The 94,290-nt window shown below is 63.1% G+C and carries 80 protein-coding genes (1 of these 80 running past the window's edge); 43 read left to right on the forward strand and 37 right to left on the reverse strand.

Features of this window, described 5'->3' with window-relative positions:
- Together FV139_RS15420 and FV139_RS15425 are read left to right on the forward strand one after the other, a co-directional pair.
- Positions 1-88, forward strand: the end of a protein-coding gene (locus tag FV139_RS15420; protein ID WP_148069351.1) for a leucine-rich repeat domain-containing protein. It extends 416 nt beyond the left edge of the window; the window shows 88 of its 504 coding nt (coding positions 417-504); its start codon lies beyond the left edge, outside the window; it ends in the stop codon at positions 86-88.
- Between the two features lie 14 nt (positions 89-102).
- Positions 103-990 carry a lysophospholipid acyltransferase family protein gene (locus FV139_RS15425; protein ID WP_235898668.1) on the forward strand — a complete coding sequence of 296 codons (888 nt, stop codon included), beginning with the start codon at positions 103-105 and terminating at the stop codon, positions 988-990.
- Here FV139_RS15425 and FV139_RS15430 read toward each other — a convergent pair.
- Genes FV139_RS15430 through dapA form a run of 3 tightly spaced genes read right to left on the reverse strand, consistent with a single transcriptional unit; the run spans position 972 to position 3,689 of the window.
- Positions 972-1,748, reverse strand: coding sequence for an MBL fold metallo-hydrolase (locus FV139_RS15430; RefSeq protein ID WP_148069352.1), 777 nt, complete (start codon positions 1,746-1,748; stop codon positions 972-974). The genes FV139_RS15425 and FV139_RS15430 overlap by 19 nt on opposite strands.
- A 6-nt stretch (positions 1,749-1,754) precedes the next feature.
- Entirely contained in the window at positions 1,755-2,816 is a 1,062-nt protein-coding gene (gene bamC / locus FV139_RS15435) for an outer membrane protein assembly factor BamC (RefSeq protein WP_148069353.1), read from the reverse strand.
- On the reverse strand, positions 2,817-3,689 hold the full coding sequence (gene dapA / locus FV139_RS15440; RefSeq protein ID WP_148069354.1) for a 4-hydroxy-tetrahydrodipicolinate synthase: 873 nt from the start codon (positions 3,687-3,689) through the stop codon (positions 2,817-2,819). It lies immediately after the preceding gene.
- Between the two features lie 183 nt (positions 3,690-3,872).
- On the opposite strand from dapA, the gene FV139_RS15445 reads away from it, so the two are divergent.
- From FV139_RS15445 to FV139_RS15465, 5 genes are all read left to right on the forward strand, one after another.
- Entirely contained in the window at positions 3,873-4,394 is a 522-nt protein-coding gene (locus FV139_RS15445; protein ID WP_148069355.1) for a DUF3806 domain-containing protein, read from the forward strand.
- Positions 4,395-4,459: 65 nt separating this feature from the next.
- Positions 4,460-5,590, forward strand: a complete 1,131-nt coding sequence (locus FV139_RS15450; RefSeq protein WP_148069356.1) for an MlaE family ABC transporter permease — start codon at positions 4,460-4,462, stop codon at positions 5,588-5,590.
- A gap of 4 nt (positions 5,591-5,594) precedes the next feature.
- Positions 5,595-6,368: an ABC transporter ATP-binding protein gene (locus tag FV139_RS15455; protein WP_235898669.1), complete on the forward strand. Its 774-nt coding sequence runs from the start codon at positions 5,595-5,597 to the stop codon at positions 6,366-6,368.
- Positions 6,368-7,336 (forward strand): MlaD family protein, encoded by a 969-nt coding sequence (locus tag FV139_RS15460; protein WP_148069358.1) that lies wholly within the window; start codon positions 6,368-6,370, stop codon positions 7,334-7,336. The genes FV139_RS15455 and FV139_RS15460 overlap by 1 nt, the downstream gene beginning before the upstream one ends.
- Positions 7,333-7,932, forward strand: coding sequence for a PqiC family protein (locus FV139_RS15465; RefSeq protein ID WP_148069359.1), 600 nt, complete (start codon positions 7,333-7,335; stop codon positions 7,930-7,932). Before FV139_RS15460 ends, FV139_RS15465 begins: the two co-directional genes overlap by 4 nt.
- On the opposite strand, the gene FV139_RS15470 is transcribed toward FV139_RS15465, so the two are convergent.
- The 4 genes from FV139_RS15470 to FV139_RS15485 form a co-directional block, all read right to left on the reverse strand.
- Positions 7,929-8,693, reverse strand: coding sequence for an SDR family oxidoreductase (locus FV139_RS15470; RefSeq protein WP_148069360.1), 765 nt, complete (start codon positions 8,691-8,693; stop codon positions 7,929-7,931). The two genes, FV139_RS15465 and FV139_RS15470, sit on opposite strands and share 4 nt — an antisense overlap.
- Positions 8,694-8,912: 219 nt before the next feature.
- Positions 8,913-11,408, reverse strand: a complete 2,496-nt coding sequence (locus FV139_RS15475; RefSeq protein WP_148069361.1) for a TonB-dependent receptor — start codon at positions 11,406-11,408, stop codon at positions 8,913-8,915.
- A 211-nt stretch (positions 11,409-11,619) separates the two neighbouring features.
- Positions 11,620-12,285, reverse strand: a complete 666-nt coding sequence (locus FV139_RS15480; protein WP_187276575.1) for a TetR/AcrR family transcriptional regulator — start codon at positions 12,283-12,285, stop codon at positions 11,620-11,622.
- Positions 12,282-12,968, reverse strand: a complete 687-nt coding sequence (locus tag FV139_RS15485) for an SOS response-associated peptidase (protein ID WP_148069363.1) — start codon at positions 12,966-12,968, stop codon at positions 12,282-12,284. The genes FV139_RS15480 and FV139_RS15485 overlap by 4 nt, the downstream gene beginning before the upstream one ends.
- Before the next feature lie 161 nt (positions 12,969-13,129).
- On the opposite strand from FV139_RS15485, the gene FV139_RS15490 reads away from it, so the two are divergent.
- Both FV139_RS15490 and FV139_RS15495 read left to right on the forward strand, forming a co-directional pair.
- Complete coding sequence (locus FV139_RS15490) at positions 13,130-13,564, forward strand: Zn-ribbon domain-containing OB-fold protein (RefSeq protein ID WP_148069364.1); 435 nt, start codon at positions 13,130-13,132, stop codon at positions 13,562-13,564.
- 33 nt (positions 13,565-13,597) lie between these two features.
- Positions 13,598-14,785: a lipid-transfer protein gene (locus FV139_RS15495; RefSeq protein ID WP_148069365.1), complete on the forward strand. Its 1,188-nt coding sequence runs from the start codon at positions 13,598-13,600 to the stop codon at positions 14,783-14,785.
- On the opposite strand, the gene FV139_RS15500 is transcribed toward FV139_RS15495, so the two are convergent.
- The 6 genes from FV139_RS15500 to FV139_RS15525 form a co-directional block, all read right to left on the reverse strand.
- Complete coding sequence (locus FV139_RS15500) at positions 14,782-15,648, reverse strand: HpcH/HpaI aldolase/citrate lyase family protein (protein ID WP_235898670.1); 867 nt, start codon at positions 15,646-15,648, stop codon at positions 14,782-14,784. The two genes, FV139_RS15495 and FV139_RS15500, sit on opposite strands and share 4 nt — an antisense overlap.
- Position 15,649: 1 nt before the next feature.
- Positions 15,650-16,093: a c-type cytochrome gene (locus FV139_RS15505; RefSeq protein WP_187276576.1), complete on the reverse strand. Its 444-nt coding sequence runs from the start codon at positions 16,091-16,093 to the stop codon at positions 15,650-15,652.
- A complete protein-coding gene (locus FV139_RS15510) occupies positions 16,090-17,640 on the reverse strand; it encodes an FAD-dependent oxidoreductase (RefSeq protein WP_148069366.1) in 1,551 nt (516 codons plus the stop codon). The genes FV139_RS15505 and FV139_RS15510 overlap by 4 nt, the downstream gene beginning before the upstream one ends.
- 32 nt (positions 17,641-17,672) lie before the next feature.
- Positions 17,673-18,368 (reverse strand): NUDIX hydrolase, encoded by a 696-nt coding sequence (locus FV139_RS15515; RefSeq protein WP_148069367.1) that lies wholly within the window; start codon positions 18,366-18,368, stop codon positions 17,673-17,675.
- A 27-nt stretch (positions 18,369-18,395) separates the two neighbouring features.
- Complete coding sequence (locus FV139_RS15520) at positions 18,396-18,848, reverse strand: MaoC family dehydratase (protein ID WP_148069368.1); 453 nt, start codon at positions 18,846-18,848, stop codon at positions 18,396-18,398.
- Between the two features lie 148 nt (positions 18,849-18,996).
- Positions 18,997-19,722 (reverse strand): FadR/GntR family transcriptional regulator, encoded by a 726-nt coding sequence (locus tag FV139_RS15525; RefSeq protein ID WP_148069369.1) that lies wholly within the window; start codon positions 19,720-19,722, stop codon positions 18,997-18,999.
- Between the two features lie 333 nt (positions 19,723-20,055).
- On the opposite strand from FV139_RS15525, the gene FV139_RS15530 reads away from it, so the two are divergent.
- The 5 genes from FV139_RS15530 (at position 20,056) to FV139_RS21245 (ending at position 26,241) form a co-directional block, all read left to right on the forward strand.
- The gene (locus FV139_RS15530) at positions 20,056-21,516 is read left to right on the forward strand and encodes a tannase/feruloyl esterase family alpha/beta hydrolase (protein WP_187276577.1); all 1,461 of its coding nucleotides are present in this window, start codon (positions 20,056-20,058) and stop codon (positions 21,514-21,516) included.
- Between the two features lie 50 nt (positions 21,517-21,566).
- Positions 21,567-23,693, forward strand: coding sequence for a TonB-dependent receptor (locus FV139_RS15535; RefSeq protein ID WP_148069371.1), 2,127 nt, complete (start codon positions 21,567-21,569; stop codon positions 23,691-23,693).
- On the forward strand, positions 23,694-25,073 hold the full coding sequence (locus FV139_RS15540) for an FAD-binding oxidoreductase (protein WP_148069372.1): 1,380 nt from the start codon (positions 23,694-23,696) through the stop codon (positions 25,071-25,073).
- Positions 25,074-25,149: 76 nt separating this feature from the next.
- Positions 25,150-26,076, forward strand: a complete 927-nt coding sequence (locus FV139_RS15545; RefSeq protein WP_235898671.1) for a bile acid:sodium symporter family protein — start codon at positions 25,150-25,152, stop codon at positions 26,074-26,076.
- Positions 26,077-26,241, forward strand: coding sequence for a hypothetical protein (locus FV139_RS21245; RefSeq protein ID WP_235898672.1), 165 nt, complete (start codon positions 26,077-26,079; stop codon positions 26,239-26,241). It begins immediately after the preceding gene.
- Positions 26,242-26,407: 166 nt separating this feature from the next.
- Here the strand turns inward: FV139_RS21245 and FV139_RS15555 are convergent, their stop codons facing one another.
- Positions 26,408-27,547 (reverse strand): aromatic ring-hydroxylating oxygenase subunit alpha, encoded by a 1,140-nt coding sequence (locus FV139_RS15555; protein ID WP_148069373.1) that lies wholly within the window; start codon positions 27,545-27,547, stop codon positions 26,408-26,410.
- Positions 27,548-27,851: 304 nt separating this feature from the next.
- On the opposite strand from FV139_RS15555, the gene FV139_RS15560 reads away from it, so the two are divergent.
- The 5 genes from FV139_RS15560 to FV139_RS15580 all read left to right on the forward strand — a co-directional run bounded on the left by FV139_RS15560 (position 27,852) and on the right by FV139_RS15580 (position 37,856).
- The gene (locus FV139_RS15560; protein ID WP_148069374.1) at positions 27,852-31,013 is read left to right on the forward strand and encodes an efflux RND transporter permease subunit; all 3,162 of its coding nucleotides are present in this window, start codon (positions 27,852-27,854) and stop codon (positions 31,011-31,013) included.
- Entirely contained in the window at positions 31,010-32,359 is a 1,350-nt protein-coding gene (locus tag FV139_RS15565) for an efflux RND transporter periplasmic adaptor subunit (protein ID WP_148069375.1), read from the forward strand. The genes FV139_RS15560 and FV139_RS15565 overlap by 4 nt, the downstream gene beginning before the upstream one ends.
- 121 nt (positions 32,360-32,480) lie before the next feature.
- A complete protein-coding gene (locus FV139_RS15570) occupies positions 32,481-33,305 on the forward strand; it encodes a mechanosensitive ion channel family protein (protein ID WP_148069376.1) in 825 nt (274 codons plus the stop codon).
- Between the two features lie 118 nt (positions 33,306-33,423).
- On the forward strand, positions 33,424-34,725 hold the full coding sequence (locus FV139_RS15575; protein WP_148069377.1) for an efflux RND transporter periplasmic adaptor subunit: 1,302 nt from the start codon (positions 33,424-33,426) through the stop codon (positions 34,723-34,725).
- Entirely contained in the window at positions 34,725-37,856 is a 3,132-nt protein-coding gene (locus tag FV139_RS15580) for an efflux RND transporter permease subunit (protein ID WP_148069378.1), read from the forward strand. Before FV139_RS15575 ends, FV139_RS15580 begins: the two co-directional genes overlap by 1 nt.
- A 20-nt stretch (positions 37,857-37,876) precedes the next feature.
- Here the strand turns inward: FV139_RS15580 and sppA are convergent, their stop codons facing one another.
- The 4 genes from sppA to arsC are packed head-to-tail and all read right to left on the reverse strand — an operon-like array spanning position 37,877 to position 41,100.
- Positions 37,877-39,724, reverse strand: a complete 1,848-nt coding sequence (gene sppA, locus FV139_RS15585; RefSeq protein WP_148069379.1) for a signal peptide peptidase SppA — start codon at positions 39,722-39,724, stop codon at positions 37,877-37,879.
- 46 nt (positions 39,725-39,770) lie between these two features.
- Positions 39,771-40,148 (reverse strand): DUF2069 domain-containing protein, encoded by a 378-nt coding sequence (locus FV139_RS15590; RefSeq protein ID WP_235898673.1) that lies wholly within the window; start codon positions 40,146-40,148, stop codon positions 39,771-39,773.
- Positions 40,145-40,744: an NAD(P)H:quinone oxidoreductase gene (gene wrbA / locus FV139_RS15595; RefSeq protein WP_148069380.1), complete on the reverse strand. Its 600-nt coding sequence runs from the start codon at positions 40,742-40,744 to the stop codon at positions 40,145-40,147. The genes FV139_RS15590 and wrbA overlap by 4 nt, the downstream gene beginning before the upstream one ends.
- Before the next feature lie 5 nt (positions 40,745-40,749).
- On the reverse strand, positions 40,750-41,100 hold the full coding sequence (arsC, locus tag FV139_RS15600) for an arsenate reductase (glutaredoxin) (protein ID WP_148069381.1): 351 nt from the start codon (positions 41,098-41,100) through the stop codon (positions 40,750-40,752).
- Between the two features lie 112 nt (positions 41,101-41,212).
- On the opposite strand from arsC, the gene FV139_RS15605 reads away from it, so the two are divergent.
- The 3 genes from FV139_RS15605 to cysK all read left to right on the forward strand — a co-directional run bounded on the left by FV139_RS15605 (position 41,213) and on the right by cysK (position 44,322).
- The gene (locus tag FV139_RS15605) at positions 41,213-42,442 is read left to right on the forward strand and encodes a YihY family inner membrane protein (protein WP_148069382.1); all 1,230 of its coding nucleotides are present in this window, start codon (positions 41,213-41,215) and stop codon (positions 42,440-42,442) included.
- Entirely contained in the window at positions 42,439-42,855 is a 417-nt protein-coding gene (locus tag FV139_RS15610) for a TlpA family protein disulfide reductase (protein ID WP_148069383.1), read from the forward strand. The genes FV139_RS15605 and FV139_RS15610 overlap by 4 nt, the downstream gene beginning before the upstream one ends.
- Positions 42,856-43,353: 498 nt before the next feature.
- Complete coding sequence (gene cysK, locus FV139_RS15615) at positions 43,354-44,322, forward strand: cysteine synthase A (protein ID WP_148069384.1); 969 nt, start codon at positions 43,354-43,356, stop codon at positions 44,320-44,322.
- A gap of 5 nt (positions 44,323-44,327) precedes the next feature.
- Here the strand turns inward: cysK and FV139_RS15620 are convergent, their stop codons facing one another.
- Both FV139_RS15620 and FV139_RS15625 read right to left on the reverse strand, forming a co-directional pair.
- A complete protein-coding gene (locus FV139_RS15620) occupies positions 44,328-44,963 on the reverse strand; it encodes a GNAT family N-acetyltransferase (protein WP_148069443.1) in 636 nt (211 codons plus the stop codon).
- Positions 44,963-45,934, reverse strand: coding sequence for a quinone oxidoreductase family protein (locus FV139_RS15625; protein WP_148069385.1), 972 nt, complete (start codon positions 45,932-45,934; stop codon positions 44,963-44,965). The genes FV139_RS15620 and FV139_RS15625 overlap by 1 nt, the downstream gene beginning before the upstream one ends.
- A 90-nt stretch (positions 45,935-46,024) precedes the next feature.
- Here FV139_RS15625 and FV139_RS15630 point away from each other — a divergent pair, with 90 nt between their 5' ends.
- Complete coding sequence (locus tag FV139_RS15630; protein ID WP_148069386.1) at positions 46,025-47,641, forward strand: ATP translocase; 1,617 nt, start codon at positions 46,025-46,027, stop codon at positions 47,639-47,641.
- Here the strand turns inward: FV139_RS15630 and FV139_RS15635 are convergent.
- Together FV139_RS15635 and FV139_RS15640 are read right to left on the reverse strand one after the other, a co-directional pair.
- Positions 47,632-48,960 carry an NTP/NDP exchange transporter gene (locus FV139_RS15635; RefSeq protein ID WP_148069387.1) on the reverse strand — a complete coding sequence of 443 codons (1,329 nt, stop codon included), beginning with the start codon at positions 48,958-48,960 and terminating at the stop codon, positions 47,632-47,634. The genes FV139_RS15630 and FV139_RS15635 overlap by 10 nt on opposite strands.
- A gap of 1 nt (position 48,961) precedes the next feature.
- Positions 48,962-50,878: a HipA family kinase gene (locus FV139_RS15640; RefSeq protein ID WP_187276579.1), complete on the reverse strand. Its 1,917-nt coding sequence runs from the start codon at positions 50,876-50,878 to the stop codon at positions 48,962-48,964.
- Between the two features lie 119 nt (positions 50,879-50,997).
- On the opposite strand from FV139_RS15640, the gene FV139_RS15645 reads away from it, so the two are divergent.
- Positions 50,998-52,317 (forward strand): DEAD/DEAH box helicase, encoded by a 1,320-nt coding sequence (locus FV139_RS15645; protein WP_187276580.1) that lies wholly within the window; start codon positions 50,998-51,000, stop codon positions 52,315-52,317.
- Positions 52,318-52,722: 405 nt separating this feature from the next.
- On the opposite strand, the gene FV139_RS15650 is transcribed toward FV139_RS15645, so the two are convergent.
- Positions 52,723-54,774, reverse strand: coding sequence for a S9 family peptidase (locus FV139_RS15650; RefSeq protein WP_148069390.1), 2,052 nt, complete (start codon positions 54,772-54,774; stop codon positions 52,723-52,725).
- Between the two features lie 66 nt (positions 54,775-54,840).
- Between FV139_RS15650 and prlC the strand changes: the two genes are divergently transcribed.
- Both prlC and FV139_RS15660 read left to right on the forward strand, forming a co-directional pair.
- Positions 54,841-56,874 (forward strand): oligopeptidase A, encoded by a 2,034-nt coding sequence (prlC, locus tag FV139_RS15655; protein ID WP_148069391.1) that lies wholly within the window; start codon positions 54,841-54,843, stop codon positions 56,872-56,874.
- 140 nt (positions 56,875-57,014) lie between these two features.
- A complete protein-coding gene (locus tag FV139_RS15660) occupies positions 57,015-61,055 on the forward strand; it encodes an Ig-like domain-containing protein (protein WP_148069392.1) in 4,041 nt (1,346 codons plus the stop codon).
- Between the two features lie 72 nt (positions 61,056-61,127).
- On the opposite strand, the gene FV139_RS15665 is transcribed toward FV139_RS15660, so the two are convergent.
- Entirely contained in the window at positions 61,128-62,042 is a 915-nt protein-coding gene (locus FV139_RS15665) for a hypothetical protein (RefSeq protein ID WP_148069393.1), read from the reverse strand.
- 42 nt (positions 62,043-62,084) lie between these two features.
- Entirely contained in the window at positions 62,085-62,573 is a 489-nt protein-coding gene (locus FV139_RS15670; protein WP_148069394.1) for a 6-pyruvoyl trahydropterin synthase family protein, read from the reverse strand.
- A 146-nt stretch (positions 62,574-62,719) separates the two neighbouring features.
- On the opposite strand from FV139_RS15670, the gene FV139_RS15675 reads away from it, so the two are divergent.
- Both FV139_RS15675 and FV139_RS15680 read left to right on the forward strand, forming a co-directional pair.
- Complete coding sequence (locus FV139_RS15675) at positions 62,720-63,421, forward strand: SDR family NAD(P)-dependent oxidoreductase (protein WP_148069395.1); 702 nt, start codon at positions 62,720-62,722, stop codon at positions 63,419-63,421.
- A 1-nt stretch (position 63,422) separates the two neighbouring features.
- Positions 63,423-64,241, forward strand: coding sequence for a queuosine precursor transporter (locus FV139_RS15680; RefSeq protein WP_148069396.1), 819 nt, complete (start codon positions 63,423-63,425; stop codon positions 64,239-64,241).
- 7 nt (positions 64,242-64,248) lie between these two features.
- On the opposite strand, the gene FV139_RS15685 is transcribed toward FV139_RS15680, so the two are convergent.
- On the reverse strand, positions 64,249-65,319 hold the full coding sequence (locus FV139_RS15685; RefSeq protein WP_148069397.1) for a Glu/Leu/Phe/Val family dehydrogenase: 1,071 nt from the start codon (positions 65,317-65,319) through the stop codon (positions 64,249-64,251).
- A gap of 44 nt (positions 65,320-65,363) precedes the next feature.
- A complete protein-coding gene (locus FV139_RS15690) occupies positions 65,364-68,864 on the reverse strand; it encodes an indolepyruvate ferredoxin oxidoreductase family protein (protein ID WP_148069398.1) in 3,501 nt (1,166 codons plus the stop codon).
- A 124-nt stretch (positions 68,865-68,988) separates the two neighbouring features.
- Here FV139_RS15690 and FV139_RS15695 point away from each other — a divergent pair, with 124 nt between their 5' ends.
- Genes FV139_RS15695 through FV139_RS15705 form a run of 3 tightly spaced genes read left to right on the forward strand, consistent with a single transcriptional unit; the run spans position 68,989 to position 71,413 of the window.
- A complete protein-coding gene (locus FV139_RS15695; RefSeq protein WP_148069399.1) occupies positions 68,989-69,465 on the forward strand; it encodes an Lrp/AsnC family transcriptional regulator in 477 nt (158 codons plus the stop codon).
- Positions 69,462-70,631 carry a methionine aminotransferase gene (locus FV139_RS15700; RefSeq protein WP_407946823.1) on the forward strand — a complete coding sequence of 390 codons (1,170 nt, stop codon included), beginning with the start codon at positions 69,462-69,464 and terminating at the stop codon, positions 70,629-70,631. Before FV139_RS15695 ends, FV139_RS15700 begins: the two co-directional genes overlap by 4 nt.
- Complete coding sequence (locus FV139_RS15705; RefSeq protein ID WP_148069400.1) at positions 70,619-71,413, forward strand: amidohydrolase; 795 nt, start codon at positions 70,619-70,621, stop codon at positions 71,411-71,413. Before FV139_RS15700 ends, FV139_RS15705 begins: the two co-directional genes overlap by 13 nt.
- Positions 71,414-71,419: 6 nt before the next feature.
- Here the strand turns inward: FV139_RS15705 and FV139_RS15710 are convergent, their stop codons facing one another.
- The 4 genes from FV139_RS15710 to FV139_RS15725 all read right to left on the reverse strand — a co-directional run bounded on the left by FV139_RS15710 (position 71,420) and on the right by FV139_RS15725 (position 75,446).
- Positions 71,420-72,445, reverse strand: coding sequence for an OmpA family protein (locus FV139_RS15710; protein WP_187276581.1), 1,026 nt, complete (start codon positions 72,443-72,445; stop codon positions 71,420-71,422).
- Between the two features lie 171 nt (positions 72,446-72,616).
- Entirely contained in the window at positions 72,617-73,321 is a 705-nt protein-coding gene (gene hda, locus FV139_RS15715) for a DnaA regulatory inactivator Hda (protein ID WP_148069402.1), read from the reverse strand.
- Between the two features lie 2 nt (positions 73,322-73,323).
- Positions 73,324-74,406, reverse strand: coding sequence for an AI-2E family transporter (locus tag FV139_RS15720; RefSeq protein ID WP_235898674.1), 1,083 nt, complete (start codon positions 74,404-74,406; stop codon positions 73,324-73,326).
- Positions 74,394-75,446 carry a DUF2066 domain-containing protein gene (locus FV139_RS15725; protein WP_187276582.1) on the reverse strand — a complete coding sequence of 351 codons (1,053 nt, stop codon included), beginning with the start codon at positions 75,444-75,446 and terminating at the stop codon, positions 74,394-74,396. Before FV139_RS15725 ends, FV139_RS15720 begins: the two co-directional genes overlap by 13 nt.
- A 190-nt stretch (positions 75,447-75,636) precedes the next feature.
- Between FV139_RS15725 and purM the strand changes: the two genes are divergently transcribed.
- The 3 genes from purM to FV139_RS15740 are packed head-to-tail and all read left to right on the forward strand — an operon-like array spanning position 75,637 to position 78,075.
- On the forward strand, positions 75,637-76,680 hold the full coding sequence (gene purM, locus FV139_RS15730) for a phosphoribosylformylglycinamidine cyclo-ligase (RefSeq protein ID WP_148069404.1): 1,044 nt from the start codon (positions 75,637-75,639) through the stop codon (positions 76,678-76,680).
- On the forward strand, positions 76,677-77,333 hold the full coding sequence (purN, locus tag FV139_RS15735) for a phosphoribosylglycinamide formyltransferase (RefSeq protein WP_148069405.1): 657 nt from the start codon (positions 76,677-76,679) through the stop codon (positions 77,331-77,333). The genes purM and purN overlap by 4 nt, the downstream gene beginning before the upstream one ends.
- Positions 77,287-78,075, forward strand: a complete 789-nt coding sequence (locus FV139_RS15740; protein ID WP_235898675.1) for a DUF3108 domain-containing protein — start codon at positions 77,287-77,289, stop codon at positions 78,073-78,075. Before purN ends, FV139_RS15740 begins: the two co-directional genes overlap by 47 nt.
- A gap of 31 nt (positions 78,076-78,106) precedes the next feature.
- Here the strand turns inward: FV139_RS15740 and dcd are convergent, their stop codons facing one another.
- Together dcd and apbC are read right to left on the reverse strand one after the other, a co-directional pair.
- Complete coding sequence (gene dcd, locus FV139_RS15745) at positions 78,107-78,673, reverse strand: dCTP deaminase (RefSeq protein ID WP_148069406.1); 567 nt, start codon at positions 78,671-78,673, stop codon at positions 78,107-78,109.
- 17 nt (positions 78,674-78,690) lie between these two features.
- Positions 78,691-79,509 carry an iron-sulfur cluster carrier protein ApbC gene (apbC, locus tag FV139_RS15750; protein WP_148069407.1) on the reverse strand — a complete coding sequence of 273 codons (819 nt, stop codon included), beginning with the start codon at positions 79,507-79,509 and terminating at the stop codon, positions 78,691-78,693.
- Positions 79,510-79,771: 262 nt separating this feature from the next.
- On the opposite strand from apbC, the gene metG reads away from it, so the two are divergent.
- The 7 genes from metG to FV139_RS15785 all read left to right on the forward strand — a co-directional run bounded on the left by metG (position 79,772) and on the right by FV139_RS15785 (position 87,694).
- Positions 79,772-81,826, forward strand: a complete 2,055-nt coding sequence (gene metG / locus FV139_RS15755) for a methionine--tRNA ligase (protein ID WP_148069408.1) — start codon at positions 79,772-79,774, stop codon at positions 81,824-81,826.
- Positions 81,827-82,017: 191 nt separating this feature from the next.
- The gene (gene rsxA, locus FV139_RS15760) at positions 82,018-82,596 is read left to right on the forward strand and encodes an electron transport complex subunit RsxA (RefSeq protein ID WP_148069409.1); all 579 of its coding nucleotides are present in this window, start codon (positions 82,018-82,020) and stop codon (positions 82,594-82,596) included.
- A gap of 5 nt (positions 82,597-82,601) precedes the next feature.
- Positions 82,602-83,243: an electron transport complex subunit RsxB gene (gene rsxB, locus FV139_RS15765; protein ID WP_148069410.1), complete on the forward strand. Its 642-nt coding sequence runs from the start codon at positions 82,602-82,604 to the stop codon at positions 83,241-83,243.
- Entirely contained in the window at positions 83,240-85,285 is a 2,046-nt protein-coding gene (gene rsxC / locus FV139_RS15770; protein WP_148069411.1) for an electron transport complex subunit RsxC, read from the forward strand. The genes rsxB and rsxC overlap by 4 nt, the downstream gene beginning before the upstream one ends.
- Positions 85,285-86,322, forward strand: a complete 1,038-nt coding sequence (rsxD, locus tag FV139_RS15775) for an electron transport complex subunit RsxD (protein ID WP_148069412.1) — start codon at positions 85,285-85,287, stop codon at positions 86,320-86,322. Before rsxC ends, rsxD begins: the two co-directional genes overlap by 1 nt.
- Positions 86,322-86,981 carry an electron transport complex subunit RsxG gene (rsxG, locus tag FV139_RS15780; protein WP_148069413.1) on the forward strand — a complete coding sequence of 220 codons (660 nt, stop codon included), beginning with the start codon at positions 86,322-86,324 and terminating at the stop codon, positions 86,979-86,981. The genes rsxD and rsxG overlap by 1 nt, the downstream gene beginning before the upstream one ends.
- Positions 86,981-87,694 carry an electron transport complex subunit E gene (locus FV139_RS15785; protein WP_148069414.1) on the forward strand — a complete coding sequence of 238 codons (714 nt, stop codon included), beginning with the start codon at positions 86,981-86,983 and terminating at the stop codon, positions 87,692-87,694. Before rsxG ends, FV139_RS15785 begins: the two co-directional genes overlap by 1 nt.
- 15 nt (positions 87,695-87,709) lie before the next feature.
- On the opposite strand, the gene FV139_RS15790 is transcribed toward FV139_RS15785, so the two are convergent.
- The 4 genes from FV139_RS15790 to FV139_RS15805 form a co-directional block, all read right to left on the reverse strand.
- Entirely contained in the window at positions 87,710-88,111 is a 402-nt protein-coding gene (locus FV139_RS15790) for a hypothetical protein (protein ID WP_213004137.1), read from the reverse strand.
- Positions 88,098-88,523 carry a ribosomal protein S18-alanine N-acetyltransferase gene (gene rimI, locus FV139_RS15795; RefSeq protein ID WP_187276583.1) on the reverse strand — a complete coding sequence of 142 codons (426 nt, stop codon included), beginning with the start codon at positions 88,521-88,523 and terminating at the stop codon, positions 88,098-88,100. Before rimI ends, FV139_RS15790 begins: the two co-directional genes overlap by 14 nt.
- A 41-nt stretch (positions 88,524-88,564) precedes the next feature.
- On the reverse strand, positions 88,565-89,095 hold the full coding sequence (locus FV139_RS15800; protein WP_148069416.1) for a hypothetical protein: 531 nt from the start codon (positions 89,093-89,095) through the stop codon (positions 88,565-88,567).
- A gap of 273 nt (positions 89,096-89,368) precedes the next feature.
- Entirely contained in the window at positions 89,369-90,214 is an 846-nt protein-coding gene (locus tag FV139_RS15805; protein ID WP_148069417.1) for a glycosyltransferase family 2 protein, read from the reverse strand.
- Positions 90,215-90,314: 100 nt separating this feature from the next.
- On the opposite strand from FV139_RS15805, the gene FV139_RS15810 reads away from it, so the two are divergent.
- Positions 90,315-91,553, forward strand: coding sequence for an Nramp family divalent metal transporter (locus tag FV139_RS15810; RefSeq protein WP_148069418.1), 1,239 nt, complete (start codon positions 90,315-90,317; stop codon positions 91,551-91,553).
- Positions 91,554-91,901: 348 nt separating this feature from the next.
- Entirely contained in the window at positions 91,902-94,154 is a 2,253-nt protein-coding gene (locus tag FV139_RS15815) for an Ig-like domain-containing protein (protein ID WP_148069419.1), read from the forward strand.
- Positions 94,155-94,290 lie beyond the last annotated feature (136 nt).

Consider the following 94,290-nt stretch of genomic DNA (forward strand, 5'->3'; position numbering starts at 1 on the left):
CGCCGGTAACGGCACCCTGCGCTGCCCGGACCGCCAGGCCCTGCTGCGCGCCAGCCACCTGCGGCTGCCCACTCACTGCGACCGCTAGTTGGCACACCCGCAATGCTGCTCTACCGACTCATCAGCTGGCTGCCCTTCCCCCTGCTGTACGCAACAGCATGGCTCGCCTATCTGGTGCTCTACTACATCACAGGCTATCGCAAAGCCGTGGTCTACAAGAACTTGCGCCAGGCCTTTCCGGAAAGAAACGCGAGTGAAATCACAGTTCTGGCAAAAAAGTTCTACCGTCAGCTGACCCAGGTCGCGCTGGAAATCGTCAAGGCCCGGCGCATGCGTCCGGAAGACTTTCGCCAGCGGGTGCAGGTGCGCAATCCCGAACTGCTGTTGGAGAAGAGCCTGGACCAGACCCGCTCGGTGATTGTGCTCACCATTCACCAGGGTAACTGGGAGTGGATGCTGCACGGCGCCACCACCGCCCTGGGCATGCCGATCGACCCGGTGTACAAGCCCTTGCATAACAAGACAGTCGACGAGCTGATCTACGACATTCGCAGCCAGTTCGGCTCCCGGCCCCTGGCGATGGAAGAGTCCACCCGGGATATCCTGCGCCGGCGCAAGGAATTCCGGATCTTCGTCATGGTGGCCGACCAGGCGCCCATTCGCCGCGAACGCAGCTACTGGACCACCTTCATGAATGGCGAGGCCGCCTTTTACCAGGGCGCCGAAAGCCTGGCCCAGCTCACCGGGTTTCCGGTGATCTTCGCCCAGTGCCGGCGCCTGCGCCGGGGGCATTACGAGATGGAGTTCCACGAACTGGCCGATCCGCCCTACGCAAAGGGCAGCCACAACATCATCGATGCCTACATCGCCCGGGCCGAAGCGGCCATCAGGGAGGAACCGGAGAGCTGGCTGTGGAGCAACCGGCGCTGGAAACGCGACCGGGCGCGGGAAGCACAACGGGCTGCCGAGGCTCAGGCCCCGTCGGACTGAGGCAACTCCAGCCAGCCGAACCCACCCTGCTGGTCGGCCCAGACCACCCGCTCGTCCAGCGCCCCGTACACCGAGACCAGCGCCTCTTCGGCACGCTCCCGGCAATTGTTGTTCTCACTGATATGGGCCACCACCAGGTAGTGCAGGTCAGCAATGCCGATTTCCTGTAGCAACGCCGCCGCCTGGTGGTTATTGAGGTGCCCCCAGTCCCCGGCCACACGCCGCTTCAGGGAAGGCGGATAGCTGCCCCCCTGCAACATGGTCAGGTCGTGATTGAACTCCAGCACCAGGCCGTCGCAGCCGCGGTAGTGGCGCACCACGTGAGGGGTGATACTGCCGAGATCGGTGAGCACCCCCAGGGTACGGCCGGCGCAGGAAAAACGGTACTGGCAGGGTTCCCTGGCATCGTGGGGTACCGCTACCGGCTGCACGTCGATGGCGCCGATACGGAAGGGCTCCTCACTGTGAATGGGGTGAACACTGTGACAGGCGTCAATACGGCCACTGCCGAGGGTGCCGTGGGTCAGGTAGACCGGAATCTGGTGGCGCCGGGAAAGGCGTGCCACCCCCGCACAGTGGTCGCTGTGCTCATGGGTCACCAGAATGGCATCGATGTCAGTGGCAGACACGCCGAGGGGGGCGAGCCGGCGCTCGGCCTCGCGTACCGAGAAGCCGCAGTCCACCAGCAGCAGGGAGCCGCCGGCGGACACCAGCGTGGCGTTACCCTTGCTGCCGCTGCCGAGAGATGCGAAGCGCACAGCCGATCAGCTGATATTGCCCTTGATGATCGCCAGCATGGCCTGCTCCTGGCGCCGGTCGAATTCCGGCTGGTCGCCCTGGGGCAGCATGCGGATATTGACGGCGTTGTCACCGTCGGCGGTGGCCGTTATCTCAAAGGGCTTGCCCGCCAGGGGATGCTCTTCATCACCGAACAGCCAGTCGAACCAGCCGTCTTCCTCCGCGCCCTGGGGACCGAGGAAGGTGACATAGTAGGTGCCGGCACTGCGGTCCCGGTCGGTGATCTCGAAGTGGGAATCCTCCAGCGCCTTGGCCAGCGAGGCCCAGGCCCGGTTGAACGGCAGGCCGACATGGATGTAGGTGCTGCCGTCGGCGCCTTCCTGCATGGCAATCTTGCCGCTGGCGCTCATGGCCTGGTCGGCAATCATCGATACCGGTGCGGAGTCGGTGCTGTTGGCCACGTACTGGGCCACCGCCTTCAGCATCTCCCGCTCCTGAGGCACGTTGTCTGACTGCGCCGGCCAGGCGTTGTCCGCCGGATCGGCGCCACGCTGTTCCATCTGCAGGACATGCAGCTCACTGGTGCCGCGCTGGACCCCCTGCTCGATGCGATAGCGGAAGCGGGAGGGGACGGGCTGCCCGTCGAGCTCCAGCCAGTTGCTGTCCATGATGCCCGCGCGGGCGTCCATGCGCCCGACCTGGATACCGGCGGCCGCAAGGAACCCGCGCACCTGGGGCCAGAGCTGGCCGGGCGGGATGGCCACCAGGGCCCAGCTGTCGTCACCCAGGGACTGGATCCGCACCACTTCGTCGGCGGCTCCCGCCACCAGCGGGCTCGGCCGGGGCACTTCGAACTCGCCCGCCATGACGAGGTCCTCATTGATCGGCGGGATCGGGTAGATCTCCTCCAACTGGCCCGCCTCACGGCCCTCGGGCATACGGATCCGGGGGGTTTCCCGGGCCGCTTTGTAGTCCTCGGATTTGTCGCGGAACATGCCGTCGTCACCGAACAGGTAACTGCAGCCGGAACTGGCCAGCAACGCTGCACACAGGCTGGCTCTCGCCGCGATTGTAAAGACCTTGCTCATTCAGACTCCCGCTGATTCCAGTGCCGCCAGCACCTGGGCATGGTACTGGGGATCAAGTTCGGTCATGGGCAGGCGAATCCCCGGCTGGATCAACCCCCGCTGTTGCAGGGCCCACTTGACCGGAATGGGGTTGGCCTCGAGGAACAGGGCGGTGTTCAGGGCGGCCAGTTTGGCGTCCACCGCGGCGGCGGCTTCGCGCTCGCCCGCCAGCGCCAGCCGACACAGCTCGGCGACCAGTCCGGGGGCGACGTTGGCGGTCACGGAAATATTACCGTGGCCGCCAAGCAGTATCAGTTCCAGGGCGGTGGGATCGTCGCCGGAGTAGATGGCGAAATCTTCGGGACAGCGCGCCTTGAGGTCGGGGATCCGCTCGAGGTCGCCGGTGGCATCCTTGATGCCCACCACATTGTCCAGGGCCGACAGGGCCACCACCACGTCGTTGTGCATGTCCACCGCGGTGCGCCCCGGCACGTTGTACAGAACCTGCGGCACGGCCACGGCCTCGGCAATGGCGGTAAAGTGCTGCAGCAGGCCGCGCTGGGTGGGGCGGTTGTAATAGGGGGTCACCAGCAGGCAGGCGTCGGCGCCATTATCGGCCGCTGCGGCGGTCAGTTCGATGGCTTCGCGGGTGGAGTTGGCGCCGGTGCCGGCGATGACCGGGATACGGCCCTTGACGTAATCGACGCAGTAGCGGATCACCTCGCAGTGCTCGGGCACGCTGAGGGTAGCGCTCTCACCGGTGGTGCCCACCGCACCGATGGCGCTGGTGCCAGCCTCGATGTGCAGGTCGAGCAGGCGCGCCAGCCCCTCCCAATCCAGGCTGCCATCAGGCTGCATCGGGGTGACCAGGGCGACAATGCTGCCGGTTATCATGCGTGCTCTCCAGAGTTGCGGATACAGGCCACCAGAGGCCGGCGCCTGGCCGGGCCCGGGGCGGGCCGTGAGGAAAGTGGGCAATTATCCATGTAGGGGGCCGGATGACAACCTGATTACGCTAAACTTACGCGCCCATTGCTGGTCTTATGAACAAGACAGTGTATAGACAAGGAGGACATTATGACATTCGTGCGTTTGCTGCTGCCAGCGTTGCTGCTCTGCCTGCTCGGCACTCTCGCCCCCGTGACCGCCACCCGGGCCCTGGCCCAGGAGCCACCCCAGATCGACGACCTGTCCTTCCTTGACCGCCAGTTCATGACCCGCCAGCGCAGCGAACTGGAAGACCTGGCCCGGCGCCAGTACGGCCAGGGGTTTACCGGCGACACCAGCCAGGACCTGCAACTGCTGCAGCGGCTGCTCGATGATACGGTGGTGCGCAGTGATGACACCGCCCGCCTGCAGGCCATGGGCCTGGTCATGGGCGACCTGTTGGCCACCGACCTCGACATGCACTGGGTGGTTTACGAGGACAATCTCGGGCGCAGCCGCGCCCTGCGCTACCGCGACAGTGACAACTACCTGTTCCCCATGACCATGATTTCCCGCCGGCGGGAGGCGGGCAATACCCTGCCGGTGAAAGATATCTACCAGAAGGCCTACGACATTATCGACCCCCTGCGCACCCCGCTGCCCTTCCAGTAGGTGCAGTTGCCTCGCCTGCGGGCCAGCCAGTAGACTGGAGGCCCCTGGTGAGCCCAAGCGACTGAATGAACCCGCAAGCGCCCGCGTACGAGCTGATCGAAGACGCCCCCCGGGTCATCAGACTGGCGCTGGAAGGCGACTGGGTGCAGAGCCAGCCAATCCCCGACTTCTCACTCCTGCGCAGCGAGCTGATCGCGCTGGCGCCGGAACAGCTGGTGGTGGAAGACCGCAAGCTCGGCGAGTGGGGCTCGCTGATGATGGCCTTTCTGCTGCAGTGCCACAGCTACTGTGAGGCCGAGGGTATTGCCCTCGACACCCGGTCCCTACCCGAGGGCGCCCAGCGCCTGCTGGACGTGGCCACCGTGGTCCCGCCCCACGTGCGGCCCCGGGAGCCCCGGCAGGACCGCCTGAAGCAACTCAACCCGATCCACCTCGCGCGGGTCGCCTGGTCCGATATCCGCAGCGCCCTGGCCTTTCTCGGCGACCTGAGCATCGCCCTGACCCGGCTCCTGCTGGGCCGCGCCAACACCCGCTTCACAGATTTTCGCCACTTCTGTTACCAGGCCGGGCCGAACGCCTTCGCCATCATCAGCCTGACCAGCGTGCTGGTGGGAATGATCCTCGCCTACCTCGGCGCCGTGCAGCTCAAGCAGCTCGGGGCGGAAATCTACGTGGCCGACCTGGTCGTGATCGGCATGCTGCGGGAAATGGGCGTGCTGATGACTGCGGTGGTGATGGCCGGTCGCACCGGTGCCGCCTACGCCGCCCAGCTGGGGACCATGCAGACCAATGAGGAAATCGATGCCATCACCACCATGGGCGTCTCGCCGATGGAATTTCTGGTGGTACCCCGGGTGCTGGCCCTGGTGGTCATGCTGCCACTGCTGACCATCTATGCCGACCTGCTGGGCATCATTGGTGGCGGCATCGTGGCGGGCGGCATGGGCATCACCCTGCTGCAATACACTTCCCAGATCGAGGGCGCCCTGTCGCTCACCCACCTGATGGTGGGCCTGTCGAAGAGCCTGGTGTTCGCCGTACTGATCGCGATCGCCGGCTGCCGCTCGGGTATCCAGTCCGGCCGCGGGTCCGCCGCAGTCGGCAATGCGGCGACCGACGCCGTGGTCACGGCACTGGTTTACCTGATCGTGGCCGATGCGGCCATCAATATCTTCTACCAGCAGGTGGGAATCTGACACCGTGACCGAAGCCGAAGCCCACATCAGCGTACGCGACGTCACCATGGCCTACGGCAGCCGGCTGATTCAGCGCGACCTGAACTTCGACGTCAACCGGGGGGATATTTTCGTGATCATGGGTGGCTCCGGTTGCGGCAAGAGCACCCTGCTGAAGCACATGCTCGGGCTGATCCAGCCCGCCGCCGGCGACATACTGTACGCGGGCGAGAGTTTTACCCACGCCGACCAGGCTACCCGCGACCGGATGCGTCGCAGCTGGGGGATCACTTACCAGTCCGGGGGTTTGTTCAGCTCCATGACCATCGGCGAGAACGTCGCCCTGCCGATGCAGCTCTACACCCACTACAGCGGGGCGGAGATCAGCGAAGTCGTCTCCTACAAACTGTCTCTGGTGGGGCTCGGCGGCTACGAGAGCTACTACCCCTCTGAAATCAGCGGCGGGATGCAGAAACGCGCCGCCCTGGCCCGCGCCATCGCCCTGGATCCGGACATCCTGTTTTTCGACGAGCCCTCGGCGGGTCTCGACCCGATCAGTTCCAGCCTGCTGGATGAGCTGATCGTACAGCTGAAGGAGTCCATCGGCGCCACGGTGGTCATGGTCACCCACGAGTTGCCCAGCATCTTCAGCATCGCCACCAACTCGGTTTACCTGGATGCGGGGACCAAAACCATGATCGCCTACGGCAACCCCCGGGAGCTGCGTGACCACAGCGAACAACCGGTTGTGCGACAATTCCTTGCCAGGGAAGCCAGTGCACCGGCGGAGACCGCATAATGAGTGAAAACAGCCACAGCGTCGCCATCGGCGCCTTCATCCTGGGGGCCATCCTGATCGTCGTCACCACGATTGTGTTTATCGTCGGCAGCGGCATCGGCAGTGGCCGCGAGAAAGTCGTGATGGTCTTCGACGGCTCAGTGAAGGGCTTGTCGGTGGGCGCCCCGGTTGCGCTGCGCGGCGTGCAGATTGGCCAGGTGACCGATATCAACCTGATCCTCGACGGCGAGAACGACGAGCTGATCATGCTGGTGGAGGCGGAACTGGGATCGGATAATGTCCAGCAGCGCGGCTCGGTGCCAGACGACTTCAGCGAAATGCTGATCGAACGCGGCATGCGGGCCCAGCTCAACACCCAGAGCCTGCTTACCGGCCTGTTATACATACAGCTGGATTTCCACCCCGGCACACCGGTGGAATTGCCGGATATCGATTCTCCCTATCTGCAGATACCCACCATCCCCACCAACCTCGAGAAACTGAGCCGCCAGATCGACGACATCGACTTCGCCCAGGTGGCCAACGACCTGCAGAGCATTGCCGCGGGACTGAAAACCGTGATCACCAACGAGCAGTTTCAGGGCCTGCCGGCGGAGGTCCGTACCACCCTGCAGTCATTTACCGCCCTCAGTAATGAAGTGCGTGCCACGCTGGCCCGGCTGGAGCCTGGCGTCAATTCGATGCTGGCCAGCGCCAACCAGGCACTGGACACCGTTAACGAGGGCTTGCCACGCGTGGGGGTGGTTGTCGACGAACAGCTCAAGGTACTGGAGCAGTCGCTGGAAAGCTTCGAGCGCACCATGGATAGCGTTAACAACCTGGTCGCCCAGGACTCGCCCACCACCTACGAGCTCAACCGCGCGCTGAGTGAGCTCGCCGAGGCGGGTCGCGCCCTGCAATTACTCGCCAAAACGCTGGAAGAACAGCCCGAAGCGCTACTGCGTGGCAAAAACGAGGATACGCCATGATCGCACTGACCCGCGTTACCTTCGCCCTGCTGTTAGCACTGTTGCTGGCAGCCTGTGGCAGCACACCCCAGAGCAAGTACTATCGTCTCAGCGCGACAGGTAGTGGCGGCGAGGGCGTCAGTCCGTCACTCGGAATTGGTCCGATAGTGATACCCGAGTACCTGGATCGCAACAGCATGGTGTTTGTCAGCGGCGACAACCAGCTGCACATCGCCAGCTACGAACGCTGGGCGGAGCCCCTGTCCCATGGCATCACCCGGGTGCTCGGCCTCAATCTGTCCGAGGCGCTGGACACCCAGGATATCCGCCCCTTCCCCTGGCCGGCGAGCGATCGCCCGGCCTATGCGGTACAGGTCTGGCTGCTGGAACTGGATGCCGGTGCAGATCAGACCACACTGGTGGCGGAATGGCGCCTGCGTGAGCCAGGCAGTGACAGGGAGATTGCCCGCCGTATCGGCCGCTACCAGTCAGGGGGCAGCGACCGCGATGGCGCCGCGATGGCCGCCGCCTACAGTCACCTGTTGCGACAACTCACCGACGATATCGCCAGAGCGCTGCGCGAGGACATGGCAGCACTGGAGAACGAAGAGTCCTAGAAGTGGTCCGGGCGCAGCATCGCGTCTGAACCGCCGTCCACGAAGAACAGCGCACCACAGATAAAATCCGCCTCCGGGCTCAGCATGAAGCGCATGACGTTGGCGATATGGGCCGGGCTGGCCATGCCACCCCAGGGCACGCTGGCCTGGAAGTCGCGCATGGTCTGGCCAAGCTCTTCATCGGCGAACACCCGATCGGTGAGGGGAGTCTGGGTGATACCCGGGGCCACGGCATTCAGGCGTACCCCGGCCTTGGCGTAGGGCACGGTATTGCGACGCATCCAGGTGGCAATCGCGCGCTTGGAACCAGCGTAGGCCACGTGCCCATCGCGCTCTTCGACTGCCGCACAGGCGGCGGCCTCATCACCCGACAGGCAGGCCTGCACGTAGGGATCATCGGCGGGCACCATCGGCGCCGAGTTGGAGGACACGATCAGCACCGTGCCCTTGCGCCTGGCCACCAGGTCCTTCAGGCCTTCGACCACGGCTACCACCCCGAAGTAGTTGACCTGGGTAATCAGCGACAAGGGCCGCGCCACCGGCGGCAGGCCGGCACAGGCAATCAGGCCATCGAGGCCGTCAGGGGCTTTGGCTCGCACACCTTCCACCGCGGCCTGACGGCCCACGTCAGTGGACAGATCGGCGATGACGTCGCCTTCCTTGATGTCGACAGAGATGACCTCATGACCGCCCTCGGTCAGTTGTTTGCGCAGTTCACCGCCGATCCCGGTGGCGCCGCCAGTCATTGCGTAGATGGCCATGACGCTGGTTCCTTGGTAGTTAAAAGTGGGAACGGGATTGTTGCGTAATCTGCGGGCGGGTTGAATCGCAATCGGCTAATAGTCGCCTGCATCCGTTAGGATGGCTCAAGTGGTTGTACCGGACCTGCGGGGGATGAAAGAAAAAGTGGATTTGCTCAAGTGGTACAACGCGTACGGGATTCGCGCCGCCACCGGGTTATCCGGTGGCGGCGCGCAACATCAGAAGTTGTACCGCAGCTCCACACCGTACATCCGCGGCTCATTGCGGCGAGTCCAGGATGGAGACCCGTCAGAGAAGTTGGAAGCGGTTTCACCACCCAGGCCACCCGGATCCCCAATCTCCGGCTCCCAATCCGTGGCGTTCACCACGAAGGCGCCCACTTCCCAGTGTTCATTGGCGCTGTAATAGGTGACCCGCGCGTTGAGCTGCTCGCGATCATCCGTGTCCGGGCAGGAGTCGAAGGGCGGCGCATCCAGGTCACCGGTGGCGGAATCATTGGTGATCACCAACTGGCCGTCGATCTCCGTCAGGGTGTACACATCCGAGGGCAGCCCTTCGGCGCTGTTGTCCACGACATAAACGCAGCTGTCACGGCCAACCCCCTGGCTGAAACTGTAGGCCGCCGAGAATACCAGTGATGCTCCGCTGTTGAAGTCCAGCGTGTAATTACCGCCCACACTGAAGTTCAGATCGGGCGACTCGGCAAACGACTCCCCGGACCGATCGATCACCTGGCAGGCACCGTCGACCACGGTCCGATCCTGGCGACGGGTATATTCCGCATCCAGCAGCCCGGTATTGAAGAACAGTTCCAGCGAGGGAATGGGAAGCCAGGTCACGCTCAGCTCGGCGCCATCGCCTTCCACATCCGAGGTTTCGAACAGGTAGGCGCCGGTGTTGGTATTGGGCAGACAGGCGGCGTCGATGAAACGCAATTGTTGCAGGTTGTCGTACTCGTAGCTGAACACCGCGGCATTGACCCGCAGGGTATCGTCCAGCCAGGTGGACTTCATCCCCACCTCGTAGTTGGTGACTTCTTCCGGATCGAAGGCCGGGGCGAGAATTTCACCCGCACTGTTGAAGCCGCCGGCCTTGTAACCTTCCGAATAAGACGCGTACAGCAAGACATCCTCTGCCACGGCCCAGTCCACCACAAATCGCGGCGTCACCTGGGACCAGCTTTCCTCCGTGGTGAGGTAACCGAGTTCACCATTGGGATCGTAATTGCCGTTGGCGTCGATACGGGTCTCGGTGGTGAAGGCAAACGCCAGCGCGTAGTCATTGTACTCGGTGAAACGACCGAACTCCTTGCTGTCGTCGGTATAGCGCAGGCCGGCGGTGAGCGAGATGGTGTCGGTCAGGTCGAAGGTGGCATCGGCAAACGCCGCGTAGGACTCGTACTCGCCGTCGATGTAGATATTTTCGATAAAGTCCGCGTTCAGGGCCAGTGCCTCGGCACCGCTGGTGAAGGCCCTGCGGTTGAACTCATCGGGAACCACGAGGAAGGCAATGTCCAGCGGCTGCCCCGGGGTCAGGGCGCTGTAGGGTACGCCGATTTCCCGCTCGGCGATGAGCTTGTCCAGGGCCTGGGCACTCAGGGTAATGCCGCTCTGCTGACGGGCGTGTTCCCAGGAGTAATTGACCCCGGTGGTCCAGCGCCAACGATCGCCGACCTCGCCGTCGAGGCGGAATTCCTGGCTGAACTGCTTGTTGCGCTCCCGGTTGAGGTCATTGAAGCGGTACAGCAGCTCGGCGGACCCGTCCTTCTCCTCGGGGTTGTAGGTGCTGTATTTGCGCCAAGCGGTAATGGAGGTCAGGGTCGCCGCCTCCAGATCCCAGGTCACGTGCAGTGAACTGCCGAACAGGTAGCGACGTTCAGGGAATTTTTCATCGCTCTCTACCCTGGTGAAGCCGGGGCCGTTATCCCGCGGCCCCCAGACCGCACTGGAAGCAGGCCGCGAGTCCTGGTCTACCTCGTCGTATTCAGCGCGCAGCATAATGTCGAGGCTGTCGGTCGGCAGCCAGCGCAGGGCGGCGTTGATGGACCGGTTGTCCCGACGCGCCAGGTCGTCGCCGTTGAACAGGTTGTCTACCCAGCCGTCCCGCTGTTTGTAGAGCAGGCCGGTGCGGAAATAGAGGGAATCGGTCAGCGGAACGTTGACCACGCCTTCCAGCTGGCGTCTGTCATAGTTACCCAGGGTGGCCCGGGTCCAGCCGGTGAACTCGTTTTCCGGCTTGTTGGTGACGTACTGGATGGCCCCCGCTGCCGCGTTGCGGCCAAACAGTGTGCCCTGGGGGCCATTGAGAATCTCGACCCGCTGAATGTCATTGAAGGCCACCTTGGAACCGCCGGAGCGGCCCACGTACACGCCATCGACATAGACACCGACAGCCGGGTCGGCCCCAATGCCGAAGTCATCGGTACCAATCCCGCGAATAGAGTAGCTCGGCTGGTTGGTCGCCTTGCTGATATCCACATTGGGGGTGAACACACCCAGATCGCCGATATCCTCGGCGGCGAGATTATCGATACGCTCGGTGCCAAAGGCCTCAACCGATATCGGGACATCCTGCAGTCCCTCTACCCGCTTCTGGGCGGTGACCAGCACCTCTTCGAGCCCCTGGGCCCAGACGCCCTGGGTGGATGAAAACGCGGCGAACACCGCAGTGGCAAGTACCTTACGCTGCCATGATCCCCTGGCATGCTCCAACATGATTACCCCCTGACAACATCGCCTTGTGGCGTTTTTTAGTTCGTCGCCGGCCCTCAGGCCGGCCCGATTGCAGCCCGGAGGCTGCAATACAGGCCAAGAGTGTGCCCCAAGGCGAAGCCCTGCGGCAATAGATATTGGTACGTTTGTGCCACTTTTAGCCCGGGGTCCGGCCTTCCGGGGGCCGGCCTTCCGGGGGCCGGCCTTCGGGGGGCTAGCCTTCCGGGACCGGTCTTCCGGGGACCGGCAAGCCCAGCTGCAGGGCTACCGCGCGACGCAATACCCGCCGAGCATCAGCCGCCGGCAATTCACCAAAGGTCAGTTCGGCCTCGAGGCGATAGATCAACCCCAGAAAAATCTGGCTGTCGGCGTAGGGATCGGGGCTGCCGGTCTTCTCCAGCAGGGCTTCCACATCGGCGACAAAGCGGCGCTCCTGCTGCTCGCTCAGCGCGCGCAATCCCTCGTCGCGCCAGGCCTCGTGCTTGAAGGCCAGCTCGATGGCCCTGTCCTCGGGTGCAGCCGCCTGCCCGATGACATGCTCCGCCAGGGCCCCGGCGATATCCTCTACCAGTTGCTCCCGGCCACCATCCGGCTCCGACTCGGCCCGGACCAGACAATCCTGCAGACGCTGTTGCAGGGCTGCAACGGCACCCGCGCGCTGCTCGGCAAACCAGGTAAAGGCCTCGCTCAACAGCTGGCCGATATCGCTGAAATAGTAGGTTGTCGCCGCCAGGGGGACTCCGGCCTCCTTGGCCACGGCACGGTGTCGCACAGCGCGAATGCCGTCCCGCGCAATAAGACGCAGGGTGCCCTCGATGATCTGCTGGTGCCGGCGCTTGCCCTCGGTCCGGCGCTGTCGTCCCTTCCCGGTAGCGCTCACGATGCCGCCGCCTCCAGCACAACCGCCTCGCCCACGCTATCCAGCAGCTGCGGCTCATGCCGGCCACTGCGATTGATCGCCGTCGACAGGGGCTCCAGTTGCCAGGCAAACTTGAGTTCACTGCGGAACAGATTGTCATCAGCGCCCAGGGGCTGGCTGTTATCCAGCCAGCGATCGCACTCCTCCCCCTCCAGCAGCACCGGCATGCGGTGATGCCAGGGAGTGAAGGCTTCCGCTGCCGCCGTGGTGACCATGCTGCAGCTCAGCAAGCAGCCCTCCTCGCCTTCCCAGACGTCCCACAGGGCAGCCGCCGCCAGGGCCCGGCCGGGACTGGAGATCAACCACGGCTGCTTGCTGCCATTCTGAGTGCGCCATTCAATAAAACTGCTCATGGGCATGATGCCCCGCTGCTGCCGGAACGGATGGCGCCAGGCCTTGCTGCTGGCCAGGGTTTCGCAGCGCGCATTGAACATGGCGTACTTCTGTTCCACCCGCGGCGCCCAGGATGGCGTAAGCCACCAACGGGCAGCCTCCACCGCCCGCTGCTCCCCGGTCTCGCGCACCAGGGGCACCGCATCGGTCGGTGCCAGGTTGATGCCCGGGGGCAGTTTGATATCCACCCCCAGGTCCCGCAAAAGCGCCTGTAAGCCGGGATTATCGATAACATTGAAGCGTCCACACATGACCCGCACTGTGCCCCGAAGCGCCGGTACGCGCAAGCACGGGGAATAAGCGCCGGTCAGGTCTGCATTGATAAACCCTCGCCGCGAGGCCTGAGGCCTGCGCCTTTTACCGGCAGGGGGTGAATAGTACTCTGGGCCGCGATTTATCAGGAGGGAATCCGATGAGTGACAAACCACGTGCCGCGGCCATCGAAGGCTGGCACACCCTGGGTGACAAGCCGCACCTGATCGGCACCCGCTGCTGCGGCTGCGGCACCTACTTTTTCCCCAAACAGAGCCACTACTGCAAGAACCCGGATTGTGACAGTACCGAGTTCGAGGAAGTGGAGCTCAGCCGGACCGGTACCGTGTGGAGCTATACCAACGCCTGCTACAAGCCACCGGCCCCCTTTGTCGCGGCCGAGCCCTTCGAGCCCTACACCATCGCCGCAGTGCAATTGAAGAAGGAACAGATGACCGTGCTGGGCCAGGTGGTGGAGGGTGTGACGCCCGAGGACCTCAAGGTGGGCATGGCCATGGAGCTGGTACTGGAAACCCTCCACGAGACCGAAGACGACATCAAAGTCACCTGGAAATGGAAACCCGTCGCCGCCTGAGGCGCACCGGCACAAGGCAATCTGGAGAACACAATGTCCAATGAAATCGCCATCCTTGGCGCTGGTATGCACCCCTGGGGAAAATGGGGGCACAACTTTGTCGAGTACGGAGTGGCCGCCGCCCGTGAGGCCCTGCGTGACGCCGGCGTTCCCTGGCGCGATGTGCGCTTCGTCTCCGGCGGCGCCACCGTGCGCTGCGGCTACCCCGGCTACGTTGCCGGCGCCACCTTTGCCCAGGCCCTGGGCTGGCAGGGGGCAGAGGTCAACACCTCCTACGCGGCCTGCGCCTCCGGCTCCCAGGCCCTGGCGGCAGCGCGCAACAAAATCCTTGCGGGGGAATGCGAGGTTGCCCTCGTTGTCGGCGCCGACACCACTCCCAAGGGCTTCCTGGCGCCCGCCGGCGGCTACCGTCCGGAAGACCCGGACTGGGTACGCTTCTATCTCGGCATCACCAACCCCACCTATTTCGCACTGTACGCCCGCCGGCGCATGGACCTGTACGGGGATACCCAGGCCGACTTCGCCAAGGTAAAAGTGAAGAATGCCGCCGCCGGCAGCAAGAATCCTCGGGCGCGCTACAAAAAGTGCTTCACTGAGGAAGACGTGGCCGCCTCGGCCATGGTTGCCGACCCGCTGCGCCTGATGGATATCTGCGCCACCTCAGACGGTGGCGCCGCCCTCATCGTGTCCAGCGTCGACTATGCCAGACGGATCGGCAAGGGCGATGCCCCACGCGTCGCCGCTATCTCCACCGTCACTCCCAGTTTCGCCAGCGGTGTCGTGGAAATGCCCGATATCGCCACCGACTCCGCCGCAGCGCAGGGCATCGAGGCCCAGAGCTTTCGAGCGTCACTGCCCATCAAGGCCTATGAAGAAGCGGGCATCGGCCCGGAGGATGTCGACGTGGCCGAGGTCTATGACCTGTCCACGGCTCTGGAGCTGGACTGGATCGAGGACCTGCGCCTGTGTGAGCGCGGCGAGGCGGCAAGCCTGCTGCGCAAGGGTGACACCAGCATCGGTGGCCGGATTCCCGTGAACCCCTCCGGTGGCCTGGCCTGCTTTGGCGAGGCGGTCCCCGCCCAGGCACTGGCCCAGGTCTGTGAACTCACCTGGCAGCTGCGTGGACAGAGTGGCGATCGGCAGGTGCAGGGCGCCAGAGTGGGCATCACCGCCAACCAGGGCCTGTTCGGCCACGGCAGCTCGGTGATCGTGAAGGCTTAACTTTCCGCTTGCCCGGCGATCTGCCGGGCCATCGCCAGGGTGCGGCGCGCCTCGTCCACGTGCATGACCTCCACCAGCTTGCCGTCGAGCACCGCCAGCCCGGTACCCGCCTGCTCCGCCTCGGACCAGGCGGCCAACACCCGCTCCGCCCAGGAGACGGCCTGCGGCGTGGGACCGAAAACGGCGTTGGCGTCATCGATCTGGAACGGGTGGATCAGGGTCTTGCCGTCAAAACCCAGTGCCCTGCCCTGTTCGCAGATCGCGCGAAAGCCGGTGCTGTCCTTGAGATCCAGGTACACTCCATCCAGCACCGCAATACCTGCCAGGCGGGCTGCCATTACCGCGCGCCCCAGCGCGTATTGCAGCCCAAGCCGGTCCGGCTGCGGGGAGACCCGTAACTCCGCGGCGAGATCTGTGGTGCCCATCACCAGTACGCTGACCGCCGCGTGACGGGCAATTTCCTCGGCCGCGGCAATCCCCGGTGGCGTTTCCAGCATGGCCCACAGGCGGATATCGCTGCGCCCGGCTTCGGCCAGCAGCGTGGCAACGCGATCCAGCGCCTCGTCGCTTTCCACTTTGGGTAGGCACAGGGTATCGATACCGGTGGCGGCCAGGGTGCGGAGATCTGCCTCCCCCCAGGGCGTATCGAGCCCGTTGCAGCGCACCACCAATTGCCGGTGTCCGTAGCCTCCGGCCGCCAGCTGCGCCACCACGGCATCGCGGGCGGCGGCCTTGGCATCGGGCGCCACGGCATCCTCCAGGTCAAATACCACGGCATCACAGGGAAGGTCGCGGGCCTTGTCCATCGCTCGCTGGTTGGCGCCCGGCATATACAGTACCGAGCGTAATGCTGTCTCTGTCACTTCAATCCTCACTCTCCAGATTCGGGTCACCGGCGCGCACCGACGCCTGCTTCAGGTAGGCTATCAGGTCTGCCCGGCGCTGGGGCTCCGGCACCCCCAGGCTCATCATGGTTGAGCCCGGGAACATCGCCCCGGGGTTGGCCAGCCAAAGGTCGAGCAGCTGCGGGGTCCAGACGAATTCCGCCTTTTTGAACGTGTCCGAATAATACTCGAAACCTTCCTGTTTGCCCGCCACCCTGCCAAAGATGCGGTACAGGTTGGGGCCATTGTTGTGCCCCATCGCCGGGTCGGGGTAATGGCAGGTACGGCAGGGGCCGAACACCAGCCTCCCCCGCTCGGGGTCGCCGGTGAGCCCGGAGGCGTCACCAGTCGCTTCCTGGGCCGGGACGGCGACCGCCACCCCCAACCAGCAGATCAGGCTACAAAATAACAGTCGAAATCTCATGCCATTACCTCCATCTGCGCCACAGCCACACCACTGCGCCGGCCGAAGAAAGTGCAGTCTCCCACTGACAGGCCACTGGCGATATAGGGTGCGGTGGGTAGCCCCGCCACGGTCCGTCCAGCGGCAAACAGCCCCGGTATGGCCTCTCCGGAGCTGCCGATCACCCGGCCGTCCACGTCAGTGTGCAGGCCGCCAAAAGTGTGGGCGGGAAAGAAGGCCCGGTTCACCGACAGGTCCCAGACCCGGTAGGGCGGACCCTGCAGGGGGCGCAGGTAACGGTGGCTCTTGTGGAACAGGGGGTCGCGACCAGAGCCGGCAAAACGGTTGTAGTAGGCCGCTGTATGCTGCAGGGCGCCCTGCGGGAAACCGGCTCGCGCCGCCACGTCGCCCAGGGTGTTGCCCTCGGCCAGCAGCGGGAAATTATCCTGCTGCGCCTTGTAGCTGCTCTGGTCATCCGTCACCAGGTAGGCCCTGCCCTGCTGCCGGAAGGCAATGGCGTCGCCCAGCACCCCGTGATAGGAATCCTCAGCGATAAAGCGCTGGCCAAACTGGTTGACCACAATACCGGACAACACGTTATCAGGCGGGTACACGGGGGCAATGGCGAAGCCCTGGTGCATTCGCAACGCTTCGGCCCCGGCGGCAATCCCCATATTGATCCCGTCGCCCTGGTCACCGGCGTTCCCCCAGGGCACGGAACAGTCATAGAGCTCCGGCGCGTAGCGGCGCAGCATGTCCCGATTGTGGATGAATCCACCACAGGCCAGCACCACACCGCGACTGGCGCGAATGCGCAGGCGCTTGCCGGCAGTGTCCTCCACCACCATGCCCGCCACCCGGCCGTCGCTCTCTACCACCAGCTGACGTCCGGCGAGACCGGTGCGGGTACCGGCGCCGGATTTTTGCAACTGCGCCAGCAGCGCTTCCATCAGGGTGCGCCCGCCGTTCATGCCGGGCACCCCCGGCACATGCCCGCGCGGCGCGGGGAGCGCCGCCTCCACGGCCGGCCACGCCAGTTCGTTACCCGAGTAGTAGAGCGATTCATCGCCAAAGGGCAGGCCCTTGGCTTCGGTAAACTTGATGCTGTAGGGAACGCCTTGCTCGATCAGCCAGTCGAAGTGTTCCGGGCTGGATTCACAGTACAGTCGGATTTTTTCAAGCTGGGGGTGGCGGCCGCCGGCCGCGACGATGAAGTCGTACATGGCCTCGGCGCTGTCCTCGATGTTCAACGCCCGCTGCAGCGCGGTGCCGCCACCGGCGTACACCACGCCGCCGGACATGGCCGAGGAGCCACCCAGCCGCGGCAGGGATTCGATCAGCAATACCGCCGCGCCCGCACGACGGGCCTCCAGGGCAGCACTTACCCCCGCTGCGCCAGAGCCGGCCACCAGTACCTCGGTGCCGAGGTCCCAGCCGTCGATTTCGCTACGGGTGAGTACCGCTGCAGAGCCACCGGTCGTGAGGCCAGCCCCTGCGACGCCAGCCAATCCTTTCAGCAGGGTACGCCGCCCCAACGCTCCCCCCATCTGTCCCTGTTCTTCCCCCATAAGCTCCCCGGTCTGTTATCGGTTCTGGCAGCTCACTGGGCGTCACGTATGTACTCCAGCCGCTGGTTGACCATATAAGTACGGTGCCTGGGCCCCGACGCAGTTTCGTCGCCGGTACCGTAGCCCGCATCGCCTTCATACAGGAAACAGATGCCGCCTTCAATGAACACCATGTTGGGTGCGTACATCAGGGCGTCGCGCTGGCGCACAGTGCTGCGTGCTGCCGCGCAACTGGTGTGGGACGCCAGGTCTACCAGGCTGACGAAGGTAGGCGGCATCAGGTTGAAGGGGTTGTCCGGGTCATCGATTTCCCGCAAGGCCGCTGCCGGGGACACCCAGCGATGCAGGGCGATCTCCCCGCCGTCTACCTCGACTTCCTGGTCATCTTCCAGAATGGCGAGGAAAAACCAAGTGGCGAAACGCTTTTTCGCGCCCTCGGGCGTAGTCCAGTGGGACAGATATTCCAGCTGATCCGCGTCGATCACCAACCCCGCCTCCTCGCGGGTTTCGCGAATAGCGGCGTTGACAGCGCTCAGGTAGCTGTCGCCGTTCTCCGGCGCATCCTCGGGATCGACGCGGCCACCCGGGAACACCCACTGGCCTCCCATATGCCGCACTGCCTTGCTGCGCTGCACCAGGAGCACCTCGGGCCCTTCCTCGGTATCGCGCATCAGGATCACGGTGGCGGCGGGGTAGACGGGCGTTATCTCATCGCTGGTCTCGATCATGGGGTGCTCCCTCAGTTCCGGGAAGTATCAGGGAAAAAAGCGGCTGATCGTGTCGACCACGCAAGCCGGCCGCTCACCACCTTCAACCTCGATCGTCATCCGCACCACCACCTGCACTCCCCCTTTTACCTCTTCGGTGCCGACCACCTCGCCAACGCCCCGCAGGCGGCTGCCTACCGGCACCGGCGCCGGGAAGCGAACCTTTTCGCAGCCGTAGTTAACTCCCATGGAGAAGTTCTCGACCTTGAGCACTTGCGGCAGGAAAAGGTTGGCCAGGGACAGGGTGAGATAGCCATGGGCTATCGTCTTGCCGAAGGGACCGTCGGCCGCCTTCACCGGGTCGACGTGAATCCACTGGTGGTCGCCAGTGGCGTCGGCAAACTGGTCGATGCGCTGCTGGGTGACTTCTATCCAGTCAGTGTGTCCGAGTTGAGTACCTTCCGTGCCGAGCAGTGCGGCGGGTTTGTCAAAAGCTGTCATGCAGGCATTCCGTTCTCTCGCGCACGTTAGCGCGGATGGTGGGCGAATGAGTGTGCCGGGACTATAACACCAGCCCCATCACGGGGCAGCCGGCGCGGTTTAACTCTTCCCACTACGGGATGGTTCCAGTCGGAAGGGGCACCTGTACTCAGTTGAAACCGGAGAGCACCAGACCCCGGAGGGCTTCATCGAAGTGTAGCGACATGGCCTCCATTGCGCGCCCGGGGTCCTGGTCACGAATGGCTTCAGCGATATCCCGGTGCCAGTCCACCACTTTCAACTGCTCTTCGCTACGGGTACGGGAGCGCCACACAATCGGGTTGGTCTCACGCATCGCCTGGGTTAACGAAGAAACCAGTACGGGAAACAGCGGATTTCGAGTGGCCTTGGCAATTTCTTCGTGAAAGGCAATATCGTGTTCCGTCATGGCTGCCACGTCATTATGTGTGGCACGCATTCTCTCCGTCAGCTCCAGCAGTGCCGCGGCCACTGCTTCACTGCGGTGCATGCAGGCCAATACAACCGTGCGCATTTCCATGGAACGCCTCACGTCCCAAAGCTGCTGCACGGTCAGCTGTTCCGTATGCAGACCATGGCTCAGTGTCAACGCCATCAAGGTGCTGTCAAAGGCCTTGACACGCGCCTTTCGGCCAGCATGCACCTCGATAATATTCATGGCGGCGAGCGCTTTGAACGCTTCACGCATGACCGTCCGCGAGACACCCAGCTGCTGACCGAACTCGCCCTCACTCGGCACCGTGTCACCCACTTTGAGTTGTCGCTCATGGATGTGGCGAAGCACATCCGCGATGACGGACTGGACCATGGTCTGTGGTTGAGGCGATTCCGGGCGGCGGGAAACGGCTTTGTTCATTGCAATCTCGATGCGACGACTATCAGAGGCTGTGCAGCAGGTGAAGGCATGATAACCAGTGCCGACGTAAGCCTCAATCCTACATATCACTCATTGAATCCCAAACCTATAATACAGGTTGACACAAACCATTATTACCTTTAGGGTGCGTCCTACGATTGTCACGGTTTGATGATCTGAGGGCCAAAAATGCAACACGGTATAAAAGCAGCCCTGGACAACGCAGTGCACCGCACTGCCCTCCTCCTGGTCTGTCTGATTCTGGCAGCTTGTTCCCGCTCTGCTCCCGGAAGCGGGGCCGCGGCGAACGGCGCCGCTGAAACCTGTCGGTTATTGCCTGACGAGCTCAGCGCGCAGGGGCTGGCCCAGGTTGAATCGGAACTGGTGAACACCGGGCCGACCGGCGGACGCTCCTACTGCGTCCTGACCGCTTCCATTGACAACTCCCCCTTGCGGTTCAACGTCTGGCTACCGACCAGCGACTGGAACGGAAAACTGGCATTTATCGGTGGCGGGGGATTCGATGGGGAACTGCTGGACGACGCGTTCAAGTTGGTACTCAGTCCCTCCATTCTGGAAGAGCACTACGCCCTGGCGTCCTCAAACGGTGGTCACGACAAGCCGGATTCGCTCAACCCTCTGGCCTATTTCAGAGCCGAGTTCGCGCGCGACCCGGAAATGCTGGCGGACTTCATGTATCGCTCGGAGCATCGGGTACTGCCCCACGCCCTTACCGTCGTCGAAGAATGGTTTGGCCAGATTCCGACACACAGTTATTTCGAGGGCTGTTCCATGGGCGGACACGACGCCCTGATCCTGGCTCAGCGCTACCCCGACGATTTTGACGGCATTATCGCCCGGGCGCCTGCAGGGAATATTCTCGGCCTGTTCCTGCAATTCAACCGGATCGGTTCGCTGATACGCAATGGAGACCTCGCGCTGGATAAACACCAGCGACAACTTTTACAGGAGGCAGTCCTCGCACACTGCGATGCCAGTGATGGTTTAGACGACAACATCATCAGTCTGCCGCAGTACTGTGATTTTGATCCAGCAGTACTCGCCTGTAGCGAGGACGGCAATGATGGCCGTAACTGCCTGCAGGCGCGGCAAGTAAAACTCCTCCGCGCGATTACCACCCCCTACACACTCCCCGACTCAACACTCCAGCATCCCGGATACCTGTATGGAGGCGAGAACAGTGACAAGGGATGGGGTGAGTACATCTGGCCAAATCTCACTGGCTATTCCATACAGATGCTGTTTTCCGAGGGATTCGTTCGCTCCTTCGTCACAGGTGACGAAAGTACTGATACCTGGAACTGGAATCCCGGGAATTACCTGCCCAGGCTTCTTGAGCTCGAACAACAGTTCAATGCTTTCGACCCGAACCTGGCACCGCTGCATGAGGGCGGGGGCAAGTTAATCCTGTGGAACGGCCTGCAAGACACCTCGGTCAGCCCGCTGGACACCATTGCCTACTTCAACGCTGTCTCGAAATCCATAGGCTCGAAGGTAGCCGAAGAAACGGTAGAGTTATTTCTGGCACCCGGTGTCGGCCACTGCTGGGGGGGAACGGGGGCTGACGAGGTCGATCTCATGGCCGCTCTCGACCGCTGGGTAGAACACGGCATAGCACCTTCACAGCAACAACTGGTGGCGCGCAAGGCGGGTAGCGAGGACGAGGAAAAGCTCTCTCGCCCACTCTGCAAATACCCGCGGTTCGCCAGCTACGTAGGCGAAGGCGATCCCGCTGACGCCAGCAATTTCACCTGCGAGATGCCGCCCCGGTAGCCTCGCGCACTCATCCCTACCCAACCAACGCGTTAATCGAGGACATAATTATGAAAACTTGCCGATACGCATCCCCGCTTCCGTTGTACGTCGCTGTCGTTACGCTTGCTGTGACGACCACTGGAAACGCCCAGGCACAGGATCAAGGCAGTACGCACTCTGCGACGACAATCGAAGAAGTCATCGTCAGCGCGAGACGCCGCGATGAATCGCTGAACGAAGTTCCCGTGGCCGTCACCGCCCTCGGGGCAGACCAGCTCAATTCTCTGCAACTCTACGCAGTGAAGGACGTCGCGGCTTACAGTCCCGGGATCAATATCAACTCGGATTCCGTGGGCAGGGCTTTTATTTCTATTCGCGGTGTCGGCACCACGCTGATTGATACTGTGCAACCCGGGGTAGGAATTTTTATCGATGGTATCTACCAGCCGAATACGTCCTACCTGCATAGCCCGCTACTGGACGTTGCCCGCGTCGAGGTCCTGCGCGGACCGCAGGGCACCCTGTTCGGCAACAACACCCTGGGCGGCGCCGTGAACGTCATCACGCGTGAACCGGGGCAGGAGTTTGAGGGCAGCGCCAGCGCAAGTTATGCCGGACCCGATGACTTCTCCTCGGCATCCCTTAGCATCGGTGGGCCGCTGATCACGGACGTGCTGCTGGCCCGGGTCGGCGCTGCCTTTCACAGCCATGACGGTTTCATGGAAAACGAACTGGCAGGCGGGGAAGGCAACCCACTGGACCAGGATAGCGCGAACGCCACGGTCATTTATACGCCCGGAGAGAACACCAAGTTCAAGCTCAACCTGCGCTACGACGAGGTAGAGGGTGGTTCGACACCGTATCGCTGGGTGGACGGCCCGGAGGACTATCGATACAGCGCATTGTCGAACATCAACAGCATCGCCACCTATACCTATGAAAGCGCCGACATCTCCGGGGAATTCGAGATCCCTTCCCTGGACACGACTGCCACGGTCACCGCCGCGTACTACCGACGCGAGATGGATGGAAAAACCGACGGTGATTATGGCCCGGTTGACTTCGTCCGGCGTCAGGGCGACAGCCTGCTGGAAACCAGCACACTCGAATTTCGATTCGACACCCAATGGTCCGAGGAGACGTCGACCCTGGTGGGCGTGTTTCTCAACGACTCCTCTTCTGAAGCAACCACCCTCACAACGATTGTGCCCATCGGTATTACCGTCCCGAGTGTTGCGGAATCAGAAAGCGACGCCATTGGCGTCTTTGCCAACGTCTTCTACAACCTGAGCGATAGCCTCGAACTGTCCGCGGGCATACGCTACGACCGCCAGGAATTGGACGCCTTATCAGCCAGCACTGCCGACAAGTACAAAGCGAACGAATGGCAACCCCGCGTCTCTCTTACCAAGTTCTGGAACGACGGCTTCATGACCTACGCTTCGGTGGCGCGCGGCTTCCGCTCCGGCGGCCAGAATGGCCCGGGAGCCCCCAATCTGATTTACGACGGAGACTCTGTCTGGACCTATGAAGTCGGTAGCAAGTCGCAGCATCTGGATGAGAGCCTGGCAGTGAATCTGGCGGTTTTTTATAACGACTACTCGGACTTCATTGGTCAAAATGCCATTGCACCCAATCAGGACATACCCGACAGTTTTGTCACAATCGACCTCAACGCAGGGGATGTAGAGACCTATGGCCTTGAGGCAGAGGCACACTATACACCCTCCGACCGCTGGCAATTTGACGCCAGCCTGACCCTGCTGCACGCACGTATTACAGATGACAGCCAGTTCGAGCAAACCACAGGTTTCTCACTGCCTACAGATAAAATCCTGTTCGTCCCGGACTGGAACTATTATCTGGCCGGCAACTATATCCTCCCCGTCGGCAGCGATACGCTGACCTTCAATCTCAGCGTTACGGCAAAAGGCGAGCGGGAAGGTTCCAGCCTGAGTGAAACCTTTTCGCCAACGCTAGAGGCCTATTACCTTTTGGACAGTTTTATCGCCTATCGTCATCGCGGTTTCGAACTGGCGCTGTTTGGAAAAAACATCCTGGATGAAGAGTACTTCGAATCCTATATCGATCAGTCACTGTTGCAGCGTGCCGGCCTGCCTGCCCCACTGGTCTCAAGTCTGGGCATTCCAGGCAATAAAGGCCGATACGGCATTCGGGTGAAATGGGAGTTCTAGATGGACGATCTAATCAACAAGTTGCGAGAAGTCCTCGGAGACGACGGCGTACTCAGCAGCGGCGAAATCTCCTCACGGGCGTGCAGCTACTGGGACAGTTCGCCCCTCAGAGCCCGCGTGCTTCTGCGCCCCCGAAGCACCGCGGAGGTCAGCGCGGTTCTGGCCATCTGCCACGGTCAGGGCGCTCATGTCATCACTCACGGTGGCCTGACAGGCTGCGTCAACGGTGTTGAGGTCTCTTCCGATCAGGTAATACTTTCCCTTGAGCGCATGAATGCTGTGGAAGATATCGACCCCATAGGTCGTACCGCGACCGTACAGGCCGGTGCGATTTTGCAAACAGTACAGGAGGAGGTCGCAGGTCACGGACTGGCCTTTCCCCTGGATCTCGGGGCTCGCGGCTCCTGTACCATTGGGGGCAATGTCTCCACCAATGCCGGGGGTATCAACGTTATTCGCCACGGCATGATGCGGGACCTCGTACTCGGTGTGGAGGCCGTGCTCGCGGACGGAACCGTCATTTCAGCCATGAACCAGATGCTGAAAAACAATGCCGGATATGACCTTAAACAGCTGTTCATCGGTAGCGAGGGTACGCTCGGTGTAGTTACACGCGTCGTATTGCGCCTGCGACGAGCCTCTACCAGCCTCGATACTGCGCTGGTTGCCTTACCGGATTTTGCGGCAGTTTGTCACCTGCTGTCACAGGCACAGTCGGAACTGGGAGACAATCTTTGCGCCTATGAGGTCATGTGGGGTGACTACTATCGTGCTGTAACAGCGCCGGGGTGGCACCGTCCACCGCTGGATCGAATTCATCCATTCTATGTCATTCTGGAAAGCCGCGGAGTCGATGTCGAACGGGATAGCGAACGCTTTCTCGCTTTACTTCAACGTGAACTTGAGTCCGGCTCGGTCGTCGACGCGGTACTGCCCAAGTCTGAAGCAGAGCGCACTTCTCTATGGAACGTCCGGGAGGACTTCGAAGCGATAACAATCCACCAGCCGACCTTCCTGTACGATGTGAGCCTGCCGATTCGCCACATGCAGGAATACATCGAGAGAGTTCAGACAGCGGTATCACAATCCTGGCCAGAAGGGTGCTGCCAGGTACTGGGGCATATCGCAGATGGCAACTTGCACCTTTTTATCACCCCAAATGCTGCTGGTTCACAGTTGCACGTCGATGTGGACAGCTGCGTGTACTCACCGCTCTCGGACTACGGTGGATCGGTATCGGCCGAACACGGCATTGGCAGGGAAAAGAAGGGTTGGCTGGAGCACTCACGGTCTGCGGCTGAAGTACAGTTGATGAAGACACTCAAACGCGCACTCGACCCCGCCAATATGCTCAATCCGGGGGTAGTGTTCGACCTGTGAAATAACAATAACCGTTCATCCCATTTTGACGGGAATCAGGAATATGCTGGTAAGACTATTCGCCCTCTGGGCACCCGTGGCCGCCGGCCTGGGTTATGCCTGTGCGCCATTATTGCAGCACTCCGGAGATCTGATCGTCCCCCTGTTGACTCTGGTGATGCTGTGCATGGGCCTGAACCTTCGGCCTCGTGATTTCATTGCCTTGAGGGAATGCCGATCTGCATTGCTACTGGGTGTGGTGCTGCAGTTCAGTGTCATGCCTGTTATGGCCTTGCTTATTGCCAGCCTGTTGCAACTCGACAACGAGCTCACGCTGGGCCTGTTACTGGTTGGCTGTGTGGCAGGCGGTACATCCTCCAATGTCATGACCTACATCGCCGGCGGGAATCTGGCTCTGTCCGTCAGCATGACTGCCTGCTCGACGTTGCTGGGTGCGGTACTGACTCCGCTGCTCTTGCAAACGCTTGTCGGCACAACGGTCGAAGTCCCGGTGACAGACATGCTGTTGAGCCTGTTCCGAATCATTCTCGTGCCGGTTGCGACAGGCGTAACCCTGGTTTGGATGTTTCCCCGGGCAGTCAATGCGGTGCAGCAATATCTCGCACCCGCTTCCGTGCTCGCCATACTTTCCATCATTGCCATCGTGGTCGGGATGAATGCGATCCTGTTTGAGACAGCCGGCCTCCTCGTGCTGCTGGCAACACTCGCACACAATGTATCTGGTCTCATGCTTGGCTATGGTGCGGCCCGCCTGCTTCGTTACGATGAGACCGTGTGCCGCACAGTAGCCATCGAGGTGGGGATGCAGAACTCAGGGCTTGCCACCGCCCTGGCGGTAAAGTTTTTTACACCCGCCAGCGCCATGCCAGGGGCTGTTTTCAGCATCTGGCTCAACATTACCGGGTCGATATTTGCCGGCCTGTGCAAGAGGCTCGATCAGGGCGGGGACGCTCGATCTTCCCCGATGCTGAGTGACAGTCACAGCGTAGACAAGGGCTACTAGTTGTCGCAGTTGCAGTTCATCAACATTCTGCCGGGGGAGTCGTCGCAGGCGCTGCACAAGGAAGTGTCGGAAGACATCCGCAGAATGCTGGGTTATTCGATACATCCACCATTTATAGGCATGGTCAATGGCATGCACCCCAAGCGACTGCTGGAGGGCCTCTGAATTGGCGGCAGAACAGGCCCGTCAACGAACCGGCAGGAAAGGCACCCGCGAGCAACTGCTGAAGGCCGCCCGGTAGGAACTGATCACCTGCGACGGCGAACTGGAACTGGCCAGGGCCGCTGGCGTTGAGGGGTGAACGCCCCGCTTCAGACTGTCGCGTTTTGCCTCAGGCAAGGTACCCGTCCACCGTGCGGTTGAACGCCTCCAGCGCCCCCTCGAAGCGGCCGAAGTTCAGGGGCTGCCGAACGCCGCTACTGAATCCGCGCTGAATGCCCTCGGCCAGGTCGAAGTCTTCGATCAGTGTCACCAGGGTGAGTTCGTGGTTCTTTTTCCAGTAAGCCTGGCGCTCCGGGGTGTTGGCTTCGACGGGAACCATCGTCGACAGCACCAGCCGCGTATTGCCGGCATCCAGTGGCTTGCTCTGGATCCAGATAAAGTGGTCCTCCTGCACCAGGAACTGGGCGGTGGCAAAGACGGTGTAGAGCACGTTGGCATGTTCACCGAGGGACCAGTCGCTGGCGGCCTGCTCCCTGATACCCGGCAGCGTGGCCCGGGGCAGGATAGAGCGCATGTGCGGGCCAAAGCAGCGGTAGGAAGACAGGTTGTCCAGGAACAGCGGCGCAATGGTGTTACGGTGAGCCACGCGAAAATGGTAGGCCTCCAACCCGCCCTCCACCAGGAGCTTCCAGTTGGCCGGAATGTCAAGGGTGACACAGTCGAACACGACGTGATCCTGCGCCTGCATTGCCTCCATATCCGCCGCCATCTCGCCCAGGTGGGCGGCCACATCAACGGTTTCGGCCCCCTCCGCCAGGTTCACCCAGATCCATCCGGCATGCACCTCACAGGGCACTGAATGCAGCCCGTGTTCAGCGCGCTCCAGGCCGGGGAAACCGCTCTTTTCGTGGGGAACGGCGATCAGGTCGCCGGCGTTGTTCCAGGTCCAGGCATGGTAGGGGCAGCTGAAGCGGTGCTTGCAACCCGCGGCCTCGGGCACCAGTTGTGCACCGCGATGCCGGCAGACATTGTAGAAGGCGCGCACGTCACCTTGCTCGTCACGGGTGAGCAACAGGGGCGAACCCACCACCTCGACAGTCACGAAAGCCCCCGGCTCCGCCAGTGCAGAAACATGGGCTGCAATCTGCGGCAGGCCGCGGTGGATGCGTTCGCGCTCCCGGTCGAACACCTTCCCCGAGGTGTAGCGATCACTGTCGACTTTCACCCAGTGCTCGTCCAGAAAGGGCGACTTGCTCTGGTGCAGCTGAACCAGTTCGTCCAGCAATTCAACCTGTGTCTGCTTGTCCATGGTGTTGCCTCCAACTGCTACTTACCAAATGGTAGGTCGACACTCTACCCGAACCGGTGGTAGCGCATTTGCGCCGCCTGATACAGGCCCGGCTCGGTTGCTGAACCCGGTGTCCTCCCAATGACGAACCTGCCCGGCGCGGAAACCGGCCTCGGCGCCAGAACGCGATGCGGCAACGATTGACCCCCGCTGCCTCCCCTCTCCCCCATTCATCGCAAAAACCACTCAACTCCCCGCACCTTCCTTGTAAGGAGCCAGTGATGGGGTGTTATATCCATGTATAACACCTGCAGGGGATTATTCCATGGCAACGCCAGCAACCGATCGGGACACTAACGCCCATTACCTGATCGATACCTTTACCCGCCACCCGCTGGCCGCGAACCTGTTGATGGTGATGCTGGTGCTGGCCGGTATCTGGGGCCTGCGTCAGCTCACTGTGCAACTCAACCCGCCCCAGCCCAGTCATAGCGTCAGTGTCGACATCAGCTGGCCCGGGGCCGCGGCGGAAGACGTCGAGCAGTTGATTACCCAGCCGGTGGAGTACCAGCTGCGCAGCCTGCAAAACCTGAAAAGCCTCACCTCCACCACCGTGGAGAGTCACAGCAACATCCGCCTGGAGTTCGAACGCGGCACCGACATGGGGCTGGCCACCGACCGGGTCAAGCAACAGGTGGCCCAGACCCGCGACCTGCCCGCTGATATGGAAACCCCGGTAGTGAAAACTGCCGAGCGCCTGGAAACCGTAGCCGCCCTGCTCCTGGCCGGCACCGACTCACTGGAGGAGCTGGCTCCCCTGGCCCGGGATATCGAGAGCCAGTTGCTGGCGCGCGGCGTCGACCAGGTGGAATTCCGCGGGGTGCCCGAGGAGGAAATTGCTATCCAGGTGGACAGCAAGACCCTGTTCGCCCTCGGTATGCCCCTCAGTGAAATCGCCCGCCGGATACTCGACAACAGCGCCGACGTGCCCGCCGGCAGCGCCGGCAGCGGCCAGCTGGAGCGCAAACTGCGCAGCCTGGAGCAGCGTCGCAGCGCCCAGGGCTTCAGCGAACTGCCCCTCACCACCGGGTCCGAGGGTCCGCTGCTGCGCCTGGGGGACATCGCCGACATCGAGCGCCGCCAGCGCGACAACCAGCGCCATCTGCAATATCAGGGCAAGCCGGCCATCACCCTGATCCTGCGTCGGGCTGCCGGTTCCGACATCATGGATGAGGCCGACATTCTCCACCAGTGGTACGCCGAGAACCACGACAAGCTGAAGGAGCAGGGCATCGAAAGCGTCATCTGGCTGGAGGCCTGGCGCTTTGCCAAAGAGACCCTGATGCTGGTGTTCAACAACGGCCTCGGCGGCCTGATACTGGTGATCGCCACCCTCTACCTGTTCCTCAACGCCCGGGTGGCGGGCTGGGTCACCGCAGGGATTCCGGTCTCCTTTCTCGGCGCCCTGGCCGTGTTCCACTTCCTCGGGGGTTCCATCAACTTCATCAGCCTGGTCGGTGCCGTGATGGCGCTGGGCATTGTGGTGGATGACGCCATTGTGGTGGGAGAACACGCCCTGTCCCGGTTCGAGTCTGGCGCCAGCCCGGAGCAGGCAGCCGCAGACGGTGCCCAGCACATGTTCGCGCCGGTCATGGCGTCGTCGTTGACCACGCTGGCGGCGTTCCTGCCGCTTATCGTGCTGGACGAACCCTTTATCCGCGAAATACCCCTGTTGATGGTCTGCGTGATCATTGCCTCCCTGGTGGAATGTTTCCTGATCATGCCCGGGCACCTGCGCCACAGCTTCCAGGCCATGCAGAAACAGCGCAAGCCAGCGCGCTTCCGCGCGGCCTTCGACCGCCGTTTCGCCTGGTTCCGGGACGACGTGTTCAGCCCACTGTTACTGCGCGCCCTGGGCAATCGCCGGGCGGTACTGGCCCTGTCCCTGGGAGCCTTTGTAGTCGCGCTGAGCCTGCTGGCCAGTGGCCGGGTGAAACCGGAGCTGAATATCAGCCTCGACTTCGAGTTTGCCGACGCCTATCTGCAGTTTGCCGCTGGCGCCACCGAGCAGGATAAACAGGCCGTACTCGACGACATGGAGCGGGCACTGCTGGCCACCAACGAGCAGTTCGGCGGAGAAGTGATCGTGACCCACGTACCCCAGCGCAACTGGGCGCACCTGGAGCAGCAATCGAGAACCGGACCGCAATACGCGGCAATCTGGGTGGAACTGGTGCCACCGAACGAGCGCGACGTAAGCCTGGCCGAGTTCTCCGCAGCCTGGCAGGAGCGCATTACCCCGAGCCCCTGGGTGGAAACCCTGCACTTCAGCAACGGCGAGGACAACTGGCCCGACCTGCAGCTGTACTTTTCGGGGGCCGACGTGGAGAGCCTGAAAGCCGCCGCGGAGGAGCTTGCAAGCCACCTGGCACGGGTACCCGGAGTGAACAACATCTTCGACGACCTGCCCTACGGCAAGGAACAGTGGGTCTTCAGCCTCACCACCGAGGGCCGCGCCGCCGGCCTCACCACCGCCGACATCGGCCGCCAGTTGCACGCCGCCTATGAAGGCTACCGCCTGCAGATCTTCACCGAGGACCGGGCAGAACTGGAAGTTCGCCTGTCGCTGCCCGCCGCCGAGCGTTTCGACCTGGCCACCATCGCCCAGCTGCCGGTGAGCACCCCCGCGGGTGAAGTGCTGCCCCTGTCGAGCGTAGCGGAGGTCAGCACCCGGCGCGGCATCGAGCGCATCAACCACCGCGATGCCCGCCAGGTCATCAATGTCTACGGCAGCGTCGACCGCAAGCAGAACACCCCAATGGCGGTGATCGCCGAGCTGGAAGAAAACGTCATTCCCGACATCACCCAGCGCTACGGCGTGACCTACGGCCTGGGCGAGCGCTCCGCCGAGGAAGCCGCTGTCTTCCAGGACATGCTGCTGGGAGCTGTGATCGGGCTGGTGTTGATCTACCTGATCCTGGCATGGATCTTCGCCTCCTGGAGCTGGCCGCTGGCCGTCATGCTGGCCATTCCCCTGGGGCTCACCGGCGCCCTCGCCGGACTGCAATTACTGGGACTCAATCTCGGGGCCATGGCCATCATGGGCCTGTTTACCCTGACCGGGGTCATCGTCAACGACTCCATCATCCTCATCAACGCCTACAAGGCGAACCGGGAGGCCGGCCAGCAGGTGGACGAGGCGCTCCTGAGAGCCTGCCGCGAGCGCCTGCGGCCGGTGGTACTGACGTCGCTGACCACCGCCTTCGGGCTGGTGCCGATGATGCTGGAGAGCTCGCCGATCGGCCAGGTCATGGCACCCCTCGCGGTCGCCATCTGCTTCGGCCTGCTGTATGGCTCCACCCTGATTCTGTTCACGATTCCGGCGGTACTGTCACTGCTGGAGAGCCTGTCCCGGCGCCTGGCACGGCGCCGGCAGGCAAAACACCACCACACCGCTGACACCGGCCTTGCAGGAGCAAACTCATGAATACCGGTACATTCAGGCAGTGGGGCCGCCGCCTCGCCGACTACCTGCCCCGCCCCAGCCGTAAAAATCGCGTACTGCTGATGATTCTCGGCAGCGCCGGGCTCGCCACCTTCGCCCTGCTCGCCACCGCACCACAGCCCCCCGAGCCAAAAGTCGAGGAAAAGGTGTGGCCGGTCAGCGCGGTGGCAGTGGCAACAGCCAGCCTGTCCCCGGAGCTGATGCTGTTCGGTCGGGTGGAAAGCCCCCATCACGCAGCCCTGCGCAGTGACGGCAGCGGCGATGTGTTGAGCGTGCATGTACGGGAAGGTGACCGGGTGAGCCGGGGCCAGCTGCTGGTCAGCCTGGATCGCGAGCACGCCAGCCTGGCGCTGGAGCAGGCCGAAGCCAACCTGGCGGATGCCGAGTCGGCCTTTGCCTCTCTGCAGGCGGACATTCGCGCGGAGAAGCGGGTGCTCGCCCATATGGAAGAGCTGTACAACCTGACCAGCGCCAAGGCGGAACGCCTGAAAGGGCTCAACCAGCGCCAGCTCATCGCCACGGAACACATGGAAAATACCCTGCAGGAGGTCGCGCGGCAGGGCATCGAACTGGCGCGGCAGCAGGCCCGGGTCGAGAAACACCCGCAGCGACTGGCCCGTGCCGAGGCGGCCGTAAACCGCGCCAGGGCCCAGCGTGACGACAGCGAGCTGCGTCTCGAGGACACCAGCGTTTACGCACCCTTCGATGGACGGATCTCGGCAGTCACCGTGGCCCCTGGCGACCGGGTGGACACGGGCTCTCCCCTGCTGTCGCTCTATGACACCGGCGCCCTGCGGATCCGCGCCTCCCTGCCGGCGGCCAACCTCGACACTATCAAACAAGCGCTCAACGCGGGGCAATCACTGGAGGCCTACGCCGACAACAGCGACGCAGCGCTGTCACTGGACACCCTGGCCGCCGCAGTGGGAACCGGCCGCAGCGGTGTAGACGGCCTGTTCAGCCTGCCAGCCGATGACAACAACCTGGAACTTGGCCGCGCCGTAGCACTGCGTCTGGTGCTGCCGCCAGTCGATGAAGCGATTGCCCTGCCGATCCAGAGCCTGTACGACAACCGTCGCATTTTCCTGATCGAGAACGAGCGGCTGCGGGCCCTGGAGGTCAATCCGGTCGGCCAGCGCAGCAAGGCCGACGGCGGCCTCGAAGTCCTGGTACAGGCGGGTCAATTGACGGCGGGAAGCGAGGTGCTGGCCACCAGCCTGCCTCGGGCCACCACCGGCCTGAAGGTGCAGACAGTGGCCGCCGTCGTCGCCCGGCACGATGCCCTTCATAACGCGCAGCAGACCGGGCAGCCGGGCGGGGCGGGGTGAATCAATTTCGTATCAGTTAGCGGCAACGCGAACTGTTTAACAGTTCGCAGTTGGGCAGTGCCGCACAAATTGGCTATATTCGGGTGATACTTTGTGACTTCACAGGCCAGGAGCCCGATTCATGGACAATATCGACCCGACCACCTTGCTGCAAACCTACGTGATTCCCTGGGGAATCAAGATCGTTCTGGCCCTGGTCATCTTTGTAGTGGGCCGGATGGTCGTGAATGCCGTGGTGGGAGCCGTCAACAAATTCATGCAGAATCGCGGCATGGACGAGGTACTGGTGCGCTTCCTCGCCTCGATCATGCGCTGGGTCCTGCTGCTGTTCGTAGTGATCGCCGCGCTCAGCCAGCTCGGTATCGACACCACCTCCCTGATCGCCCTCCTCGGTGCCGCCGGCCTCGCCATCGGCCTGGCCCTGCAGGGCTCACTGTCCAATTTCGCCGCCGGGGTGATGCTGATTATCTTCCGGCCCTTCACCAAAGGGGATTTCGTGGAAGCCGGGGGTGCGATGGGCGTGATTGACAGTATCAGTATCTTCACCACCACCCTGACCACCCCGGACAACAAGGTGGTGATCGTGCCCAACGGTGCCATCCTCGGCAACAACATCACCAACTTCTCCACCAAGCCCACCCGCCGCGTCGACATGGTGTTTGGTATTTCCTACGGCGACGACATCCGCAAGGCCAAGGAAATCCTGGAGAGCATTGTGGCCGCCGACAGCCGCATCCTGCCCGAGCCCGCTCCGGTGATCGCACTGGGAGAACTGGGCGACTCCTCAGTCAACTTCCTGGTACGCCCCTGGGTGAATTCAGCGGATTACTGGGCGGTACTGTGGGATACCAACGCGGCGGTGAAGACCCGCTTCGACGCCGAGGGCATCAGCATTCCCTTCCCGCAGATGGATGTTCACATGCAACAGCCCGAAAAAGCCGCCTGATCGGCGCAGTTACCGGGCCTTCATTACAAGTATTTCACAGCCGGCAACCGCCGGCTGTGATATAACTGCGGTTCATTTCAACTCCCGCGTAACGCGGGAGTTCTGATCGGTATACGCAGTGGCGCTCACAAAGAAACAGTTATCTCTTTCCTTCCTCATGCTGGGCTCTGCAGTCGCGGTGACCTACCTGCTGTACCTTGGCCGGCCCTCCACCAAAATCGCCGAACCTGTCTATGTGCCGGTCACCGTCGATGTCGCGGAAGCGGTCATGGAAACCATCCGCATCCCGGTCCAGGCCCAGGGTACTGTCACTCCACTGCGTCGCACCGACCTGATCGCCGAAGTGGCGGGCCGGGTCATCGAGGTGTCCGATACGTTCAATGTGGGCGGCTTTGTCGCCGAGGGCGAAGTGCTGTTGCGCATCGACCCCCGGGATTACCAGACTGCGCTGCTGCGTGCCCAGTCGGCCGTCGCCTCGGCGGAGAGCGCCCTGGCACAGGAAAAAGGCCGCGCCCAGGTGGCAGAGCAGGAATGGAAGAAGCTTCCCGCCGGCAGCCAACGCAGCCCGGAGGCGAAAGCACTCTACCTGCGCAAGCCTCAGCTCGAGCAGGCGGAGGCACAGTTGCTCGCGGCCCAGGCAGATCTCAGCACTGCCCGGGACAATCTGGGACGCAGCGTCATACGCGCGCCCTATGCCGCCCTGATCAGTGGCAAATCGGTAGAACTGGGGCAGTATGTCAGCCCTGGCTCGCCCCTGGCAGAAGTCTTCTCGATTGGTGTCGCCGAGGTGCGCCTGCCCATTCCCCAGGGCAAATTGGAGTACCTGGAACTGCCAGAACTCGGCAACAACAACCGGGCGGCTCCCATCGATCTCTACACCGATATCGGCGGCAACGTGACCCACTGGCCGGCTACCCTGCAGCGCAGCGAGGGCGTCTTCGACGAGCGATCGCGAGTACTCTACGCCGTTGCCCGCGTGGAAGACCCCTACGCCCTGGAACACCCGGAGCGCACCCCGCTGCGCATCGGAACCTTCGTCAACGCCAATATCAAGGGCCGGGCCCTGCCAGACCTGATTGCCCTGCCCCGCCACGTACTGCGCGCCGGCAACCAGGTCTGGGTCGTCGATTCGCAGCAACGCCTGCGGGACCGCAAAATCAGCATCCTGCGCACGGGCGGGGACCTGGTATACGTGTCCGACGGACTGGAAGCCGGTGAACTGGTATCCCTGACCAGCCTCGATCCCTCGCTGACCGGTTCTGAAGTGAAAGTCGTCTCTCGCCGGGGTAGCGACATCATTCGTCTGGAATACCAGGCCGAGCCCGCCGCCGCCAGCAAGGCGGTCGGTCGCAAGGAGACCCCCGCACCGCCAACGGACGCCAGCCAGGCCACCGCGTCGACGGCCGGCCGGGAAGCCTGATGAAAACCGAGACACCCACCGGCGTCATCGCCTGGTTCGCTCGCAACCCGGTGGCGTCTAACCTGTTGATGATCATCATCATGGTGGTGGGACTCGGCAGCGCGTTCACCATTCAGCGCGCCATGTTCCCGACTTTCGACATTCGCACCATTTTTATCAACATGTCCTACCCCGGCGCCCCGCCGGAGGAAGTCGAGCAGGGCATCGTGCTGAAAATCGAAGAGGCCATCAACGACATCGACGGCATCAAGCGGGTGGAGTCCGACGCGCTAGAATCTCACGCCCGGGTCATGATCGAACCCCTCGATGGCACCGACGTCAACGAACTCCTCGATGACATCAAGAACCGCATCGACGCCATCCTGTTTTTCCCCGAAGAAGCGGAAAAACCCATTATCAGCCAGCCCGAAATCATGTTCCCGGCCATGACCCTGCAGGTGTCTGGCCCCCTCAGTGAGCGCAGCATGAAGACCCTGGCGGAGGAAATCCGCCGCGAACTGCTGACCTACCCGGAAGTGTCAGCGGCCAGCATCGTCGGTGCCCGCGATTTCGAGATTTCCATCGAGATTTCGGAACAACTGCTGCGGGAATACCACCTCTCCCTGGGCGAGGTGGCGAACATCATCTCCAGTTCTTCCCTGGACCTGCCCGCGGGCTCCGTGCGCACCGAGCACGGCGATATCGCCCTGCGCACCCTGGGACAGGCCTACGTGCAGCAGGATTTCGAGAATATCGTGTTGCGCACGAACCCGGATGGTACCCGCCTGCTGCTCAGGGACATTGCCACCGTAAAAGATGATTTCGAGGAAGCGAAGGGTTTTGCCACCTTCAACGGCCGCTACTCCCTGGGGCTGGAACTCTTCGCCATGGGCGAACAGGACATCATCAAGACAGCGGATGTCGCCAAAGCCTACATCGAGCGGAAGAACGCCGAACTGCCCGAAGGCGTCAGCATCGAAACCTGGGCTGACTCCACCTATTACCTGAAAGGGCGCCTGGGCATGATGATGGGCAACCTCGCCATGGGTGCCCTGCTGGTGTTCCTGATCCTCGCCCTGTTCCTCGAGATCAAGCTGGCGTTCTGGGTGATGCTGGGCATCCCGGTGTGCTTCCTCGGCGCCATGGCGATGATCAACACCCCCTACATCCACGCCAGCCTGAACATGATCAGCATCTTCGGCTTTATCCTGGTGCTGGGGATTGTGGTGGATGATGCCATCATCATGGGGGAGAGTGCCTACTCGGAAACCGAGCGCCACGGGCACAGCATCGACAACGTGATCCGCGGCGTGTACCGGGTCTCGACCCCGGCCACCTTCGGCGTACTGACCACCATCGTGGCATTTGCCCCCACCCTGTTCATGGAAGGCATATTTGCCGCCATGCCCGCAGCCTGCGGCTGGGTGGTGATCCTGTGCCTGGCGTTCTCGCTGGTGGAATCGAAGTGGATCCTGCCGGCCCACCTCGCCCATAGCGCGCCGACCCGCAACCGCCTGCTGCTGTATATCGACCACATACAGGAAGTGGTCAACGACCGGCTCAAGCATTTCGTGGAATACCGCTACGCGCCCTTCGTTGCCCGCTGCGTCCGCAACCGCTACCTGACGGTGGCCTCATTTGTATCCGGACTGATCCTGTGTGGTGGCCTGCTCGCGGGGGGCATTGTGCGCACGGTAATCGCACCGGACATTCCCGGCGAGTTCCTGCATGCCGAAGTCACCATGAGCGAGGGCGTCCCTGAGCAGCGTACCCTGGCGGCCGTCCAGAGGGTTGTGCGGGCTCTGGAAGAGGTCGAGGAAGAGCACCAGAGCACAACCGGGGGCGAAAAACTCATCACCCACATCTTCGCCTATGGCACAGACCAGATATCCGGCGGCGTGGATGTCGAACTGACCAAGGAAGACAAGCGTTCCATCAGTACCCGGGAAATCGAGCGCCGCTGGCGCGAGAAGATCGGCTACATTCACGGCACCAAGGTATTGGCCATTTCCAGTGCCGACGGGCCGAAGTTCGGGCCCAGCATCGCCTTCGACCTGATGCACAAGGACTTCGATACCCTGCGCGCCGCCGCCGAGGAACTGGAAGAGGCACTGCGTCACTACGAGGGGCTCTACGATATCCGCAACGGGGCGAGCGATACCCGGGACGAATTTCATATCGATATCCTGCCCGAGGGCGAGGCGCTCGGCCTCACCCGCTACGACCTGGCCAGCCAGGTGCGGCACGCCTTTTACGGCGCCGAGGCCCAGCGTATCCAGCGCGGTATCGACGAGATCCGGGTCATGGTGCGCTACCCCCGGGCCGACCGGGAGACCGTCAGCAGCCTGCACGACATGTACATCCGCACCCCCGACGGCAGCGAAGTCCCCTTCGGCTCGGTGGCACGCCTGAGTGTGGAGCAGGGCCTGCTCAAGGCCACCCATATCAACTTCCAGCGCGCCGCCGAGGTCACCGCCGAGGCCAACAAGGACCTGGTGGAGCCCAGCCGGGTGATGACCGACATCCAGCAGCGGGTGCTCCCGCAGCTGATGCAGAAATACCCGGGCCTGAGCTGGGGCATCTCCGGCCTGGCGGATGAAGAGGCCAAGATGGCCCGCAGCATGGTGATCGGCTTCAGCCTGGCGCTGTTCGGCATCTACGCGCTGCTGGCAGTGCCGACCAAATCCTACCTGCAACCGCTCATTATCATGGGGGTCATTCCCTTTGGGGTGATCGGCGCAGTGGTGGGCCACTGGATCACCGGCTACCCGCTCTCGATGATGTCACTGATGGGGGTCATCGCCCTGTCCGGGGTCGTGGTCAACGACAGCCTGATCCTGGTGGATTACATCAACAAGGCAATCCGCGACGGGGTTGCCCCCCTCACCGCGGTGATGGACGCCGGTACTACCCGCTTCCGCGCCATCCTGCTCACCTCCCTGACCACCTTCTTCGGCCTGGCGCCAATGCTGCTGGAGCGCAGCGTCCAGGCCCAGGAGATCGTGCCGATGGCTGTGTCCCTGGCCTTTGGCATTGTCTTCGCCACGGTGATTACCCTGCTGCTGGTCCCGAGCCTGTACATGATTCTCGACGACCTGGCACAGTGGCAGGCAAAACGGACTGCGAACGCGGAGCCCAACCCGGCGCTATAAGGAGTGGTACACCGGACTCCCTAGAGCGGGCCGGGGCAGGCCAGGCAGCGCATGTAGAGATGGGCGGGATCGCGCAGGGAGACGATCAGGTCCGCGGCTTCCTGCAGTGGCGCAAGCAGGCGTTCGAGACTTGCGGTGCGCGGCACCAGTGCTTCCAACCCCATCGGGCTGGCCCGTTCCGACAGCTGCTGCAGCAGCAGCTCCCGCGGCGACAGGGGCTGGTTGATGTATTCCACTTCGGGGGCGTCTAGACCGGCCAGCTCGGCGGCGGCGGCAACCGCCTCCCGCAGGGAACCCAACTCATCCACCAGGCCCTGCTCGCGGGCATCCGCCGCGCTCCACACCCGGCCCTGGGCCACCGCGTCCACCTGCTCCACGGTCATGCCTCGGCCCTCGGCCACCAGTTCCAGAAAATTGCGGTAGGTAAATTCAACCGAACTGGTGAGGGCGCTGGCCACCTGCTCGTTCAGGGGCCGGTCCACCCGCAGGGAGCCGGCGAGGTCGGTGGTACCCACACCGTCGGTGCTGACCCCCAACCGCCCCATCAGGTCCTCGAAGGTAGGGATCGCCGCGAAAACCCCGATACTGCCGGTAATGGTAGCGGGGGTGGCGAAGATACGATCGGCACTGGCGGCGATGTAATAGCCCCCTGAGGCTGCCACAGAGCCCATCGAGACAACCACCGGCAGGCCCCCCGCCTGCACCTCGAGAACCGCCTGGCGAATGACTTCAGACGCGAAAACACTGCCCCCACCACTGTTCACCCGCAGCACCAGGGCCTTCACCCCGTCCCGGGCGGCAGCGTCGCGGATCAGCCAGGCAAGGCTGTCGCCGCCAATGGAACCCGGCGGTTGTTCCCCCGGCAGGATATTGCCCTCGGCGGTGACCACAGCCACCCGGTCGGTGTGAGGTTCAGACAGGGACAGGGGCCGCTGGCGCCTGACGTAATGTTCGAAGGTGATGGCCTCGTAGCGATGCTCGGCATCCCGGGCGCCCACCAGGTCGGCCAGGTAATCGTTGGACTGGCTGTGGGGCATCAATTCATCCACCAGGCCGGCGGCCCGGGCCGCCTTCGCGGTGTCGCCCCCCTGGGCCCGGAGGGCGGCAGCGTAGCCGTTGACGTAGCTGTTCACCGCCCCGGGTTCAAGCCCGCGGCGCTGTTCCACTTCATCGGTATAACGCTGCCACAGGTCCGTGAGCCAGCGTGCGGTAATTTCGCGCTCCCCCGGCGACATGTCGTTGCGCAGGTAGGGCTCCGCAACCGACTTGTGCTCACCGGCCTTGAACACGTGGACGTTCACGGAAAGTTTATCGAGGGCGTCGCGGAAGTAATTGCGATAGCTGCCAAAGCCCTCCAGCGCTACCGCGCCGAAGGGGTGCAGAATCAGGGTGTCGGCCTGGCTCGCCAGCAGGTACTGGTCCTGGGTGTAGTAGTCGCCCCGGGCGATAATGGGTTTGCCGGAACTGCGAAAGGCCTGCAGCGCTTCGCGAATTTCCAGGGTCTTGCTCATACCCACCGACATCAGGCCGTCCAGCTCCAGCACCAGCGCGTTGATTCGGGGGTCTTCCGCCGCATAACGGATGGCGTCGAGCACGTCGCGCAGCAGCACCTCGTGACTGGACGGATTGGCCTGTCCGGCCAGGGCGACGAGCGGGTCGACCGGCGAGCGCTCTTCCACCACCACCCCGGTGGGGTTCAGCAGCAGGGCCGCTTTTGCTGGCAGCGGTTCCGGCCCGCCACCGGAAAAGACCAGGTAGAGCACCACCAGCATCAGCAGGAACACGATATTGGCCAGGGCCTGGCGGACCCGGGTGACAAAATTCCACAACCCGCCAAAGAACCGGCGCAGGGCCGAGGGCTTACTCATGGTTTCTCTCCGTAGTAACTGCCTGCCGTAGTAACTGCCTGCCGGATCAGGCCGGGGGGGCTGATCCGGCATTGAGTTCACGCGACCGCCAGCGCACATAGAGCATGGCGGCACAGAACAGGCTGACCACCGCAAGCATACCAACGATGGCCAGCGCACTCCCGGGAATTGCGAAGAGACGTTCCACCAGTGCGATGAAGTACAGCAGGCACACAAAACACAGCCAGATGTAGCTGCGCAGCCGGTCGCGCAGCATACCGGGCAGAAACAGCAGCAGGGGCAGCAGCTTGCCCAGCCAGATCACTGCGGGCACGCCGTTCATGGCGGCATCCAGCACCTGCTGGACAAACAGGACGATCCAGGCGGACCAGGTGATAATCCAACACAGGCGCGACAGGCCTGCCCGTGGCGACGCTGCACTCACGCCGCCAGCCTCGCGGCGAGGGAGGCCACGCGACGCCCCAGCGCCCGGCACAAGGCGGCTTCGGTATCGTCCACCGGGCGGCTGTTATCCTGCCCCGCCCAGTGCGAGGCGCCGTAGGGCGTGCCGCCGGAGGTGGTACTCAGCATCCCCGGTTCGCTATAGGGCAGCCCCGCCAGCACCATGCCGTGGTGAAGCAGGGGCAGCATCATGCTCAGCAGCGTGGTTTCCTGGCCACCGTGCAGGCTGGAGGTCGAGGTGAACACCCCCGCCGGCTTATCGATCATTGCCCCGCTGAGCCACAGGCCGGAACTGCCGTCGAGAAAGTACTTCATCGGCGCCGCCATGTTGCCAAAGCGGGTCGGGCTGCCGAGTACCAGCCCGGCGCAGTCGCGCAGGTCGTCCAGTTCACAGTACAGCGGGCCGTCTTCCGGTATTTCCGCGACGCTCTGTTCACTGGCGGCCGATACCGACGGCACGGTGCGCAGGCGCGCCTCCATACCTGACACGGTAGCCACGCCGCGCGCAACCTGCCGCGCCATCTCCGCCACCGCCCCGTGGCGGCTGTAGTAGAGCACCAGAATGTAGGGATCAGCCACGGGTTTCAGTCCAGCAGCGCCAGCACATTTTCCGGCGGCCGGCCCAGCACCGCGCGCTCACCGCGAACCACAATCGGGCGCTCGATCAGTTTGGGGTGACTGGCCATGGCGGCCACCAGCTCATCGTCGCTGCTGCTGGCGCCCAGCCCCAGTTCCTTGTACTCGGCCTCGCCCTTGCGCAGCAGTTCCGCGGGCTGCTTGCCCAGCTTCGCCAGCAGGTCACGCAGCCCCGCCGCGTCCGGCGGGGTCTCGAGATACAACACCACCTCCGGCTCTACCCCGTGCTCCTGCAAGAGGGCCAGGGTATTGCGAGACTTGGAACAGCGGGGATTGTGGTAGATCTGGAATTCGCTCACGGGTTTCTCCGGACAGGCTCAAAAGCCCGGCAGTATAACAAAGCCGGCGCCGGGCCACGGAAGACAATACTCGCCTCTCGTTGCGTATCGGCACCCGTGCCATAATGCCGTTATGGACGCTATAAAAGAAAAACTGCAGGGAATCTGGCCGCGCATTCGCTACCTGTTTCAGCGGTTCGGCAACGACCGCTGTACCGACAACGCCGCCGCGCTCACCTACATGAGCCTGTTTGCGCTGGTCCCGCTGATGACCGTGCTGTACACCATGGCCTCTGCGGTCCCGGCCTTCGACGGCCTGGAGACTCGCATCCAGGGATTGATGTTCGAACACATGCTGCCCGACACCAGCTCGGAACTGGAAGGCTACCTGTCAGATTTCTCCCGCCAGGCCAAAAACCTGACCGGCTTCGGCATCGTCTTTCTGGTCATCACCGCGGTACTGATGCTGCGCAACATCGAGCGGGCCTTCAACCAGATCTGGCGCACCGGCGAGAACCGCAGCCCCCTGTCCAGCTTTCTGATCTACTGGGCTGTGCTGAGTCTCGCCCCCATCACCATTGGCCTGGCGCTGGGGATACCCGGGGCGGTAGCCGCCGCCGCGCTGGTAATCGAGGACTACGACGTCATCGGCGCCACGGACTTCTTTTTGCGCCTGATCCCCCTGTTACTGACCGCGGCGGCCTTCACCCTGCTCTACGTGTCGGTCCCCAACTGCCGGGTTCCGTTCCGCCACGCCATCGCCGGCGGTGTGCTCGCGGCCATCGCCTTCAACCTCGCACGCACCCTGTTCACCGCGCTGGTACAGGGCTCCAGCATCACCTTTATCTACGGCGCCTTCGCCGCGGTTCCCCTGTTCCTGCTGTGGATCTATGTGTCGTGGAATATCGTCCTCATGGGGGGCATCTTCGTTCACAGCCTGTCCGCCTACCAGAGTTCGGAGCAGGCGGCGCGCCCCACCGTGCTCAAGGCGCTGGATGTGCTGTACCTGTTCTGGACCCGTCAGCGCAGCGGCAGGCCGGTGCGCGAGATCGAACTGCTCAACGGACGCGTCAAGGTCGTCCAGGGCCTGGACAGCGAGACCTGGCGCCACCTGCGGGAGGTGTTCAAGCAGCACAATCTCATCGCCCAGAACCAGCGCGGCCACTACCTGCTGAGCCGGGACCTGCACGGCATTACCTTCTGGCAGGTTAAGGAGTGGGTGGATGCCGAGCGGCCGCTGGCGAAAGAGGACATCGGTGCCCAGATGGCGTGGCAACAGCGCGCCTATACCCTGCTGCGTGAGGAGCGCCACCACCAGCGGGAAACCCTGAACATGAATCTCGTGGAGTTGTTTGAAGAATGAGAATCCTCCTGGCCACCCTGGTGGTACTACTGGCCGCCTGCAGCAGTGAATCCGACCCTGGCCCCACCGGCCTGGCAGCCCATCGAGGCCAGTGGGTGGTGGTAAACTACTGGGCCAAGTGGTGCAAACCCTGCATCGAGGAAATCCCGGAGCTGAACCGGCTGGATGCCGGGCACGAGCAGATCCGGGTACTGGGGGTGAATTACGACGGGCTGACCGGGGAGGAACTGGAGGCCCAGGTGACGGAGCTGGGCGTCGAGTTCCCCATTATCCCCGACCCGGCCGCCGAATTGGGCACGCCGAGGCCGGTGGTCCTGCCCACCACGCTGATCCTGAACCCGGATGGGGAGTTGGCGGTGACGCTGGTGGGGCCACAGACGGGGGAGTCGATTCTTGCCGCCATGGAGCGCTGAACCCGCACCCGCGGTACCCGGGGCCCTTCCGGGACACGCCGTGAACCCGCACCCGAAAAGAGGGGTGGGCTCTCCATGGGGGCTCCTCAGTCCGGATGCGGCCCAGACCATCCGGGCCGCTGAAGGTCCCGAAAGGCCCCCGGCTACCACGCGTGCTCCCCCAGACATAATTCCGAATTACGCCCGTATGCCCCAACAAATAAAAAAACCGGCTCATAAGAGCCGGTTGGAACAGAGATAGGGACTATCTCCAGGGGGATCGAGACCTGATGGGGCCCGGCTGGTCGTGTTGACGTCTTGTGGACCTGTCACGCCCAGAGCGGGTTACCGCGTTACAACTGACAGTTAAGACTGCCCCCTTGATACGAAGTTCCCCGCCGGGTGGATTTTTTTTCAATCAGAGCCCTGGCAAGCCCGATGGACACCTTCACCTGCGGCGACTAACCTTGCAGCACTTGCGGCAGCGAGCCGCGACACCACTCCAGGGAGGACCACATCATGGCTGGCGTTTACGACGACAACGCGGGCACCATCGGCAATACGCCTCTGGTGCGCATCAATCACATCAGCGAGGGAAAAATCTACGCCAAGCTGGAGAATCGCAACCCGGCCATGTCGGTGAAGTGTCGCATCGGCACTTCCATGGTCAATGCGGCAGAAAAGGACGGCAGCCTGAAACCGGGCATGACGATTGTCGAGCCAACCAGCGGCAATACCGGGATCGCCCTGGCCTTTGTGGCCGCGGCCCGGGGCTATGGCTGTACCCTGGTGATGCCCAACACCATGAGCCTGGAACGGCGCAAGCTGATGAAGGCGCTGGGGGCGGACATCATCCTCACCGACGGTGCCAAGGGCATTCCCGCCGCCATTGCCAAGGCGGAGGAAATCCTCGCCTCGGACCCGGCGAAATACTGGGGTCCCCACCAGTTTGAGAACCCCGCCAATCCGGCCATTCACGAGGCCACTACCGGCCCCGAGATCTGGGAAGCGACCAACGGCGAGATCGATATCCTGGTGTCCGGCGTAGGCACTGGCGGCACCCTCACGGGCATTTCACGCTACATAAAGAAAACCTGCGGCAAGGCCATCACCACGGTGGCAGTCGAACCTGCCAGTTCCACTGTGATCGCCGCCGCCAAGGCGGGCGAAGAACCCACCCACGCGCCGCACAAGATCCAGGGGATTGGCGCCGGCATCCTGCCCGCCAACCTCGACCTGGAGATGGTCGATATGGTGGAGCAGGCCGACAATGAGGAGTCCTTCGCCTGGGCCCACAAGCTCATGCAGAAGGAAGGCATCCTGGCCGGGGTCTCCTGCGGCGCCGCCATGGCCGTGGCTGATCGCCTGGCCCGTCGCCCGGAAAATGCCGGCAAGACCATCGTGGCCATTCTGCCGGACTCCGGCGAGCGTTACCTGAGCGGCCCCCTGTTCGAAGGCGTGTTTACCGACAACGAAATGGTGCAGTAATACCCTCAGTCGTTGGACGGGGCCTGGCTGGAAAGAGTCTGGCTGGAGAGGGTCTGGCCGGCCCTGTCCAGCAAGCCCTGCAGGCGCTCACGCACTGCCGGCCACTCGCTGTCCAGGATACTGAAGTATACCGAGTCCCTGAGATACCCCTGCTGCACCACCATGTGCTGGCGCAGCACCCCCTCACGGGTGGCTCCAATACGCTCCAGGGCCTGCTGCGACCGCAGGTTGCGGGCATCGGCCTTGAACTCCACCCGGATGCAGCCCAGGCGCTCGAAGGCGTGCTGTAACAGGAGAAATTTGGCCTCGGTGTTTACGCCGGTCCGCTGCCACTCGGCACCCAGCCAGGTCCAGCCGATCTCCAGACCGCGGTGCTCAGGGCGGATATTCAGGTAACGGGTGCTGCCGGCCACCTTGTCCTTGGCATTTTCCACGATGGCGAAGGGTAACTGCCCCGGGCTGGCCAGGGCGTCGTCGATCCAGTGCCGGGCATCCGCCTGGTCGACAAAGGCACAGCGCGGCATGTAGGCCCAGTCGGCCTCACTGCGCCCCCGCAAGTACAGCCCCTGGGCATGATCCTGGGACAGTGGCTCCAGTCGCACCCGTTCGCCCCGAAGGGTCACCGGGCCCGGCATGTCCATCACGGCAGGATCACCGTCGAGCCGGTGGTACGCCGCGCCTCCAGGTCCCGGTGGGCGTCGGCGATGCGCTCCAGTGGGTAGCGCTGCTGAATTTCCACCTTCAACCGGCCATCCAGTACCCGCTCGAACACCGCGGCGGCGGAGTCGCGTAATTCCCCGGTGCTGCCGGTGTAACTCACCAGGGTCGGGCGCGTCACGTAGAGGGAACCGCCCAGGGCCAGCCGCTGCAGGTCTACGGGCTCCGGCGCGCCGGAGGCGTTGCCAAAGCTGACCAGCATCCCCCTGGGTTGCAGGCAGGACAGTGAGGCTTCGAAAGTATCGCGCCCCACCCCGTCGTAAACCACCGGTACGCCCACGCCACCGGTAATATCAGCGACAGCCTGCGCCACATCCTGTTCCGCGTAGTTGATCACGTGGTGGTAGCCATGGGCCCTAGCCAGTTCCGCCTTGGCGGCAGAGCTCACGGTGCCGATCACCGTGGCCCCCAGGGCGCTGGCCCACTGGCCGAACAGCAGACCTACACCACCGGCAGCGGCGTGGAACACGCAGGTCTGGCCCGGATTGAGGGGGAAGCAGCGCTGCAGCAGGTACTCCACCGTCTGCCCCTTGAGCATCACCGCAGCCGCGATTTCGAAGTCCACCCCCTCGGGAATCTTCACCAGCCGGGCCGCAGGGAGGTTCAGCACCTCCGCATAGCTGCCAATACCCGCCGAGCAGTAGGCCACCCGGTCGCCAACGGCGAGATCAGCCCCCTCCCCGACAGCGGTCACCACCCCGGCCCCCTCGGTACCGAGCCCTGTGGGCAGCGGCAGCGGGTAGAGGCCATTGCGATGATAGGTATCGATAAAATTGAGCCCGATAGCGCGATTCTCGACCTGCACCATCCCGGGACCCGGCTCTACCAGCGGCACATTGCGTAGCTCCATGACTTCCGGCCCACCGGCCTCACTGATCTGAACTGCCCTTGGCATCTGTTGCTCCTCGTAACGTGACCCGCCCCCTGCGAGAGCGGAAAATCGGGGTATACTGCCGGTTCAAACCCGGCAAAAGCTAAGGTCTGCATGGCGCGCCGATTCACCCGTACAGAGCGGTTCTTCTCACTGTTCACCACCCTGCGGGCGGGGGAAGGTCTGGTATCCCAGCGGCTCTGTATGCAGTCCTTTGCCGTCATGTTCGCCTACTACCTGCTGAAAGTCATCCGCGAACCGATGATCCTCGCCGACGGCTCGGCAGAACTCAAAACCTACTCCACGGCCGTGCAGGCGGTACTGCTCATGTTCATCGTGCCGATGTTCGCAGCACTCTACCGGCGGGTGCGGGACCACGGGGAAAAGCACTACCTGTACCGGGGTACGATTGTCTTCTTCACCGCCCAACTGTTGCTGTTTGCAGCAGCCTGGGCGATGGGGCAGCGCATCGCCGTGGCGTTTTATATCTGGCTGGGCATCGCCTCGGTAATGATTCTCGCGGTATTCTGGGCCTTCGCCGCCGACCTGTTCAATCTGCGCTCCGGGCAGCGTATCTTCCCGCTGGTGGCGGCAGCAGGTGCGCTGGGGGCCCTGGTCGGTTCCGGGGTGTCCGCCGATGTCGACCAGTTGCTAGGCCACGGCGGAGTGATGCTGCTGGCGGCGCTGCTGTTCAGCCTCGCCGGCTGGCTGGCCGCCGGCACTGGCCCCCTGATTCCTGCGGGCTCCGGTTGTGCCGGCGAAGCCCTGAGCCCGATGCGGCCGGATTACCCGCTGGCCCAGGGTTTCCTGATTGTATGGCAGAGCCAGACCCTGCGCCTGATTGCCGGCCTTGTCATCCTGTTGAACCTCATTAACACCAACGGCGAGTACATCCTTGCCAGTTTTGTGACCGAACACAGCAACACCCTGGACGACAAGGCAGCAGACAACTACCTCACCACCTTCTACGCCCGCTACCTGTTCGCCACCACCGCGCTGGGCTTCCTGTTCCAGCTCTTCCTGGTGTCGCGAATCTACAAGCGGGTGGGCATCGCCGGGGCGCTCTACGTGTTGCCGGTGCTGATGATCATCAACTACAGCCTGATGGCGTTGATCCCGGTGCTGGTGGTGGTGCGAACCGCGCTGATGCTGGAGAACAGCGTCAACTACTCCCTTGAGACCACCACCCGGCACGCCCTGTTTCTGCCGGTCCGGCGGGAGGAAAAATACGTTGGCAAGCACACCATCGATACCTTTTTCTTCCGGGTGGGCGATGTCCTCTCCGGTGGCTTCGTACTGCTGGCAAGCGCGGTGCTGGGGCTGGCACTGGAGGGTTTTATCCTGGTCAATGCACTACTCGCCGCGGCCCTGCTGGTCATTTCCATTGCCATCGGCCGCCGCCACCACGAGGATGCCGCCCGCAGCCTGTCCAACCAGCCGCCCATTGCCACCGGCGACCTTGAGGACATGATCATTCCTGCCGGCATATTGACGCGCATGCAACTGGCGGAAGATACCTTTATCGACCCCGACGTGGGCGATGCACTGCGCTACCGGGCCCTGGCGGAGGATGGCGAGCGGCTGCCCCAGTGGGTGAAGTTCGACGGCCTCAAGCGCCGTTTTCGCTTCCACCCACCGGACAACAGCCGCGGCCAGCTACGCATCCGGGTGATTGCCCGGGATTTCGATGGCCTGGAGGCGGAAGTGAGCTTTACCGTGATCTACGGCTGAGAATTGGCCGCGGCTGCCTGCTCCTCGCTGGCCCGGAACACCCGCCCCGCATAGCGGGCCGCCGCCACCCAGAGCACCAGTAACAGCAGCGTAATCAGGCTCAGGTAGCGCAAGCTGTCGAAGTCGCCGAAGGCGAACGTCAGCCCGAGGCTGATCAGCACCGCCACCGCCTTGGCAAAGCGCTGTACGAACATGTCGATAAAGGCCTTGGCCCGGTACTTCTCCGCCGGCGTCGTGGGCACGTAGAGCGCCTCCTTGGCCGACTGGTTGATGGAGTAGCTGAAGCCGTTATCCGCCGTGTTCAACAGGCTGCCCATCCACAGCACCGGGAATAACAGGAAGGCGGTTGAGCCCATGGCAATGGTGCAGGGCAATACCAGCAGGGCGATCCCCACACCAAAGCGCGACATCACCAGCCCGGTGAAAAACAGCTGCACGATGAGCGACACCCAGTTGGTGATGGAAAACACCAGGGCGAACTGGGCACCGATCTCCGGCCCGCTCAGGTAGTGGGCGATGGTGGCGGTGAACTGGAAGTCCATGATGGTCGAGATGATCTCGTAGAGCCCGACAATGGCCACTATCGACAACAGATAGTGCGAGCGGAATACCAGCCTGGCTCCCTCGGTAGCCGGATTGTGCTGCACCGACTCGGCCGACGCTTCCGGCTCCTCTGCCAACGGCACCTGCACATGGCGACCCGCGAGCCAGGCCGCGAACACGATCAGCAGCGCCAGGCCGGAGCAGATCCACAGCCAGTCCGGGTAGGTCAGGTTGTCGATATTCACCCTGACCACAGTAGAGCCGAACACCCCGCCGAGCACGCCGCCGAGCCCCACCAGACCGTAGAGACGGCGCGCCGTCTCCTGGTAGACCGCATCATTGAGGAAGGCGAAGAAGGTGGCCACCATCAGGGTGCTGAAGAGATCGCCGAACAGGTAGAAACTCCATACCGCCCCACCTCCCGGCTGGTCCAGCCAGCGGGTGAACAGGAGGTAGCAGACGATAAAAAAGCCGGCAAAGACGAAACTCAACTGCTGCCGTCGCAGGAAACGACTCAGCCAGGTGAAAACCACCACGGCCACAAACGCCACCAGCATATTGAGCACCTTGGCCAACAGTTCAGCCTGGGCTGCCGTGAACTGGACTCCCAGCAGGTCGAAACCGCTGGCATCGTAATACTCGATAAACAGCCCTTTTTTCAGGGGCTTGAGTATCCAGAAGCTGGTGATCACCAGAAAGAAGTAGGTGAGCATGGCGAGGGCGAGGGGCCACTCCGCACGGCGCACGTCCATGAAAGCCTGGAAGGGGTTCTTCATACTATGAGGGGTCCGAGGTGCGAACGGCCTCCTCCACGATCAGGTCACGGCGTTCGATAATGGCGTGAATCTGCTTTGGATGCAGGTACGGGCGCAACTGCGTGGTCAGCGATTCTTCGGTAAGGGCCTGCAAGTGTTCGATGAACAGGTCAGAAACCCGCAGGTCCACCTTGCGGTACTGCTTCGGCCGCCGGGCCTTGGAGCGGAACGCCAGACTGTGATCGATGAAACGCAGCATGTAATCATCCTTGGTCCACAGGATGTTGGTGAGGTTGCGGTCATCGTTGTGGATCAGGATGTCGAATACAAAGCGCAGACGGTATTGCTCGGACTGGGCACAGTAGCTGTTGAAGGGCAGCTTTTCCTCCAGCCGGTCGCGTTCATTGATAGTGTTATTGACCCAGTCCGACAAGGCGCCTTCCTGATCTTCCACGGTGCCCAGCACGGCGGTGGGTACCAGTTGCAGGTCGATCATACGATCCAGTTTGTAGGCTGCCACATCGTAGATGTAACGGTCGCTGTCGTCGTCGGAGCGCGTGTTGTAGCGCACGCGCCGCTCCAGGCCCGGCGCAGTATCCTCGTACTTGAACACCGCGTCGTTACTGACCCCGTCCAGTTCCTGGGTCACCCGCTTGGGCTTGGTGATGCCGGTACCGATATCCTCGATGGCGACCACCGGTGCAGTTTCCATGAAGTGTTCGAGCTCGGTGTCGCTGACACCCGACAGCTCCAGCGCGAGGTCTCGCTGCTCGGGTAGGGGCTGTGTGGCCTCAGCCTGCCCCAGGTAGTGCACGGCGCTCTGCCCCTGCTCCGACACCAGGGCAGAGGCGCGCCCCTTGTACACGCTCTTCAGCATGCCCGTATCCAGGCGGATGACCAGCCCCTCCATTCGCGACTGGACATCGCCCCGGGTAGGGGTGTGCCCCACCACCAGTTGGCGCGCCCCCGCCTTCTTCAGGAACACCTCGGTATTCCAGCTCTCGGCATAGGGGTGGCACATAGCCGAACCCCGGTACCAGTTGAGGCTATTGTCACTGAATACAAAAGCCGTCTGGGCTTCGAACACTTCCTGCAGCGGGTCGAACCAGTCTGCCCGTGTGCGCGGGTTTTCCGCGGCGAATTCCTCCGCCCGGGCGTTCAGGAACTGCAAACGGTCGTGATATCCCACGTGCCAGGGCATGACGCCGGCCGCACGCAGTTCCGACATGTTGTCGAGAAAGTCACGCAGCTCGCCCATCATCTGTTCATTGAGATCATCGAGCGAATGGAAGGCGGCGGTCTTGGAAATGCCGCCGTGCATGTACACCTTGTCGTTGACCCGAATGACGAACTGCTGCTGCAGCAGCCAGTCTCCCAGCGTGCCCCCGGGTGAGAAGGCCTTGCGCAGGGCGACGAAACCGGGCGGGTACTCCCGCTCGAAAACCGCCCGCACCTCTTCATCGCTGCCACCGGGATTGACCTGCCGGTAGCCCTGCCACAGGGCCTCACGATCGGCGGGGGTTTCGTCGTTGGCAAAGGCAGCGAACTCGGCTTCCGAGACGTAGCGCAGGTCGCCGGTCATCACCATGACCTCGTGATTGCCCAGGGTCAGGTGAACGTCACCGCCGGCGGCGCGCGCCTGCTGCTGCAGTTGCATCAGCAACTCCACCACCTTGCGCGAGCCGGGGCCGCGGTCGATCAGGTCACCGGTAGACACCAGGTGGGTGCGACCTCCCGCCCAGTTGTTGGCGTCATCGATGACTTTGAGCTCGCGCAGCAACTGGGTCCAGTCGTCAAAGGCGCCGTGGACATCGGCAAAGGCAACCACCCGCTCGCTGGTATCGAGCTCCGACGGCGGCGCCGCGTGCACCAGGCCGGCACCGATGCTGACGGCCCAGACCAGGATTCCAGTTCCCCACCACCGCTTGACGTTGCCCACGCAGCCCCCTTGCACTCCTGTGATTCGGCAGACTCAGTCTAGATGAGATTTCCGCGCTGCGCCTGCCGCCGGTAAGTAAGTTAGAATAGCCCCATCACCGCCTGACTGGAATGCCCACCGTGCTGCAAGAGCTCGACCTAGACCGCCAACTGCGAATCGCCCTCGACCAACTGGAACTGGAACAGCCCACCCCGGTACAAGCCAGCGTGGTTCCCGCGGCTCTGGAGGGTGGCGACCTGCTGGTATCGGCGGAGACCGGCAGCGGCAAGACCCTGGCCTACCTGCTGCCGACCCTGCAGCGCCTGCTGACGGAGGACGCCCCGCGCGACGCCGGCACCCTCGCTCTGGTCCTGGTACCCACCCGCGAGCTCGCCAGGCAGGTACTGAAAACCTGCCGCACCCTGACCGGCAAATCCCCGTTACAGGCCATGGCCCTGACCGGCGGCGCCGACTTCAAGTACCAGAAAGCCGAGTTTCGCAAAAACCCGGAGATTGTCATCGCCACCCCCGGACGCCTGCTGGAACACTGCGAAAAAGGCAGCGCCGACCTCGCCGCCCTCAAAGTGCTCGTACTGGACGAGGCCGACCGTATGCTGGACATGGGCTTTCGCGACGACGTACTCAAGATCAGCGAGTTCTGCCCCCCCGGGCGACAGACCCTGATGTTGTCCGCCACCCTCAAGACCAAAGGCATGGGCGAACTCACCCGCCAGCTTCTGAACGACCCGCAAACCATCGCCGTGGACCCGCCGCGCAAGGCCCACGACAGCATTCACCACCAGCGTATCCTGGCCGACGGGCAGGAGCACAAGAACCAGCTACTGGTGGCCCTGCTGCAGGCCCAGCCCGAGCGGCGCAGCCTGGTCTTCGCCAACAAGCGACGCACCGCGGAGCGCCTGAGCGGATTGCTCGGGCACCACGGGCTGAAGGTGGACTGCCTCCACGGCGAGATGACCACTGAGGAGCGCAAGCGGGTCATGGCTGCCTTCCGCGAAGGCAAGATCCACGTGCTCTGCGCCTCGGATCTCGCCGCCCGCGGCCTGGATGTACCGGACATCGAAACGGTCATCAACTACGACCTGCCCCACTCCGGCGACGACTACGTCCACCGCAGCGGCCGCACGGGCCGGGCGGGCGCCACGGGCGTGGCGATCTCGCTGGTGGAAGCCAGCCAGTGGAATCTGATGGTCAGTATCCAGCGCTACCTGGGCATGCAGTTTGAAAACCGCGCTCTGCCGGGACTAAAGGCGAAGTACAGTGGGCCGAAGAAAACCAAGGGGTCAGGCAAGGCGGCAGGCAGCAAGAAGAAAAAGAACACCAAGGATGGGGCCAAGCCGAAGCAGCGGGCGCGGGATGCGAAGAACAAGGGTAAGCCGAAGCGGAGCAAGGCCGGTGCGGTAGTGAATGATGGGACCGGGCCGTTGATGAAGAAAAAGTAGACCTCTGTGTGGAATTAGCCCTTCCAGCCTCAGGCGGCAGGTGCTTCGTCGACCGGGTCCGATCTGGCGGTACGCCTCCCCGGACACGCTAAAATCATGACGTCCATGTCGCGCTCCTCAGCAGCCATCCATGGCTGCTGAAGGTCCGGGGAGGCGCACCCCCAGCTCACACCCTGCGGCGGAGCGAGATTCCGACCCAACTGGAACCGAAGTCAGCATCAGAATTGACATGCCGGCGGAGCGCGCGCGGTACCCGTGGCCCTTCCGGGACCTTCAGCGGCCTGGACGGCCGATGAGGAGCCCCCATGGAGAGCCCACCCCTCTTTTCGGGTGTGGGTTCACGGCGTGTCCCGGAAGGGCCTCGGGTACCGCGCGTGCGGGTTCAACGCTCCAACAAACCGAGGTTCACTCGCTATCACCGGCGTCCGGCGAATGCCGCGAAAACCACTCAAGGATCGCCGCCACCTTGCCCAACAACTGGCTCGGCCGCTTGTAGATACTGTGGGACGCCCCCGGCATCCTGACCATCGCCGTGTCCACCCCCTGCAGCTTCAGCGCCTGGTAGTACTGCTCCGTTTCCGACATCGGCGTACGCAGGTCAGATTCACCCGTGAGCAGCATCGTCGGGGTAGTGACATTGCCTACCCGTGACAGGGGCGAACGCTCCCAGTACGTGGTGGGGTCTTCCCAGGGCATCTTTTCGAACCAGTAGCGGGTGAAATAGGGTGGGTTATCCGCCGTCAGCACAAAACTGGTCCAGTTGATCACCGGCTTGGCGACGACTGCGGCGCGGAAACGATCGGTGTTGCCCACAATCCATGCGGTGAGTACGCCGCCGCCCGAACCACCGGTCACATACAACTGGTCCTCGTCGATATAGCCCTTGTCAATCACCGCATCCACCACCGTCATCAGGTCGTCGTAATCCTGGTTCGGGTAGTTGTGGTGGATCAGGTTGCCAAAGTCCTCACCGTAGCTGGTGCTGCCGCGGGGGTTGGCGTAGACCACCACATAGCCGGCGGCGGCGTAGAGCTGGATCTCCGCGGCAAAGTGGGGGCCGTAGGTGGCAAAGGGCCCGCCGTGAATTTCCAGGATCAGCGGGTAGCGTTTGGCAGGATCAAAGCCCGGGGGCAGTGCCACCCAGGCCTGGATGTCCTGCTGGTCGAAGCTGGATTTCACCCACAGTTCCTCGACCCTGGCGAGTTCGCGGTACTTCAGCACATTGTCGTTGAGGTGGGTCAGCTGCCGGTTGCGGCCGCCCTTGCCCACGGCCAGCTCCGCAGGGAGAGCGGCGGAGCCTGCGGTGTAGGCATAGACGTCGTCACCGCCCACGGCAAAATCAGCCCCGGTATAGGGACGCCCGAATGACTTGCCGCCCATATCCCGCGCCAGTTCGGTGATTTTGCCGCCCAGGGTGGTAGAGGCCAGCACCGTGTCGCCCTTGTCGTCGTACTGAAAGTAAATGCGGCGCCCGTCATCCGACCACTGGGGATCGCTGACGCTGCGATCCAGGTCCGCCAGCAGCTCGCGCTTGTCACTGCCATCGCTGTCCATGACATACAGGCGGTTGCGGTGGTAACCCATGAGGCGATCATCCCAGCCGGTCCAGGCGATACGCTCACCGTCCGGCGACACGGCCAGGTTGCCATCGGGGCCCTTGCGATCGGTGAGGGCTGACAACTCGCCGGTGGCGACGTCGATCCGGTAAATATCGCTGTTGACCACATCCGTGGCCCAGTCCGGGTTGCGATTGGCCGACACGTACAGCGCCCTGCCATCGGCCGACCACGCGATACTGCCGTCGTGGTGGAATTCACCCGAGGTCAGCTGGCGCGGACTGCCGCCATCCGCCGGCATGACAAACACGTGGCTGTAACCGTGGGGCTTGTTACCGCTGCCATCGTTGCGATAGACACTGCGATCCACCACCACCGGCGGCGGCGCCCACTCGGCGCCCTCGGGCCGGGGCGGCAGGCTGCCCATCACCGGCGCCGGCTCAGGCACCCGCATGGCAAAGGCGAGCCACTGCCCATCCGCTGACCAGGCCAGGTTCTTGGCCTTTTCCGGCAGGCGGGTCAGCTGGGCGGTGCGGGGAGTGTCGAGCCAGCTGACAAAGATCTGTGAGCCCACATCGTCGCGGCTGACGTAGGCGACCCGGCTGTCATCGGGCGCCAGCACGGCGCCGCTGATATTGTTGGGGCCGCTGGTCAGCGGCTGTTCCGCACCGCTGTCGAGGTCGACCAGCCACAGGTTGGTGCGGGAACGGTCCTTCATGATGTCCATGCTGTGGCGCAGATACAGCGCCCGCTCGCCGGCGCTGTCGACCAGGGCATCACTCGCGTAGCGCAACTGGAAAACATCTTCGGGGGCGAATTTGGGTGCTGCCAGTACAGCGCCCGTCAGCAGGGCCAGGCCGGGTAGCGACAGCCAGGGGATGAGTCGGCGGGATGTGTTCATTCCTTCTTCCTTCACAGATCAGTTACCATGGCATCCTTTGCATCACACGAGTTATCGCGTCCCGTCATGTCAAATCCGCTGATCGAATTCCACCCCCTGCCGCCCTTCTCCAGCATCCGCGTAGAGCACATAGAGGAAGCCGTAGGCCAGTTGATGGAGCGCAACAAAGCCGCCATCGAAACGCTACTGGACGGGGTTACCGCACCGAGCTGGGACAACACACTGCAACCGATCGAAGACCTGGAAGATGACCTCGAGCGCTGCTGGGCACCGGTGTCGCATTTAAACGGTGTGATGAACTCGGAAGCCCTGCGGGAGGCCTATAATCGCTGCCTCCCCATGCTGTCGGAGTATAGCACCTGGATGGGCCAGAACCGCCCGCTATACGAAGCCTACCAGCAGGTGGCCGACAGCCCGGAGTATGCTCAGCTGACTACCGCCCAACGCAAAGCCATCGACAACGCCCTGCGCGACTTCCGCCTGGCGGGGGTCGCCCTGCCGCCGGCACAGCGGCTGCGCTACGGTGAAATCAGGAAGCGCCTGTCCGAGCTCGGCAGTAAATTCAGCGAGAACGTACTCGATGCCACCCGCGCCTGGAGTCGTGAAGCCACCGCGGAGGAGCTGACCGGGCTGCCGCCTACCGCGCTGGCCAGCGCCCGCCAGGCGGCCGAGCAAGTGGGTAAAGAGGGCTACCTGCTGACCCTCGATTTCCCCTCGGTGCAGCCGGTCCTGACCTACTGCGACAACGCGCCCCTGCGCGAGGAGGTGTACACCGCCAATGCCACCCGGGCCTCGGACCAGGGCCCCGGTAAAGGACAGTGGGACAATTCGAACCTCATAACGGAAATACTCGACCTGCGCCTGGAACTTGCCCAGCTGCTCGGCTTCGACAGCTACGCTGCCCTGTCGCTGGCGACGAAAATGGCGGAGAGCCCGCAGCAGGTTATCGACTTCCTGCAGCAGCTGGCGGCGCGCGCCCACCCGCAGGCCTGCAAGGAGTGGCAGGAGCTGTGTGACTTTGCCCGCAGCGAGCACGGCGTGGATGCACTGCAGGCCTGGGATGTGGCCTACTACGCCGAGAAACTCAAGCAGGCCCGCTACCAGGTTTCGCAGGAGGAAATTCGCCCCTACCTGCCGGTCGACCGGGTACTGGGCGGGCTGTTCGAACTGGTCCAGCGCCTGTACCAGCTCGAGGTAGTGGAAGTCAGCGACTTCGATAGCTATCACCCCGATGTCCGCCTGTTCGAACTGCGCCGGGACGGCAGCGCGGTCGCCCGCTTCTACCTGGACCTCTACGCCCGCGCCGACAAACGCGGCGGCGCCTGGATGGCGGATTGCCGGGTGCGTCGCCGGCGCGACGGGGAACTGCAGTTGCCGGTGGCCTTCCTGGTCTGCAACTTCACCGCTCCGGTGGGGGATGCTCCCTCCCTGCTCACCGAGCAGGAGCTCACCACCCTGTTCCACGAATTCGGCCACGGCCTGCACCACATGCTCACCGAACAGGAGGTCGCCGCGGTTTCCGGTATTAATGGCGTGGCCTGGGATGCAGTGGAGCTGCCCAGCCAGTTCCTTGAGAACTGGTGCTATGAGCCCGAGGCGCTGGCGTTTATCACCGGCCATCACGAGACCGGCGAACCCCTGCCCCAGGCACTGCTGGACAAGATGCTGGCGGCGAAAAACTTCCAGTCTGCCATGTTCATGGTGCGCCAACTGGAATTCGGACTGTTTGATTTCCGCCTGCACCAGCAGTGGTCAGCGGATAGTCCGCTCTCGGTACAGGGCTTGCTGGACGAGGTTCGCAGCGAAGTAGCGGTAGTGATCCCGCCCGCCTTCAATCGCTTCCAGCACAGCTTTTCCCACATTTTTGCCGGCGGCTATGCCGCGGGTTACTACAGCTACCTGTGGGCGGAAGTGCTGTCCGCGGATGCCTACTCCCGCTTTGAAGACGAGGGCATCTTCAATCCGCAGACCGGCGCCGACTTCCGCGACAAGATCCTCGCGATGGGCGGATCCATCGACGCCATGGACATGTTCGTGGACTTCCGCGGCCGCGAACCGGACCCGGAAGCGCTGCTGCGCCACTGCGGGATTGCGGCCTAAACCGGTCGAAGGGAACTGTGCGTAACAACAGAGTAAGCAAACGACAAACAAAACACAGGCGTCCTGGCTGGCATCCCGCCCCGGCGTCTGAATAATGTATAGTTGCTGTGGTTTTTGACCGTACACCGGGAATCCAAGATATGCCCCTGACCATCCTGAGACGCTGTTGCAGGAACTCGCTCACCAGCGTCGCGGTCCTGCTGGCTATTGTCACAGCGCAGCCACTCTCGGCGGCAATTACGATCCAGGCTCCCTTCAACAATACCTATAGTGCCGTAGAACTCGGTGCGATCAACGGCTTGCCCCAGCGCTACGGCGGGCTGACCTTCAAGCCGGGCGATCCGAATACCATCCTGATCGGCGGCCAGGCCAACGACGCGGCCGGGCGTTTCTACGAAGTCCCGCTGATACGCGACCCCGTCAGCCGCAAGATCACCGGATTTGGGACGCCTGTCGCCACCGGCTTCGGCGCCAACAATGACGGCGGCGTCGCCTACCACCCAAGCGGCATCCTGCTGTATTCGCGCTATTCCAACAACGAGATCGGAATGGTCGCCCGCGGCAGTCATACCCAGGACAGGTCGGTTGCCCTGTCGACCATAGGCGTTGCCGCCTCTCCCGGCGCCCTGACCTTCGTCCCGGCGGATTTGAACGGCGGCGGCCGCCTCAAGGCGATGAGCTACAGCGGCGCGCGCTTCTACGATATCGAATACGAAAATGATGGCAACGGCACCTTCCGCCTCACTGCCGCTACCCAAACGGCGACCCTGACCGGCGGCCCGGAGGGAATGATTTACCTGCCCCAGGGCTCTCCCGAATTTGGCGCCACCCAGACACTGCTGGTGACGGAGTACGGCAACAACGCGATTGCCGCCTACCAGATCGACGCTGGCGGCAACCCGATCAGCTCGACCCGCCGGGTCTTCCTTTCGGGCCTCACCGGAGGAGAAGGCGCGGCGATCGACCCGGTGACCGGGGACTTCCTGTTTTCCACCTTTGGCAATCCCAACCAGGTGGTACGGGTGGAGGGCTTTCTACCCCCGGCCAGCGTAGCCCTTGCCTCCTCAGCCAACCCGGCCAAGGAAACCCTGCTGGTCACCTTCACCGCTACCATCAGCGGCCAGGGCAGTATTACTGGCAGCGTCACCTTTCGCGATGGCTCCACGCCAATCAGCGGCTGTATCAACCTCAGTGTCGCATCGAGTCAGGCCACCTGTACGACTTCGGCCCTGACCATCGGCAGCCATCAGATCAACGCCACCTACAGTGGCAACGCGACCAACGCCACGGGGACCGGCTCGCTAAGCCAGGTGATAAACCCACTGAACACCGCGCCGGTAGCCGGGCCTAGCAGCCTTAAAACCGTGGTCAACTTTGCTTTGGGCGGCACCCTGGTTGGCAGCGATATCGATGGCGACAGCCTGAGCTTTACCCTGGCACCCGGCAGCGGCCCCGCCCACGGCACCGTAACCGGGCTGGATCCTCTGACTGGCGACTTCCTGTATACCCCGAATGCCGGCTATACCGGCGCTGACGCCTTTGCGTACACGGTGACCGAGATCAGATCGGATGCCCTACCGGTGCTGAGCAGCACAGGGCAGATGCAGATCACCGTGCTACCTCCACCGCCGGGCTTTCCGGGTAACCGGGTGCCTCTGCCAGCGGACGACTTCTACGAAACTGAAAAGGGCATTGTCCTCACCGTCCAGCCGGATGGGGTTCTCGCCAACGACGTCGACCTGGACAAGCAGCCCCTGAAGATTTCCGGCCTGCCCGTTGCCGGCAGGGAACCCTTGCACGGCACTGTCGTGGCCACCAGTGGCGGCGGATTCACCTATACGCCTGACCCGGGGTATATCGGTGTAGACCAGTTCGACTACGAAGTCTCCGACGGCACCGATATCGCCATTGCCACCGTCAATTTGATTATCAAGGACAATGGCGTCAACGTCATTCCCCGGGCCGTGGACGATGCATACAACACCCCCGACAACGTCCCGCTGACCGTTGCGTCGCGCGGCGTACTTGCCAATGACGTGGATGCCGACAAGCGCCAGCCCCTGCGGGTGGTGCTGGAGTTTCCCCCCACGCTGGGCACTGTGTCACTGGCACCCAACGGCGGTTTCACCTATACCACCAGCGGCCAGTGCAGTGTCGCCGATACCCAGTTGACTGACAGCTTTACCTATCTTACCTCCGACGGTATCGACTTTTCCTCTCCAGCCACCGTCACCATCACGATCCACTGCACCAACCAGTTGCCGACGTCTGTCAACGATGTGTACTCGACGCCCTCGGACACCGAGTTGTTCGTGCCCGCCAGCGGCATCCTCGCCAACGATCAGGACCCTGAATCCAACCCACTGCAAGTCAGTTCGGCCACCTCCACCACCGGCGGCGCCCTGGCCCTGTTCAGCGACGGCAGCTTCCGCTACCAACCGGGGCCGCCGTCGGCTCCGGGAGTAAACTATCAGGATTCTTTCACCTACCGCGCCAGTGACGGTCTCGGCGAGAGCACGAACCAGGCCACCGTTACCATCAACGTCACGGCCGCCAACCTGCCACCGCTGGCGGGCAATGACCTGTATACGGTGGTAGAGAACACGACGCTGACGATTCCGGCGCCGGGCCTCCTCGGCAATGATATCGACCCGGAAAGCCACGCCCTCACGCCCCTCGGCTTTACCCCTCCGGCCAACGGCCTGTTGCACACGTTGCCGGGTGGTGGTTTCGAGTACATTCCCAACGCCGGTTACGTCGGTCTCGACAGTTTCACCTACCGGGTGTCCGACGGTCGGGATGAGAGCAACCAGGCCACCGTCAGCCTGGTGGTACTCGCCAGCGGCATCAATGCCCCCCCGGTCGCCGTGAACGACGCCTTTGTCGTCCAGTTCGGACAGACCCTGAGCGTCCCTGCGCCGGGCCTGCTGGCCAACGACTCGGACCCCGATCTCAACCAGCCTGTCGGCGTCGCGCTCCTCAGCCAGCCCGTAGCCGGGACGGTCGCCCTGACCAGTGGCGGTGGCTTCAATTACACACCGGCACCGGCTGCCAATTGCGCCACCGATCAGCAGGTCAGCTTCACTTATGCCGCCACTGACGGCATCGATGACTCGAGCCCTGCCACGGTCACCATCACCATCCGCTGCAGTAACCTGCCCCCGAGTGCAACGGCGGACACCTTTTCGACGCCCCGCGACACCGAACTGGTCATCGGCGCACCGGGACTGTTACTCAATGACAGTGACCCGGACGGCAACCTGTTGACCGCCGTCATCACCACTTACCCCGCCAGCGGCGCCCTGGCCCTGCAGGCCGACGGCAGTTTCCGCTACCTTCCCGCCCCGGGCTTCGATGGTCAGGACAGTTTTACCTACCGGGTATCCGACGGCGCCGATGACAGTGGCGACGCGACAGTGACCATCGATGTGACACCGGTGAACGTGCCTCCGCTGGCAGGCAACGACCCCGCGACCGGCACCGCGTATATCACAGAGCAGAATCGGACGCTGAGCGTTCCCGGCCCCGGCGTGCTCGCCAACGATATCGACCCGGACGGCAACGTGCTGAGCGCGCTGCTGGCATCGCAGCCCGCCCACGGGACCCTGCAGTTTTTCAAGGATGGGGGATTTTTGTATCTGCCCGACCCCAACTATGTCGGCCTGGACAGTTTCACCTACCAGGCGAGTGACGGTGCAGATGCTGGCAGCGCCGCCACCGTGGTGATCCAGGTAACACCGGCAGCAGTGAACACACCGCCCATTGCCAGCGACGACAGCTATACCGGCCCCTTCGGCCAGTTGCTGTCAGTGCAGGGCCCCGGCCCTCTCGCCAACGATGTTAACCCGGATGGCGCCCAGCCTCTGCGGATGGTACTCGCCACGCAACCGGCAGCGGGCGGTGCCGTCAAGCTCACCACCGGCGGCGGCTTCGATTACACGCCGCCTGCCGGAATTGCCTGCACGCCAGGGCTCAGTGACACCTTCACCTATTTCGCCAATGACGGCACAGACAACTCCGCGTCGGCCGCCACGGTGACGATCAACCTGACCTGTGCGCCCGCTGCTGCGCCCACATCAATCCCGGTGATGAACCGCTGGCTGCTGCTATTACTGGCATTCGGGGTATCCGCATTGGTGTGGTTACGAGTTCAACCGAAGCCGGCCAAACCGGCTGGTTAAGCAGATGATGAACTTCTCCGGCCCGGCTCCGAATCATCGCTGCGGCATGCTGCCGCGGCCTGGCCCGGAGGCTCAGCGCGGCTGGCGAAAACAGGGGAACTCGTAGCAGAGTTCCCCGGTCTCCCCCAGCTGCAGCTCCAGCAGCCAGCGATAGGCGCGCTTGCGATTGCCCCAGTTACTCTCCTGGCGGCCACGTGGCAGCGGCTGTTCAATGGAGAGCCCGCCGTCCTGCACAGAGGGGTCCGTCACCGGCTGCGACTCCCACTCGGTACTGCGAACCAGCTGCTTGCCGCTTCCCCCACCTTCGCTCCGTTTCCACTCTTCACGCACCAGCGTCACACGGTAAGCGGTCACACGGTCGAGCTCTCCACCCGGCACTGCAACGGTGCCCATCAGGCGCTCGCCAGGACTGGCCGGAAAGTCGTCCAGGGTGAAATAGCTTCCCCTGCCCCAGGTATACAAGGCCCATGCCCTCAGGAACTGTCGCCAGCCCCAGACAGCGACGCCAATAAACGCGGCCAGCCCCGCCAGGCCCAGAAGCGTCTCAAACACCGTGGACTCACCATTGCCGCCAATCACGGTGATTGCCAGTGCCGTCAACAATAGCGAGGCAATGGTAAAACCAACCGGCAAAAGGGAAGCCCGGTAAAGCTGCTCCGCCGCGTCATGACCCAGGCGCCCTTCCTGCCAGGCACCGCGCCAGCGCCAGGGCTGGCCGGGAAACTGGCGTTGCCAGCGTCGCTCGGCGAGGGCCCTCCCAGTGCGGTGCAGGAGCGGTATCAGCAGGATGACGCCCGCGAGCAGAAATAGCAGGCCGAGCCCGGATAGCATCCACAGGTCGCCGGGTGCTTCAGGCCCGGTCGTTGAGGGTGTCTCCGGGGGGACGGCAATACCCGTGAGGAGGATGACGCCGGCGCACAGCATGACCGCGCAGAGGAGAGTTTGTGTAAAACCGGGAAACTGGGAGGGTTGGCAGGTATCGCTCACGGCACATCCCTGTGCTATCGGCTACGGGTTCCCCCAGAATAGCTAATCTGGCGCACACTGCCAGCGGGCGGACCCGCGCTGGCCCGGCCCGGAGGCGACACCGAGTTCGATTTCCCGCAGGTCTTCGCCCCGGGACCGTTCCACCAGGCGCCCCAGCAAATAGTGTGAAAACTCCTCCACCGTGGCATTGCGGATGGGCAGGACGAGAGTGTCACTACGCAGGAACAGCATCTGCTCACCGGCGAAGCGGACCCGGTAGTAATCGCCCTCTTCCCCGATCTGCTGATGCGGCGAATCGCCCGCCAGCAGCATGTACTCGTCGAGCTCGTCGCAAAGCTGTTTGATACGGCGCTTGTAGACGTTGTAGTCAGCAGAAAAGCCGTTGTCGCCCATGGGCGCCACGATACGGGCGGATACGGAATAATTGTGCCCGTGCAGGCGCTCCCGTTCGCTGGCGCTGAAAATGGTGTAGTGCGCAGCGGAGAACTTGTGGCTTTCCTTGTCGATGTGAAGGGTGGTCAGGCGCTCCATCGGGGGTCTTTCCGCAGGCTGGGGTCGCCATTGTTGCGGCTCGAAACGAGGAAGGCAAGTACAGCGCCCGCCGGGGACAACATTGAATCGCTGCCGTGCAAAACGGCATACTGCACACTCCAAGGGATTCCGGATCGACCACTACCATGAAAATCGCCATCATCACCGGCGCCAGTGTCGGCATCGGGCGTGCGACTGCCGCCCGTTTTCTGGCCGATAACTACCAGGTCTACAATCTTTCCCGCCGGGAGTGCCCCGAACCCGGCGTGAGCAACCTGCATTGCGATCTCGCCGACCCGGCCTCCATCGACGCCTGCTGCGACAGCCTGCGCGCGCCACTGAGCGATAGCGCCAGTGTGACACTGATTCACAACGCCAGCCAGATGCGCAAGGACAGCGCAGACCAGTGCGACAGCGACAGCCTGCGTGCTGTGCTGGAGACCAACGTAGTCGCGATCAATAGCCTCAATCGACGCCTGCTGCCGGGCATGCCCCGCGGCTCCAGCCTGCTGTACGTGGGCTCGACGCTCTCGGAAAAGGCCGTGCCCGGGTCCTTCAGCTACGTGGTCAGCAAACACGCCCAACTGGGCATGATGCGCGCCACCTGCCAGGACCTGATGGGAACGGGAATCCACACGGCACTGATCTGTCCGGGCTTCACCGATACCGAGATGTTGCGCACCCACATTGGCGACGACGCCGTGGTGGTGGACGCCATTTCGGCCATGAACAGCTTCAATCGTCTGATCGAGCCGGCGGAAATCGCCGAGCTGCTGCACTGGGCCCACCACAACCCGGTGATCAACGGCGCCGTTCTGCACGCCAACCTGGGCCAGCGGGAAAGCTGACATGGATGCGACCACCGGCACTACCGGGCGCAGTCTGGACCCGGCGGAGCTCCACGAGCGCCGGGAGCGCGTGTTTCTCGTGCTGGCGGGCACCTTCCTGGCCGCCATGACCCTGCTCAACGTCATCGGCATTACCCGCTTTATCCAGTTGGGGCCCATGGCGCTGGCCGTCGGGGTGCTGCCCTATCCGCTGACCTTCCTGTGCACGGACCTGGTGTGCGAGCTGTACGGCAAGGCGCGAGCCAATTTCCTGGTGAGCGTGGGGCTCGGGCTCAACTTCCTGATCCTGGGGGTGTTGTTCCTGGGAGATGCCATTCCCCCGGTACCCGCCGAACAGATGCCACCCTGGCAGGTGCTGCAGCTGGCGGCACCGGTGGCCCTGCCCAATGGCGACCTGGTGGAGGGCAGCGTGGGGCTGTACCAGTTGATCTACGCCACGACTTCGGGGGCGGTGTTTGCGTCCATGCTGGCCTACATCGCCGCCCAGTATTGCGACGTACAGCTGTTCCACTTCTGGAAACGGGTCACGAAGGGCAAGTACCTGTGGGTGCGCAACAATTTCAGCACCCTGATGAGCCAGATGGTGGATTCGGTGATGGTGATCAGCGTGACTTTCGGCGCGGCGTTCCTGCGCGGCGATATCGCCCTGCAGGCGCTATTGGTGCTGATCGGCAGCAACTACCTGTTCAAGGCGGCGGTCGCCCTGCTGGATACGGGTCCCTTCTACCTTGCCGTGCATTATTTGAAGCGTTATCTGCGGCTGGGTAACGGAGAATATGCCGTTCCGGGCGGGGCTGCACTGACAGCACCCGCCCGGTAATTCCGGTTCAGCTCACGGCCGCCAGAGCTGGCGGTTGCGCTCGCTTTTGGGCGAGGTACTCCCCGGCCAGTTGCTCGGCAATGGACTCAGTGGAGCTGTGGCACTCATCGGCACGCCGCAGTACTTCGGCCAGGGTGCCTTCGATACGCGCAATGTGCTCGCGCTTGGCAGACTCGGCGGAGCCGGCCCGCTGGTGGTGCACATCGATAATGCCGCCGGCATTCACCAGGAAATCCGGGCAGTAGAGTATGCCGAGATCCCGCAGGTGATTGCCGTCTTCCGGGGTAGCGAGCTGATTGTTCGCGGCGCCGCAAACGATACCGCTACGCAGCGTCGGAATGCTCTGCTCGTTGAGGATGGCACCCATGGCGCAGGGAGCAACGATATCCACTTCCTGTTGCAGGATGTCGTTGACGTCGACCGCAATCACTCCCAGTTCATTCACCGCCCGCTGCAGGTTGTCGATGTTCACGTCGGCGCCGTAGACGGTGGCACCGTCGGCACGCAGGTGGCGGGCCAGGTAGTAGCCGACATGGCCGAGACCCTGGATCGCCACCTTGAGACCCTGGAAGCTGTCGGCGCCCAGGCGGTGACGGATGGCGGTGCGCATGCCGAGGTAGACGCCCCAGGCAGTGCTGGGAGACGGATCACCACCAAACTCGTTGTCGTCCAGGCCGCTGACCCAGTGGGTGCGCTCGCCCATCACCTTCATGTCGGCCACGCCGGTACCGGAGTCTTCCGCCGCGACGTAGCGGCCACTCTGGGAGTTGACGAAGTCGCCCATCGCCAGCAGCAGCTCACGATTCTTGTCGGTGCGCGGGTTGCCGATGATCACTGACTTGCCACCGCCCAGGGGCAGGCCTGCCAGCGCCGATTTATAGGTCATGCCCCGCGACAGGCGCAGCACATCATGCAGGGCCTCTTCGTCGCTGCTATAGGGAAACATGCGGCAGCCCCCAACGCCGGGACCCAGGGTCGTGTTATGCACGGCAATAATGGCGCGCAGGCCGGTATCGCTATCAGAGCAGAAGGAGACCAGTTCGTGCTGGTCAAAGGCCGGGGCAGAAAAAACGCTCATCACCAATCCTCGGTAGTGTTATTCAATTGTGGTCAGTTCATGGTTCACGCGGCGTCGACGATTTTCACCGCCGCCGTGTGGGTTTCACCGCGCAGTTGCGCCAGGAGCTGCTGCTTGCGCAGTTCCAGGTTCTCGCGGTTGCGATCTTTCACGTGGCCGAAGCCGCGCAGCTTGGCGGGCAGTCGCGCCAGTTCCAGGGCGACGGTGTAGTTGTCCGGGCCCAGCTCTTTCATCAGCGCGTCCAGCACCGCCTCGTAATCGGCGATGTCCTGACGCTCCTGCCGGCGCTCCTCGGTGTAGCCGAAGATATCCAGCTTGCCGCCCCGCAGCCGACGGAATTTCGCCAGCAGGCCGAAGGCTTTCATCATCCAGGGGCCAAACTCCTGTTTGATCAGGTGGCCGGTATTGGGGTCGCGCTTGCTGAACAGGGGCGGAGCCATGTTGAAACGCAGCTCGTAGTCACCCTCGAACTGCTGCTGCAGCTTCCTGATGAACTCACCATCACTGTACAGGCGAGCTACTTCGTACTCGTCCTTGTAGGCCATCAGCTTGTACAGGTTGCGAGCGGCGGCCACGGTGATGGAGTCGGCTTCCGCGGAACGCGAGTCTGCCGCGCGCACCCGTTCGACCAGTGCCCGGTAACGTTCGGCGTAGGCGGCGTCCTGGTAGTCGGTGAGGCGCTGTACCCGGTCGGCGACGATCTCGTCCACGCTCTCCAGACGCGGCTTGGGTGCCGGGGCAAGCTGTTCGACCAGTGCCAGTACTTTCTCTGGCTGGTGAGCACAGCGACGTCCCCAGAGGAAGGCTGCCTTGTTAAACGCTACGGCCACACCGTTGAGCTCGATGGCCTCTTCCAGCGCTTCGGCGGAAACCGGCACCGTGCCGCGCTGCCAGGCAAAGCCCAGCAGGAACAGGTTGGAGGCAATGGAGTCACCGAGCAGTTGGGTGGCAATCCGGGTGGAATCAATGAAGTGGGTATCGTCACCGACTTCGGTGCTGATCTTTTCCTTCATGGACCGGGTGGGGAACTTTGCGTCCGGATCCAGGATGAAGGATGAGGTGGGCACCTCGGCTTCATTGACCACTGCGTGGGTGCGCCCCTGGGCGACCTTGCCCATGGCCTCATAGGTAGTGGTCACCACCAGGTCACAGCCCAGCAGCAGGTCGGCTTCGCCGGCTGGGATTCGCACGGCCTTGATGTCTTCCTGGTTCTGGCTGACCCGGACATGACTCACCACCGCACCAAACTTCTGCGCCAGACCGGTCTGGTTCATGGTGGCGCAGCCCTTGCCTTCGATGTGCGCGGCCATGGCCACCAGCGCAGTGATGGTCAGCACGCCGGTGCCGCCAACGCCGGTTACCACCGTGTTCCAGGGGCGATCCAGAGAGGGCAGCTGGGGCTCGGGCAGTGGGTCGAACACCACCTGGCTGTCGTCACCGACGCCGCCGGGCTTGCGCAGCTTGCCGCCGATGACCGACACGAAGCTGGGGCAGAAACCGTTGGCGCAGCTGTAGTCCTTGTTGCAGGAGCTCTGGTCGATCTGGCGCTTGCGGCCCAGCTCAGTCTCCTTGGGCACCACCGACAGGCAGTTGGACTTCACGCTGCAGTCACCGCAGCCCTCACAGACCGCGTCGTTGATGAACAGTCGCTTGTTCGGATCCTCCATGCGCCCCTTCTTGCGCCGACGGCGCTTCTCGGCGGCGCAGGTCTGGACGTAGACGATGACCGAGGTGCCCTCGTACTCACGTAGCTCTTTCTGCAGTGCGTCCAGCTCGTCGCGGTGATGCAGGCTGAATCCGGGGATGCCGCCAAACTCTCCGCGCCAGGATTCGGGGGAATCCGATACCAGGGCAATGCGGCGCACGTTCTCGGCGCTCACCTGGCGAATAACGTCACCCACGCTCAGCGGCCCGTCGATGGGCTGGCCGCCCGTCATCGCCACCGCGTCGTTGTAGAGAATCTTGTAGGTGATGTTGACCTTGGCAGAGACCGCGGCGCGAATCGCCAGCAAGCCGCTGTGGAAGTAGGTGCCATCGCCCAGGTTCTGGAATACGTGTTTGGTTTCCGTGAACGGTGCCTGGCCGATCCAGGTAACACCCTCGCCCCCCATCTGGGAGAAAGTGTGAGTCTCCCGATCGGGCATCCAGGTGGCCATGTAATGACAGCCGATACCACCGAGGGCGCGGCTGCCCTCGGGTACCTTGGTGGAGGTGTTGTGGGGGCAGCCGGAGCAGAAGTGCGGCACCCGCTCGATGGTTTCCCGTGGCGTGGCCAGCGAGGCCTCCTTGCGGTTGATCCACTCGACGCGCTGGTCCATCAGTTCAGACTGGAAGAAGCGCTTGATCCGGCTGTGAATCGCCAACGCCACCATGGCCGGGGTCAGTTCACCCAGGTTGGGCAGTAGGTCGCGCCCCTCCTCGTCGAACTCACCGAATACCCGGGGGCGGGCAGCCACCGGGTAGTTGTAGAGTTGGCCGGTCAGCTGGTCCTCGATGATCGAGCGCTTCTCTTCCACCACCAGGATCTCTTCGAGGCCCTCGGCAAATTCGTGGGTGGTGCGGGGCTCCAGCGGCCAGGGCATGCCCACCTTGTAGACCCGCAGGCCGAGCTGGGCGGCGACCTTGTCGTCGATACCCATATCTTCCAGCGCCTGCATGACGTCCAGGTAGGCTTTACCGGAGGTAATGATGCCGAAGCGGGCGTTGGGGCTGTCCACCACGATGCGGTTGAGGCCATTGACCCTGGCGAACTCGCGAGCGGCATAGATCTTGTATTTGTTGAGGCGTAGCTCCTGTTCCAGGGGCTTGTCCGGCCAGCGGGCGTGCACGCCGTCCGGGGGCAGCTGGAACTCCTCCGGAATCACAATATCGATACGGTTGGGGTCGATGTCGGCAGAAATCGCCGAATCCATGTTTTCGGTAATGGCCTTCAGGGCAACCCAGCACCCGGAATAGCGCGACAGTTCCCAGCCGTAGACACCCAGATCGAGGACTTCCTGCACGTTGGCCGGGCTCAGCACCGGTACCGAGGCACCGATGAACATGTGCTCACTCTGGTGCGGCAGGGTGGAGGATTTACAGGCGTGGTCGTCACCGGCCACCGCCAGTACACCGCCGTACTGGCTGGTGCCAAAGGCATTGGCGTGCTTGATCACGTCCATTGAACGATCGACACCCGGGCCCTTGCCGTACCACATGGAGAAGACACCGTCGTACTTGGCACCGCGGAACAGGTTGGTCTGCTGGCTGCCCCAGACAGCCGTGGCCGCCAGGTCCTCGTTCACCCCGGGCTGGAACACCACGTTGTGCTGGTCGAGCCAGGGCTTGGCGCGCCACATTGCCTGGTCGACGCCGCCGACGGGAGAGCCCCGGTAACCGGAGATGAATGCCGCCGTGTTCAGCCCGCGGCTTACGTCGCGCTGGTGCTGCAGCATTGGCAGGCGCACCAGCGCCTCGATGCCAGTCATGTAGGCGCGGGTTGCATCCAGCGCATACTTGTCGTCGAGAGAAACTTTGCGTGTTGCAGTGTTGCCCGGGGTAGCCATATCCAACTCACCTTACGATTTGGAATAGTGTGTCCCAAAAGTATAGAAATTGTTATTTGAAATGCCCGGGCATTGGACCCTAAAATGCATAATTTATGCAGTAATATGCCGCCCGGAGACTTAAATGCCTACAGAGCTCGCCAAACAGGATTTGGACATCCTCCGACTGCTGCAGCGGGACGCAACGCTGAGCAGTGGGGAGATCGCCGAACGCATCAATCTTTCCCAGTCACCCTGCTGGCGGCGCATCAACCGGCTGGAGCAGGAGGGCGTGATCCAGCGCCGCGTGGCGCTGCTGGATCGGGAGGCCCTGGGCATGGAGGTGGTGGTGTTTGCCACCATCAACCTCACCTCCACCGGGCGCCAGAACCTGATGAGTTTCGAGCGGGAGATCGTCGACCACCCGGAAGTCATAGAGTGTTACACCATGACCGGGATATGGGACTATATGCTCAAGATTGTGACCCGGGACATCCGTCACTATGAGGAGTTTGTCCGCAACACGCTGACGGCCAGTCCGGCCATCCGCGAGTTGCACTCCCATATGGCGGTAACCGAGATCAAGAACAGTACCGAACTGCCGCTGGACACCCAGCTTTGATCGCGCAAGCGCAGGACGCCATGGCAATTCACAGCAAACTCCCCGACATCGGCACTACCATATTCACTCGCATGTCGGCCCTCGCCCGGGAGCACGGTGCCATCAACCTGTCCCAGGGCTTCCCGGACTTCCCGGCCCCTGAGGGGCTGCGTCGGGCCCTCGCCCACCATGCGCTGGAAGGGCACAACCAGTATGCACCAATGATCGGGGAACCCGCGCTGCGGGAACAGGTCGCCGCCCAGCTCCAGCGCTTTCGCGGCGTAACACCGGATCCGGTCGAGGAGATCACCATCGTACCGGGCGCAACCGAAGGCATCTTCTGTGCCATCATGGCGCTGGTGGACCGCGATGACGAAGTCATTCTGCTGGACCCGAGCTATGACAGCTACGAACCCGCCGTGCGCCTGGCGGGGGGACGCGCCATTCACGTCCCCTTGATCGAAGACACCTTTGCCGTCGATTGGGACCATGTATCAGGCGCACTGTCATCCCGCACCCGGATGATTGTGATCAACTCGCCGCACAATCCCACCGGGGCGGTGCTCAGCCACAGCGACCTGGAAACCCTCGAGGAACTGGCAGAATTGCGCGACCTGCTGGTGGTGAGCGACGAAGTCTATGAGCACCTGGTGTTTGACGGTGCCCGCCATCACAGCGTGCTGGAGTACCCGGCCCTGCGCAGTCGCAGCGTGACAGTCTATTCCTTTGGCAAGACCTACGGTGTGACTGGCTGGAAAACCGGGTACTGCGTGGCGCCACCGGCACTGACCGCAGAGCTGCGCAAGGTACATCAGTTCAACTGCTTTGTGGGCGTTACGCCGGTGCAACTGGCGCTGGCGGACTTCATGGCGGAGGACCCCGATTACCCGGGCACCCTGCCGGGCTTCTACCAGGCCAAGCGAGACCTCCTACACAGGGCCCTGGCCAACTCCCGCTTCAGGCTCCGCCCCAGCGCCGGCACCTACTTCCAGCTACTGGATTACAGCGACATTACCGATGAGCCGGACCACAGCCTGTGCGAACGCTGGACCGTCGAGCAGGGCGTCGCCAGCATTCCCATTTCCATTTTCTACCAGGCCCCACCACAGCAACACTACCTGCGCCTCTGCTTCGCCAAACAGGACGAGCAGTTGCTGCGGGCCGCGGAGACCCTATGCAGAATCTGAAAGTCACCCTGGTACAGTGCGAACTGGCCTGGGAAGCGCCGGCCGACAACCGTCGCCAGTTCAGCGAGATCATCGCCGGTTGTCCCGCCGACAGCGACCTCGTCGTGCTACCGGAGATGTTCACGACCGGGTTTTCGATGAACGCCCTGGCGAACGCGGAACCTCCAGGCGGCGAAACCGAGCAATGGCTGCTGGAGATGTCCCGGGAGCGCGACTGCGCCATCACTGGCTCAATTGCGGTGCAGGTGGGGGATGCCGTCTACAACCGCATGCTGTTCACCACCCCCGACGCCTGCCACTTCTACGATAAACGCCACCTGTTTCGCATGGCCGGAGAACACAAGCGCTACGCGGCGGGCGACGAGCGGGTGGTCGTGAACTGGCGTGGCTGGCGAATCCTGCTGCAGGTATGTTATGACCTGCGCTTCCCTGTATTCAGTCGCAACACGGGCGATTACGACCTGGCCGTGTACGTGGCCAACTGGCCTGCCAGTCGCAGATTGCACTGGCGCAGCCTGCTGCAGGCGCGCGCCATTGAGAACCAGGCCTGCGTGGCTGGCGTGAATCGCGTCGGCAGTGATGCCAAGGGCTGGGAGTACAGCGGTGACAGCCTGCTCGTTGACGCCCAGGGCATCCTGTTGGCCGACCCGCAAAATGAAAACGGCACCGTCAGCGCAGTGCTGGACGGTGCCGCCTTGTTACAGTACCGGGAGTCCTTTCCCTGCCAGCTGGACGCCGATGGCTTCGAGCTGGCAGGCGTTACCGGAAGGACCTCCGGTTAGGCGAGACTACTCTTCGTAGGTCACTTCCAGGGTGGCCATGGTGCGACGGTTCTCGGCGCGGCCTTCCTTGGTGTCGTTGCTGGCGACCGGCTGGGATTCACCGTAACCGACAGGTTTGATGCGACTGGCAGCGATACCGTACTGGTTCACCAGCATATCCTTGACCGCGTCAGCACGGCGCTGGGACAGCTGCTGGTTGTAGTCGTCCGGACCCACGCTGTCGGTATGGCCTTCCAGCTGCACATCTACATCGTCGAAGCGCTGGAGGAATTTCGCCAGCTCGCCGATATCACTGAAGTACTGCTCTTTCACCTTGCTGGAGTCGAAGTCGAAGTTCACCTTCAGCTTGATGGAGGCTACGCGCTCAACCGGCAGTGGGCAGCCGTAGGCGTCAACGCGGGTGCCCGGAGGTGTGCCGGGGCACTGGTCCTTGTCGTCGGTCACGCCGTCGCCGTCAGAATCAACCGGAGCAGCTGCCACCACCGGCGGCGGTGCGTCTTCCTTCACCTTGCCGAAGTAGTAGTTCAGGCCGGCCGTCAGCAGCAGGTCGTTGTTGCCCTCGTCCAGGCTATGCACCAGGCGAGCCTCGAGGCGGGCACCGAAGCGGCGCGTCAGCATGTAGCGAATACCGGCGCCGGCGTTGAGGACGGTCTCTACGGAGTCGGCAAAGTCGGCGTCGAAGTCAATTTCACCGCCACCAAAGGCGAGGTAGGGGCGTACGCGGTTGCCTTCACCGATATAACTGCCGCCGTAATACAGCATGTCGAGTTGCCAGGTGGCGACGTCGACATCAAAACCGTCATTGGAGCTGGTCTCATCCTCGGCGTAGAAAATCTCGGCGGCCCAGTTGTCATCGAAAGCGTACTCGAGGCTCACCCATGGGGTCGCGTGGTCATCGAGGTTGCGATCATTATCGAAATACCACTGGCCAATCCCCCCATTAATGGTAATGGGTACTTCTGCGGATGCGGGGGCCGCCAGTACCGAAGCCAGTGCTGCACCGGCCGCGAGGGAAAGAATTTGTTTTTTCATTGTGACGCTTCTCCTAACTAGAATTACGCACGCCCTACCCGAGTCGTGCGACCCAACTTCCATTCAATATAGCAGTGAATTTTGAACTTTCTAATAATGTTGCGGTGGAATTATTACGCTGGTTTTTGCGCAAATATTACGGAATAACAGGAGCGGAGAGACCGTGCAGGCTCACCAGCCGAGCACCTGTTTTACAAAGGGTACCGTCAGTGCCCGCTGCTCGGCGAGGGAGCGACTGTCCAGAATGTCGAGCACCTCGAGCAACTCCGCCAGCCCCCTGGGAGCCCGGCTGACAACGTACCTGGCCACCTCCGGCGGCAACTGCAACCCGCGGCGAGCGGCGCGGAATGCCAGTACCGACGCCTTCTGCTCGTCATCGTAGCCGGGCAGATGATACACGATCCCCCACCCCAGGCGCGAGCGTAAATCAGCCAGTCGGACTGCCAAGTTGCGCGGAGAGGAATCCGCCGCCAGCAATAACCTGCAGTCTGCCGCCCGCGCCCGGTTAAAAAAGTGGAACAGTGCCTGCTCCCAGGCGTCGTTGCCGGCAACGGCCTGCAGGTCATCCAGACACACCAGGGAAAGGGTTTCCACGTCTGCCAGCACCGCGTCGGGAGCGTAGTCGAGCAACTCCCCAAGGGGCAGATACAGCGCACCTTCTGACGCCAGGTGACAGCTGGCCTGCAACAGGTGGGATTTGCCGCAACCGGGGCTCCCATACAGATACAGGACAGGTTCCCCGCCCTCCTCACGCTGCAGCTGCAGCAGCGGCAGCAGGGGAAACAGTGGCTCCGTCACGTAAAAATTGTCGAGGGTGGCGTCGTCGCGCAACTGCACGTTGAGTGCCAGCTGGTGGCCGCCGGAGGTCGCTGTCACACCTATTCTCCGGTATACAGTTCGCTGGCCCGGTAGCGGGCCACTGCGTGGCGTACGAATACCATGATAACCGCCGATACGGGGAGTGCGACCAGCACGCCGAGAAAACCGGCGATCTGCCCTCCGGCCATCAGGGCAAAAATCACCGCCACCGGATGAAGCCCGATGCGGTCCCCGACCAGGATCGGGGTAAGGACCACCGATTCCAGCACCTGACCGATAGCGAAGACTAGCGCCACCAGCAGTAATGCGCCGGGTTCATGGAACTGGAACCACGCCACCAGCAGGGAACTGGCAATACCCACAATAAAGCCAAGGTAGGGCACAATGCTGGCCAGGCCGGCCACCATCCCCAATACCAGGGCCAGCTGAACACCCACCAGGCTCAGGCCGATGCTGTAAATCACTCCCAGTGCCAGCATCACCAGTAGCTGGCCGCGAATAAAGGCGCCCAGCACCTCGTCGGCCTCGCCCACCATGACGGTGGTGTTCTCCTGCCAGGCCTTGGGAATCATACGAAGGATTTTCGCCATCAACACGTCCCAGTCACGCATCAGGTAAAACGCAACCACTGGCACCAGGGCCATATTGAACAGCCAGGCCAGAAGGCCTGCACCGGAGCCGGTGATGCCGCGCAGGGTGGTGGCGGTAGCCTTGCCCAGTGACTGCCAGTTCTCTGCCAGCCTTGATGTCCAGTCGATTTCAGGCAACCTGGAGACCGGAATGCTCAGGTTGGCCTGGACCCACGGCAACAGGGTATCAGTCAACCAGCGATAGATGTCCGGCACTTTGCGCACCAGGGCATCCACCTGGTGAATCAGGGCGGGCACAGCAATGAGCAGCGCCATTACCAGCACCGCGGTCAACACCAGGAACACCACCGTCACCCCCCAGGTACGCCCCATGCCCCGGCGCTCGAGGATGTCCACCAGCGGATCTCCGAGGTAACCGATCAGCGCCCCCAGCACAAACGGCAGCAGGATCGGTTGCAGCACATAAAAGGCCACTCCTATGGCCAATACGACCCCCACAAACCAGGGCCAGCGGCGCGGCCCGAGGGGTGAGATGGGGTCTAGTTCTGCCACTGGTAGTTCAACTCCCCGCTGACCGCCGCCGTGGTCACAGGCACCAGGCGACGGTTCAATTCAATGATGGACGCCAGCTGTGAGGCATCGGCCTGTGCCAACAGGCGCAGCTGCAGCCGGTTGCCGCTGATATGTTCGACATTGGCGTGATCGATCAGCTCAAGTCCCTCCAGCCAGGACACGATCGCGGCGTAATCGGCATAGCTGCGCACATTACTCACCCGCATGGCCACACCGCTGGCGGGGGCGCCGCTGGCCGCCACCGCGTAGCGCGCGGCCATGTCCTCGGCCACCAGCGCCACGCCGGCATCCAGGAACGCGTCGACCGGTTCCGGAGATGCACTGCGATCGATACGTTCCCGGGCCGACAGATAGGCCCAGTCACCCAGCCACAGGCCACCCGAGAGCTGACTGAGGCGCCCCGCCAGTATCTCGTCCACCCGGTAGCGCTGGGAGGCCTGTCGCAGGCTCACCTCATTCAGGGACCAGGCCTGCCCCGGGGACAGTGCCGCTGCGTCGGTCAGGTCGTAAAGCGGGAAGCGCAGGGGCACCCCACGGGCCTCGAAATCCCGTTCCAGTCGCCGCACCAGTTCGGGCGCGGTTTCGCGATTCACGAACTGGCGCCCCTCCGGTGTGTCCTGCACCAGCCACAACAGCACTGCGGGCCGGTTGGCCGTCCACAGAGGCGCCCCGGCCGCATTCAACAACCCGGACACCCAGCGCTGGCTGAATTCGAACCGGGCGGCCAGGGGCTGCTCAGGATCGTCGGTGCGGGCATAGGAAAACTGCCGAGACTGGGCGAGAGCATCCTCCAGCGCCTCGGCGATGCCGGGAAGACCCAGTACCTCGGTGCTACCGGAGACCTTTACCAGAACCTGGGAAAGCGCCTCCCGCGCCGCGCGCCCCAGTTCCGCCTGGCTGCGGTCGCTGACCGGGGTCTGGCCGCTGTACAGGTCTTTCACGAGTTCCGCCCGCAAGGGCGCCGCCAGCACAGCCATCAGCAACAACAGCGCGCCGGCGCGCACGAACAAATTGGTCACCAGAGTTCCCCGGGAAAATGCCACGGGCGGCATTGTAGCAGCCCTTCGCAACAACGGCAGGCGCCGCATGGAGACCCCGCCCACTGACCACCGGCACTTGTGTGAACAATTGCGCCTGCGGGGTGTAACGGCGGGGCAATGCCGCTAGAATAGCGGGCCCTCGAGATTTCGATTACCGGACCCAGACCCCATGAGCACAGACAAGGGCGCCCCCTCTCTCAGCTACCAGGACGCCGGCGTCAATATTGACGCCGGCAACGCACTGGTGGAGCGCATCAAGAGCGTTTCCAAACGCACCGCACGCCCGGAAGTCCTGGGCGGGCTGGGCGGCTTCGGCGCGCTTTGCGAATTGCCCGCCGGCTACCGCCAGCCGGTGCTGGTCTCGGGTACCGACGGCGTGGGCACCAAACTGCGCCTCGCCATGGACCTCGGGGTGCACGACACCATCGGCATCGACCTGGTGGCCATGTGCGTCAACGACCTCGTCGTGGCCGGCGCCGAACCCTTGCTGTTTCTCGACTATTACGCCACCGGCGCCCTCAATGTGGACACCGCAGTAGATGTGGTAACCGGTATCGGCAAGGGTTGCGAGCTCGCCGGCTGCGCCCTGGTGGGTGGCGAAACGGCAGAAATGCCCGGCATGTACGAAGGTGAAGACTACGACCTGGCGGGATTCTGCGTGGGCGTGGTCGAAAAGGACGAGATCATCGACGGCAGCCAGGTGGCTGCTGGTGACGTGCTGGTGGGTATCGCCAGTTCCGGCCCGCACTCCAACGGCTACTCCCTGATCCGCAAGATTATCGAGGTCAGCGGCGCCGACCTCAGCCAGCCCCTGGGCGACACCACCCTTGGCAAGGCCCTGCTGGAACCCACTACCATCTACGTGAAGCCGCTGCTGGAGCTGTTCAAGTCGGCGCAGGTGAAGGCCCTGTCCCACATCACCGGCGGCGGCCTGCTGGAAAACCTGCCCCGGGTTCTGCCCGAAAACTGCAGCGCCCACATCGACACCACCAGCTGGCAGTGGCCCCCGGTGTTCGAATGGCTGCAGAGCCAGGGCAATGTGGAAACCCGGGAAATGTACCGCACCTTCAATTGCGGCGTGGGCATGGTGCTGTGCGTAGCGCCGGCCGACCTCGACAAGACACTCGCCACCCTCGACGCGTCCGGCCTCAAGGCCTGGCAGATTGGCCGTATCGAAACCGGTGCACACGGGGTAGAGCTGGTCGACGCATGAGTGACACCGCTACGCCTATCGCCATCCTGATCTCCGGCCGCGGCTCCAATATGCAGGCCTTCATCGATGCGGTACAGGCTGGAGAACTCGGGGCCCGCATTGCCCTCGTGCTCAGCAACAACCCCGACGCAGGCGGCCTGCAGCGAGCCCGGGAAGCGGGCATCGACACCGCAGTCATCAACCACCGCGACTACGCCAGCCGCGAGGATTTCGACGCTGCCATGGTAGCGCGACTACGGGAGGCCGGGGCCGAACTGGTCATCCTGGCCGGCTTCATGCGCATACTGACTTCTGTGTTTATTACCGCTTTTAGCGGTCGCCTATTGAACATTCATCCCTCTCTGCTGCCAAAGTACCCGGGACTCAACACTCACCAGCGCGCCCTGGATGCGGGCGACAGCGAAGCCGGGGTGACAGTGCACTTTGTGACCGAGGAGTTGGACGGGGGACCGCCAGTACTACAGGCAAGAGTACCGGTGGAGCCAGACGACACCGCCGACACCCTGGCCGCACGCGTGATTGTTGAGGAGCACAAAATCTATCCGCTGGCCGCCCAATGGTACCTCGAGGGCCGGCTCCAGCTGAGCGATCAAGGAGCGTTTCTCGATGGAGAACGAATACCGGAAGGCGGCATCCAGTACCATGACGCCTGAAGTCAGACCATCCCGTGCAAACGGGCGCCGCCGGACGCTGTTCCTGGGAGCGTTGCTGAGCCTCGCGCCCATGGTCTGCAGCGCGGTCGACAGCCTGCGACCCTACACTGCCGAGTACAACACCAGCGCCATCGGCATGAATCTCACCCTGAACCGGGAGCTGAAGAGCGACGGCGCAGGCGGTTTTACCCTCACCAACGGCGGCAAAATCCTGGTGGCCGGCTTCCACGAGGTCAGCGTGTTCCGGGTGGAGAACGGCGAGGTCATTCCCAAGTCCTACGTGTACCAGGGCACCGGCCTGATCAATCGCCGCCGCGAGGTGCATATCACCCCCGGCGAGGAGACCCTGCGCAGCCTGTACAAGGGTGAATGGTACGAGCTGCCGAACAAGCCGGGGACCCTGGACCGCCTGAGCCAGCAGGAACACCTGCGCCTGCTGATGCTGAACGACCCCAACCCCCGGGACGACCTGGTTATCACCGTTGCCGACGGCCGCAAGGTCAAGGACTACAAAATCGAGTTTGTCGGCGAGGAAATCGTGGAGACCGGCCTCGGGCCCATCAAAACCCTGCACTTCGAGCGCCTGCACGACGACCCGGACCGCAGCTCGGACATCTGGGTCGCCCCCGACTGGGATTACCTGATGGTCAAAACCGTTCATGTCGAGGACGACAAGCCGGTGGAAGTGCTGCTGACCAAGGCCAGCATCGAAGGCGTGCCGGTCACCCCGGACAGCGAGTAAAACCGGCCCCCCCTGTACCTGTCAGTGCCCGTCAGGCCTTGGGCAGGGTCACCCCGCGCTGGCCCTGGTACTTGCCACCGCGATCCTTGTAGCTGGTTTCACAGACCTCATCCGACTCAAAGAACAGCATCTGTGCCACACCTTCGTTGGCGTAGATCTTGGCGGGCAGGGTGGTGGTGTTGGAAAACTCCAGGGTTACATGCCCTTCCCACTCCGGCTCCAGGGGTGTCACGTTGACGATGATGCCGCAGCGGGCATAGGTGGATTTGCCCAGGCAGATGGTGAGCACATTGCGCGGAATGCGGAAGTACTCCACCGTGCTGGCCAGGGCAAAGGAGTTCGGTGGAATCACACAGACGTCCCCTTCCACGTCGACAAAGCTCTGCTCGTCGAAATGCTTCGGGTCCACCGTGGCGGAGTTGATATTGGTGAACACCTTGAACTGGTTCGAGCAGCGCACGTCGTAGCCGTAGCTGGAGGTCCCGTAGGAGATCAGCCGCCGGTCACCGTCGGCCCGGACCTGGCCCGGCGCGAAGGGCTCGATCATGCCCGCCTCTTCCGCCATGCGGCGAATCCACTTGTCTGACTTGATGCTCACGCTCTGGCTGCTCCGTGTTAGTCGTCGCTGATACTGATGTTGGGAAACTGGCGCACACCGCTGTCGCCACCCTCGACAGCAAGGCTGGCGGCGATGGCCCGGGCGGCATCGATGTAGGCCTGCGCCTCCGCTGACTCCGGATGGGAGACCACGGTGGGCCGACCGGCGTCGGTCTGCTCGCGAATGGACAGGGCCAGCGGCAGGCTGGCCAGCAGGGGAACCCCGTAGTCCGCGGCCACCCGGCGGCCACCCTCGGCGCCGAAGACATGCTCACTGTGGCCGCACTGGCTACACACATGCACTGCCATGTTCTCGATAATGCCGAGTATCGGCACGTCCACCTTGCGGAACATCTCGATACCCTTGCGGGCGTCCAGCAGGGCGATGTCCTGGGGCGTGGTCACGATCACGGCGCCGGCCACGGTCGCCTTTTGCGACAGGGTCAGCTGAATGTCCCCGGTACCGGGAGGCATGTCGATGATCAGGTAATCCAGTTCACCCCAGGCGGTTTGCTCAAGCATCTGGGCCAGGGCACTGCCGGCCATGGGCCCGCGCCAGACCATCGGTGTGCGCTCACCCGCCAGATAGCCCATGGACATCGTTTTCAGGCCGTGGGCTTCCACCGGCAACAGTCGCTCGCCGTCGGCCTGCTGTGGGCGCGTACCTTCCGCCAACCCGAGCATACGCTGCTGGCTCGGACCGTAAATATCGGCGTCCAGCAGCCCCACGCTGGCGCCCTCGGCGTACAGGGCAAGAGCGAGGTTGACGGCGGTGGTGGATTTGCCCACGCCGCCTTTGCCGGAAGCAACGGCGATGATGTGCTTGATCTGGTTCATGAGTGCATTCCCGGGCACATTGAGGTCACTGCGATCCATCGGTTACCGGTGCCGCAAGCGGCGACGGCCGGCCCCGCGGGGACCTTCAGGGCCCTTTCGGGCAAAGGGCGGCAGTATACGCCGGCGCCGGCGCGGCAACAATGGCCACCCCCGGCTGGAGGCCGGTCGAAAGCCGCGGAAACCCTGGCCTGGCGGGTGAAAAACGCGGGTAAAAGCGCTATAGTGGCGCCCCTTTTTTTGCACCCGACTCCACAGGCAGACAATGGCTGACAGCAGCACCCGCGATATCCTGGTAACCAGCGCCCTTCCCTACGCCAATGGCTCACTCCACCTGGGCCACTTGCTGGAGATGGTGCAGACCGACATGTGGGTGCGCTTCCAGAAGTCCCGGGGCCACCGCTGCCACTACGTGTGCGCGGACGACGCCCACGGCACCGCCATCATGCTGACCGCGGAGAAACTCGGCATCACTCCCGAGGAACAGATCAAGCGGGTCCAGGCGGAACACGAAAAGGACACCGCGGGCTTCCTCATCGGATTCGATAACTACTACAGCACCCACTCGCCGGAAAACCGTGCCTGGAGCGAAGAGATCTACCGTCGCCTGCGCGCTAACGGGCACATTGCCACCCGCGCCATCACCCAGGCCTTCGACCCGGAAAAAGAACTGTTTCTGGCGGATCGCTTCATCAAGGGCACCTGCCCCAAGTGCAAAACGCCCGACCAGTACGGCGACAACTGTGAGGCCTGCGGCGCCACCTACACCCCCGCTGACCTGATCGACCCGGTATCGGCACTGTCCGGGGCCACTCCGGTGGACCGGGAGTCCGAGCACTACTTCTTTACGCTCCCCGCCTTCAGCGACATGCTCAAGGAGTGGACCGGCTCCGGCACCCTGCAACCGCAGATCGCCAACAAACTGCGTGAATGGCTGGACGCCGGCCTGCAGGAGTGGGATATCAGTCGCGATGCACCCTACTTCGGCTTTGAGATCCCCGACGCCCCGGGCAAGTACTTCTACGTCTGGCTGGACGCTCCCATCGGCTACATGGCCAGTTTCCAGAATTACTGTGAGCGCGCGGGCCTGGACTTTGACAGCTACTGGCAGAAAAATTCGCAGGCCGAGCTGTACCACTTCATCGGCAAGGACATCATCAATTTCCACGGCCTGTTCTGGCCGGCGATGCTGCACTCGGCCGGGCTGCGCACCCCCACCGCCATTTACGCCCACGGTTTCCTCACGGTGAACGGGACCAAGATGTCCAAGAGCCGCGGCACTTTCATCAAGGCCAGTACCTATCTCGAGCATCTCGATGCCGAGTACCTGCGCTATTACTTCGCCGCCAAGCTCAGCGCCTCAGTGGATGATATCGACCTCAACCTGGAAGACTTCGTCCAGCGGGTCAACGCGGACGTGGTGGGCAAAGTGGTAAATATCGCCAGCCGCTGCGCCGGCTTCCTGCGCAAGGGCTTCGACAACACCCTGACCCCGAACTGCGCCGAGCCCGAGCTGGTGCAGTCTTTTATAGAGGCCGGACAGGACATCGCCGCGCTGTACGAAGGCCGCGAGTTCAACAAGGCCATTCGCGAAATCGTGGCCCTGGCGGACCGCGCCAACCAGTACATCGACGAGAAGAAGCCCTGGGTGCTGGCCAAGGAAGAAGGCAGTGAGGCCGAGGTCCACGCGGTGTGCAGCGTGGGCATCAACCTGTTCCGGGTGCTGATGACCTACCTGAAGCCCGTACTGCCGGCGATGGCGGAAAAGTCCGAGGCCTTCCTCAACCACAGCCTGGACTGGACCGCCCTGGAGGCGCCCCTGTGCGACCACCGGTTGGAGAAGTTCAAGCCGCTCATTACCCGTATCGATCCCAAGCAGATCGAAGCCATGGTCGAAGCGAGCCGGGAACAGGCGCCCGCTACCGCGGAAGCTGCCGCCAAAACCGCGGCGTCATCTCCCCAGCCAGCAGCAGAACCCGCCGGGGAAGAGGACAACACCATCGCCTTCGAGGACTTCGCCAAGGTGGATCTGCGGGTCGCGGAAATTGTCGCCGCCGACCATGTCGAGGGCGCCGACAAACTCCTGCGCCTCACCCTGAGTCTCGGCGATGGCCAGCGCCAGGTGTTCGCCGGCATCAAGGCGGCCTACGCCCCCGAGAACCTGGTGGGCAAACTGACCGTCATGGTCGCCAACCTGGCCCCGCGCAAGATGCGCTTTGGCGTCAGCGAGGGTATGGTGCTGGCGGCCGGCCCCGGCGGCAAGGACATTTTCCTGCTGGAACCCCACGCGGGCGCCAGGCCCGGCATGCAGGTCAAGTAGCCCCGGCCGCAACCCGCCGGGTCGGTCCGGGTGCAGAACCCCGAACCAGCCCCGGCGGTTATGAGCTTATGACAAATGACGAGTTGTCTGCCCCGCGTGAACTACTTACCATTAGTCGTTTGACTTTGGGGCTTTGACGCGGGGCCTGCATCCCGCGCAGCAAACGACGTTAATTCAAAGACACTGACTCCATGCTGGCTGACTATTCCATCCTGTTGATCAGCGCCATTCTGGTCAACAACTTCGTGCTGGTACAGTTCCTCGGGCTGTGCCCTTTCATGGGCGTATCCAACAAACTGGAAACGGCCATGGGCATGTCGGCCGCCACCACCTTCGTGCTGACGCTGGCCTCTGTCTGCAGCTACCTGGTGTTCAACTACCTGCTGTCGCCCCTCGGGCTGGAGTACCTGCGTACCATCTCCTTCATCCTGGTCATCGCGGTCGTGGTGCAATTTACCGAGATGGTGGTACGCAAGAGCAGCCCGTTGCTGCACCGGGTACTCGGCGTCTACCTGCCGCTGATCACCACCAATTGCGCGGTACTCGGGGTGGCCCTGCTCAACATCAACAAGGAACACAACTTCCTTCAGTCCCTGTTTTATGGCTTCGGCGCTGCCGTGGGTTTCTCGCTGGTGCTGGTGCTGTTCGCCGCCATGCGTGAACGCCTGGCCGTGGCCGATGTTCCGGAGCCCTTCAAGGGGGCCGCTATCGGTATGGTCACCGCCGGGCTGATGTCACTGGCCTTTATGGGTTTTGCCGGACTGGTCTGAGCGCGATGTTTGAGCTGATTGCACAATACCCGCTGCTGGCCGCCCTGTTTGCCCTGGTGGGCCTCGGCGCAATCTTCGGCGCCCTGCTGGGTTTTGCGGCCGTGCGCTTCAAAACCGAAGGCGACCCCATCGCCGACCAGATCAACGCCATCCTGCCCCAGACCCAGTGCGGCCAGTGCGGCCATCCCGGCTGTCGCCCCTATGCCGAAGCCATCGCCGAGGGGGAAGCCATCAACAAGTGCCCACCCGGCGGTGAGGCCACTATCCAGGCCCTGGCGGACCTGCTGGATGTGGAAGCCATCCCGCTGGACGAAGAGCACGGCGAGGAGAAGGTCAAATCCATTGCCTATATCCGCGAAGACGAGTGTATCGGCTGCACCAAGTGCATCCAGGCCTGTCCTGTGGATGCCATTCTCGGCGCCGCCAAACAGATGCACACGGTCATCGCCAGCGAGTGCACCGGCTGTGACCTCTGTGTGGAGCCCTGCCCGGTGGACTGCATTGACATGATTCCCCAGGAGGAGACACTGCAAACCTGGCACTGGAAGCTGCCCGAACTGGGCCGGGCCAACGTCGACATCATCGCCACTGACAGCCTGGCCTTAACGGCGGAAACACCGGCACAGGACAGCGATCGCGCCGCATGAGGAAAATTTTCGATTTTCACGGCGGCATTCACCCGCCGGAGAACAAGCACCAGTCGCTGGGCGAACCCATCCGGGATGCCGGCATCCCTCCCCAACTGGTGATTCCCCTGTCACAGCATATCGGCGCGCCCTCCACCCCCATCGTGGCGGTGGGAGACCGGGTGCTGAAAGGCCAGGTCATCGCCGACGCCAATGGTTTTGTCAGCGTGTCGCAGCACGCCCCGAGTTCCGGCACTGTGGCCGCCATCGAGGAACGGGCGATCCCCCACCCCTCGGGTTTTTATGCCCCCTGTATCGTGATCGACTGTGACGGCCAGGATGAATGGCTGCCCCACCGCGGGGTGGAGAACTTCGAGGGTGAAAGCCCGGGAGACTTGCTGGAACTGATTCGCGAGGCCGGCATCGCCGGGATGGGCGGCGCGGGATTTCCCTCCGCGGTCAAACTGCGGGAGAAGCCCGGCGCCACTGTCGACACCCTGATCATCAACGGCACCGAGTGCGAGCCCTACATCACGGCCGATGACGCCCTCATGCGCGAACGGGCGGCAGACATCGTGGCAGGGGCGGATATCCTGCGCCACATTGTGGGTCCGCAGGCAACCCTGATCGGCGTTGAAGACAACAAGCCGGAGGGTATCCTGGCGCTGCAGGCTGCAGCCGAGGGTACCGGCATCGAGATCGTGGTGTTTCCCACCAAGTACCCCTCCGGGGGCGAGAAACAACTGATCGAGATACTCACCGGCCGCCAGGTGCCCAGCGGTGGCCTGCCCGCCGACGTGGGGATCGTGTGCCAGAACGTCGGCACCGCCGTGGCGGTGTACGAAGCTGTCGTTCTCGGCAAACCGCTGATTTCCCGGGTGACCACCGTTACCGGTGAGGCCGTTGCCCGGGCCGGTAACTTCCAGGTCCTGCTCGGTACGCCCATGCAATACCTGCTCGACCTCGCCGGCTTCGAGCCGGGCCGCAACCAGCGCCTGATCATGGGGGGCCCCATGATGGGCTTCACCCTGACGGACACCGCGGTCCCGGTGGTGAAGACCAGCAACTGCCTGCTGGCCCCGAGCCCGGCTGAATTGCCTGCGCCGCCACCCGCCCAAGCCTGCATTCGCTGCGGCCTGTGTGCCGAAGCCTGCCCCGCCAGCCTGCTGCCGCAGCAACTGTTCTGGTTCGCCCGCGGCAAGGAGTACGAAAAGCTCGAGCAGCACAACCTGTTCGACTGCATCGAGTGCGGCGCCTGCTCCTGGGCCTGCCCCAGCAATATCCCCCTGGTGCAGTATTACCGGGCCTCCAAGGCGGAGATCCTGCAACAGCGTCGGGATCATGAGAAGTCCGAGCAATCACGGATCCGCTTTGAAGCTCGCCAGGAGCGCCTGGCCCGGGAAGAGGCCGAGAAAGAAGCCAAGCGCGCCGCGCGCAAGAAAGCCGCCGAGCAACGCGCCCAGCAAGCGGCCGCCGCCGATGCCTCTGAAGCGGAGGTCGATCCGATCCAGGCAGCCATCGAGCGAGCCAAAGCGAAGAAGGCCGCCCAGCAGCAGGCTGCGGGCAGCGAAAACGAACAGGAGAAGCTGGAAAAGGCCGTAACCAGCGTCCGCAAACGGCTGGACACCGCCACCGGCAAGCTGGAACAGGCGAAGGCCGAGGGCTCCGACCTGGTGGACGCCCTGCAAACCGGTGTGGACAAGACACGCACCAAGCTCGAGGCAGCCGAGAAAGCCCTGGCCGACTATCTGGCGCAAGCTGGCAAGGCTCCGTCAGCCGAAGAAACACCCGCTACGCCTCCTACCATGAGCGCGGCAGAAGCGGCCATCGAAAAAGCCAAGGCAGCGCGCGCCGCCGAGGCGGAACTGAGCCCCGAGGAGAAAGCACGCAAACAACTGGAGAGTCTGCGGACCCGCCTGGCAAAGTCGGAAAAACGCTTGCAGGAGGGCCGCGAAGCGGGCGAAGAGGACAAGATTGTGAATGCCCTGGAAGCGACGGTAGAGCGCCTGAAGGAAAAGGTCAGCGCCCTTGAATCCGAGCTGAGCGAGGCGGAGAACGGCTGATGGCATTGCTGCGCGTCACATCCCCACACGCCCACGGCCCCATGAGCACCCCCAGGGTCATGCAGCAGGTGTTGCTGGCCACGCTGCCCGGGATTGCGGTATTAACCCACTTTTTTGGCTTCGGCACCCTGGTCAACATTGTCTGGGGCGGCCTGCTGGCTGTGGCCTTTGAAGCCCTGGCCCTGAAGCTGCGGGGTCGCGAGCTGGGCATCTACCTGCGGGACTGCAGTGCGCTGGTCACGGCGGTGCTGCTGGGCATCGCCATGCCGCCTTATTCCCCCTGGTGGCTGATCGGCGTGGGGATGGCCTCCGCCATCCTGCTGGCCAAGCACCTCTACGGCGGCCTCGGCTACAACCCCTTCAATCCGGCCATGGTCGGTTACGTGGTATTGCTGATTTCCTTCCCGGTCCAGATGACCAGCTGGGAAGCGCCCCGCGGTATCGGCGAGGTCCCCGGACTGCTCGACGCCCTGCGGGCCTGTTTCACCCCGGGAGCCTTCGATGGTGTCACCGCCGCCACCCCCCTGGACGTGCTGAAGCAGAACAACAGCCTGCTGGTCGACAACCTGTGGGCTTCACAGCCCGTCTTCGGCCGCTGGGGTGGTCTGGGCTGGGAGTGGGCCAATATCGCCTTCCTCGCTGGCGGCGCCTGGCTGTTGTACCGCCGTATTTTCACCTGGCATGCCCCCCTTGCCTTTCTCGCGGTACTGGCACTGATGGCAGCCCTGTTTTACGACGGCGGCAGCTCCGCCAGCGGAGGCTCGCCCCTGTTCCACCTGCTGAGCGGGGCCACCATGTTCGGTGCCTTCTTCATTGTGACCGACCCGGTGACATCGGCGGTCTCGGTAAGGGGAAGGCTGGTGTACGGGGCCCTGGCCGGCCTGCTGGTCTACCTGATCCGGGTGTGGGGCAATTACCCGGACGCCGTGGCCTTTGCCGTGCTGATCATGAACTTCGCCGCACCCTTTATCGACCACTACACCCAGCCGCGCACCTACGGCCACCGGAAACCACAGCGCAGCGGGGGGGACGAGTGATGCTGGGCCAGTCCATCAGCCGCAACAGCCTGCTACTGGGTGTATTTGCCGTCATCACCACCCTGCTGATTGCAGGTACCTACCTGCTCACCCGCGACCGCATCGCCGCGGCCCAGCGCCAGGCCGAGGAGAAAGCCCTGCTGGAGATCGTTCCCGACGAGCGCCACGACAACAACATGCTGGATGACACGCTGGCGATTCCCCCGGGAGAACTCGGACTCAAGCAGCCCCGCTCTGCCTATATTGCGCGCCGGGGCCGACAAGCCGCCGCCGTGATTCTGCCGGTGACTGCACCGGACGGTTACTCCGGTGCCATCGACCTCATCGTTGGGGTCAATCGCGACGGCACGGTAGCCGGTGTACGGGTACTCAATCACCGGGAGACCCCGGGGCTGGGCGACAAGGTGGACCTGAATAAATCCGACTGGGTGCTGGGATTTGACGGCCGCTCCCTGGATGACCCGTCCGTGGAGCGATGGGCCGTCAAAAAAGACGGTGGCGCCTTCGACCAGTTCACCGGTGCTACCATTACTCCAAGGGCCGTGGTAACGGCAACCAGAGGGGCACTGGAATATGCGCGCACGCGGCACGGCGAACTGTTCGCCGACGGCCCCGACACAGCAACCCAACCCGCCCCGGCGGACAGTGGAGCACACTGATGGCGGCAGCAGACTACCGCGAACTTTCCCTTAACGGCTTGTGGAAGAACAACCCGGCCATCGTCCAGCTGTTGGGCCTCTGCCCACTACTGGCCGTCACGGGCAGCGTGGTCAATGCCCTCGGCCTGGCGGCGGCTACCACCCTGGTTCTGCTGTGTTCCAATACCGCGGTTTCGCTGATTCGCAATGTCGTCTCCGATGCCGTTCGACTGCCGGTCTTCGTGATGATCATTGCTGCGGCGGTGACCTGTATCGAACTCCTGATGCAGGCCTTCACCTACGAGTTGTACCAGATTCTCGGCATCTTCCTGCCGCTGATCACCACCAACTGCGTCATCCTCGGCCGCGCGGACGCCTACGCCAGCAAGAACCCCCTGCCGCTGGCCATGTGTGACGGACTGATGATGGGGCTGGGTTTCGGGATCATCTTGGTACTCCTCGGCGCCCTGCGGGAGCTGCTGGGTACCGGCGCCCTGTTCGCCAACATGGACCTGCTGTTCGGTCCGGCTGCGGCTGACTGGAAAGTGGTACTGGTGGAGGACTACCAGGCCTTCCTGCTGGCCATCCTGCCCCCTGGCGCATTTATTTTCACCGGCCTGCTGATTGCAGGCAAAAACCTGATCGACCGCCAGATCAAGCGCCGCCAGGACGCGCGCAAGGCGCAACCGGTCAAGGGTGCCAAGCGGGTGCGGGTGACCGGTACGATTTCCTGACGGGGCGCTACCGCCCTACGAGGCGTTGAGTACGTTGAGGGTATCCAGTATTTCATCGACCGCAGGATCATCCATGCCCCGGTTTTCCTCGTCACAGCTGTAGGTGACAAACAGGAGCATCGCGCCCGCGTAGAGGTACCACTCCCTGATCGCCGCACTGTCCTCGACAAAGTCCGTGCTCACACCGGCGAAGTCGCCGCACTGTACCTTGCGCCATTGCAGCGGGCCGGGCGTTTCAGACCCGGCAATTTGCAATACTTCGGTAGCATCGAACACGCCACCTTCCTTGTGCAAGGTGCTCATTTCGATGCAGCCAACGTCGTCGAGGTCACCCACCAGGATGGTGTCTTCCTCTGCTTCTGCCCACCACTCCGGTGGTACCAGCATGCTCCACCATTCGGTCTCAAGCACGTTCACGTTCTGCTCCTGATTCAAGTGACATCAGTACCGCATCCTCGCGGCCCCCTGCACACGGGTAATAATTGGGGCGTCGCCCATCCTCGCCAAACCCCAGCCGGCGATACAACGCGAGGGCCGGGGCATTCGAGGCGCGCACCTCCAGCAGGCAGCGCTGCGCCTCTTTGCCGGCTTCGGCGATAGCCCTCCGCAAGAGACTACTCGCGAGCCCCTGGCGCTGTGCGCCGGGGGCCACAGCGACGTTGTGCACACTGAGTTCACCCACCACGCACTGACAAACCACAAAGCCCGACACCACCCCCGCGATGTCCGCTACCAGGGTGTAGTCACGCCCCTCCTCGCCCACTACGGCCTCAAGAAATTGTGCCGTAGTCCAGGGAGAGGGAGAAACCGCTGCGTCGATGTCAGCCATGGCAGGCACATCCGCCGGCACTGCTCGGCGCAATTGCACAGTCACGCCGTTCTGGTGCTCCGCAACGGGCGGATTGCTTCCCATACGGCCCGTTTTTGCTGTGGGTCCGCGAGCATGTCAGCTGTGCTGGCCGGTGCGGTAACACACGGGGTATCGACACCAGACGCACGGGTAAAGCGGTCACCAAAATGGCGAGCCGCGGCTTCACCGAGCACCACGATGGCCCGGCAGCCCTGCTGCTCCATCTGGCGCGCCAGAAAGCTGTGCAGGGCGGCTCTGGCTGCCTCCTCGCCCAGGTCGAGCTGGCGATTGTTGTGGGGAGGCCAGTCAAACTGCGACACCTGTACCGCGTTAACGGCACCTAATGCCTGCGCCATCCCCCGGATCAGGCGGACCTGATCCTTTCCCAACACCTCATTGGGCAACGCTTCCAGCCATAAAAAAGGCCCGGCGACCACGGCACAGAGGGTGAAGTGCGCGACAGGTCCCGGCGAGCGCGACGCCGGAAGGGGCACCTCGGGTGAAGGCGGTTCGACGTTGCCCTGGCGCCGGGACACGGGACGTTCCAGCACCGGGGGGATTGCCGGCGGCGAGCCGCCGGGAGCCGTGAGCGGCTGCGGCGGCATAGTCGACCCGACAACAGGCCCGGTTGACTGCGGCTGCCACTGCTGTCTTCGCCCCGGCGCTGCTCCGGGCAAATCCTGCCGGGAGACGTAACAACTGACGCCGAGCGCCTCGAGATAGGCGTGCTGACGAAGAGTCTGGAGACGGGTTGAGGGCATGGTGGACAGGTGGGTTGGCCAGGGTAGTGAAAGGGCCCAGTCTATCAGGTTTTGGGGTTGACCCTACAGCAGGCGCCAGCCATGACGGCGGAAGAATATCAGCGCCGAACGGCCAAACATACGGATATGCCGCCAGCCTTTGCTGGCCGCGTAGCCTCCGTGGTGGACGATATGCATCGCCGGGACAAACACCACCCGGCCGCTAGCGGCCAGGCGGATTGAGAGATCAAAATCCTCGAAGTACATGAAGAAGGCCTCGTCGAACCCCCCTACCGACTGCAGCGCCGCAGTCCGCGCCAGCATGCAACATCCGCTGACCAGCGGCACTTCCACCGGATCCGTCGCGGCCGCCAGTTCGCGCATCTCGTAATGCGCCAGGCGCTTGTCCAGCATCCGCTGGATCCAGCGCTGGCCGCTGGCCCGCGCCAGCAATAGCAGTACCGAGGGGTAACGCTTGCACAGGAACTCGACCTCTCCGCTGCCGCCCCTGGCAGCGGGTGCCACCAGGACCGTGTCGGGATTGTCAGCGAGCCAATGAAGGGCCTGCGCCAGCGCATCAGCGGCCAGCTCCACGTCGGGATTCAATATGAGGTGCAGGTCACTCTTCGCCAACCGCAGGACCCGATTGTGCCCGCCGCCGAAACCGAGGTTTTCCTCCTGGGGTTGCCACCTGCAGACCAGCCCGTCGCTGTCCCGTTCCAGCAGCGGCTGTATCTGGCTGCGGTAGTTTTCCGGTGAGCGGTTATCCACCAGCGTCAGCACGACCGGCGCCTGCAGAGCGCCGCACTCCCGGGCCCGGGCAACTGCGAATTCCAGGCTGTCCAGGGTGGCCGACAACAATTGCCGGTCACTCTGGTAGACAACCAGGGAGACAGACAGGCTTGGTGCGGGCAGGGACATGGCGCGCATGGTAGCAGTTCACCCCGGGCAAGTAACGACGATGGCGCCCACAAGTCCCGTCCCGGCTGTTACTATCTGCGCTGTATTTTCTCCCGGGTGGACTCTTCTCATGGCAGCGACAAGCTCAACAGCGACCGGTTTCCTGCGCAAGTTCGGCCCGGGGCTGCTGGTGACGGCGGCCTTCATTGGCCCCGGCACGATCACCACTGCCAGCAGTGCCGGAGCCCAGTTTGGGTTTGCCCTGCTCTGGGCCCTGCTATTTTCCGTGGTCGCCACCATCGTCCTCCAGGAAATGGCTGCCCGCCTGGGCCTGGTCACCCGGGCGGGCCTGGCTGAAGCGCTGCGCAGCTACTTTCACAGTCCGATTCTCGGCCGTGGCGCGGTGCTGCTGGTGGTCGCCGCAGTCGGCTTTGGCAACGCCGCCTACGAAGCGGGCAATATCGCCGGCGCGGCCCTCGCCCTGGACCTCGTCAGCCCCCTGGGCAGCGGGCTGTGGGCACTGGTCATCGGCCTGGCCGCGGCCGGCCTGCTGGCCAGCGGCCACTACAAGTTGCTGGAGTCAGCACTGATCCTCCTGGTGCTGGTGATGAGCGCCGTGTTTCTGCTGACGGCCTGGAAAGTCGCTCCCTCCCCCACGGCGATTCTGGAGGGGATGCTCAAGCCCAGCCTGCCCGACGGCTCGGTAATGACGGTGATCGCCCTCATCGGCACCACCGTCGTACCCTATAACCTGTTCCTGCACGCCAACGCCGTGCGCGAAAAATGGCCGGCCTCCGCTCCCACCAGTGAGGCCCTGGCCGAAGCCCGGCTCGATACCGGGCTCTCCATAGGCGTAGGGGGCCTGATTACCCTCGCCATTCTCAGCACTGCGGCGGCAGCGTTTTTCGGCACCGGAATTGCGTTCACCGGCGAATCGCTGGCCATCCAGCTCGAGCCCCTGCTCGGTAGCTGGGCCCGTTACGTCTTTGCCGCCGGGCTATTCGCGGGGGGACTGACCAGCGCCATCACCGCACCGCTGGCGGCGGCCTATGCAGTGTGCGGTGCGCTGGGCTGGCGCAACCAGTTGTCGGCGCCGGGCTTTCGCCTGGTCTGGCTGCTGGTACTGGGCACCGGCACCGCCTTCGCCGCCCTCGGCAGCAAACCGCTCACGGCGATTCTGTTTGCCCAGGTGGCCAACGGATTCCTGCTGCCCATCGTCGCGGTGTTCCTGCTGGTCGTGATGAATCAGCGGAGCCTGCTCGGGGATTTCACCAACGGACCTGTCGCCAACGTGCTCGGCACTGTGGTGGTGGCCGTGGCCTTTGGCCTCGGTGCGGTCAAGCTACTGGGTGTCGCCGGTCTTTTGTAGCGCAGAAGCAGGCTGAAATTAAGCTGCGATCAATCCTGACATTGCTCGATCTCGCGCCGATCTCCTGACAAACCCCGATTAACGGGGCGCTATCGCCCCCCTGGTGCACCACCCGTTTCTACCGGGCTCAGGCACCGCTTTCCGCTGTTTCGGGAGAAAATCACAAAAAGTCCGTATCGCCATGTTATCCATCGTTTTTTTGTGTAATAACCATGGTAACCTGTGGCGGTAACAATAAACGGGATGGGTCCCGACCGGCTTTTATCGCCGGGGAATAACGACCATCAGGACGCCAAAAAGCTTCTGACCAACAAGAGCTTCTATAAAAGCGGGCACAAGGGGAAGATAATGATCACTCGGTTTGCCACTCTCTTCAGCCGCCTGGCGGCACTCGTCGCCATTACTGCACTGATGACCGCCTGCGGAGGCGGAGGTGGTGGCGGTGGCGGCGGCTTCATCGATGGTCCCGGCGATGGCGGCACCGAAGATGCCTACTTCCTGACCCTGACCCTCGAGGATGCCGACGGCAACCCGACCAATACCGTCTCGACTTCCCGGCCGATGACCCTGCGGGTAAAAGTCTCCCGCAGGAGCGCCAATGGCGCGGCCATCTCTGACGCCCTGGTGAGCGCTCAGGCCGATCTCGGCACCCTGACCCCGGCTACCGCGCTCAGTAACAGTGAAGGCTTCGCCGTGTTTACCCTCGAAGCCGGTAGCGACCGAGGGGCCGGCGCCATCACCGCCAGCGTCACCAACGACGACGGCGTGGAAACCACCCAGACCCTCAACTACCAGGTGGGCTCTCCCGGCCTGCGTCTGGGACATTTTGAAGACGGACTGTTCATCGAAAATGAAATCGGCGTGAACCCGGGCACCGACCTGGTCTACCGCGGCAGCGCTGAGCTGTTTGTCGATATCGTCGACGAGAATGGCGAGCGGGTCACCAGCACCGAAAGCGTCACCCTGCGCAGTAACTGCCTGGCTACGGGCAAAGCCGAACTCGACCCCGCGAGCCCACTGGAGACATCTACTGGCAGTGCGACCACGACCTTCACTGCCATTGACTGTGCTGGTGACGACGAAATCACCGCCACCCTCAGCGGCAGCAGCGGCACGGCATTTGTCACCCTGAGCATCGGTTCGCCCCGGGCCAACAGCCTGACCTTTGTCAGCGCCGATCCCGACCTGATCGTACTCAAGGGCACCGGCGGCGGCGCCAACCGCCAGGAATCTTCCATCGTGACTTTCCGGGTGGTGGACTCCAGCAATAACCCACTGCCTGACGTGGACGTCAATTTCTCCCTGACCACCTCCATCGGCGGTCTCGCCCTGACCCCCAGTTCCGACACCAGCGATGACGATGGACTGGTACAGGTCACCCTGCTGTCAGGCGATGTGGCCACTGCGGTGCGGGTCATCGCTTCCGTCCTGGCAGGCGACGGCACGGGCCAGACTCTGTCCACCGTGTCCGACATTCTCACCGTCAGCACCGGCCTGCCGGACCAGAACTCCATCAGCCTCTCGGTAACCGAGGGCTTTGTGGTGGAGAATGGCTTCAGCGTCGATGGCATCGAGCGGACAATCAACGTGCGTATGGCCGACAAGTTCAACAACCCCGTCCCCGATGGTACCAGCGCGGTGTTCACCACCGAGTACGGCTCCATTGACCCGAGCTGCACCACGACCAACGGCGGCTGCTCGGTTACCTGGCGCAGCCAGGCTCCCCGTTATCCGACACTGCCCGACACCCGCAACGCGGTTATCACCATCGATAGCACCGGCCCCGTTGTCGGTGACCTCGGCCCGGTTCGCGGCGGACGCTCGACGATCCTGGTGACGGCCATCGGCGAAGAATCCTTTATCGACCGCAACGGCAACGGCATTATGGACGAGGCCGAACAAGACCTTTTCGACAACCTGCCCGAAGCCTTTATCGACCACAACGAGAACGGACTGTTCGACCCAGCCAGGGCAGCCTGCGAGGGCTCCAGTTCGATTGCCTGTATTTCCGGCGCCGAGGAAATCTTCGTCGACTTCAACAACGACAACCGCTACAACAGCAACACCAACCCCGCTTGGTACAATGGTCTGCTCTGCCCCCCCGAGGGCGATGGTGTCTGGTGTAGCCGGTCCCTGCTCAACGTGCGGGCCAGCACGACCCTCATTCTGTCGGCCGGTGAAGCCTTCGGCTGGTTCTTTGACCTGACCCGCAATGGCAGCTCCGTCACCAGTGTTTCCGAGGGCAACAATTACTTCTTCAATATCGCTGACATCTTCAACAATCGCCCACCCGCCGACTCCACCATCACGGTGGAAGCTGAAGGTGGCTGTATACTGGCCAGCCAGGAGGAAGTGACAGTCCCCAACAACACCAGCTATGGCGCCTTCTCCGTCCCAGTCTCCATCAGCACCGAAAGCGGAGACAACGAGGGTTCCCAGTCCCCCGTGGGCTGCCCGACGGAAACCGGTCGAGGCACCATCACCATTACGCTGAATCTTCAGGAGGGTACTTCACCCGCACCAGCGACCTACAACTGCAGCTGGGTGAACAACGCACCGGCGCCCGCGCAGGCCGATCCCAACAATCCGACCTGTAACTAAGCGGGTATAGCTCCCGCTACTCCCTGAACTCAAAAAGGCCGCGTGCATTCCACGCGGCCCAGACTGCTGACAAACCCCGGTTATTTAGCCGGGGTTTGTTGTTTTCGGAATACCACCGTCTTTGCTCGACGTCTCC

It is taken from the genome of Parahaliea maris (assembly GCF_008064665.1).
Lineage (GTDB): Bacteria > Pseudomonadota > Gammaproteobacteria > Pseudomonadales > Halieaceae > Parahaliea > Parahaliea maris.

Bases quoted from the DNA above. Each gene is read 5' to 3' on its own strand.
- FV139_RS15425 (WP_235898668.1), top strand. From the start codon at position 103: ATGCTGCTCTACCGACTCATCAGCTGGCTGCCCTTCCCCCTGCTGTAC.
- bamC (WP_148069353.1), bottom strand. From the start codon at position 2,816: ATGAGCAAGGTCTTTACAATCGCGGCGAGAGCCAGCCTGTGTGCAGCG.
- dapA (WP_148069354.1), bottom strand. From the start codon at position 3,689: ATGATAACCGGCAGCATTGTCGCCCTGGTCACCCCGATGCAGCCTGAT.
- FV139_RS15445 (WP_148069355.1), top strand. From the start codon at position 3,873: ATGACATTCGTGCGTTTGCTGCTGCCAGCGTTGCTGCTCTGCCTGCTC.
- FV139_RS15450 (WP_148069356.1), top strand. From the start codon at position 4,460: ATGAACCCGCAAGCGCCCGCGTACGAGCTGATCGAAGACGCCCCCCGG.
- FV139_RS15460 (WP_148069358.1), top strand. From the start codon at position 6,368: ATGAGTGAAAACAGCCACAGCGTCGCCATCGGCGCCTTCATCCTGGGG.
- FV139_RS15465 (WP_148069359.1), top strand. From the start codon at position 7,333: ATGATCGCACTGACCCGCGTTACCTTCGCCCTGCTGTTAGCACTGTTG.
- FV139_RS15470 (WP_148069360.1), bottom strand. From the start codon at position 8,693: ATGGCCATCTACGCAATGACTGGCGGCGCCACCGGGATCGGCGGTGAA.
- FV139_RS15475 (WP_148069361.1), bottom strand. From the start codon at position 11,408: ATGTTGGAGCATGCCAGGGGATCATGGCAGCGTAAGGTACTTGCCACT.
- FV139_RS15485 (WP_148069363.1), bottom strand. From the start codon at position 12,968: ATGTGTGGACGCTTCAATGTTATCGATAATCCCGGCTTACAGGCGCTT.
- FV139_RS15490 (WP_148069364.1), top strand. From the start codon at position 13,130: ATGAGTGACAAACCACGTGCCGCGGCCATCGAAGGCTGGCACACCCTG.
- FV139_RS15495 (WP_148069365.1), top strand. From the start codon at position 13,598: ATGTCCAATGAAATCGCCATCCTTGGCGCTGGTATGCACCCCTGGGGA.
- FV139_RS15505 (WP_187276576.1), bottom strand. From the start codon at position 16,093: ATGAGATTTCGACTGTTATTTTGTAGCCTGATCTGCTGGTTGGGGGTG.
- FV139_RS15510 (WP_148069366.1), bottom strand. From the start codon at position 17,640: ATGGGGGAAGAACAGGGACAGATGGGGGGAGCGTTGGGGCGGCGTACC.
- FV139_RS15515 (WP_148069367.1), bottom strand. From the start codon at position 18,368: ATGATCGAGACCAGCGATGAGATAACGCCCGTCTACCCCGCCGCCACC.
- FV139_RS15520 (WP_148069368.1), bottom strand. From the start codon at position 18,848: ATGACAGCTTTTGACAAACCCGCCGCACTGCTCGGCACGGAAGGTACT.
- FV139_RS15525 (WP_148069369.1), bottom strand. From the start codon at position 19,722: ATGAACAAAGCCGTTTCCCGCCGCCCGGAATCGCCTCAACCACAGACC.
- FV139_RS15535 (WP_148069371.1), top strand. From the start codon at position 21,567: ATGAAAACTTGCCGATACGCATCCCCGCTTCCGTTGTACGTCGCTGTC.
- FV139_RS15540 (WP_148069372.1), top strand. From the start codon at position 23,694: ATGGACGATCTAATCAACAAGTTGCGAGAAGTCCTCGGAGACGACGGC.
- FV139_RS15555 (WP_148069373.1), bottom strand. From the start codon at position 27,547: ATGGACAAGCAGACACAGGTTGAATTGCTGGACGAACTGGTTCAGCTG.
- FV139_RS15560 (WP_148069374.1), top strand. From the start codon at position 27,852: ATGGCAACGCCAGCAACCGATCGGGACACTAACGCCCATTACCTGATC.
- FV139_RS15565 (WP_148069375.1), top strand. From the start codon at position 31,010: ATGAATACCGGTACATTCAGGCAGTGGGGCCGCCGCCTCGCCGACTAC.
- FV139_RS15570 (WP_148069376.1), top strand. From the start codon at position 32,481: ATGGACAATATCGACCCGACCACCTTGCTGCAAACCTACGTGATTCCC.
- FV139_RS15580 (WP_148069378.1), top strand. From the start codon at position 34,725: ATGAAAACCGAGACACCCACCGGCGTCATCGCCTGGTTCGCTCGCAAC.
- sppA (WP_148069379.1), bottom strand. From the start codon at position 39,724: ATGAGTAAGCCCTCGGCCCTGCGCCGGTTCTTTGGCGGGTTGTGGAAT.
- FV139_RS15605 (WP_148069382.1), top strand. From the start codon at position 41,213: ATGGACGCTATAAAAGAAAAACTGCAGGGAATCTGGCCGCGCATTCGC.
- FV139_RS15610 (WP_148069383.1), top strand. From the start codon at position 42,439: ATGAGAATCCTCCTGGCCACCCTGGTGGTACTACTGGCCGCCTGCAGC.
- cysK (WP_148069384.1), top strand. From the start codon at position 43,354: ATGGCTGGCGTTTACGACGACAACGCGGGCACCATCGGCAATACGCCT.
- FV139_RS15620 (WP_148069443.1), bottom strand. From the start codon at position 44,963: ATGGACATGCCGGGCCCGGTGACCCTTCGGGGCGAACGGGTGCGACTG.
- FV139_RS15625 (WP_148069385.1), bottom strand. From the start codon at position 45,934: ATGCCAAGGGCAGTTCAGATCAGTGAGGCCGGTGGGCCGGAAGTCATG.
- FV139_RS15630 (WP_148069386.1), top strand. From the start codon at position 46,025: ATGGCGCGCCGATTCACCCGTACAGAGCGGTTCTTCTCACTGTTCACC.
- FV139_RS15635 (WP_148069387.1), bottom strand. From the start codon at position 48,960: ATGAAGAACCCCTTCCAGGCTTTCATGGACGTGCGCCGTGCGGAGTGG.
- FV139_RS15650 (WP_148069390.1), bottom strand. From the start codon at position 54,774: ATGAACACATCCCGCCGACTCATCCCCTGGCTGTCGCTACCCGGCCTG.
- prlC (WP_148069391.1), top strand. From the start codon at position 54,841: ATGTCAAATCCGCTGATCGAATTCCACCCCCTGCCGCCCTTCTCCAGC.
- FV139_RS15660 (WP_148069392.1), top strand. From the start codon at position 57,015: ATGCCCCTGACCATCCTGAGACGCTGTTGCAGGAACTCGCTCACCAGC.
- FV139_RS15670 (WP_148069394.1), bottom strand. From the start codon at position 62,573: ATGGAGCGCCTGACCACCCTTCACATCGACAAGGAAAGCCACAAGTTC.
- FV139_RS15675 (WP_148069395.1), top strand. From the start codon at position 62,720: ATGAAAATCGCCATCATCACCGGCGCCAGTGTCGGCATCGGGCGTGCG.
- FV139_RS15680 (WP_148069396.1), top strand. From the start codon at position 63,423: ATGGATGCGACCACCGGCACTACCGGGCGCAGTCTGGACCCGGCGGAG.
- FV139_RS15685 (WP_148069397.1), bottom strand. From the start codon at position 65,319: ATGAGCGTTTTTTCTGCCCCGGCCTTTGACCAGCACGAACTGGTCTCC.
- FV139_RS15690 (WP_148069398.1), bottom strand. From the start codon at position 68,864: ATGGCTACCCCGGGCAACACTGCAACACGCAAAGTTTCTCTCGACGAC.
- FV139_RS15695 (WP_148069399.1), top strand. From the start codon at position 68,989: ATGCCTACAGAGCTCGCCAAACAGGATTTGGACATCCTCCGACTGCTG.
- FV139_RS15705 (WP_148069400.1), top strand. From the start codon at position 70,619: ATGCAGAATCTGAAAGTCACCCTGGTACAGTGCGAACTGGCCTGGGAA.
- FV139_RS15710 (WP_187276581.1), bottom strand. From the start codon at position 72,445: ATGAAAAAACAAATTCTTTCCCTCGCGGCCGGTGCAGCACTGGCTTCG.
- purM (WP_148069404.1), top strand. From the start codon at position 75,637: ATGAGCACAGACAAGGGCGCCCCCTCTCTCAGCTACCAGGACGCCGGC.
- purN (WP_148069405.1), top strand. From the start codon at position 76,677: ATGAGTGACACCGCTACGCCTATCGCCATCCTGATCTCCGGCCGCGGC.
- FV139_RS15740 (WP_235898675.1), top strand. From the start codon at position 77,287: ATGGAGAACGAATACCGGAAGGCGGCATCCAGTACCATGACGCCTGAA.
- apbC (WP_148069407.1), bottom strand. From the start codon at position 79,509: ATGAACCAGATCAAGCACATCATCGCCGTTGCTTCCGGCAAAGGCGGC.
- metG (WP_148069408.1), top strand. From the start codon at position 79,772: ATGGCTGACAGCAGCACCCGCGATATCCTGGTAACCAGCGCCCTTCCC.
- rsxA (WP_148069409.1), top strand. From the start codon at position 82,018: ATGCTGGCTGACTATTCCATCCTGTTGATCAGCGCCATTCTGGTCAAC.
- rsxB (WP_148069410.1), top strand. From the start codon at position 82,602: ATGTTTGAGCTGATTGCACAATACCCGCTGCTGGCCGCCCTGTTTGCC.
- rsxC (WP_148069411.1), top strand. From the start codon at position 83,240: ATGAGGAAAATTTTCGATTTTCACGGCGGCATTCACCCGCCGGAGAAC.
- rsxD (WP_148069412.1), top strand. From the start codon at position 85,285: ATGGCATTGCTGCGCGTCACATCCCCACACGCCCACGGCCCCATGAGC.
- rsxG (WP_148069413.1), top strand. From the start codon at position 86,322: ATGCTGGGCCAGTCCATCAGCCGCAACAGCCTGCTACTGGGTGTATTT.
- FV139_RS15785 (WP_148069414.1), top strand. From the start codon at position 86,981: ATGGCGGCAGCAGACTACCGCGAACTTTCCCTTAACGGCTTGTGGAAG.
- rimI (WP_187276583.1), bottom strand. From the start codon at position 88,523: ATGGCTGACATCGACGCAGCGGTTTCTCCCTCTCCCTGGACTACGGCA.
- FV139_RS15805 (WP_148069417.1), bottom strand. From the start codon at position 90,214: ATGCGCGCCATGTCCCTGCCCGCACCAAGCCTGTCTGTCTCCCTGGTT.
- FV139_RS15810 (WP_148069418.1), top strand. From the start codon at position 90,315: ATGGCAGCGACAAGCTCAACAGCGACCGGTTTCCTGCGCAAGTTCGGC.
- FV139_RS15815 (WP_148069419.1), top strand. From the start codon at position 91,902: ATGATCACTCGGTTTGCCACTCTCTTCAGCCGCCTGGCGGCACTCGTC.